Genomic DNA, 93,688 nt, shown 5'->3' on the forward strand with positions numbered 1-93,688 from the left:
GGGACGAGCTGGACGAAGTTGGGCGGAATGACGAACTTCGCCTGGACGCCCAGGAGGTCGAAACGGATCTCGGCATCGCCCTTGAGATCGAACGGCACCGATCGCTCGATGATGGTGGTGCCGAAGCCGCGCCGCGACGGCGGCTGCACGGGCGGACCGCCGCTCTCCTTCCACTCGATGACGAGGCTGGAAGACGGGTCGAGGCGCCAGACCACCTCGACACTGCCGGTGGAATCGGCAAGCGCGCCGTACTTGGCGGAATTGGTCATCATCTCATGAACGACGAGCGCCAGCGTCGCGAACGCCTTTGGATCGAGCGCGACGTCCGGACCGCCCATCTTCACCCGGTCTGCGCGCGCACCGAGATAGGCGCCGGCCTCGGACTCGACCAGGGTGCGGAGCGCGACGGGTGCCCAGTTCAGGTTCGTGATCTGGTCGTGGGCGCGCGCGAGAGCCTGGATGCGGCCGCCGAGCACGCTGGCGAACTCCTCGATGCCGGTCGCAGTCTCCTTGCTCTGCGCCACCAGGGCGCGCACGAGGCTCAGGATGTTGCGGACGCGATGATTGAGCTCGGCGATCATCAGTTCCTGCCGCTCCTGTGCCCCGCGGCGCTCGCGCGCGGCGAGGTCGGACAGTTGCAGGATCACCTCCAGCAGCGTGACGCGCAGGCTCTCGGCGATGCGGATATCGGCCGCCGACCACGGCTTCGACTGCCCCGCCACCGTTTCCTGCCATAGCTCGAAGCTCTTGCGCGGGGTCAGACGCGGCCCATGCGGCCCTTCGTCGTAGACCTTGTTGGGATCGGCAGCCCATTTCACCGATCGCGTGACTTCGCGGCGGAAGAAGATCAGGCAATCGCGCGGGGTCCGCGAGATCGGGATGGCGAGAAAGCCCGCCGCGCGGTCACGGAAGGCCTGGCCGGCGGCGTAGACCTGGGCGATCTCGGCGCTGGCGAAGATCCGGCCCGGCGAAGTCCGGTTGATGAAGGCGACGAGATCCTTCACCTCGTCTTCGGTCGGGGTCTCGCCCTCGAGCGCGATGGTATTATCGGACCAGACTGCGACGCCGTCGCACTCGATCATCTTGCGGTAGTCGCCCAGGAAATCGACGATCGCCCGCCGGCTGTGGTCGTGCGAGGCCGCGATCTCGATCAATCGCTCCTGGACCTGATGCGCGCGGGCCTCATAGGCGACGTCACCCTCGCGCTCGCGGCCTTCCACGATCCACGAGAACATCTGACCGAACAGCTCGGAGGCCGTGCGTTTGTCGAACGAAATGTAACGCGGCGAATAATGGTGGCAGGCAAACAGACCCCACAGCTTGCCGTCGCGCAGGATCGACACCGACATGGAGGCGGCAACGCCCATGTTGCGCAGATATTCGATGTGGATCGGCGACACCGAGCGCAGCACGCTCATCGACAGGTCGAGCAGTCCCGCATTATGCGTGGCCGTGGACATCAGCGCGGCAGGCCGCGCGTCGACGTCGGCGATGATGCGCAGCCAGTTGCGCTGATAGAGCGCGCGCGCCTGCCTTGGGATGTCGGAGGCGGGGTAACGCAGACCGAAAAAGGATTCGAGCCCGGACTCCGCCGTCTCGGCGATCACCTCGCCAGACCCGTCCGGGTGAAACTGATAGACCATGACGCGGTCGAAGCCGGTCAGCACCTTAAGCTGACGCGCCGCCTCGCGCGCAAGATCGGCCATTCCGCGCGTCTTGCGGATCCGTTCGAGCATCAAGCGCACGAGCTCGCCGGAATTGACGCCGGGCTCGTGGACGCTCGGCTCCGCCTCGACGATCAGATAGACGCCGGAGAGATGGATCGAAAGATCAAAGGGTGGCTTGCCGGGCTGCAGCTCGACGCCGAACAGGCGCTCGGTCGCATCCGGACCGCCGAGATGATCGACCCGGCTGCGGATCGTTTCGACCGCCGCCTCGGAGATCACGCCCGACAGCGGCCGCTGCAGCAGGTCGGCAACATCCGTTCCAAGAAAGCTCCCGACGTTATCCGAGGCCATGCAGATCGTGAAATCCGAGAGCACGGCCAGCAGGAAGCCAAACGGCTGCACACTGCCGGGAATGTGGATCGGCTCGCGGTCGCAATTGGTGAGATTGACGGCCTGGTTCATGCCCGGTCCGCCGCCTGCTCGAATGCGGCGAAGGCGATGCGGGCCGCCTCGATTGCCTCGTCTTCGTCCCAGCACTCGTTGGTTGCAAGCTTCGCCAGGAAAGTCTGCCAGAGCCGCCTGCCGGTGCCGTGACTGAGATAGGCGACAGCTTCGCGGATGCGCGGATTGCCGGAATCCGCGACCATCTTCAGCAGGAATTTTGCCCCGAGACGGGAGCCTTCGAGCACATACATCGTGCCCAGCACGCCGCTGCGCGTCAGTGGGGGTACGGACACCAGCCTCGGCACCGCGCTGCCGAGGCGCTCGAGATCAGCCAGGATTGCCACGCTTCGCGACCGCTCCGGCCAGTCCGAGAAAGCCCTGCTGACGTCGGCCTCGACGAGTGCCGTCTCGAGCGGCAGCAAGGCGCCGGCGCTGGCTTGCAGAAAGCGCCGATAGCCGGAGAGCTCGGTCAGATCGAACGCCGATAGCTGCGCGTCGAGGTCGCGGTGCGCGGCCGACGTTGCGTCTCTTAGTCGTTCGCGCAGTCCGGAGAAGCTGCGGCCTCCCTGCGTTGAAACGTCCGAAGCCCCAGCCAGCATGAAATTCCCGAGAACGCAGGTTGCCGCGGGCGCGACGCGCCCGGCAACCGAGGGAACGCCGGCGGCACGCAATAGTTCCGCCGGCCTTGGCACTGCGAGAGGCGAGACATCGGGGGTCCACTCCGTTCATTTCCGCCGAACCGGCTTTCTGAGCTCGTGCTCGATCTCGCTCCGGGACATCCCGAAATCCTGAAGCTCGCGTTCGGTCATGGCCGCGAGCTGGCAGCGGACCCGAGACCGCTCGCGCCGGGCCTGCATGAGTTCCAGCAGCGCCCGGCAGGCCCGCACAAACATCGCGGGCCGTGACGAACAGGAGCGGCCGGTGGACGCGAGCTGGTCCAAGCCGGTCAGCTCGCTGCCCTCGCGGGAGCTTGCGGAAACGGGCCGAGCGCCTTCTCGGTCAGCATGGAGTCGCAGTACTCGCGAATCTCCTTGATCTTGCCGTCCTCCAGGCGAAACACGAGGCAATAATCGTTGTCGTAACGCACGCCCTCGGGCGTGACGTTATCTCCCTTGGCTTCGACCACCACGATGTCGCCATCGGCGATGAAGCGATGGGCGACGGTCCGCGTGCGGTCGCGCAGGCGCGTGCGGACATAGCCGTGCAGATCTTTGAGGATCGCGTCCTTGCCGGCAAAGGTGCGCGACCAGGAATATTGCCCGGTGACGACCCATTTGGCGTCGTCGGCGAGACTTGCGCTGAACAGGGCGCGGTCGCGCGCGGCGGGATCGGGATTGGCGGCCGCGGCAAAGATATCCTGCAGCAGTTTCTTGTTGGCGCTCGCGTTCATGGCGGCATCTCCTCGTGGTGACAACGCCGAGATCATCGCCGGGCCAACGTCATTCTTCAAATCGATATGAAATATGATATCTATTCACCTTATGAATTTGAAAACGCTCGACCTCAACCTATTGACCGCGCTCGACGCATTGCTCCGCGAAGCCAATGTCAGCCGCGCGGCGATGAGGATCGGCCTGTCACAGCCGGCGACGAGCCACGCATTGCAGCGCCTGCGCGACATCTTCGGTGACCCGCTGCTGGTGCGCACGGGCGTACGAATGGAGCTGACGCCGCGGGCGCTCGCCTTGCGTGCGCCGCTGGCGCAGGCGCTCGACCAGGTCCGCGGGCTGTTCGTGCCCGATGACTTCGATGCCGCGCGCAGCGAGCGGCAGTTCCGCCTGATGATGCCGGATCTCGCAGTCGAGCTGTTGATGCCGCCCTTGATGGCGAAAGTGACGCGCCTTGCCCCCAACGTCCGCATCGACGTGGTGCCGTGGCGGGGACCTGCGATCTTCCACGCCGAGTTCGCCCGCACCATCGACCTCGTGATCTCGATCGGCAACGCCTTCAAGGGGTTTCATCGCCAGCTGCTCTACACCGACAGCGACGCGCTGGCGGTGCGGCGCGGCCATCCCGTCGGATCGAGGCTGAAGCGGCGCGAGGCGTTCCTGGCCGCCCGCCATGTCGGCGTGATCATCCGCGGCAATGCCGAGGATCTCATCGACACCTGGCTGCACAGCAAAGGCGTCGAGCGACATATCTCGCTTGTCGTGCCGGGCTATCTCGAAGCCTTGCACGTTGCCGCGCGCACCGATCTCGTCGCCTTCGTGCCGCGCCGGCTGATCGCCGCGCTGTCGCAGCAGCTCGGCCTCGTCACGGTGACGCCGCCGCTCGATCCAGGGATCGACGAGCAGTTCATGTTCCACCCGACGCGCGCGCAGATGGACCCCGGTTCGATCTGGCTGAGAAGGCTGATGCTGGAGACGGGGCGGCAGCTGGAGCAAGCCAGGCGGAAACTCCCGTAGCAACTCTCGTAGGGTGGGTTAGCCGAAGGCGTAACCCACCACTTTGGCTTCCGCAGCGACAGACGAGGTGGGTTACGCTGTGCTAACCCACCCCACAACAGCTGCGCTCCTACGCCTTCTGCGCCGCCATCACCTTGCTCACCGCGGGGCGATCGGACATGCGCTTGAAGTGATCGGCGATCTTCGGCGTCGCATTGATGTCGACGCTGTCGCCTTCGAGCCAGGTCGAGAGCGTATAGAGATAGGGATCGCAGATCGTGTACTGATCGCCCATCACCCAGGGTCCCCGAAACATCTTCTGCTCGATCAGCTTGAAGCAAGCGCCCATGGTCTTCGGCACCATCGCCTTCATGTCGGCGAACGAGCTCTCCTCCGTCGCCCAGCGCGCGCCGCGCATCTTGTGGGCGTGGTTGATGTGCACGGTCGAGCAGAGATAGGAGTTGAACGACTGCACCTGGGCGAAGTCGAAGGGATCGTCGAGCGGCGCGAGCTTCGCCTTGGGGAAGGTCTGCGCGAGATAGGCCAGCATCGCCGGCGTCTCGGTCAGGACGCCGCGGTCGGTGACCAGCGCCGGCACCCGGCCCTTCGGGTTGATGGCGAGATAGTCCGGGCTGTTCTGCTGGTTATCCTTGAAGCTCAGCCGCTCAGCGGTGTAGTCGGCGCCGGCCTCTTCCAGGGTGATGTAGGTGGCGAGCGCGCAGGTGCCGGTGGCGTAGTAGAGCTTGAGCATGTCGGACCTCATGGGGAAAACCGGAGGTTAACGGTCCTCCGCCGCGCCGTCCATAGGCGGCCTGTTCGCAGTTGCCCACGGCCGCCCGGCTGTGCCAAGACGCCTCCATCGGAGGGGTTTTCTCATGACGGTACTCATCGCCGGTGGCGGCATCGGCGGGCTGACGCTTGCGCTCAGCCTGCATCAAATCGGCGTTCCCGTGAAAGTGTTCGAGAGTGTCGCGGAACTGAAGCCGCTCGGGGTCGGCATCAACGTGCTGCCGCATGCGGTGCGCGAGCTGATCGAGCTCGGCCTGCTGGACAAGCTGGACGCCAGCGGTGTGCGGACGCGCGAGCTCGCATATTTCTCCAAGCACGGCAAGCCGATCTGGAGCGAGCCGCGCGGCCTTGAGGCCGGCTACAAATGGCCGCAATTCTCGATCCATCGCGGCACGCTGCAGCAGATCCTGCTCGACACCGCGCTCGAGCGGCTCGGCCGCGACAACATCCTCACCAGCCATCATCTGACCGGCTGGAGCGAGACGGCGGGCGGCGTGCGCGCCGACTTTGTCGACAGGGCGACCGGCAAGGCCGCCGGCACCTACGAGGGCACGATCCTGATCGCCGCCGACGGCATCCATTCCGCCGCACGAGAAAAGCTCTATCCGAACGAAGGCCCGCCGATCTGGAACGGCCGCATCCTCTGGCGCGGCGTCACGCCGGCCAAAGCCTTCCTCACCGGCCGCAGCATGATCATGGCCGGTCACGAGATCCTGAAATTCGTCTGCTATCCGATCTCGAAAGAAGCGGACGCCGACGGCAACCACCTCATCAACTGGGTCGCGGAGCGCCACATGCCGCCGACCTATCAGTGGCGTCGCGAGGACTATAACCGCACGGCGCGGCTCGATGAGTTCCTGCCCTGGTTCGAAAGCTGGCAGTTCGACTGGCTCGACGTGCCCGCCCTGATCAGGAACTGCCCGCACGCTTACGAATATCCGCTGGTCGACCGCGATCCGGTGTCGCAATGGACCTTCGGCCGCGTCACGCTGATGGGCGATGCCGCGCATCCGATGTACCCGATCGGCTCGAACGGCGCCTCGCAGGCGATCCTCGACGCGCGCGTCATCACGCGCGAAATCCTGGCGCACGGTCCGACGCAGGCGGCACTGCTCGCCTATGAGGCCGAGCGGCGGCCCGCAACCACCGACCTCGTCCTGCTCAACCGCAAGAACGGTCCCGAGCAGGTGATGCAGCTGGTCGAGGAGCGCGCGCCTGACGGGTACAAGGTCGTCACCGACGTGCTGTCGCAAAAGGAGCTGGAGGACATCGCCGCGAACTACAAGCGCGTTGCGGGATTTCAGGTCGAGGCGCTGAATGCGAAGCCGCCGATCGTAAGCAAGGACGCGCGGGCGAAGGGGTGAGTTCTTTGCTCAAGGCGAGATGTGCGCGAATACGCCCTCTCCCCTTGCGGGAGAGGGCAGCGACGCAGGTAGAAGCGGACTCACTTGGGTGAGGGGTTCTGTCCGCAGGTAAATCTTTTGCCGTAGAATTCGCTGAGGCAACCCCTCATCCGGCGCTTCGCGCCACCTTCTCCCGCAAGGGGAGAAGGAAGAGCAGTGCGCACCGCCGAACTATTTTCCCACCACCCTCGCCGCCTCCAACAATCGCTCGCTGGCGCTTGCCGTCGCCAGCACCGTGCCGTCCTCTGCCATCAGCTTGGCTTCGACGAAGGCGATGGTCTTGCCGAGCTGCGTGACCTTGGCTTCGCCGGTGATCGGACCGGGCTTTGCGGGTGCCAAAAAATTCACGGTCATGCTGATCGTGGTGGTGTAGAGCCGGCCCTCGCTCATCACCAGCACCGCCGGACCCATGGTGTCGTCGAGCATCGCCGAGAGCATGCCGCCCTGGATGAAGCCCGCGGGGTTGCAGAACTCCGGCTTGCCGTCGAAGCCGAGCTTGATCCAGCCCTCCTCCGGACGGGCATCGAGCAGGCGCCAGCCGAGCAGCTCGGCGCATGGGGGCCTTGGGAAGTTATCGAGCGCGGTCTTGACCATGCGAGATCTCCTTTGCCCCCTGTTAGCGCAAGACTGCTGACAGCCTGCTGTCAGCAGGATGGATGCTAGAGATCCAATCCATGCGCGATGACCTTGCGCATGACGTTGGGCAGCGCCTCATCTGCCAGAGTCGCGATCGGCACCCAACGCATGCCCTCGGGCGCGCGGACCCGGGCCTCGGCCTTGGCCGTGTAGACCACCAGCTCGAGCGGAAAATGCGTGAAGACGTGGGTGACGACGCCCACCTTGCGCTGCCAGCGCGACAGCCCCTTGAGCTGCGGCGCCTGCTGCTTCGCCGTTGCATCGTCCTGGCCGGCGATCCAGTCCGAGCACGGCACCTCCGTCATGCCGCCGAGCAGCCCCTTTTCGGGCCGCGAGCGAACCAGCAATTCGGCACCGCGCGTGACCACGAAGGCGGCGCCGCGCCTGAGCATCCCGCTCTTCTTCGGTGCCTTGCGCGGGAACGTCTCCTGGGTGCCCTGCGCGCGTGCCGTGCAGTCCTCTGTGAACGGACACAGCGAGCAGGCCGGCTTCTTCGGCGTGCAGATCGAGGCGCCGAGATCCATCAGCGCCTGCGCGCTGTCGCCGGCGCGAGACTCCGCCAGCAGCGTCGCGGCGAGTTGCTGGATGAGCGGCTTGGCTTGCGGCAGCTCCTCCTCGACCGCGAACAGCCGCGACACCACGCGCTCGATATTGCCGTCGACCGGCATGGTGCGGCGGTCGAACGCGATCGCCGCAATCGCCGCCGCCGTGTAGGGCCCGATCCCCGGCAGCGCGCGCAGCCCCTCCTCGGTATCCGGAAACACGCCGCCATGCTCGCGCGTCACGGCGACCGCGCAGGCATGGAGGTTGCGTGCGCGCGAGTAATAGCCGAGCCCGGCCCACATCCGCAGCACGTCGTCCTGCGAGGCTCGCCCCAGCGCCGTGACATCCGGCCAGCGCGCGACGAATTTTTCGAAATAGGGGCCGACCGCCTTCACGGTGGTCTGCTGGAGCATGATCTCGGAGAGCCAGACGCGGTAGGGATCGGACGCCTCGCCGGGCGCGGCGCGCCAGGGCAGTCGGCGCCGGTGGCGGTCGTACCATTGCAGGAGCGCGAGCGGGCGAACCGACGACGCCGTACTCTGTTCCTTCTTGCGCGCAGTCGTGGAGAGCATGCACCTTTACTAGAGGAGGATTCCGCCTGTGGCCAGCGCGACCGGACCGTTGCGCGCTATAACGCCTTGCGTTATACACAGACATGATCCAGAGCTTCGCCAACTCCGAGACAGAGTTGATCTGGTCCGGTCGGCGAAGTCGAAAACTGCCGCCCGACATTCAGAATGTGGCTTTGCGAAAGCTGCGCTTGCTGAACCAGGCGCGGGTGTTGGCGGATCTCAAGGTTCCTCCGGGCAATCGGCTGGAAGCCCTGAAAGCCAACCGCGAAGGTCAGCACTCGATCCGGATCAACGATCAGTGGCGCATCTGTTTTGTGTGGGATGAAGGAGGACCGAGAGATGTCGAAATCGTCGACTACCACTAGGAACGGGTTCCTCCGCAATCCCCATCCCGGCGAGATCCTGCTGGAGGAGTTTTTGAAGCCGATGGAGCTGAGCCAGAACGCGCTGGCGCGGGCCGTTCACGTCCCGCCGCGGCGGATCAACGAGATCGTCCTCGGCAAGCGCGACATCACCGCCGACACTGACCTGCGGCTCGCCCGCTATTTTGGTCTGTCGGAGGGCTTTTTCCTGGGTCTGCAGATGGACTATGATCTGATGCAACGACGGCGCGAGATCGATCGCGACCTCAAGGCCATCCGGCCTCGCGCCGCGGCATAACGGACGGCTCATGTCCAAATTCGGCCCCATCTTCAAGCCCGGCCCGGTCAGCGCCAAACCGCTCGGGATCCTGCTCGACGACGTCTTTGCCGAGGCCTATGCCAAGCAGGGCTTTGCGGCGCGCGAGCTGGTGACGCGGTGGGCGCAGATCGCAGGGCCGGAGATCGCGGCCCATGCCGAGCCGCTCAAGATGCAATGGCCACGGCCGGTCGAGGGTCAGCCGCAGGAGCCGGCAACCCTGGTGCTACGGGTCGAGGGGCCGATGGCGCTGGATATCCAGCACTCGGCCGACGTGATCCTGGAGCGGGTCAACCGCTTCTTCGGCTGGAGCGCGGTCGGCAAGCTCGCCTTCCGCCAGGCGCCGCTGTCGCGGCCCCGGACCCGGAAGCGGCCCGGCCCGCCGGACCCCAAGGCCGTCGCCAAGGTGGCGGAGAACCTGACCGACATCGAAGATGAAGAACTGAAGACGGCGCTGGCGCGCCTTGGGGCCGCCATCAAGCGAAATTGAGCCTCATTCCGCGGCCAAACTGGACCTGTCCGCAGCGCCCGCCATTGCCTCAAACGACGTTTCAAGCTAGCGACAGGCCGTCCGAGCAGGAAACCTTGACCCGTCCTTTGGGCGAACCTTGCCAATCCCGGGAGCCGACCTTGATCATCACCCGCCGCGCCTTCACCACGATGCTGTCGCTGACCGGGCTTGCCGCGTTCGCCGGGCTCTCGCCGCTGCGGTTCATCTCGGACGCCATTATCCCTGAAGCAATGGCGCAGTCGGCCGCCGATGTCGCCAAGCCGGTGTCGCTGCCCGACATGGCGCTCGGCCCGAAGGATGCCGCCGTCACCATCACCGAATACGCCTCGATGACGTGTCCGCACTGCGCCGCCTTCAACGAGCAGGTGTTCCCGAAGATCAAGACGGAATACATCGACACCGGCAAGGTGCGTTACATCTTCCGCGAGTTCCCGCTCGACATCAAAGCCGCCGCCGGCTCGATGCTGTCGCGCTGCATCGCCAAGGACGATGCGCCGAAATACTTCGCGGTCACCGACATGCTGTTCCGCCAGCAGAATGACTGGGTGATGAAGAACACCACCGAGACCCTGACGCGGATCGGCAAGCAGGCCGGCCTCACCCAGCAGCAGGTCGAGGCCTGCCTGAAGGACCAGGCGCTGCTCGACAAGATTGCCGCCGACCAGAAATATGCCAGCGACGTGCTCAAGGTGGATTCGACGCCGACCTTCTTCATCAACGGCGAGAAGATCAAGGGCGACACCTCGTTCGAGGAGTTCGCCAAGAAGATCAACCCGCTGCTGAAGAGCTGATTCGCTCGTCAAGATCCTGATTCGCATCTCGAAAGCCGTATCTTTCCCGGCATAAATCCCTTGGGAAAAGCGGCTTTCGCCGGTTGCCCTCGCGGCGCACCGCGGCCATTGTCCAGCCGCATGAGGCGCCTCGCGCGACTCACCCAGACAGCGACATTGCCTTCCATGGTATTGTCCCGGCAGGGGGATTCGCGCCTGCCAACAGAGATGCGTGCTTATGAAAATCACCCGCCTGCGCCTTCACGGCTTCAAGTCCTTCGTTGAGCCCACGGACTTCGTCATCGAGCCCGGCCTGACCGGCGTGGTCGGCCCCAACGGCTGCGGCAAGTCGAATCTCGTCGAGGCGCTGCGCTGGGCGATGGGCGAGACCTCCTACAAGAGCTTGCGCGCCGCCGACATGGATGCGGTGATCTTCGCCGGCTCCGGCAACCGTCCGGCGCGCAACCATGCCGAAGTGACGATGACGATCGACAATGCCGATCGCACCGCGCCGGCGGCGATGAACGACAGCCAGATCCTGGAAATCTCCCGCCGCATCGAGCGCGAGGCGGGCTCGGTCTACCGCATCAACGGCCGCGACGTGCGCGCCCGCGACGTGCAGATCCTGTTCGCCGACGCCGCCACCGGCGCACGCTCGCCCGCCCTCGTTCACCAGGGCAAGATCGGCGAGATCATCCAGGCCAAGCCCGAGCAGCGCCGCCGCGTGCTGGAAGACGCCGCCGGCGTCGCCGGCCTGCACGCCCGCCGTCACGAGGCCGAGCTGCGGCTGAAGGCGGCCGAAACCAACCTCACCCGCGTCGAGGATGTGATCGGCCAGCTCTCCGGCCAGATGGAAGGCCTGAAGAAGCAGGCTCGCCAGGCCGTGCGCTATCGCGAGATCGCCGCCAAGGTCCGCAAGGCCGAAGCCACGCTGTTCCACCTGCGCTGGGTCGGTGCCCATGCCGACGTCAACGAATCCGGCCAGACCCACGATCTCGCCGTGCGCGAGATGGCCGAGCGCACCCAGCACCAGGCCGAAGCCGCCCGCATCCAGGCGATCCGCGCCGCCGAGATGCCGGCGCTGCGCGATGCCGAAGCGCGCGCCGCGGCCGGCCTGCAGCGCCTGACCAATGCCCGCGAGCAGCTCGACCGTGAGGAAGAGCGCGCCAAGGAGCGCGTCACCGAGCTCGAGCGCCGCCTTGCCCAGTTCGGGGGCGACATTTCCCGTGCTCAGCAGCAGACCATGGATGCCGACGTCGCGCTGCAGCGGCTCGACGCCGAAGATGCCGAGCTGAAGGAAGAGATCAAGTCGCGCGTCGAGAAGCGCTCCGGCGTCGACGAGCGCGTTGCCGAGGCCGAGGCGGTGCTGACCGAAACCGAGCAGCGCTTCGCCGAGCTCACCACCGCGCTCGCCGACCTCACCGCCAAGCGCAACCAGCTCGAGGCCAACGTCCGCACCCATCGCGACAAGCTCGCCCGGCTCGATCAGGAGATCGCGAACGTCACGGCGGAAGAGCAGAAGCTCACCGAAGCAACCGGCGGCTTCGGCGATCTCGACGAGCTGACCGCGCTGGTCGAGACGGCGGAAGAGACGCTGGCGGCCTCCGAAGCTGCGGCGCAGGCCAGCGAAGCTGCGCATGTCGCGGCACGCCAGACGCTGGAATCCTCACGCTCGCCGCTGGTCGAGGCCGACAAGCGCGTGCAGCGGCTCGAGACCGAGGCGCGCACGATCTCCAAGATCGTCAACGGCGAGACCAAGAATTTGTGGCCGCCGATCATCGACGGCATCACCGTCGACAAGGGCTTTGAAAAGGCGATCGGCGCGGCACTCGGCGACGATCTCGATGCGCCGATCGATCCGTCGGCGCCGATGCGCTGGACCAATGTCGGACACACCGAGGGCGATCCGGAGCTGCCCGAAGGCGCCGTTCCGCTCTCCAACCATGTGCAGGCGCCGGCCGAGCTGGCGCGTCGCCTCGCGCAGATCGGTGTCGTCCCGCGCGAGCGCGGCGCCGAGCTGGTGTCGCAGCTCAAGACCGGCCAGCGGCTAGTCTCGCCTGAGGGCGACGTCTGGCGCTGGGACGGTTTTGTTGCCGCGGCGCATGCCCCGACCGGCGCCGCGCGGCGCCTGGCCGAGCGTGCCCGCCTCGTCGACATCGAGAACGAGCTGGAGCAGGCCCGCATCGACGCGCAGATCAAGCGCCAGGCGCTGGAGAACGCCGAGTCCGAGCTGCAGATGGCGGCCAGCACCGAGGGCGCTAGCCGCGAGGCCTGGCGCGCCGCGCAGCGCGAGCTCAACGTCGCGCGCGAGCGCCACGCCAATGCCGAGCGCGAGATCAGCCGCCATGCCGCGCGCAAGGCGACGCTGTCGGAGGCGCACAGCCGGCTCGCCGCCGATCGCGCCGAAGCCGAGGCCGCCTACGAATACGCCCAGGCCGGCATCGGCGAGCTGCCGTCAAGCGAGGACACCGAAACCCAGCTCGCCGCCGTCCGCAGCGACATCGAAGGCCGCCGCCGCATGGCCGCCCAGGTCCGCGCCGAGGCGCAGGCGCTGGCACGCGAAGCCGAGCTCGCCGATCGCCGCGTGCAGGCGATCCTCGCCGAGCGCACCGAGTGGCAGAACCGCAAGGAGAGCGCGGCCTCCCACATCGACACCATCCAGGCCCGCATCGCCGAGCTCACCATCGAGCGCAGCGAGCTCGAAAACGCCCCGGCCGTGTTCGCCGAGAAGCGCAGCGCGCTGATCACCGAGATCGAATACGCCGAGAACGACCGCCGCATGGCCGCCGACGCACTTGCCACCGCGGAAACCGCAATGGCCGAGACCGACCGCGTCGCCAAGCTGACGCTCGAGGCGCTCTCCAGCGCCCGCGAGGCCACCGCCCGCGCCGAGGAGCGCATGGAAGGCGCCCGCCGCCGGCTCGAGGACATCGAGCGCGAGATCCGCGACATGCTCGAGGTCGAGCCGCAGGCCGTCGCCGGCCTTGCCGAGCTCGAGCCCGGCGCCGAACTGCCGCCGCTGCACGAGATCGAGGAGGACCTCGAGAAGATGCGCCGGGACCGCGAGCGCCTCGGCGCCGTCAATCTGCGCGCCGAGGAAGAGCTGCGCGAGGTCGAGACCCAGCACACCGGCCTTGTCACCGAGCGCGACGACCTGGTCGAGGCCATCAAGCGGCTGCGCCAGGGCATCCAGAGCCTCAACAAGGAAGCCCGCGAGCGGCTGCTGACCTCGTTCGACGTCGTCAACGACCACTTCAAGCGCCTGTTCGTCGAGCTGTTCGGCGGCGGCGAAGCCGCGCTGCACCTGATCGAGAGCGACGATCCGCTGGAAGCCGGCCTCGAGATCATCGCCAAGCCGCCGGGCAAGAAGCCGCAGACGCTCTCGCTGCTCTCGGGAGGCGAGCAGGCGCTGACCGCGATGGCGCTGATCTTCGCGGTGTTCCTGACCAACCCCTCGCCGATCTGCGTGCTGGACGAAGTCGACGCGCCGCTCGACGACCACAACGTCGAACGGTACTGCAACCTCCTGCACGAGATGACCGGCTCGACCGACACGCGCTTTATCATCATCACGCACAACCCGATCACGATGGCGCGGATGAACCGCCTGTTCGGCGTCACCATGGCCGAGCGCGGCGTGTCGCAGCTGGTGTCGGTGAGCCTCGCCGAGGCCGTGGACATTCTCGACCAGAACGTGGCGTGATAGCTCGATCGCGCCACACCCATTGCGTCATCATCCGCCTTGTGCGCAAATTGCGCACTGGTGCGGACTGATCCAGTACGCCGCGGCTTCTCGGTTAACGGCACTGTCTCGGAGTACTGGATGCCCCGCCTTCGCGGGGCATGACTGCGGATGATGATCTCCCCCACCCTTCCCGCCGAACTGAAAGCCGCCCTCGACGGCAAGCTACAGGGCTTGTCTCGCAGCGACGCGGCCCGGCGCTCGCAGAGGATCTCGACTACGTATCGCGCCGGCGGCACCTCCGGCACGATCAAGTCGGACGCAGATGCGCTCGCGTATGCGCTGGCGCGCATGCCCGCGACCTACGCGGCGGTGGCGGCGAGCCTCAATGCGCTCACCGAGATCGCGCCTGATCTCGCCCCCGAAACATTGCTCGACGTCGGCGCCGGTCCGGGCACCGCCAGCTGGGCCGCCGCGGAAGCCTTTCCGTCGCTACAGGATTTTACCCTGCTCGATGCCAACGTCACGCTGAGCCGGCTCGCGCTCGAACTGGCACACGGCAGCTCGCGATTGGCGGAGTGCCGTTATCTGCCCGGCGATGCCGGCGGCAACCTCGCCGAGGTCTCACAGGCCGATTTCGTCATCGCCAGCTACATCATCGGCGAGCTCAGCGAGGCCGATCAGCGCAAGCTGACCGAGGCGATGTGGGCCAAGGCGCGCCACGCGCTGGTGGTGATCGAGCCCGGCACGCCCGCTGGCTATGCCCGCATCCTCGCCCTGCGCCAGCAGCTGATCGCAGCTGGCGCCTTCGTCACCGCGCCCTGCCCGCACGAAAGGCCGTGCCCGCTCATCGCGCCCGACTGGTGCCATTTCAGCCAGCGCCTGCCGCGCTCGCAGGCGCACCGGCAGATCAAGGGCGCCGAGGTGCCGTTCGAGGACGAGCGCTTCATCTACGTCGCCCTGACCCGCACCCCGCCCGCGAGCCGCGCCGCGCGCGTGCTGGCACCGCCGGACATCGGCAAGGCCGAGATCGCGGCCAAGCTTTGCACGGAGGCTGGGGTTGCGCCGGCAAAAGTCCCGCGGCGGGACAAGGCGGCCTATGCCGAGGCCCGGCGCTGGCGCTGGGGCGATGCCGTCATGTCCGAAAGTTAATTTCGCTGGCCGTGCCTGCCTTGAACTCGGGCCGTTCCTGATCCGACCAAGTCTTACCTTCCCTCCGCGCCGGGCTCTCATCCTGCGTTAATTTCGTCTACCCTAGCGCCCGCCTTCTTCCCTCTTCAGGAGTTCTCCATGTCGACCGGCTGGATCGTTCTCGGCGTCATCGTCGTCCTCGCGCTGATCGCTTTCAGCGCCTACAACCGCCTGGTGGCGCTGAGCCAGCGTGTCGGCCAGGCCTTTGCCGACATCGACGTGCAGCTCAAGCAGCGTCACGACCTGATCCCGAACCTGGTCGAGACGGTGAAGGGCTACGCCTCGCACGAGCGCGGCACGCTCGACGACGTCATCAAGGCGCGCAATTCGGCGATGTCGGCACAGGGTCCGGCGCAGGTGTCCGCGGCCGAGAACCAGCTCTCCGGCGCGCTCGGCCGGCTGATCGCGCTGTCGGAGGCCTATCCCGACCTCAAGGCCAACGCCAATTTCCAGCAGCTCGCGTCCGAGCTCTCCGACCTCGAAAATAAGATCGCGGCGAGTCGTCGCTTCTTCAACAACGCGGTGCAGGAATACAATACCGGCATCCAGCAGCTGCCCGCCGCCTTGTTCGCCGGCATGTTCGGCTTCACCAAGAAGGACTTCTTCGATCTCGGCGCCAGCCGCACCGACGTCGAGACCGTGCCGCAGGTGAAGTTCTGATTTGAGCCGATAGGCCGGCAGGGCATCGCGTCATGGCCGCGTATGGTCTCTACACGCACATCGCCTCGAACAAGCTTCGTTCGATGCTGCTGCTCGCCGGCCTGTTCGCGCTGGTCTATGTGCTGGTCTATGCCGGCGCGCTGGTGGCCGAGGTGTTCATCGACGACAGTGAGACCGCCGCGTACTATCTGAGACACGCCTTCTCGGACCTGCTCAAGGCCGCGCCGATTGCAACGGTCGTGGCGGCGGTCTGGATCGTGATCGCCTATTTCTTTCACCAGTCGATGATCGATGCCGTGACCGGCGGCCACAGCGTCACCCGGCAGGAACAGCCGCGGCTCTACAATCTGCTCGAGAACCTCTGCATCTCGCGCGGCCTCACCATGCCGAAGCTGAAGATCATGGAGAGCCCGGCGCTGAACGCGTTCGCGACCGGCCTCAATCCGCGGCAATATTCCATCACGGTCACCACGGGTCTCCTCGATGCGCTCAACGACAAGGAGATCGAGGCGGTGCTCGGCCACGAGCTGACCCACATCAAGAACGGCGATGTGCAACTCATGGTGGTCGCCGTCATCATCGCCGGCGTGGTCGGCTTCTTCGGCGAATTGTTCTTCCGCCTGTTCACGAATCTGAACTGGAGCTCGGGCGGCTCCTCGTCCTCGGGCTCGTCCTCGTCGTCGCGGTCGTCCTCGTCGTCGAGCGACAGCAAGAGCTCCGGCGGCGGCGCGATCATCGTCATCATCATCGCCATCGTGCTGATCGTGCTGGCCTGGCTGCTGTCGCAGGTGGTGAAGCTCGCACTGTCGCGGTCGCGCGAATATCTCGCCGACGCCGGTTCGGTCGAGCTGACGAAAGACCCCGACGCGATGATCTCGGCGCTGCGCAAGATCGAGGGCCGCGGCGAGCTGCCGGGCGCCACCTCGGCGGTGATGGAGCTCTGCGTCGACAATCCGCGCGAGGGCTTTGCCGACCTGTTCGCGACCCACCCTTCCGTGCAGTCCCGGGTCGACGCGCTGGTCAAGTTCGCCGGCGGGCGCGATCCGGGACCGCTGCCGGACCCCGCCGAAGAGACGGAACAACTCGAGACCGAACATGCCGAGGCGCAGGACGGGCCGCCGCCGCTCTCGCAGGGGCCGTGGAGCGATGCGGCCGGTCCCGCCAACCCGCCGCCCGTTCCCGCGCCCAGTCCCTCAGGAGCCCCGGCAGCCAATCCGATGGGACCGTGGAGCCGTCACTGACGGCGTGATTTGCCGCTTCATGCGCCGGGTTTCCCGGCAATCGGGAAAATCCTCGGGAATTGCCGTAAGTGGAGCGCGAGGAATTGAATTCTCCCTTGTTTCTGCCATGTTCGCGCCCAACAGCAGACTCGGGACATCGATTTGGGGCCCGGCCGATTGCGACCTCGCGATCGGGGGCGCGCGTTAGGGGACAGCAATGGCAAAGCCGGCAGTGGTTGTGGTGGGCGCGGACAAGGGCGGGGTCGGCAAGACCACGGTATCGCGCACCCTGCTCGATTATTTCTCGGCCAACAACGTGCCGACGCGGGCGTTCGATACGGAGTCGCCGCGCGGAACCCTGAAACGCTTCCACCCCGACATCACCGAGATCGTCGACATGACGACGACGGCCGATCAGATGAAGATCTTCGACACGCTCAACGCTGTCAGCCCTTCGGTCACCGTGATCGACGTCCGCGCCGGCCTGCTTTCGCCGGCGCTGGCCTCGCTGCGCGACATCGGCTTCCTCGACGCCGCCAAGGCCGGCCAGATCACCTTCGCCGTGTTCCACATCCTCGGACCCTCGATCGCCTCGCTGGAGGAGATCGCGGAGACCGCAGGCTTCATGGGGGGCGCGAAATATTTCCTGGTGAAGAACTTCATCAACGACACCCAGTTCTTCCAGTGGGACCAGGCGACCTACAATTCCTACTTCCACCGCATCAAGGACGCGACCGAGCTGACCATCCCCAAGCTCAACGAAATGGCCTATGAGCAGGTCGAGGTCTCCTCCGTCCCGTTCCTGAAATTCGTGGCCAACAAGGGCATCAGCGACGAGGCCGCGAACTATTCCTTCGTGCTGCGCGGTTATGTCCGGCACTGGTTGGCCAATGTCTGGAGCGAATACGACCGCATCCGCCTGACCGACATCGTCGGGTCGAAATCCGCCACCCGCAACAGCGAAAAATAGTTGCGCAAGCCGGGCTGATACGGCTGGATTGGACGGTGAGTTGGCCTGATATAGCTGGCGATGCCCGCGACACCCGTCTACATCATCTGCTCGCCCCGCCCGCAGGTCGGCAAGACCTTGCTGGCGCGGCTTTTGAGCGAATTCCTGCTGCTCAAGAACGGCAACGTCGCGGCCTTCGACGTCAATCTGAAGGAGCCGTCGCTGCTCGATTACCTGCCGAAGGTGACCGAGACCGCCGACGTGATCGACACCTTCGGCAAGATGCAGCTGATGGACCGCGTCATCGTCGATGACGGACTTGCCAAGGTGATCGACCTCGGCTTCCACGCCTTCGACGAGTTCTTCAAGATGACCGACGAGATCGGCTTGCTGAAGGAGGCGGCGCGGCGCCACGTTGCGCCGATGATCCTGTTCGTCGCCGACACCGACCGCGTCTCGGCCCGCGCCCACGAGATGCTGCGTGGGCAGATCCCGCGGATGAACCTGGTCACGGTGGACAACGAATATGTCGTCCGCGGCGAGCTGCCGCCGGCAATGGGAGGCGGCCGGCTGTTCCGCCTTCCCGCGCTGCCCGGTTTCCTCAAGACCTATATCGACCGGCTGAATTTCTCCTTCACCGGCTATCTGCGCCAGGAGAAGGACTCTTCCACCGAACTGCACCAGTGGACGCGGCGGAACTACATCGCTTTCCGGGAGCTCGAGCTCAGCCTGATATTGCAGCGGTCGTGAAGCATTCGATCGGGAAGCTCGGTGTTCACCTCTCCCCAGCGGGGAGAGGTGAACCGCGTCCTTGGCCCACACACCGCCCCCGAAGCTTGTTCTGCCTCGTTGACGCTCAGTGCCCCTCGAACGACATCAGCGTGCGCACGGGCACGTCCATGGCGCGCAGCTTGGCGGCGCCGCCGAGCTCGGGCAGGTCGACGATGAAGCAGGCGGCAACCACGTTGGCGCCGATCTGGCGCAGCAGCTTGACCGCGCCTTCCGCGGTGCCGCCGGTGGCGATAAGATCGTCGACCAGGATGACCCGCTCGCCGGGCGCGACTGCATCGACATGCATCTCCATCTCGTCGATGCCGTATTCGAGGGAGTAGGCGATGCGCACCGTGGTGTGCGGCAGCTTGCCCTTCTTGCGGATCGGCACGAAGCCCGCCGAGAGCTGATGCGCCACCGCGCCGCCGATGATGAAGCCGCGCGCCTCCATGCCGGCGACCTTGTCGATCTTGTTGCCGGCCCAGGGATTGACGAGCTCGTCCACGGCTCGGCGGAATGCGCGCGCATCCGCGAGCAAGGTGGTGATGTCGCGGAACATGATCCCGGGCTTGGGATAATCCGGGATGGTGCGGACGCTCGCCTTGATGTCGTGGTCAAAAGTCATTCGTGCCTCTCAATTGACCGGCGCATCCAGCCGGAACGCGTTTTCGACAATACGTAGCCCCACCTCGCCGCCGAGCGACATCAGCGATTCCGGGTGGAATTGCACGCCGGCGACCGGCAGGGTCTTGTGCTCCAGCGCCATGGCGACGCCGTCCTCGGTGCTGGCGGTGACGCTGAGCACCTCCGGCATGCTGTCGCGCTCGACATAGAGCGAGTGATAGCGGCCGATGACGATCTCGTTCGGCAAATTGCGCATCAGCCGCCCGCCGCGCACCTGCACCCGCGAGGGCCGGCCGTGGGCGGGATGGGTCAGCTGGCCGAGCTCGCCGCCGAAATATTCGCCGATCGCCTGCACGCCGAGGCAGACGCCGAACACCGGCAGCTTCTTCTCCAGCGCCGCATCGATCGTCGTCTTGATCCCGAAATCCTCAGGGCGCCCGGGGCCGGGCGACAGCACCAGCAAGTCCCACCTCTTCTGCTTGAGCATGTCGAGCGCATGCACATAGCGGACCACGGTCACGCTGGCGCCGACCTGGCGGAAATAATCGGCGAGCATGTGCACGAAGCTGTCGTCATGGTCGATCAGCAGCACCTGCTTGCCCGAGCCGGTGGCATCAGGCGCAAAGGTCGAGAGCGGCTTCGGCGGATCGCCGCGCAGCGCCTGGAACAGCGCGGCCGCCTTGACCTGGCACTCGCGGTCTTCTGCGGCGGGGTCTGAATCGAACAGGCAGGTGGCGCCGACGCGCACTTCGGCGAGGCCATCCTTCATGCGGATGGTGCGGATGGTGAGGCCGGTGTTAATGCTGCCGTCGAAATTCACCGCGCCGATCGCGCCGGCATACCAGCGCCGCGGCGAGCGCTCGTGATCCTCGACGAATTGCATGGCCCAGAGCTTCGGCGCACCGGTGACGGTGACAGCCCAGGCGTGGGTGAGGAAGGCATCGAGCGCATCGAAGCCGGGGCGCAACATGCCCTCGACGTGGTCAACGGTGTGGAACAGCTTTGAGTAAGTCTCGATCTGGCGGCGCGCCAGGACCTTGATGGTGCCGGGCACGCAGACGCGCGCCTTGTCGTTGCGGTCGACGTCGGTGCACATGTTGAGCTCGAACTCGTCCTTCTCCGAGTTCAGGAGCTGGCGGATCTGCTCGGCATCGCCGATCGCATCAAGGCCGCGCGCGATCGTGCCCGAGATCGGGCAGGTCTCGACGCGGCGGCCGTCCGAGCGCACGAACATTTCGGGCGAAGCCGAGACGAGAAACTCGCCCTCGCCGAGATTCATCAGCGCACCATAGGGCGACGGGTTGATGACGCAGAGGCGCTGGAACACTTCGGCCGGCGAGCGGTCGCAGGGCTCGGCGAACAGCTGGCCGGGCACGGCCTCGAACAGATCGCCGCGGGCAAAGGCGGCGCGCGCTGTCTCGACCGTGGCCTGATATTCGCCCGGCGCGTGATCGGCAAAGCCCTGACGCGGCGTCTTCAGATAGGGGCTGTCGGCGGTCTCGCACGGCAGGCCTTCGGTCGACTTGCCCTTCCAGGCGAAATCGTAAGAGAGCACGACGCCGCGGCCGGTGGCACGATCATAAGCAAGCAGACGATCGGGCACGTAGAGCACGATGTCTCGCTGGTCGGCCTCGCGCGGGCGCTTCTGCACGAGGTCCTCGATCTGGAAGACGAGGTCGTAGGCGAAAGCGCCGAACAGGCCGAGCAGGCCGTCATCACTGGCGGAGAAGGCGGCGACGAGATCGCGCACCAGCGACATCACGCTGGCACGCCGCGTGCGCTGGTCCTCCTCGACCGGCGCATCACCGCGGATGATGTGGCCGGCAAGGCGGCTCGCCGTTCTCTCGGAGATGACGACACAGGGTTCGCGCAAGACATCGCCGAGGAAGGCGATCAGCACCTCTCCGCGCGCGTTCAGCGCTTCCAGCTTGAAATTGACGCCAACTGTCTCGAGCTTGAGCGGCGGATCGGAGAAGCCGAGGTCGAAGCTCTCGTAGCGGCCGGGCACGGTCGTGCCCGAGGACAGCACCACGCCGCGCCGGCGGTCGAGCAGGCTGACGAGATCGTCCAGCCGGTTGGCGCCGCCGGTGAATTGCTCGGCCACGCGCGTGATCGCAAGACCGGCGCGGGTCGCGTAGTCGCTTCGAGCCGGGAGGGCAAAGACTGTCCTGTTCATGTCGTCCTCTTACGAAACTTGCCGAGGGAACGCCACACAGGACAAACGATCAGGCCGCCGCACTGCGTGGCGACCTTCGACGATTTTGGGAAAGGAAATCGCACCGGCCACCTCGTCAGGAGGTGCGCCACCAAAGACGGGCTGGGCGGACGGCGGTGCTCATGGACGGGATACTCACCATGGCGCGGCGGCGGCGTCAAGGGTGGCTGGGCGGCTCCAATCGCCAAAATGGCGACGGCCAGGTCTCAGCCGCTTTAGGCCCGAATCTGCAGGCTGTCGCGCCCTATGGCCGCGTCCGCGGCATGACGCTCGATCTCGGCTCGCGTTACCGTGAGCAGAAGTTCACCGTCGGGTTCGACGACATTGCCACGGTCAGCCAAGGTTTCAACCATGACACCTGTCTTTCCTGTGACCGCACACCATGTGGCACGATCGTCGCTCACGCGCAGCGCCGTGATCATCGCGGCCGGATCCAGATCCAACTTTCGCAACAGCAGATCGATGGCTTCGGCCGCCAGATTTTGCTCGGCAATTCTCAAGAAATTCCGGATCGTGTCAGCGCCTACAGTCGACAACCGCGCGCCCACCAGTGTAGGCGGAAAGCTCTTCAATACTTCATGCATGTCCGACGGCTTCGGGCTCTGGCTGCCCGGGCCGAATTCGTAAAATTCTCCACCCGCCTCCTCGTAGACGCACAGGCGCGAACCCTTGTCAGTCTTGACGCCAATGGCAATGCCCTGGGCCCCTTCAGCATCCATATTGCTTCCCGCGAACACCTGAACCTTGAGCTCCGGGTCAGGCCTCACCGCCCCGCACGCGGCGGCGATCGTGAGCTGCAGGCAGTCGGTGATCTGGTAGCTGATGTGGCGAACGCTCAGCCAGATCCGACGTTGCGACAGATGTGGATTAAGTTGCGCAAGCCGTTCGATTTCGGAGGCGTACTGTTCCTGCGCGACAGCATGCAATTCGGGCCAGCTTGCGATCCATCGGGCCGCAAGTTGTGTCATTGGTTGCTGTCGTTCTGCTTCATAGAAGCGACGATCAAGCGCATCGAGCGCCGAGGCTCGGTTCTCGAAGCCATTCTGCTGCACGGTCTCTTGAGGATTATCCCCTACCCAAGCGATCATTTCCTGCAATATACGATGTTGCGCGCTCGCTCCCATCGCTTTGAGTCCGGCGAGCGCATCGCCAGACGTCGTGGGAAGCATCGAAACGCCCGTGTTACCGATGAACTGGCTGTGACCGCCGTTGTTGACCTGAGCCAGATAGTAGTCGGCGTGATAGGCCTGCATGGCCACAGCGGGCAGTTCACGTCCGGAGTACACGCCGACGCGTTGCATTTGGTTGACGTAGTCGACTACCGCGTGGGTTAGATATTCGGCCTTCTCAGGGTCCTGGGCCGCCTCCAGCCGCTCGCGAGGCAAAACAACCGTCGTCAACCGACCATCCACAATCATCACCCCTCCAGAGCCGCGCAGCGAAGGGCTACACCGCTGCAGCCTAGAATTGCAGCGAGCTGTTATCAATGGCGATTTAACACGTGCGCAGATCGATCCGCACCCGCTGGTGCTACCCCAGATGCTTCCGGAAAAACTCCGTCGCTCGGCCCCAGGCGAGCTCGGCGGCTTCGCGGTCGTGCACGGCCTGGCGCTGCTCGTTGACGAAGGCGTGCTCGGCGTCATAGCGGAACAGCTCCAGCGACTTGCCGGCGGCCTTCATGGCCTTCTCGAAGCCGTTGACCAACTCCGGCGTGCACCAATCGTCCTTGTTGGCGAAATGGGCCTGGAGCGGGATCTTGACGTCGGCGGGCTTGGCCGCCTGCTCGGGCGGGATGCCGTAGAACACGACGCCGGCCGCGAGCTCCGGGATTTTGGTCGCGCCGATGATGGTCACGGCGCCGCCGAGGCAGAAGCCGGTCAGCCCGACCTTGGCACCGTTGCGCGACAGATATTGCGTGGCGCCGCGCACGGTCTGCGTGGTGGCGTCCATGAAGTCGAGCGAGTTCATCTCCTTGTTGGCGCTGTCCGTGTCGTGATACGGCACCACCTTGCCCTTGTAGAGATCGGGCGCCAGCGCGTCGAAGCCGGCCAGCGCGAAGCGGTCGCACAGGCCCTTGATCTGATCGGACAGGCCCCACCATTCCTGGATCACGACGACGCCCGGCGCATTGCCGCGCCCGGCATTGGCGAGATAGCCCGAGGCGTCCTTACCGTCCGGGCGCTTGAAGGTGATGCTGGTTCCCATGGTGTCCTCCGGTGAGTTTCTGGGGGATCGGTTGGCGGTATTTTGGCGGGTGGGAGCGCGCGGCGCAATCCACACTCTTGTCATTCCGGGGCGATGCTTCAGCATCGAGCCCGGAATCCATTCATCACCATCTCCGCCGCGCAATGGATTCCGGGCTCGCGCTTTCGCGCGCCCCGGAATGACAGCCCAACAAAAAGCCCCCTTGCGGGGGCTTTTTCATTTCTCGTCTTTCGCCGCTCAGTGCGAGGCGGCCCAGACCTTCTTCTTGGTGAAGTACATCAGGCCCGCGAAGACGATCAGGAAGACGAAGACCTGGAAGCCGAGGCGCTTGCGCGCTTCCATGTGCGGCTCGGCGGTCCACATCAGGAAGGTGGTGACGTCCTTGGCGTACTGCGCGACGGTGGTCGGCGCGCCGTCGTCATAGGTCACCTGGCCGTCGCTGATCGGCTTCGGCATCTTGATGGCGTGGCCCGGGAAGTACTTGTTGTAGTACGAGCCCTCCGGGAGAGTGACGCCCTCCGGCACCTTGTCCTCATAGCCTTGGAGCAGCGCGGTGACATAGTCAGGCCCCTGCTCCTGGTACTGGGTGAAGACGTCGAAGATGAACCAGGGGAAGCCGCGCTTGTAGGAGCGCGCCTTGGTGATCAGGGACAGGTCCGGCGGCGCCGCACCGCCGTTCGCGGCACGCGCGGCCTGCTCGTTCGCGAACGGCGAGGGGAAATAGTCCGCCGGCCGGCCCGGGCGCTCGAACATGTCCCCCGCATCGTTCGGGCCGTCCTTGACCTTGTACTCGGATGCAAACGCCGCGGCTTGCGCCACCGAATAGCCAGGCCCGCCGGGCTCGGCGAGGTTGCGGAAGGCGACGAAGGACAGGCCGTGGCAACTGGCGCAGACCTCCTTGTAGACCTTGAGGCCGCGCTGCAGCGCGCCGCGATCGAACTTACCGAAAGGGCCCGAGAACGACCATGTGTTGCCTGGCGGCTTATCGCTGCCTTCGGCTGCTTTCGCGCTATCGATCGAGCCCGCGAACAGCGAGCCGGCGAGCGCCAGCACGATCGCGGTCGAGACCATCGGCGTCGACCGGCTGCCGGTCTTGGCCAGCACGGCATCCGAGATCGAGTTCGGCACCGGCCGCGGCTTCTCGATGCGCGCGAGCAGCGGCAGCACGATCAGGAAGTAGGCGAAGTAGCAGAACGTCAGGATGCGGCCGGCGATGACGTAGATGCCTTCCGGCGGCTGTGCGCCGAGATAGCCGAGCAGGATGCAGACCGCGACGAAGATCCAGAAGAACTGCTTGGCGAGCGGACGGTACTTCGAGGACTTGGTCTTGGCGGTGTCGAGCCAGGGCAGGAAGCACAGGATGATGATCGCCCCGAACATCGCGATGACGCCCGCGAGCTTGTCGGGAATCGAGCGCAGGATCGCGTAGAACGGCAGGTAATACCATTCCGGCACGATGTGCGGCGGCGTCACGCCCGGGTTCGCGGGAATGTAGTTGTCGGCGTCGCCGAGATAGTTCGGCATGTAGAAGATGAACCAAGCGTACAGCAGCAGGAAGCAGGCGACGCCGAACATGTCCTTGATGGTCGCATGCGGCGTGAACGGCACCGTGTCCTTTTCCGTCTTCGGCTCGACGCCATCAGGGTTGTTCTGGCCAGCGACGTGCAGCGCCCAGACGTGGAGCACGACGACGCCTGCGATCACGAACGGCAAAAGATAGTGCAGCGAGAAGAAGCGGTTCAGCGTCGGGTTGCCGACTGCATAGCCGCCCCAGAGCAGCGTCACGATGCTCTCGCCGACATAGGGAACGGCCGAGAACAAATTGGTGATGACGGTGGCGCCCCAGAAGCTCATCTGGCCCCAGGGCAGCACGTAGCCCATGAAGCCGGTCGCCATCATCAGGAGGTAGATGATGACGCCGAGGATCCACAGCACCTCACGCGGCTCCTTGTACGACCCGTAGTACAGACCCCGGAACATGTGGACGTAGACGGCGACGAAGAACATCGAGGCGCCGACCGCGTGCATGTTGCGCAGCAGCCAGCCGTAGTTCACGTCACGGACGATCAGCTCGACCGACTTGAAGGCGAGATCGGCGTTCGGCGTGTAGTGCATCGCCAGGATCACGCCGGTCAGGATCTGCATTCCGAGCATGAAGGAAAGAATGGCGCCGAAGGTCCACCAATAGTTCAGGTTGCGCGGGGTGGGATAGGCGACGAAGGAGGAATGGATGAGACCAAAAATCGGCAGGCGCCGCTCGATCCATTGCAGGGCCGGATTGCTCGGCTGGTAGTCGGATGGTCCGCTCATGATGCGATCCTGAGGAAATAGTACGACGAGACGGCGCGAAGCTTCGGACTTGAGTCCGAAGCTCAGCCGATCTGGATTTTGGTGTCGGAAACGAACTGGTACGGCGGCACGGCCAGGTTCGTGGGCGCTGGGCCCTGGCGGATGCGGCCGGACGTATCGTAGACCGAACCATGGCAGGGGCAGAAGAACCCGTCGTAGCTGCCTTCATGAGCGATCGGGATACAGCCGAGATGGGTGCAGATGCCGATCACGACCAGCCACTGCTCGTGGCCCGACTTGACCCGGGCCTCGTCGGTCTGCGGATCCGGCAGGCTCGCCACGTTGACGGCGCGCGCCTCGTCGATCTGCTTCTTGGTGCGGTGACTGATGTAGATCGGCTTGCCGCGCCAGAACACCTTGATGTCCTGGCCTTCCGCGATCGGGCTGAGATCGACCTCGATCGGCGCACCGGCGGCGATGGTCGAGGCATCCGGATTCATTTGGGAGATGAAGGGCCAGAGCGCAGCCGCGCCCCCTACTGCTGCAAATGCCCCTGTTGCAACGAATAAGAAATCACGGCGTGTCGGATGGTCCGCCGAAGACGCTGTCGTCACGATTCCAACCCTTTCTTCTTGCGCTACCGGTGGAACCGCTCCGAGGGGCGCCCAAGAGGTCCCCGGAAAGGCTGCCGGCACCCGCGGCCCCCCGCGGCGGCAGAACTTGGCTTGTTCACCTCTAAACGGGTGAAACAGCAGTCCAGAATCGTTCTATTGGCACCCTTGCCGGGCGAGCGCAAGCCCGCTAACGGCGTGAGAGCGTGCAATGCACGAATTCCCGGGCGGGCGATGTTTTATTGAGACATTTTGCGCCCGCAAGCCAACTCGCCGCCGCCCATGCAGATCGCACTTTTCCAGCCCGACATCCCCCAGAACACCGGCACGATTCTTCGCCTCTGCGCCTGCCTGGGGCTCGATGCCCATATCATCGAACCGGCGGGCTTCCCCATCTCGGACCGCCTGTTCCGCCGGGCGGGAATGGACTACCTCGACCATGTCAGGCTGACCCGCCACGTCTCCTGGGCGACATTCGAGGACTGGCGTGCAGGCCAGGGCCACCGGCTGCTGCTGTTCACCACCAAGGCCGCTACCGACTACCGCGATTTTCATTACCAGAGGTCGGACATCCTGCTATTCGGGCGCGAGAGCGCCGGCGTCACCGATGCGGTGGTCGAGGCGGCCGATGCGCGCCTGGTGATCCCGATCAAGGCGGGGCTGCGGTCGCTCAATGTGGCCATGAGCGTGGCCATGGCCGCCGGCGAGGCGCTGCGGCAGATCCGGAACCCGCAAGGTTTGACAGATTGAGGAGAGAGGCTTGAGTTACGCGGTCAAGGAGATCTTCCTGACCCTGCAAGGCGAAGGCGCCCATGCCGGGCGCGCGTCGGTGTTCTGCCGCTTTGCCGGCTGCAACCTCTGGAGCGGGCGGGAGGCCGACCGCGCGGATGCGACCTGCAAGTTCTGCGACACGGATTTCGTCGGCACCGACGGCACGCTCGGCGGGCGCTATGGCTCGGCTGCGGAACTCGCCGATACCATCGCCGCGCAATGGACGGCGGCTGCCGCCAATCGCTACGTCGTGCTGACCGGCGGGGAGCCGCTGCTCCAGGTCGACGCCGCGCTGATCGAGGCGCTGCACGAAAGAGGCTTCGAGATCGGCGTCGAGACCAACGGCACGATCGCAGCTCCTGATGGGCTCGACTGGATCTGCGTTAGCCCCAAGGGCGGCAGCGACCTGGTCCTGCGCCAGGGCCACGAGCTGAAGCTGGTCTATCCCCAGGCCTTGGCGATGCCCGAAGCATTTGAGGATCTCGCTTTCGAGCGCTTCTCGCTGCAGCCGATGGACGGGCCTGAGGTCATCGAGAACACCGCGCGCGCGATCGATTATTGCCTGCACCATCCGCAATGGCGGCTCAGCGTGCAGACCCACAAATCGCTCGGCATCAGATAGGACGCGACCCGCGAATGCAGATGGACGTCACGACGATCGAAGACCGCAAGGCCCGCGCCCGCGCCTGGTTCGAGCGCTTGCGCGACGACATCTGCGCGAGCTTCGAGCGGCTCGAGGACGACGCACCGCAGGGCCTCTATCCGGGCGAGGCCGGCCGCTTCAAGCGCACGCTTTGGCAGCGCACCGACCACACTGGCGCGGCCGGCGGCGGCGGCGTGATGTCGATGATGCATGGCCGGCTGTTCGAGAAGGTCGGCGTGCACTGCTCGACGGTGCACGGCGAGTTCGCACCCGAATTCCGGGCCCAGATCCCCGGCGCGGCGGAGGATCCAAAATTCTGGGCCTCCGGCATCTCGCTGATCGCGCATATGCGCAATCCGAACGTCCCCGCCGTGCACATGAACACGCGCTTCGTCGTCACCACGAAGGCTTGGTTCGGCGGCGGCGCCGACCTGACGCCGGTGCTGGAGCGACGGCGGACGCAGGACGATCCCGACAGCATCGCCTTCCATGCCGCGATGAAACAGGCCTGCGTGCAGCCGAGCGGTGTTGCCGACTACGACAAGTACAAGAAATGGTGCGACGAGTATTTCTACCTGCCGCACCGGAAAGAGGCGCGCGGCATCGGCGGCATCTTCTACGACTGGCACGACAGCGGCGACTGGGACGCCGACCTCGCCTTCACCCAGGACGTCGGCCGCGCCTTCCTGAAGATCTATCCCGAGATCGTACGGCGCAACTTCGCGAGCGCCTGGACGCCTGCGGATCGCGAGGAGCAACTGATCCGCCGCGGCCGCTATGTCGAGTTCAACCTGCTCTACGACCGCGGCACCATCTTCGGACTGAAGACCGGCGGCAACGTGGACTCCATCCTGTCGTCGCTGCCGCCCGAGGTGAAGTGGCCATGAACGCCGTGCTGCCGCCGCTGCCCCGCGCCATGCTGATCGACATGGACGACACCATCCTGTCGGCCTATGGCCGGCCCGAGATCGCCTGGAACACGATCACGGCCGAATTCGCCGAGGAGCTCGCCCCGCTGCCGCCGCCGATGGTCGCAACCGCGGTGCTGGCCTTCGCGCGAAACTTCTGGGCCAGTGCGGAAGCCGCGTGGCGGATGAAGCTCGCCGAGGCGCGGCACCTGACGGTGAAGGGCGGCTTCGCCGCGCTCGCGGCCGCAGGCCACCGCGCCCTGCCCGACGACCTCGCCATTCGCCTCGCCGACCGCTTCACCGCCTACCGCGAGGAGGAGATGTTCGTCTTTCCCGGCGCGCACGAGGCGATCGACCAGTTCAAGGCGCTCGGCATCAAGCTCGCGCTGGTCACCAACGGCGCCGCCAACATGCAGCGCGCCAAGATCGAACGCTTCGAGCTGGCGCATCGCTTCGACCACATCCAGATCGAAGGCGAGCACGGCTTCGGCAAGCCCGAGGAGCGCGCCTATCTGCACGCGATGCAGGCGCTCGGCGTCACCGCTGAGGACACCTGGATGATCGGCGACAATCTGGAATGGGAAGTGGTGACGCCGCAGCGCCTCGGCATCTATGCGATCTGGATGGACGTGCATGGCGAGGGCCTGCCCGAGGGCTCGACGGTCAGGCCCGACCGCATCATCCGCTCGCTCGGCGAGCTGCTGCCCGACCGGGCATGATCGAGGGCCCAAAACAAAACCTCGAAAACAACCCCATGCACAGTAGCGCGCTGCTGTAAAATCAAGGACTTACGGATTTTACGAAAAATTTCTGACCCGTCGGGCAAAACAGGGGTATTGTGGCATCGTCGCGAGGGTTGCGATCGAGCCTGGAGCGCGATGGCATCAGGATGAATCGTCATCGCGCTTTAGCTTATGTTTGAGCATGATCTTTTCGGAAAACCGCTACGCACTTTTCCGGATCATGCTCTAGTCGCGCTCCCGCGAGCACGCCCAAGGCAACCTATTCCACGGTGATATTGCCGGCCTCGATGACCCGCTTCCAGCGGGCCAACTCAGAGACCAGAAACTCCTTGAATTGCTCCGGGGTGTTGGCCACGATTTCGAGGCCGATCTCCTCCATTCGTTTGCGTACGTCCGGTGCCTTCAGCGCCGCGACGATCTCGCCATGCAATTTTGCTTTCACATCGGCAGGAAGGCCCTTCGGAGCAGCCACCGCCTGCCACGAAAAGACGTCGACACCATCGATCCCAAGTTCCTTCAAGGTGGGCACTTCGGGCAAAAGACGGGATCTGGCATCGCCGGTGATGGCGAGAACCTTGAGCTGCTTGGATTGAATTTGCCCGATGACGGCGTTGATGTTTTGAAACGATACGTTGACATGCCCCGCGAGGAGATCACTCACAGCGGGCGCCCCGCCGCGATACGGCACATGGAGACCGGTCGTCCCAGTGCGCTGCCAGAACAGCGCCGCCGTGAGATGATCGGACGAACCCGCACCCGAGCTTGCAAAAGTGATCTTGCCGGGGGCCTTCTTCAGTTGCTCCACCAATTCGGCGACCGTGTTTGCCGGAAAGTTCAAGGTGGCGACCAGGACGTTCGGTGCGCGCACGGCGACCGTCAAAAGGTCGAAGTCCTCCAGAGGATCATACTTCAGATTGGGCTGAAGAAATGGATTCGTCGCATAGACACCGATCGAGCCGACGAGAACGGTGTATCCGTCCGCTGGCGCCCGGGCCACCGCCGTTGCTCCAAGAGCGCCCGTTGCGCCGGACCGGTTTTCGACGACCACCGGCTGCCGCAGCGTATCGGAGACCTTCTGTCCGATTGCGCGCGCGACCATGTCGGACGAGCCTCCCGCCGGGAATGGAACGATAAAGGTGATATTCCTTTCCGGCCAGGCCGCGTATGCCATCGAGGTCGCGGCAAGAAGCAGGATGCCAGCTGCACCAAATCGAATCTTCGATAAAAAAGTAGCATTGCCCATTGTCGATCCTCCGTTGCGACATTTTTCTGAGGGCCTATTTTACGTGCTCATGCCATCCCGATTGATGCTCAGATTGTATTGATTGATCCACTATTTATCACGGGCGCTTTGTCGCGGTGAAATCGCCGATGTGCAAACCTGCCCAGGGGTGGCGCTTCGCTCTTCCAAGCGCTGTCGAGTTTTGCCTACGCGTTATCTCAACTCCCACGCTTCACCTTGAGCGTCAGCAGCGGCTTGCCTTTCTCGGCGATGTAGGTCGCGAGCTCCGCCGCGTTGCGGGCGCAAACGCGGTCTTTCACGCCCCAATCATTGCGCAGCGTATCTCGCGGTCAACGAATGACCGTGCAAGCTACCGGAGAACACCACGATCGCCTTTGGCGACAGCTCGGCCTGCAGCTTTCCCGTCATCATGTTGGGATTGGCCGGCGCAAGCGGAACGGTGACCGTCTTGCCGCCATCCTGAATCGTTGCGCGTCCCCGCATTTCCTTCGTCGACAGCGGCGATCCATCGTCGTCGCCAACGTAAAAGATGATGTCCGTCCCCTTGCTGACGAATTCGATCGGATGCCCCTGCGACTTGACGACGGGGCCGCCGTTGCTGCCCTTCGTCTGCGCCGCGGCAACATCCAGCGTCACGATCATCACAGCCGTCATGGCGAGGCCGATATAAGTTCTCATTGCAGGCTCCTCGGTGGTTGTCCGCGCGCATCAATAGGCTTCCGCGGGGGTGAACGTTGCGGCGTGTCCGGCCACGAGCCGCTGCAGCGGCTGCTTGCCGAACATCAGAAACAGAATCGGGGTCACAATTGTGTCGAGGACCGTGGCGCTGAGCAGGCCGCCGAAGATCGTCACGGCCACCGGGTGCAGGATTTCCCGGCCCGGCTCGTCCGCGCCGATCAAGAGCGGCGTGAGCGCTAGTCCTGCGCAAAGCGCCGTCATCAGCACCGGACTGAGGCGCTCCATGCTGCCTCGAATGACCAGCCCGGCCCCGAAACGCTCGCCTTCGTGGATGGCGAGATTGATGTAGTGCGAGATCTTCAAGATCCCGTTGCGCGCCGAGATGCCGGCCAGCGTGATGAAGCCGATCATCGATGCCACCGACAAGGGCTGCCCGGAGATCTTCAGCGCGGCGACGCTGCCGATCAGGGCGAGCGGAATACCTCCCATGATGATCAGCGCCAGTGCGATCGACCGGTAGCGGCTGTAGAGGACGACGAAGATCATCGTCATCGAGGCCAACGACAGAATGCCGATGCGCCAGGTCGCCTCCTGCTGGGCCTGGAACGCGCCTTCGAGGCTGGTCGTGTAGCCTTGCGGGAAATCGAGCTCGCGAACTGACCTCTGAATGTCGGCCGCGATATCGGCGATGTCGCGGCGTCCGTCCCCGTTGCCGTACACGACGATCCTGCGCTGGGTCCCCTCCCGCTGAATCTGGTTCGGCCCGTCTGTCTCGACGATGTCGGCCAAAGCGCTCAGCGGGACGAACTCCGAGCCGGTCGAGATGAGCAAATTGTGCAGTCCCGTCGTCGAACGGTCTTGCTCCGACAGGCGCATCACGACGTCGAAACGGCGATTGCCGTCGACGATCTGGGAGACCTTCCGGCCATTGGACAGCGCGTCGAGTGCCTGGGTGACCGCAGCCGGCGTCAGGCCGTGAAGCGCGGCGCGGGCATGGTCGATTTGAACCCGCACTTGCGGAATTAATACTTGCTTCTCGACCTGGAGATCGACCAGACCCGGGATCGTCGATAGACGCTGGCGCACCGTTTCGGACAGCCGCCGCAACATCTCGATGTCCTGGCCGAAGATCTTGAGCACGATCTGGGCACGAATACCGGACTGGAGATGATCGAGGCGGTGGCTGATCGGCTGTCCGATGGCCACCGACGCCGGCAGCGCGGACAGGGCTTCCCGGATGCTCGCATAGATGTCCGCCTTCTGGCGCTTGGACGGTGTAAGATCGACATCGATCTCGCTGTAGTGCACGCCTTCGGCGTGTTCATCCAGCTCGGCGCGGCCGGTGCGGCGTCCAACCGATTTCACCTCGGGCACCTTTGCGAGCAACTGCTCCGCCAATAGGCCAAGACGGTTGGATTCCGCGAGCGAAATGCCTGGATTGTACTGCAGCGACAGGACCAGCGTCCCCTCGTTGAAAGGAGGAAGAAAGCTGCGGGGCATCTGGCTCGCGGCATAGCCTGCCACCGCGACCGCAGCGGCGACGAAGACCAGCACCAAACCCTGCCGCTGGAAGGCCCAGCTGAGCACCCGCCGATTGGCCTGCTTCAGCTTCGTGACGACAAAGCTCTCGCGGTCACCTGAATGAGCTCGTCCCGAAAGCAGATAATAGGACAGCACCGGCGTCACCGTGATCGAGGTCAGCAGCGAAGCCAGGATTGAGACCACATAGGCGACGCCAAGCGGCGTGAACAGCCGCCCTTCGATTCCCGGAAGGGCGAACAGCGGCACAAAGACGAGGACGATGATCATCGTTGCATAGACGATGCTGGAACGAACCTCCTGGCTCGCGCCGGAGATCACGTCGAGAACAGGGCGCGGCGTGCTCGACGCGCCGTTCTCCCGCAGGCGCCGCAGGATGTTTTCGACGTCCACGACGGCATCGTCGACCAGCTCGCCGATCGCGATGGCGAGGCCGCCCAGCGTCATGGTGTTGATCGTGAGGCCGAAGGCGCGAAACACCAGGACCGTCACCAGGATCGATATTGGAATGGCCGTCAGCGACACGAACGCGGCGCGACCGTTCATCAGGAAGACGAACAGGACTATTGCGACGACGATCGCGGCCTCGATCAGGACGCGCTCGACATTGCCGATCGAGGTCTCGATGAAGGTGGCCTGCCGGAACTGCACGTTGGTGACGCTGATGCCCCCGCGCATGGTGCGTTGCAGCTCCCGCAGCGTTGATTCGACATTGCGCGTCAGTGCTACAGTATCCGCAGCCGGTTGCTTCATGACGCTGACGATGACAGCGGGCTTGCCGTTATATCCTGCGTCACCGCGCTTGGTCCGCGCGGCAAAATCCACAGAGGCAATCTGCTTCAGCAGGATCGGCTGCTCTCCGCGGTTGACGACGACGGTGTTGCGGAGGTCCTCGATACGCCTGGTGAGACCGACATTGCGGATCAGATATTCGCGGCCATGCTGGTCGACGAAGCCGCCGCCGCTGTTGGTGCCGAACCTTGCGACCGCCTGCTCGATCTGATCATGGGTGACGCCGAGTGCCTGCATGGTGGCGACGTTCGGCGTCACGCGATATTGGCGGACCTCGCCGCCGATGGGTATCACCTGGGCGACGCCGGGAATGGCGAGGAGTTGCGGTCGGACGACGAAGTCGGCGATCTCGCGCACGTCCATGGGTGAAGCCGTGCCATCGCTCGTCAGCGCGATCAGCATGATCTCGCCCATGATCGAGGTCACCGGGCCCATCTGGGGATTGACCGCGGACGGCAATTGCTCGCGGATCAGCGCCAGCCGCTCGGAGACGAATTGCCGGGCGCGGTAGATTTCGACGCCCCAGTCGAACTCGACATAGACGACCGACAGACCAACGCCCGAGACCGAGCGCACGCGAATGACGCCGGGCATGCCGTTCATCGACGTCTCGATCGGGAACGTCACCAGCTGTTCGACCTCCTGGGGCGCCAGCCCCTCTGCCTCGGTCAGGATGTTGACGGTCGGGCGGTTGATGTCAGGCAGGACGTCGACCGAAACGCTCGGCAGGACGAACAGGCCGTAGCCGACCAGGACGGCGGCGACCGCCAGCACGAATAGGCGATTGCGCAAGCTTGTCTGGACGATGAGCTTGAACATGGTCGGCTACCGGATCTGGTTGATGAGGTCGGTGCCGCGCACGACGACATGTTCGCCTTCGTTGACACCGGCGGCCACAATCACGCGGGCTGCGTCCACCGGCACCACGCGAACCGGCCTCGGCTCGAAGCGCTCGGGCTCTGTGTGCAGCCAAACGATATTCTCACCGTTGCCGCTTCGAACGACGGCATTGCGCGGCACGACCAGGCCAGACACGGGCGCTCCGGCCTGGACCATCACATTCAACGGCTGACCGATGTTGAGACCTGCTGGTGGCTCCGGAATGGCGAACTGAACCACGGACGCATGCTGGCGCAGCGCCCGGCTCGTCCCGACGAAGCTCAGCGCAATCTGCTGCCCGTTCGGAGCCATTGCCGTTGCGGCTTCAGGCTGCTTCAAGCCGATTTCGTCATAGGCGAGCGCCTCGACCCAAAGACTGCTTGGGTCCGCGATCTGAAACAGGACGTCTTGGGGCTGTATGACCTGGCCCGGCGCGACCTTGGCTGCGGTGATGATGCCATCGGTCGATGCCCGCAGCTCCTCGAAGCCGGTGCGAGAATTGCGAACGGTCTCGCGGCGCGCCCGCAGACCCTCCAATTCGCTTTCGAGGTCGTTGACCTGCCCTTGCGGCACCGCGCCGCGTTCGGCCAGCGGCCGGAGACGCCGCAGCTTGTTGTCCGTGATCGCCATCAGCTGTTCGATCTCGCCGACCTTCTCGAGGATCGTCGTGCGGTCGGCGATTGGCAGATGCGGCTCGATCCGGATGAGCAGATCGCCCTTGCGGACGGTTTGCCCAATGCGGGGGATGCCGTCATCGCCGGGAACCACGCGGCCGCCGTAGATGCTCTGCACGATGCTGCTGCGGTTGGGGTCGGCCATGACACGGCCGATCAGGGTGACGGCGGGATGAATCGTCTGCGGCTCGGCTGCAGCGGTGCGTACCTCGAGCAGACGCTGCGTCGGCTTGGCCGCGAAGACGGTGCCGTCTTGCAGACGGCGCGGGGCATCGCTCAGCGCGGGAACATCAGGCGGATTTGGTTGCGTTGCATTGGTCCGGCCCTCGCCGAACATGACGGAGGCGAGAATGACGAAAGCCCCCGCCAACATCGCGGACATCGAGGCCGCCATGAAGCGGCCACGCCGCTTCCAATAGGCGAAGAGACCGCCGAAGCCCAAAGCGGCGAGCACGGACGCGGCGATGGCGGCTCGGGTCGAGAGAAGCCAGCCGGGCTCGTGCTTGTGCTCTGCGGGCCGGGCCTCTGCACGCGGTATGAACGAGTCGACCAGCAGATCATTTCCCCTGCTAGCGTTGATCGAGAAGATCACCTCGACCGATCCGGACGGTGTGCCGTTCGGAATCGCGGCGGTGTAGACGCCGTCCTCCTGGCTCGAAGCCTCGATCGGGGCGGAATCGCCGATCGTGACCTGCAAGGCGGCGTCCGAGACCGGCTCGTTCGTCGCGGCATCATCGATGAAGACGGACAGCCTGCCGTCCTTCAGGATGCCGACGACTTCGTAGAGCTCGGAGCGTGCGGCAATCCTCGGATGGGCTGAGGACACGACCGCCGTCTTTTCGGCGTCGCCGTGATCGTGCCCCTCATGGCCAAAGGCGCCCGACAAGCCAAAGACCAGGCTCGCCAACCAAAAAGCGCCAGCCAGCCCAAGAGCTGCGAGCCGCCCTTTCGGGCAGCGCTGATTCATCAACATCGAAAGATCCTTCAGACATGCGAAAAAGCGGCGACCGAAGCGCCGCCGGGACTACGCGATGCTGAAGGTACTTGGTGGCCGGACGAGTCCGTCGGGGCGCACCCCGACAATGGCCCGCGCGAGCGGCAGGTCCATGGCGCCGAGCACGTCGAAGACGCTGAGCAGGTGAACGACCTGCGCTGAAGCGATCGAGGTGCCAAACATGTCCCAGGCCACGCCGGGAGTGCCGTCCTCATCGTGATCCGGCCCGTCATGGACGTGGCCTTCCGCGTCGTCGCCGGCGTGGGAATGCACGTGGCCGGCCAATTGATCGTGGAAATGCAGGGAACCGCTGAGCGTGACGGACGGCATCGGAATGGCGCCAACAGCCGCCTGCGCCTGCGAGACCGAGATCAGGGCCGCCTGAAGCACAAACGCGGATATCGCCACGAACATGGCCGTTCTGGCGAGTTGACGAAGATGGTGGCGGACACCGTGCGGCACGCCGAAAAACTAGGCGATGCCGACCGCGAATTCAAGGCGACGTTCGCATCGCGGGAGGTGGTCCAGACACCCTCCCCGTTCGATCGGGGAGCTACCGCCGCCCGACATCCGGCAGCCCGCCTGCCTTACTTGAAGTGAAATGCTTCACAAGCCGCAATCCGGGATTGCGGTAGCCTCGTGCCATGGGGCGTGGCGAGTTGGAGGCGACAATGGAGCAGGACCTTCCGAAGCAGGCAGCGCGCACGCGATCCCCGGTGAAGGCGGCGGGTATCTGGCAGAGAATTCAATCCTGGGACAGCCGCCTCTCGGTCACCAAGGGACTGACGGCCGTGACCCTGCTGACCGGCTTCCTGGGCGGATATTTCCAGTACCTGAATTCCTATGAACAGAAGGTCGGCGAGCAGGCCAAGGCGGACATGCAGAAGGCGACCGACACCTTCCTCGAGATCTCGGACGCCTTCGCCGACGTGCAGATCCAGCAGGAGACCATGCTGCGCGAGCAGTTCGGCTCGCTGAAGGCGCAGGCAAGCCCCGCTTTCATTCCGGTGGACTCCAAGACATTCGGCTCGTTCTCGGACTATTGGAAGGCGCGCACGTCGCTGCGGCGGAACGGCGCCATCTTTGCGCGCAAGGCGGAGATCTACATCGACTGGCCCAGCGACCTCGGGCGCGACCCGGCCGCAGAGCACACGCTCGACCAGGATCCCCTGACGGCAACGCTGCTCACCAAGTACAATTTCGATTGCGATTCCGACGCCAACCTTCCGCAGTTCAAGGGTGCGATCTTCAATGGCGCCGATCCGGGACGCCCCAGCGACGAACTGTGCAACGACCCGACGGCCAATGGGCTCAAATCCTACGTCAACCTCTGTGCCAGGCGGGCGGACGGCGAGATCGATGCGTTGCAGAAGGTCGTGACCATCAACTGGTGGAGCGCCAAGCACCACGTCCTGGTGATGCACCATTGCTTCGAGGTGCTCCGCGGCGGACCGAATGCGTTGCAAGCTCCGGCCTCCGGCAACGACGTGCCGAACGATCGCAAGCTCGACAAACCACGCGACAGCAATGAGCACAGGCTGCAGCTTCAGGCCCGCCGGCTGGACGCGTTCATGACGCTGACCATGGCGCAGCTGGATCGCATCAGGGTGCGATACCGCCCCACCGGCTTCTTCTGCCATGTTCCGCTCGCGCGCGATGCCATCGGCTATTTCAGCAACCAGTGCCTGCCGAACCAGCCGGTCACGAGCGAGCGCAGCTGAGTCGTAGCGCGGAGACACCTTCCGGCGCCGGCAGCCGGCGTGATCGGCCTGTCATGACGGCCTGTTAGCGTCGGCCGCGTCGATCAACCCGAAAGGACAATCCATGGATCTGAAGGCCGGCGATGTCGTGATGCTGAAATCCGGCGGTCAGCCGCTGACCGTCGCGGAGGTGAAGGAGAACGAGGCGCTGTGCCTGTGGATGGGCATGGAAGGCGACCTGTTCCGCGAGACGCTGCCGCTCGCCGTGCTCGTGCAGGTGGAAGAAGACGACGAGGACGATGAAGACGAAGATGATGACGAGGAGTAGGCACTTCTCGGCCTACATTCTCGTGAGAGCCGAGCGCTTCCCTTGATGACGGGCGCGGGGTTGATCAGACGAGGATACGAGGCGCCGCCGTGGCCTTGTCTCCGGAATTCGGCGTCCCCGTCGGTTCGATCAAGAGGATGTGCACTTCCCCACGCGCCACCGGCCGGTGCTCAACGCCCTTCGGCACGACAAAAACCTCGCCGGGGTTGAGGGTGACCGTGCGGTCCCGCAGCTCGATGTCCAGCGTCCCGCTGAGCACGAGAAAAAAGTCGTCCGTGTCCTCGTGCTTGTGCCAATGAAACGGCCCCTCGAGCTTGGCCACCATGATGTCGTTGTCGTTATAGGTCGCCACCGTGCGCGGGGAGAAGCGATCGGTAAACGTTGCGAGCTTCTCGGCGAGATTGGCGGGGGCTTTCATCGCGTTTCCTCAGGTGAAGACATCCAGCCCGAATATGGTGACGGGCTACCCTCCTGGAAGGGATAGCGCGACCCAATTTGGGAACACGAGACTGCGATGTGGCGGAATGTGCTTCTACGCGACCCGCGCGCAGGATTGGCGGCGAACGTGCGTTCAATCGCCCGGCCCAGGGAGCTGCACTATCAGGAGGTGTCGCTGTCGCTCGCGGGCTGGCCGGATTATCGGCTGTCGATCTGCTCGCCGCACCGGCGATGCGCAAATGACGACCTGGATCGAGGCGATGGGCTTCGCAAGAGCTCAACCCATCCTTGCTACGAGCTGATGCCGATCGGATCAGAACCGATAGTTGATGCCGCCCTTGGCTGTATGAAGCTGAACCTCGGTGTCCGTGAAGGACGCTCCGGGGAATGCAAGAGCATTGCCGTTCGACTTTCCGAGATTGATGTAGATGTACTCGGCCTTGAACGTCCAGCGCGGGTCGAAAGCCCATTCAATGCCGCCACCCGCGGAGAAGCCGACCTGGACGTCGGACGATGACGCGCTTCGCGTCAGGGCCGGGAAGAAGCCGTTGAAATTGGCGATATTCGGCGTGGCGAGATTGGAGGTGAAGATGCTGTTCTTGACGTGGCCCCAGGCGAAGCCACCGGTACCGTAGATCAGCACATTGTTCGCCGCGTATCCGAGACGTCCGCGGATCGTGCCGAAGACATCGATTTCCTGCTTGAGATTGAACACGCCGGTGAAGGCGCCATTGTCGCCGCCGATCGTTCCGGTGACGCTGAAGGGGCGGCTCGCCGTTTCCCTGATGGCAGCGCCGCTGACATCCGCTTCCAGACCATACACGAACGTGCCGGACTGCCAGTTATAGCCGATTTGGCCGCCGCCGAATCCGCCCTTGGGGCTCACATCCAGGGTGAACGGCCCAGTGCCACCCGTGACGACATAGCCGGGCACCGTCCCGGTTGCGAGCGCGCCGGGATCGAAGGTCGCCGTCGGATCGCTCCAGCCATAACCGCCATGCACGCCGGCGTAAAAACCGGTCCAGCTGAATGCGACCGGCGCGGGCGGCGCCTTGGTGTAGGCCCTGGCAAGATCGGCCGCGGAGGCGGCGTGGGAGAGACACACAGCCGAGGCCAGAAGGGCAGCAGAGACGATGGATTTGGAGACAATGGATTTCATGACTTCCCTCGAACGCTGTGCGCGTGACAAGGCGGCACCGCTTGAGCCAAGGTATAGAGGTGGTCTCGCAATATTGCTGTAGCGTCGGCGACACAGCGTGGAACTGCGGAACACGGTTTGTGCGCGCGAAGTTCGCCTGACGCGACGCCGCCAGATTTTCGCGACATCAGATGCTCCTCAGACGCCAAGAACGCCATTTCAGCCGGCGTCGTTAGACCACGAGCTGCCTCGCCGCTGCCGAGATCATCACCAGCCCGCCGGTGATCACGGCGGCATCGAGGATCGCGGTGCGGATGTGCACCGGCATCGACGAAGGCCTTGGCGAAGAACGCCGGGCACGGCCATACCGAAGCAGAAGCTGCAGAAGCGAGATATCGGCGAAGCCCGAGACGATGGTCAATCTTTCTGGTCGCCTCTGATGCGGGCCACGGCTTGATCGGCGAGCGTAGCGAGCGCGGCTTCTTCCAGCGGGAAATCCGCTGCGAGCCAAGCGTCTTCAGCGAGCGCCAACACATGGCCGAGCGCAGGTCCTTCGGCGAGACCGCGGGCGATGAAGTCGGCGGCCTTCAGCGGAAATTTCGGCGCGGTCCAGCGCTGCGGCAGCTCGGCAAGCGCGCGCCAGCGTATCGAGGTGACGTCGCCGCCGTTGCGTGCCCAGCCAAGCAATACGCGATCGTGATAGCTCTCGGGCCCGAGCCGGTACAGCAAGCGCCGTGCATTGGCTTCGTCCTTGGTGGCGAGGCGCCACCAGCGGTGCCCCATCGAATCCAGCGCCTTGGCCTCGGCATTGGAGAGCCGCAGGCGCACGGCGAGGCGCTTGGCGTCTTCGGTGACGGCGACCGAGAGCGCGGCCAGGCGCCGCGTGCTGCTGGGGCTGAGGCCGAGCTCGCGCTCGATCGCGATCATCGTGTCCAGGGGACCCGTATAGACGACGCCGCCAGTCAACGCCTGCAGCAATCCGCCCTCGGCCATGGCTCGCACGGCCGCAGCCGCACCACCGGCGACCAGCAGCTTGAGCATCTCCATGCGCACCCGCTCCGCCGACAGGCTGGCCAGGCCCGCGCGTCGGCGGATGCAGGCGAGATAGCCGTCCGGGTCGGGATCGCCGGCGCCGAAGGCGGCATGGATGCGGAAGAAGCGCAGGATGCGTAAGTAATCCTCGGCGATGCGCTGGTCGGGATCGCCGATGAAGCGCACGCGCCGCGCTTTGGCGTCGTTGATGCCGCCGACATAATCGTAAACCACACCGCGTGCATCGACCGACAGGCCGTTCATGGTGAAGTCGCGCCGCTCGGCATCCTTCACCCAGTCGCGGCCGAACGCGACCTTGGCCTTGCGGCCGAAGGTCTCGGTGTCCTCGCGCAGCGTCGTGACTTCATAGGGGTGGGCATCGATCACCAGCGTGACCGTGCCGTGGTCGATGCCGGTCGGCACGCTCTTGATGCCGGCAGCCTTGGCCCGCCGAATCACCTCGTCGGGCAGCGCCGTGGTCGCGATGTCGATGTCACCCGGCGCAAGGCCGAGCAGCGCGTTGCGCACGGCGCCGCCGACCACCCGCGCCTCCTCGCCATCGGTGCCGAGCAGCGCCAGGACGCGCGCGGTGCCGCCTGCGGTCAGCCAGGGCGCATCGGCGAGTAAAGGCTCCGCGCTCATGGACCCGCCCCTACTTTTCCGTGCCCGGCACGAGCTTGCCGTCCTCGATATGGGCGGGGACGTAGGTCGAATCCGGCGGCGCGCCGGAGAACTCCGCCAAGCCGATGAGGCCCGCGATGACCAGCACGATCGCCACCAGCGCAAGACGCGCGACGATCGCGACCGGCCATGAGGAGCGTGCGAACACACCGGACCGCGTCGCCGCCAGGAACAGCGCATAGACGGCAAAGGGGATGAGGAAGATTCCGATCTCGGTCAGAACCGTCCGGATCATGACGAATAGATCCGCTCATACAGCACACGCAGCATGCCCGCCGTCGCCCCCCAGATGTAGCGTTCCGCGAACGGCATCGCGTAGTAGGACCGCGGCGTGCCGCGGAATTCCTTGCTGTGCACCTGGTGGTTCACCGGATTCATCAGGAAGGATAGCGGCACCTCGAACGCATCATCAACCTCGGAATGGTTGATGCTGAGCGAAAAGCCGGGCCTGACCTTCGCCACCGTCGGCAGGATGCGGAAGCCGAAGGCGGTGCCGTAGAGATCGAGATAGCCGAGCGGCTCGACGAAGTCGCGTGCCAGCCCGACCTCCTCCTCGGCCTCGCGCAGCGCCGCATCGAGCGGCGAGGCATCGATCGCGTCGATCTTGCCGCCGGGAAAGGCGATCTGGCCGGCATGGTCGTTGAGGTGCGCCGAGCGCTGCGTCAGCAGGATGGTGGGCTCGGGATGATCGACCACCGCGATCAGGACCGCTGCCGGGCGCACCGGCTGCTCGCGCGCGATGATCTCGAGCATCTTGTCGGTGCCGGGATCGCCCGAGGCGGGGATGATGTTGGGATCATAGAGGCCGGGCGGCACGTCGAAGCCGAGCCTCGCCTTGGAGCGGGCGAAGAAATCCGCAGCGCCAAGCGCGACCGGCTCGTTCGTCAGGATAGGGTTGTTCAAATTCAAAGCGCCGCCCTCACCTGCTCCGCATCGGCCATGGCGAAGAACTCGCCGGCCGACTCGACACCGAACATCGGCTGGCCATCGACCATCCGCTCCTCGCCCATGTCAACCAGATCGTAATAGAGCGCGCGCGTCACCTTGGCCCAGAGGTCCGCGCGGACGTGCAGATAGGGCGTCAGCCCGCCATCCTCCGCCTGCTCGAAGCGCAGCCGGTGCGCCGCGTCGCAGGTGACCCAGTCGTCGACATTGGTGCGGAAGTGCAGCACGCGATGGCTGCCCTCGCCGTCCTTCTGCATCTCGACCGCCATGAACGGCGCATCGTCGACGCGGATACCGACCTTCTCCACCGGCGTGACCAGGAAATGCTTGTCGCCCTCGCGCTTGAGAATGGTCGAAAACAGCCGCACCAGGGCGGGACGCCCGATTGGCGTCCCCATGTAGAACCAAGTACCATCGAAGGCGATTCGGATGTCGAGATCGCCGCAAAACGGCGGATTCCACAGATGCACCGGAGGCAGGCCCTTCTTGGCGCCTTCGGCATTGGCAGCGCTTTTGGCGGCGGCAGTCAGTCCCTCGAGACCCCGATCGGCGCTCTGCCCTTGGTTCGCCATGGTTTGCCCTGACTTTGTGATTGGCACGATTGGTGCAGGTCTACGTTGTACTTAGGTGCGCGGTTCCATCCGGAATAGCCCGGTGTGGAGGTCGCCACTTCGTGATGCCGTACATACCCCGAAGCCGATAAGGTGGGGATAGGTTAATTCAACGAATACATGGCTTTCCTGCAAGTCTAGCATGGGGCCCATGATCTGGCGTGATGACCTGACGTGACAGGCTGACGATGCAAGCAAGCCGCGTTGCACAGGCTGAAGGAGCAAGCGAATGGCGGAGAGTGTCGAGAAACTCGAGGACGGGATCGTCCGTTCGGCCGAGCAGGTGTCGAGCCAGGTTCGCGCGGCCAAGGACGCGATCGCCTCGGTCATCTTCGGCCAGGATCGCGTGATCGAGAACACGCTGGTCACCATCCTCTCCGGCGGCCATGCGCTCCTGATCGGCGTGCCGGGCCTTGCCAAGACCAAGCTGGTCGAGACGCTCGGCGTCACGCTCGGTCTCGACGCCAAGCGCATCCAGTTCACGCCCGATTTGATGCCTTCCGACATTCTCGGCGCCGAAGTGCTGGACGAGAGCACCGCGGGAAGGCGCGCCTTCCGCTTCATTGCCGGTCCCGTGTTCGCGCAGCTCCTGATGGCCGACGAGATCAACCGCGCCAGCCCGCGCACGCAATCGGCGTTGTTGCAAGCGATGCAGGAGCAGCACATCACCGTCGCCGGCGCGCGTCACGATCTGCCGAAACCCTTCCACGTGCTCGCGACGCAGAACCCGCTGGAGCAGGAAGGCACCTATCCGCTGCCCGAAGCCCAGCTCGACCGCTTCCTGATGGAGATCGACGTCGACTACCCCGACCGCGATGCCGAGCGCCGCATCCTGTTTGAAACCACGGGCGCGGAGGAGACGCTGGCCAAGGGCGCGATGACGCCGGATGCGCTGATCACCGCGCAGCGCCTGATCCGGCGCCTGCCGGTCGGCGATTCCGTGGTGGAAGCAATTCTCTCGCTGGTGCGCTCGGCCCGCCCGGGTCCGGACGCCGGCGAAGCCGGCAAGTTCATTGCCTGGGGCCCCGGCCCGCGCGCCAGCCAATCCCTGATGCTGGCGGTGCGCGCGCGTGCGCTGATCGACGGCCGCCTCGCACCCTCGATCGACGACGTGCTCGACCTTGCCGAGCCCGTGCTGAAGCACCGCATGGCGTTGACGTTCCAGGCGCGCGCCGAAGGCCGCACGATTCCGGACGTGATCCGGCAATTGAAGACACGGATCGGTTGATGGCAGCGGAGAACGGGCGGGCAGCGAAGGAGATATTGGCGATCCGACGTGCAGATGGCGAAAGCCGCACGCTCGCCGCTTCGTTGCCGCGCTTGGTGCTCGAGGCCCGCCGCATCGCCGCCAACGTCATCCACGGCCTGCATGGACGGCGCCGCGCCGGCTCGGGCGAAAACTTCTGGCAGTACCGCCGCTTCGTCTCGGGCGAACCGTCGCAGAACGTCGACTGGCGCCGCTCGGCGCGCGACGACCATCTGTACGTGCGCGAGCTGGAATGGGAAGCCTCGCACACGGTCTGGATCTGGCCGGACCGCTCGCCCTCGATGGCGTTCGCCTCGAAGACCGCGCGCGTGTCCAAGCTCGAGCGGACACTGATCGTCGCCTTCGCACTGGCCGAGCTGCTTGTCGCCGGCGGCGAGCGCGTCGGCATTCCCGGGCTGATGGCGCCGACCGCAAGCCGCAGCGTCATCGACAGGATGGCGCAGGCGATGCTGCATGACGATGCAGACCGACTGAGCCTGCCGCCATCCTTCGTTCCGGCGGCGCTGGCCGAGATCATCGTGCTGTCGGATTTCTGGTCGCCGATCGCCGAGATCAGGACGACGCTCGCCGGGCTGTCCAGCTCCGGCGCGCATGGCACGATGGTGCAGGTGGTCGATCCTGCCGAGGAATCGTTCCCCTATTCCGGCCGCGTCGAGTTCGTCGAGCCCGAAGGCTTCGGCGTGATCACCGCCGGCCGCGCCGAGAGCTGGGCGCAGGACTACACCGCGCGCCTCGCGCTGCACCGCGACCAGATCCGTGCCGAGACCAACAAGCTTGACTGGCTGTTCACGACGCACGCGACCGACCGCTCCGCCGCCGAGCTCTTGCTGTTCCTGCATGCGGGCATGCAGGTGAGCAAGTCCGGCGTACGCACCACGACGATCAAGGCGGGGCCGGCCGCATGATGGGATTGCCGCTCGCCTTCACGCAACCGCTGCTCCTGATCGGCCTCGTCAGCCTGCCCGTGCTGTGGTGGCTCCTGCGCGTGATGCCGCCGCGGCCGCGTCGCATCGAGTTTCCGCCGACGCGGCTGTTGTTCGACATCACGCCGCGCGAAGAGACGCCCTCACGGACGCCGTGGTGGCTGACCGCGCTTCGCCTGCTCGCCGCCGCGCTGGTGATCTTCGCCGCCGCCGGCCCGATCTGGAATCCGCAAACGGGCGTCGCCGGGAGCAAGGCGCCGCTGATGATCATGTTCGACGACGGCTGGAGCGCCGCATCGCACTGGGACGTCAGGATCAGGACCGCCGATGAGCTTATCGCCAATGCCGACAATGACGGCCGCGGCATCGCGCTGGTGCCGCTGTCCGAGCCGAACCGCGACATCACGCTGATGCCGGCGGGTGCGGCGCGCGTCGCGCTGCGGCAGCTGGCGCCAAAGCCCTATTCGATCGACCGCGTCGAGACGCTGGCCGCGGTCGACCGTTTCCTCAAGGTCACCGGCGACTGCGAGATCGCCTGGCTCTCGGACGGCGTCGACACCGGCCGCGGCGAGGACTTCGTGGCCGGCCTCGGCAAGACCATCGGCGACCGCAGCCTGACCGTGTTCGCAGGCGGCACCTCCTCGCCGCTGGCCCTGGTCGCCGCCGAGAACGCCGCAGCGAAGATGACGGTGAAGGTGCTGCGCACCGACAGCGGGATTGCGGTCGGCACGGTACGCGCGCTGGACCAGAAGGCGTCGCCGATCGGCGAAGCGCGCTATTCGTTCGGCCCGCAGGACAAGGAAACCGAGGCGGCGTTCGACCTGCCGGTCGAGCTGCGCAACGACATCACGCGGCTCGAAATCTCCGGCGAGCGCTCGGCCGGCGCGGTGCAGCTGCTCGACAAGCGTTGGCGCCGCCGCGCCATCGGCATCATCTCGGGCGCGACCAGCGAGACCGCGCAGCCACTGCTGGCGCCGACCTTCTATCTCACCCGCGCGCTGGCGCCGTTCGCCGACGTCCGGCTCGCCGACAAGGGCTCGCCGCAGCAGGGCATCACGCAGTTTCTCGACCAGAAGCTGCCGATGATCATCCTCGCCGATGTCGGCACCATCGCCCCCGAGCTGCGCGAACGCCTCAATGCCTGGGTCGACCAGGGCGGCGTGCTGGTGCGGTTCGCTGGGCCCCGGCTGGCACAGGCGGAGGACGACCTTGTGCCGGTCAAGCTGCGCAAGGGCGGCCGCACGCTCGGCGGCAGCCTGACCTGGGAGAAGCCGCAGCATCTCGCCTCCTTCGCCGTCGACGGCCCGTTCGCCGGCGTCGCGGTGCCCAAGGACGTCACCGTGAGCCGGCAGGTGCTGGCCGAGCCCGACGCCGTGCTCGCCACCAAGAGCTGGGCCTCGCTGGAAGACGGCACCCCGCTCGTCACCGGCGAACATCGCGGCAAGGGCCTCGTCAGCCTGTTCCACGTCAGCGCCGACATGCGCTGGTCTGACTTACCGATGTCGGGCACGTTCGTCGAAATGTTGCGGCGGGTGGTCGACATGTCCGGCTACACCGCAAAGCCCGGCGCTGGCGTTGCCGGCGAAGCAACCACTGAGACCGTGGCGCCGCTGCACATCCTCGACGGATTTGGCGCGTTTGGTCCGCCGCCCGCGACGGCCAAGCCGCTTCCTGCGGATTACCGCGACCGCGCCACATCAGATCATCCGCCCGGCTTCTACGGCCCGGCAGAAGGACCGCTCGCCGTGAACACGCTTGCCAGCGCCGACCGCATCGCCGCCCTGAACACCGCGAGCCTGCGCGCCCGGCACGCCACCTACACCAATGCCGAGCCGCGCGATTTGCGCGGCTGGCTGCTGTCGACGGCGCTCGCGCTGTTCCTGATCGACGCCATCATCATCGCGGTGCTCGGCGGCGGCATTGCCGCGCTGCTGCGCCGCCGCGCCGCGCCCGCGATGATCGTGCTCGCCCTGCTCGCGGGATTCGCGGCGCTCTCGCCGGCGCCGTCGCGCGCCGACGGCGTCACGGACGAGTTCGCGATGAAGTCGGTGTCGCAGACCCGCCTCGCCTATGTCGTCACGGGCAATGCGGATGTCGATTCCATCGTCAAGGCGGGAATGAACGGGCTGACGCTGTTCCTGGCCCAGCGCACGGCGCTCGAGGCCGGTGATCCCGTCGGCGTCGATCCCGCGCGCGACGAGCTCGCGTTCTTCCCGCTGATCTACTGGCCGATCGTGCCGGGCGCGCCGAAGCCGCCGCAGGACGCCATCAACAAGATCGACGTCTACATGAAGCAGGGCGGCACCGTGCTGTTCGACACCCGCGACGCGATCGAGGCGCCGCCCGGCGCCAACGGCGCGGCGCAGACGCCGGCGATGCAGACGCTGCGCGAGATCCTGTCCTCGCTCGACGTGCCCGAGCTCGAGCCCGTGCCGCGCGAGCACGTGCTGACCAAGACCTTTTATCTGCTGCGCGACTTCCCCGGCCGCTTCACCGCCGGCCAGACCTGGGTCGAGACCTTGCCGCGCGAAGACGACGATGAGAGCGCGCAGCGGCCGGCGCGCGGCGGCGACGGCGTCTCGCCGATCATCATCACCTCGAACGACCTGGCCGGCGCCTGGGCGGTGCGGCCCGACGGACAGGCCATGCTGCCGGTGACCGGCGGCGACCCCCGCCAGCGCGAATTCGCCTACCGCGCCGGCGCCAACATCGTGATGTACACGCTGACCGGCAACTACAAGGCCGACCAGGTCCACGCTCCGGCGCTGATCGAACGGCTGGGGCAATAGGATCGACATGAACTACGGCATCGCGTTCACACCGCTTGTTCCTACCATCGTGCTGTGGCTCGCGCTCGCCGCGATCGTCATTGTCGCGCTCGTGCTGCTGCTGGCGCGCGCGCGCGGCGCCGCGGTGCGGGTGGCCGCGCTGGCGCTGTTCCTGCTGGCGCTTTCCAATCCCTCCTTCACCCGCGAGGACCGCGATCCCCTCACCTCGGTCGCCGCTGTCGTCGTCGACAAGAGCCCGAGCCAGAACTTCGGCAACCGCAATCGCGAAGCTGCGCAAGCGCAGGAGGCGCTGGTCGACAGCCTGAAGAAGATCAAGGGCCTCGAGGTCCGCGTCGTCGAGGCCGGACAGGCCGACGGCGAGACCGACGGCACCAAGCTGTTCGGCGCGCTGGCCTCGGCCTTGGCGGACGTCCCGGTCGACCGCGTCGCCGGCGCGTTCCTGATCACCGACGGCCGCGTCCACGACATTCCCGCGAACGCCGCCGCGCTCGGCTTCCAGGCGCCGGTGCACGCGCTGGTCACGGGCCAGAAGGACGAGCGCGACCGCCGCATCGCGATCACCGCCGCGCCGCGCTTCGGTATCGTCGGGCAGAGCCAGACCATCTCCTACCGCCTCGACGACCAGGGTGTCACCGGCGAGCGCGCCAGGGTCACGGTCCGCCGCGACGGCGAGGTCATCAACGAGCGCACGCTCTCCAGCGGCCAGGCCGCGAGCGTCGACGTCGACATCAAGCATGCCGGGCCGAACATCGTCGAGATCGAGGCCTCGCCGCTGGAGCGCGAATTGACGCCGGTGAACAATCGCGCCGTCGTCGCCATCGACGGCGTGCGCGACAAGCTGCGCGTGCTGCTGGTCTCGGGCGAGCCGCATTCGGGCGAGCGCACCTGGCGCAACCTGCTCAAGTCCGACGCCAGCGTCGACCTCGTGCATTTCACCATTCTGCGCCCGCCGGAGAAGCAGGACGGCACGCCGATCAACGAATTGTCGCTGATCGCGTTTCCGACCCGCGAGCTGTTCCAGCAGAAGATCAACGAATTCCAGTTGATCATCTTCGACCGCTATGCCCGCCAGGGCGTGCTGCCGATCCCCTATTTCGAGAACATGGCGCGTTACGTGCGTGCAGGCGGCGCCGTGCTGGTCTCGGCCGGCCCCGACTATGCCTCGAACAGCAGCATCTGGCGCACGCCGCTCGATTCGGTGCTGCCGGCCGAACCGGTCGGCGTCACCGAGAAGCCGTTCTATGCGCATCTGTCCGACCTCGGCAAACGCCATCCCGTCACGCGCGGGCTGGAAGGCTCCGCCAGTGAGCCGCCGCGCTGGAGCCGGTTCTTCCGCACCGTCGATACCCGCAATGCGGTCAACCCGCCCGTCATGACCGGCGTCGACGGCAAGCCGCTGCTGTTCCTGTCGCGCTTCGGCGAGGGCCGCGTCGCGCTCCTGCTGTCCGACCACATCTGGCTGTGGGCGCGCGGCTATGAGGGCGGCGGTCCGCATCTCGACCTGCTGCGGCGGATGTCGCACTGGCTGATGAAGCAGCCTGATCTCGACGAGGAGGCGTTGCGCCTCCAGGTGCAGGGCAAGGACCTCGTCGTGGTGCGTCAGACCATGGCGGACAGCGTCCAGCCCGTTAGCGTGACATCGCCGTCGGGCGTGTCGCAGGATCTGACGCTGAGCGCCGGCGATCCCGGCGAGTGGCGCGCCAGCCTGCCGGCGAGCGAGCTCGGCCTGTGGCAGGCGACCGACGGCACGCTGAAAGCGCTGATCAATGTCGGCCCGACCAATCCGAAGGAATTTTCGGAAGTCACCTCCACGGTCGATACGTTGAAGCCGCTGACACAGGCGACGGGCGGCGATGCCGTGCGCGTGGCTACTAGCTCGAGCGTCGAGCTGCCGCGCATCCTGCCGGTGCGCTCGGTCGGCATGTTCCACGGCGACGGGTGGATGGGTGTGCGGATGCGCGATGCCAGCGTGGTCAAGGGCGTCGGCGTGCTGCCGATCTTCTCCGGCCTGATCGGCCTGCTGCTGCTGCTCGGCGCATTTGCGGCGACCTGGGTGCGCGAGGGGCGGTAGTTGCCCGAACGACACATCGGCTTGGCGGCTTGCATGCGCCGATCCCCCCGCCGTTGACATCGGTGAACCGGTCGGGCGATGTTATACTATAACATCGCGGCGTCCTGGGATTGACGCCTCGGTGTGGGGGTGGCGTTTTCCAGATGAAGTGGTTCCGGTCGAATAGCAGGCACGGCGCCCGGCTCGCGTTGTTCGCGATGCTGGTGCAGCTCGCGCTGACGTTCGGCCACAGCCATTGGTTCGCGCAGGCCGCGCCTTTTGCTCAATCATCGGTCCAGCACATCGAAGGCGGCGCCAAGGACGTTGCAGCAACCGACGGCGCCGCCGTCGAGAAGCAATCGCCCTCAAGTCCCGAGCGCGAGCATTCGCGCGACGAGAGTTGCGCCATCTGCGCCATCATTGCGATGGCGGGCACGATCGTGTCGGCGACGCCGCCCGTGCTGTTGCTGCCGCAGGCGATCGAGCTGCTCCGGCGCAGCCTCGACGCCGAGTTCGCTCATCTGACATCGGCCCGCACGGCGTTCCAGCCGCGCGCCCCTCCTGCGTCCTGACTCCAACGCTTGATCACACCCAGCCTCGCCGCACATCGGCAAGTGCCTGGGAGAAGTTGAAGTCGAATTCCGTCGCGTCGCGACGGCAGGCCGCCTCCGATCAGCAGAGCATCATCCGGACGGCGCCTGAGTGGAATCAGGACCATGTCATTTCAATTGCGACGCGCGCAGCGCCTTGGCGGAGCAAGCCTGCTCCTGCTCGGCGCCGCCGCTACATCCGCGTTCGCCCAAGACTCGGCACAACGACCGGCACAAGACAAATCGTCGACCGAGCTCCCCGCCATCACCGTAACGGCGCCGAGCCCGATCGTACGCAGAGCAGTGGTGCCGACCCGCAACGCAGGCCGAGGCACGCGGACCGCGCGGGTGCGCAGCCGCGAGCAGGCAGCTGAAGCGGCACCGGCAGCTCCCGTGCCCGCCGCGCCTCAGCAAGGCGTGCTGCCTGTTGTGACCGATCAGTTCGCGACCGTCACCGTGGTGCCGAACGAGGAGATTCGGCGCAACGGCGGCGGCACGCTCGGCGATCTCCTGTTCTCCAAGCCCGGCATCACCGGCTCTGAATACGCACCCGGCGCATCCAGCCGCCCGATCATTCGCGGGCTCGACACCAACCGGGTCGGCATTATCGAGAACGGAACAGGCAGCAACGGCGCGTCCGATCTCGGCGAGGATCACTTCGTGCCGATTGATCCGCTGGCAGCCACCCAGGTCGAGGTCATCCGCGGACCGGCGACGCTGCGCTACGGCTCCACCGCGATCGGTGGCGTGGTCAGCGCAACCAACAATCGAATTCCGGATGCCTTGCCGTCCTGCACGGCGCCCTTTCCGACTTACGGACTCCCGACCAAGGCGCCGCTGGCAAGCGTGGGATCGCCGGGCTGCATCACCGCGGAAACGCGGACGGCCGTAACTTCGGTCGATCGCGGGACCGAAGGTGCCGTGCTGCTCGATGCCGGCGGCGGCAACTTTGCCTTCCACGCCGATGCCTTTGGCCGCAAGGCCGGCGACTACAACATCCCGAGCTACCCGTTCCTGACGGACCCGACGCTGCCGTTCAACGGACGCCAGCCGAATTCGGCATCGCAGGCCTACGGCGGATCTGTCGGCGGCTCCTACATCTTCGACGGCGGCTACGTGGGCGCGGCAATCACGCAGCACAACGCGCTCTATCACATTCCCGGTATCGAGGGCAGCGAGTTCCTGACGCGGATCGACGGACGACAAACAAAGTTCACGACAAAAGGCGAGTATCGGCCGGATGCGGCGGCGATCGATGCGATCCGGTTCTGGGCCAGCGCCACCGACTATAAGCACGATGAGGTCGGGCTCGCCGACTCTGCCGACCTCGGCTCCCTCGGCGTGAGACAAACCTTCACCAACAAGGAACAGGAAGGCCGCGTCGAGGTGCAGCTTGCGCCGTTCGACGTCCGCTTCGCCGCGCTGACCACCGCTGTGGGCGTTCAGGCGTCGCACCAGAAGCTGACCGCGCCGAGCCCGGACGATCCAGGCAGCCCGGTCAACGGACTGTTCGATCCGAACAAGAACACAAAGGTCGCCGGGTACATCTTCAACGAGTTCAAGTTCAGCGAAGCCACCAAGGCTCAGATCGCCGGACGCGTCGAGAGCGCAAGGTTGAGCGGCACGGCGCCGGCCTTCGTCCCCGATGTGTTCGACCTCGCCGTCGATCCGGCCGCGATCGGCCCCGCAACGGCGGTCAACCGCAACTTCACGCCGGTGAGCGGGAGCATCGGCCTGATCCACAGCCTTCCTTGGGATCTGGTCGCCAGCATCACCGGCCAATATGTCGAACGCGCGCCGAAACCGGCGGAATTGTTTTCGCGCGGCGGCCACGATGCCACCACCACTTTCGACATAGGCAATCCCAATCTCGGCATCGAGACCGCCAAGTCGGTCGAGGCGGGACTGCGACGAGCGGTAGGACCGCTTCGCTTCGAAATCACCGGCTACTACACCAAGTTCAACGGTTTCATCTACCGGCGCCTGACCGGCAACACGTGTGAGGACGGCGTTTGCCAGCTTGGCGCTGGCCTCGAACTGAATCAGGCGGTCTATTCGCAGCGCGACGCGACATTCCGGGGCGGCGAATTCCAGTTCCAGTACGACGTGATGCCGGTCTGGAACGGGATCTGGGGCATCGAGGGTCAATACGACATCGTGCGCGCGACCTTCGACGACGGCACTAACGTGCCACGCATTCCGCCCCAGCGGCTGGGCGGTGGTGTGTACTATCGCGACGCCGAATGGTTTGCCCGGATCAACCTGCTGCACGCGTTCGCGCAAAACGACATCGCACCGATCGCGGAGACGCCGACGCCCGGCTACAACCTGCTAAGGGCCGAGGTCAGCTACAAAACGCAGCTCGATCAACGTTGGTTCGGCGCGCGCGAGATGCATGTCGGGCTCGTCGGCAACAACCTGTTGAACGAGAATATCCGCAATGCCGTCTCCTTCAATAAGGACCAGGTGCTGTTGCCCGGCATCGGCGTCAGGGCGTTCGCGAACTTCAAGTTCTAGGTAACGACACGCGCCGTCATTGCGAGGAGCCCTTGCGACGAAGCAATCCAGACCGCCTCCGCGGAAAGACTCAGGATTGCTTCGCTGAGCCTGTCATCGGGCCGCGCTTCGCGCAGACCCGGTGGCTCGCAATGACGGAGTATGACGCGCGCAGCCGCGCGTCTTCTCGACGGTCTCTTAGCCGGATGAGATACGAGCAGTGTCGTAGCCCGGATGGAGCGTAGCGTAATCCGGGGTTCTCTCGTTGCGGAAGACCTTCCCGGATTGCGCTGCGCTCCATCCGGGCTACGGCGTTTCCAACGACGCGCGCCGCTCCTATGTCCGCGCTTTGCTCCAGTCCGGGCCGACCGCGCCCGACACGCCCTCGAAGGCGCCGTCGACGAGCTCGAACACCAGGATGCGCGCGGCATCGACCGGGCCGGGCATGGTGACGCGGCCCTTGGCGACCTGCTTGAAGCCGACGCGGCCGTAATAGGGCTCGTCGCCGACCAGCAGCACGAGGCGGTGGCCTTTTTCCCTGGCGTCCTTCAGCGCGCGCTCCATCAACTGACGGCCGATGCCGCGATCGCGGAACGGCGGCTCGACGGTGAGCGGCCCGAGCAGCAGTGCCGGCGTTTGGCCGATCAGAATCGGCAATTGCCTGACGGAGCCGACCAGGAGCGTGCCGATACGGGCCGTGAAGGACAGTTCGAGCAGATGGTCGACGTGCTCGCGGATCCGGTAGGCGCTCAGCACGAAGCGGCCGGGGCCGAAGGTGCGTTCGTGCAGCCGCTCGATCGCCTGAGCGTCGCCGGCGGCTTCGGGAAGAATGGTCAGTGAGAGATCGTTCATGTCAATTCGCGGAGTAGCACTTGCGCCTGCGAAGGTCCATGGGCGGCGGCGGTGCCCCGTTTACCTCCCGGCGGGCGAAGTGCAAGCCTGGCTCAACCTGCGTTCCGTTTCGACGCCGGCTGGGACAGATAGGCCAGCATCTTCATCTCCCGCCGCCCTCGCGTCACCGTATCGAGCACGAGCCCTGACGACACCGACAGCAAGGCCATGATCATCAGGCCCATCGACAGCACGGCAGTGGGCAGGCGCGGCACGAGGCCGGTTTCGATGAAGGTGATCACGATCGGAATCGCGAAGATGATCGACGCCAGCGCCAGCAGGATTCCGATCACCGTGAAGAAGCGCAACGGCCGCTCGCTGCGATAGAGCTTCAGCATGGTGCCGAGGATGCGAAAGCCGTCGCGCCAGGTGTTGAGCTTGGAGAACGAGCCTTCGGGGCGCGCATAATAGGGCGTCTCGACCTCGGCAACCGGCAGCGACAATTCCAGCGCATAGACCGCAAGCTCGGTCTCGATCTCGAAGCCGTCGGAGAGGACGGGAAAGGATTTGACGAAGCGGCGCGAGAACACCCGGTAGCCGGACAGGAGGTCCTTGAAAGCGTGGCCGAAGGTGTCGGACAGGAAGCCGGTCAGCATGCGGTTGCCGGTGCGGTGGCCGAGCCGGTAGGCAGCCTGGACCTGATCGACGCGAAGCCCGACCACCATGTCGAGATGCTCGTCGAGCAGCTTGTCGATCATGATGGGTGCGCTCGGCGCATCGTAGGTGGCATCGCCATCGACCAGCACATAGACGTCGGCCTCGACGTCCGCGAACATGCGGCGCACGACGTGGCCCTTGCCCTGCCGGCGCTCGCTGCGCACGATCGCACCGGCTTCGCGCGCGACCGCGGCGGTCCGGTCGCGCGAATTGTTGTCGTAGACGTAGATCTCCGCCGCGGGCAGCGCCTTGCGGAAATCGGCAACGACGGTCGCGACCGCGGCCTCCTCGTTGTAGCAGGGCACCAGCACCGCGATACGAAGTTGCGTTGTGGTCATCAGGGCAGCACTCCGAGGCTTGTCGGCTCGCGCCCGAGCGGCGTGGTCTGCCGTGCGCGTCGAGCGGGTTACTAGCACAAGCTGCCCTCAGCGCCACGTCGCAATCACGGGCCTGCCATCGAGCACTTCGGCGATCCGCAGCCGCGTGCCGGGCGTGGTGCCCTCGGGCAATGCGGCATTGTCGAAGAATCCGCATTCGACGATCTCGCGGTTGGGCTCAGGGACGCGGTCCTGCCTGAACTGCCTGACCACGTAGACCGCGACGTGGTCGCGGCGGGAGACGTGGCTGTTGAGGAAGACGCCGTGCAGGATCGCCTCGCCTGTCAGATCGATGTCGCCCTCCTCCTTGAGCTCGCGCCGCAACGCCTCTTCCATGGTCTCGCCGAAATCGACGCCGCCGCCAGGCAAATACCAGCCGCTGACGTAGCTATGCCTGACCAGGAAGACGCGATTGTCGGCATCCAGCACCACGGCGCGGACGCCGAGCGTCATGCCGCGGACGAGCAGGAAGTAGACGTGGAAGAACCGCCGCAGCAGCGGCTCGGCTTTCCGTCGGGCTCGGTTCAGACGTTCTCCCATCAGGCTCCTCGACGCCCCCCGTTTCAGGCCCTGCTTGCGCAGCGCGCGCGACCTTGCCATTACAGCGGAGCAATAGCGAGGCATTCGCGCGCCATGACTCCCTCCACGCTGGCTCCCTTCACGCTCGCCCACCTGTCCGATCCGCATCTGGCGCCTTTGCCGAAGCCGCGGCTGATCGAGCTCGCGGGCAAGCGCGCGTTCGGCTATGTCAACTGGACGCGCAACCGCCACAAGTACCAGCGCCGCGAGGTTCTCGACGCGCTCGTCGCCGACATGAAGGCGCAGGCGCCCGACCACATCGCAGTGACAGGCGATCTCGTCAACTTGGCGCTGGAGGCGGAGTTCGCACCGGCGCTGGCCTGGCTCGAAAGCGTCGGCCCGCCCGACCGCGTGACCGCGATCCCCGGCAATCACGACGCCTATGTCAGCGCGACGCGTCATCGCTTCGGCGAGACGTTCCTGCACTACATCGCCGCGGACACACCCGGCGGCGCAGCCTTCCCCGCGGTGCGCCGGCGCGGGCAGCTGGCCCTGATCAGCCTGTCCACGGCGGTACCGACCCTCCCGCTGATGGCGACCGGCACGCTGGGGCGCGATCAGCTCGCCGCGCTCGCGGAGGTGCTCGAGCGACTCGCCGCGGAAGACGTCTTCCGCGTGCTGCTGGTGCATCATCCGCTGAAATCCAGCGCGCGGGCGAAGCGGATGACGGACGCGCCGGAATTGCTGGGACTGTTGAAGCGCCACGGCGTCGAGCTGGTCCTGCACGGGCACGACCACATTCATTCGACGATGTGGTTCGAGGGTCCGAACGGCAACATTCCCGCGCTCGGCGTGCCGTCGGCCTCCGCGCTGGCGCACGGACGTTATCCGGCGGCGGCGTACAATCTGTTCACCATCGAGAAGGACAATGCCGGCTGGCGCTGCGAGCAGACGGTGCGAAGCCTCGGGGTGGGGTTTCAGGTCGGGCAGATCAAGCATGTGCGGTTGATTTAGTCCCCGGTCGTCATTGCGAGCGCAGCGAAGCAATCCAGGAATCTCCCCGGAGGCAGTCTGGATTGCTTCGTCGCAAGGGCTCCTCGCAATGACGGCGGAGAGAGCCTCACCAGTTCCGCAAGACTGCCAGCACTGCAAGCCCGAACAGCGCGGCCGCGCCCAGCACGAAGCCGAACACGAACGGCCAGACGCGCGAACGGCGCGGCGGCGGCGCGGCGGTCGGTGCTTGCGGTTCGGGCTGGACCAACATCGCACGCTCGCGCTCGACCATGCGGCGCGCGACATAGTCGGTGACGGCCTCGACGATCACGGCGGTGTCGTGCGATTCGGCGAGCACGATGCGGCCGAAGCGGGTGTCCTGGACGAAGCGGTACATCCGCTTGTCGCGCCCCATCACGATGTGGGCGACGACGTCGATCCACAGCCGCGGCGTATCGCCCTGGCTGATGCCGCGGTCGAACAGGTCGATCTGATCAGGCACCTGCGCGAACAGGGGATCGAGCGCATCGTTGAGGATCTCGAGCCGCGCCACCTCGGCGTCGCGCAAATCGACCACGACGCCGGTGCGGTCGGCCGCCTCGATCCGCGCGCGCAGCAGCGCATCGCGCAGCCGCACCGGGCGCGGCTGGCCGGGATCGGTCCCGCTGGTCTCGGGCTCTGACATTGTCGGCCTCGTCCTCGACTTATCCCCATTAACCTATCAGCAACCAAACCCTCCGCAAAGGCCTACAATTCCAGAGACTTACGGCGCCCACAGCCGTTTCACCTGTGCCAAAAACAGACGATCCCACCCAGGCAGGGCCTGGATGGGACCATCCGTCCTTGGACGTCTTCTTAAGTCGGGACGATCAGGCCGAGACCCGCGAGGGCTCTTCCACGATCGAGAAGCGGACGCCGGCCTTGTGACGGCTTTCTTCCGAGACTTCCTTCCAGCACTCTTCGGCTTCCTTGCGGGTCTTGAACGGACCTTTGACCTGGGCCGAGCCTTCCACGAGCTTGTGGAAGTTCATCGAACCGAACTCGCCGCCGATCACCCAGAAATTGCTGCCTTTGGTCATTGTCAGTCTCCTGTTGAGGTGCGTGACCGGCCTGGACTCCAACCTGGCTTCCAGACCGGTCCGATCCGCCGTTAGCCGAACTGGTTCATCGTGTTGTGGACGCCGCCCGCCTTCAGCGCAGCTTCGCCCGCGAAGTACTCCTTGTGGTCGTCGCCGATGTCGGAGCCGGCCATGTTCTGGTGCTTCACGCAGGCGATGCCCTGACGGATCTCGGCGCGCTGGACGTTCTTGACGTAGCCCAGCATGCCCTGCTCGCCGAAATACTCGCGGGCGAGATTGTCAGTCGAGAGCGCGGCCGTGTGATAGGTCGGCAGCGTGATCAGGTGGTGGAAGATGCCGGCGCGCTTGGCCGAATCCGCCTGGAAGGTACGGATGCGCTCGTCGGCTTCCTTCGCCAGCGGCGTGTCGTCGTACTCCGCCTTCATCAGCTCGGCACGGTTGTACTTGCTGACGTCCTGGCCCGCTTCCTTCATCGCGTCGTAGACCTGCCAACGGAAGTTGAGGGTCCAGTTGAACGACGGCGAGTTGTTGTAGGCGAGCTTGGCGTTCGGCACCACCTTGCGGATGCGGTCGACCATGCTGGCGATCTGCTCGATATGCGGCTTCTCGGTCTCGATCCAGAGCAGGTCGGCGCCGTTCTGCAGCGAGGTGATGCAATCGAGCACGCAGCGGTCTGCACCGGTGCCGGGGCGGAACTGGTAGAGGTTGGAGGGCAGCCGCTTCGGACGCATCAGCTTGCCGTTGCGGTTGATGATGACGTCGCCGTTCTTGGCGTTCTCCGCGGTGATTTCCTCGCAATCGAGGAAGCTGTTGTACTGGTCGCCGATGTCGCCGGGCTTGTGGCTGACGGCGATCTGCTGCGTCAGGCCGGCGCCGAGCGAGTCGGTGCGGGTCACGACGATGCCGTCTTCGACGCCGAGCTCGAGGAAGGCGTGGCGGCAGGCGCGGATCTTCGCCAGGAAGACGTCATGCGGCACCGTGACCTTGCCGTCCTGGTGGCCGCACTGCTTCTCGTCGGAGACCTGATTCTCGATCTGCAGCGCGCAGGCGCCCGCCTCGATCATCTTCTTGGCGAGCAGATAGGTCGCCTCCGCGTTGCCGAAGCCGGCATCGATGTCGGCGATGACGGGGACGACATGGGTCTGGAAGTTGTCGATCTTCTCGATCAGCTCCTTCTCGCGAGTCTTGTCGCCTTCCTTGCGCGCCTTGTCGAGCAGACGGAAGATGTCGTTGAGCTCGCGCGAATCGGCCTGACGCAGGAAGGTGTAGAGCTCCTCGATCAGCGCCGGCACCGCGGTCTTCTCGTGCATGGACTGGTCGGGCAGCGGACCGAATTCGGAGCGCAGCGCCGCGATCATCCAGCCGGAGAGATAGAGGTAGGTGCGGTCGGTCTTGCCGCCGAAATGCTTCTTGACCGAGATCAGCTTCTGCTGGGCGATGAAGCCGTGCCAGCAGCCCAGCGACTGGGTGTACTTGGTGGGATCCTTGTCATAGGCGGCCATGTCGGCGCGCATCACGGCCGCGGTGTAGCGGGCGATGTCGAGGCCGGTCTTGAAACGGTTCTGCAGGCGCATGCGCGCGACGGCCTCGGCCGAAACGCCGTTCCAGGTCGGCTGGGTCTCGAGGAGCGCCTGAGCCGCCTTGACCTCGTCCTGATACGAGGACGGACCCTGGAGGGTGCTGATACCGCGGGGCTGGTAGTTCATGTGCCTGATCCTTTCGCTGACGATGGCGAAAGCAGCCATCGACATTCTTGACAATGCATTGCGAGATGCGTGTCAGAAGCTAAACGCGAAAAGGAAAAGTTCGTACAGATGGCTTGTTTTTTATTGGTGATGTCATGTAACATCTGAACGTGTAATAGATGTCACTTTGTAAAATTTGTAAATAATAGGTCAACTGTTCTGACCTTGATTGAGTCTGGAGATCTGAGACATGCCCGCCGATTCCGGCAAGAAACTCTTCGTCGGCCCGCGCTTCCGGCGAATCCGGCAGCAATTGGGGCTGTCGCAGACCCAGATCGCCGAGGGGCTCGGGATCTCGCCCAGCTATGTCAACCTGATCGAGCGCAACCAGCGCCCGGTCACGGCGCAGATCCTGCTGCGGCTGGCCGAGACCTATGACCTTGACCTGCGCGATCTCGCCACCGCGGACGAGGACCGCTTCTTCGCCGAGCTGAACGAGATCTTCTCCGATCCCCTGTTCCGGCAGATCGACGTGCCCAAGCAGGAGCTGCGCGACCTCGCCGAGCTCTGCCCCGGCGTCACCCATGCGCTGCAGCGGCTCTACGCGGCCTATACCGAGGCGCGTCAGGGCGAGACCCTGGCCGCGGCGCAGATGGCCGACCGCGACGTCGGCACGCGCTTTGAAGCCAATCCGGTCGAGCGCGTGCGCGAGCTGATCGAGGCCAACCGCAACTATTTTCCGGAGCTGGAGCAGGCGGCGGAAAATCTGCGCGACGAGTTGAACGAGCCCGCCGAAGGGCTGTATGCCGCGCTAATAACGCGCTTGCGCGAGAAGCACTCGATCCAGACCCGCATCATGCCGGTCGACGTGATGCGCGAGACGCTCCGCCGATTCGACCGCCACCGCCGGCAGCTGCTGATCTCGGAGCTGGTCGATCCGCCCGGCCGCGCATTCCAGCTCGCCTTCCAGCTGGGCCTGGCGGAATGCGCGCAGGCGCTGGAGACCATCATCGGCCGGGCCGGCCCGCTGGACGATGCGCCGCGGCGGCTGTTCCGGATCACGCTCGGCAATTACTTCGCGGCCGCCGTGATGATGCCCTACCCGGCGTTCCTCGCGGCCGCCGAAGCGCTGAACTACGACATCCACGTGCTGGCACAGCGCTTCAATTCCGGCTTCGAGCAGGTCTGCCACCGCCTCACCACGCTGCAGCGACCGAATGCGCGCGGCATTCCGTTCTTCCTCTTGCGCGTCGACAATGCCGGCAACGTCTCCAAGCGTTTCTCCTCCGGCACCTTCCCGTTCTCGAAATTCGGCGGCACGTGTCCGCTCTGGAATGTGCATTCGACCTTCGACACGCCGGATCGCCTGCTCAAGCAGGTGATCGAGCTGCCCGACGGCACGCGCTATTTCTCGATCGCGCAGATGGTGCGCCGCCCCGTGGCGCCGCATCCGCTGCCGCAGCCGCGCTTTGCCATCGGCCTCGGCTGCGAGATCCGCCACGCCGCCCGCCTGACCTACGCCACCGGCATGGACCTGGAGAAGGCCGAGGGCACCCCGATCGGCGTCAACTGTCGCCTCTGCGAGCGCGAGAACTGCGCCCAGCGCGCCGAGCCGCCGATCACGCGCACGTTGATCCTGGACGAGACGACGCGGCGGGTGTCGAGCTTTGCGTTCTCGAATGCAAGGGAGTTGTGAGGCACACACTCTCTCTTCCGTCATGGCCGGGCTTGACCCGGCCATCCACGCGCTTCCGCGTATGCAGAAAGAAGGGGATGCCCGGGTCAAGCCAGGGCATAACGACCAAGTGTGTGGTCGCCGCTCCGGTCATCAATAGCGTGCGCCCTCACGCCAGCGTATGCACGATCACCGGTCCCGCCACGGCGCGGGCGTCGCCGGCGAGCAGCGGGCCGAGATCCTTCTCGATCCAGGCGATGGCGCGCTTGTTCGCTTCCTCGGCCTGCTCGAACTTGTCGAAGATCGAGATCGCGGTGACCGTGTCGTCGCCGCCATAGACGACGTAATAGGCGCGGAAACCGTCGACGTCGCTGATGATGGGAACGGCGCCGTCCTTGATGCGGCGCGTCAGCTCTTCCGCGCTCCCGCTTTTCGCCTTGGCCTGACGGATGGCGGCATACATGGCATCCTCCCCTTCCGGCTATGATGTGAGGGCCTCGAGCCCGGGCGGATGTTACGCCGAAGCGCGCAGCCGATCCACGCTTGGTTAACCCGACCCTAATCCGCCCGCGCGATCTGCAACCAACGGTTAAGCACGCCTCAACATCGGTGCCTTAGTCTCGCCGCACTCACTTTTCGCAAACAAGGGCGGCTTAATCTGCCGGGCGAAGTGACATCAGGGGGTTCACCATGCGCATTGCGTTGCTGCTGACCGCGACCATCGTCGGCGCGCTATTCGCCAGTCCAACCATCGCCGGCTCGCTCGATGCCGGCGCGGCGCAGCCGCTGCCGCCGGGCTTCCAGAGCTACCGCGGCTACATGTTCGACATCTCCGAGAACCGCGACCGCAAGGACGTCGACAAGCTCACCGAGAACCTGAAGAGCCAGATCGACGTCGTCGAAGGCGTCGGCCTCTCTCCGCGCGTGCTGCGCTTCTTCCACACCGTTCCGATCGTCGCGAGCGAACTCGCCTGCCTCGACGAAGGTGCCGCCACCGCCTGCTACGGCCGGGTCACGCCGGACATGCAGCGCACCGCGCCCCGGACCCTGACGGTCTGGGACCCCGCCAAGCAGCGCTGGACCAATCCCAATGCCGTCGACCTCGCGGTCGATTCGGGCCTCGGCGTGATCATGCTGCGGCCGGACATGATGCGCTACGAGAAGGAGGCCGTGCTGCTGCACGAGATGCTGCACGCCTTCCACGCGCGGCTGCTGCCGGACGGCTACGCCAACAAGGGCGTGATCACCTACTACGCCCTCGCCAAGTCCAAGGACCTCTTGCCCAAGGAATCCTATGCGATGAAGAATCCCATGGAATTCTTTGCGGTGACCGCCAGCATCTTCCTGGCCGGCAAGAGCGAATTCCACGATCCGAAGTCGCGCGAGGCGCTCAAGGAGAAGATGCCGGACTATTACAAATATCTCGTCGGCGTGTTCGGCTTCGACCCCGAGCCGGCGACCTCGAACGGCCCGGTCGCCTCGCTGAAATGAGCGGACGGCGCCAAGCCAAGCCAAAGAGCCGCGCGAACAGCGCGGCTTTTTTGTTTCGCACGCTCGGTAAGCTGCGGATGACGCACAGCCGGGAATTGCCAAGCCGGGGTCCGATCTGCATAGTCCCGCCCGCATCGATACCGTTTTTCGAAGGGGATGAGAGACCATGGCGGAAGCCGACCTGGATGTCGTGATCCGGCAACTGGCCAGACAGCTGCATACGGGCCTGATGACCCGTGCCAAGGAGCGGCGGGATCGCTTCAACAGCCTTGCGGCCAAGGCCAAGGGCAAGGAGACCGGCGAGCGCTTCAAGATGATGGCCAAGGCCACCATGGAGCAGGCGACTGCGGCCGCCAAGCGCCTGCAGATGTCCGCCGATAACGTCGCCGACAGCTACGCGCGGTCGATGCGCCTCGCCGCCAGCACACCTGTTACGGTGAAAGCGGAGAAGAAGGCAAAGGACGAGAAGCCGGCGAAGAAGGCCGCAAAGAAAGCCAAAGCGAAAAAGAAGACGTAGTCGTTGCACCCAGGGCTATCGCATATGACTTGCGGCGGCGGCCTGCGCACGCGCCTCGTCCTTCGAGACGGCGCTGACGCGCCTCCTCAGGATGAGGCTAATCAGCATCGGTGCTCGTTGAAACTGCTGCCGCGCATCCCGCCCTCATCCTGAGGAGCCCGCCAAAGCGGCCGTCTCGAAGGATGGCCGCAAGGAAAAACTCCCAAATGCGATAGCCCTGCCGTTGAACCGATCGCCGCTACGGGATTGGCGATCTGGAGGCTCGCCGGCCTGTCTCCCAATTATCTCCGGCTTGATCGGATCGCCGCGTTGCGCGTTTGCGACGCGCTCCCTCGCGGCCGCCGCAATCGGGCCGGCCGCGACCTCAACGATTCCTCCGCCCCAGGCATGGGCTGGTCGAACAGTCGAGCGACATCCCTCACATGTATTGCCTCACACTTTGGAGAAAGCGCTCTTTCTCGCCAGGCGCGTAACCTTGGGATGCCCCATAATAGGGTTCATTGAAGTGATTATAGGGTACCGCCCGGTACTGGACCGGCGGCCTCGGTGGCGCGTAGGTCTGGCGATGATGCCGCCGAGCGTTTCCTCTCGCCGGAGGACCGGCGTAGTAGGGATTGAGGACGCACATCTGGCCGTTTGCCGACGCCCTGCATTGGTCCATCGTCGTGAAGCTGCATCGGTAGTATGGCGTCATTCCGCGAGAAATGACGTTCAAGCAAACGGGATAAGCCGGGTCATATTTTTGGGCTCGAGCCTGCCCCGCTGTCAGAGCGATACTCAGGGTCAGAATCGTCAAAGCCCATTTGCACATTGGAAGCTCCTCCAGGGGCGCACGACATGGATGCACTCTGGACCCTGCCAGTATTGATCCAACTCAATACTAGTTGAATTGGTTCATACGCGCAGCAGACAGCCGCGACAGTCTCGCTTTCCGCATCTCTCACCGATCTCGCCGCTATGCGGCAAGCCACCTGTCCTAAAGACGTGAGAGGGTGCCGCCGCAAATGCCGCGCCAGATCCTCATCTTCGCGGCGCGGCCACCAGTGTCGGCTCGGCGCTGGCGAGTTCCGCGAGCTTGGCGCGCGCGGCCTCTCGCGCGCGACCGTCCTTGCCGGCGGGCAGCGCCAGCGCGGCCTCGAAATCGGCGCGGGCGTCGTCCGTCTGGCCGCGGGCGAGGAACGCAAGGCCGCGGTCGAGACGGGCCTGCGCATCGGTGGGGTCGAGGCGGACCGCCGTGCTGTAGCTCAGGATGGCGCGGTCGAGATCGCCCATTGCGGCGAGCGCGAGACCGCGCTGGTGATAAGGTGCCGCGCGCTTGGGATCGTGCGCGATCGCCTCGTCGTAATCCGCAATGGCAAGCTCGAAGTCGCCGTTCTGCCGGCGCGCCAGCGCCCGGTCGCGATAGAGCGAAGCGCGGTTGGGATTGAGGTGGATGGCCTCGTCGAAATCGGCGATCGCCCGCTTGAAGTCGCCGTGACGCAGCGCGATCCGTCCACGTCCCGCATAGGCGAAGGCGATCAGCGAGCCGCGCAGCGGCGAGAAGCCGATCACGGCCGAGCAGATGTCGGGATCATCCTCGTCGCCGCAATTGACGACCATGTGCGTGGACAAGCCGACGAGCACGCAAAGGACGATCAGCAATGGTACGGCAATTCTGGTCATCTTCGACGGTGGCCGGCAGCGCGCCAGCCACCCATCCCCTTTCGAAGGAATGGTCACGCCGAGGAGTTAACACTGGTTGGGGACCCCCCTGTGTGCGCCAGATCACAAAGCCAGACGCAATCCTTGCCGGCTCCGTCAGCCCCAGGGACTACGACGTGAGGAGGAGCGGCCCCACGGCCCGCGCGGTGGATAGTTCTCGTTGGCGCCGACCGACGGCGCCGCGCGCGCGCCGAGCTCGGCCGCCAGTTGCTGGAGCGCGGCGACGCGGTTCTGCGTCGAGGGGTGGGTGGCGAACAGGTTGTCCACCCCGTGGCCCGACAGCGGATTGATGATGAACATGTGCGCGGTCGCAGGGTTTCGCTCGGCCTCGTAGTTCGGGACCTGGTGCGCAGCGCCCTCGATCTTCACCAGCGCAGAGGCCAGCCACATCGGCTGTCCCACGATGCGCGCACCGAGATTGTCGGCGGCATATTCGCGGGTCCGGCTGATCGCCATCTGCACCAGCATGGCACCGAGCGGAGCGAGGATCATCAACAGGATCGAGCCGATGATGCCCGGACCGCTGTTGTTGTCGCGATTGCCGCCAAAGAACATGCCGAACTGCGCCAGCATCGAGATCGCACCGGCGATGGTCGCGGTGATCGTCATCAGCAGCGTGTCGTGATGCTTGATGTGCGCGAGCTCGTGCGCAATCACACCGGCGAGCTCCTCGCGGCTGAGCTGGTTCATCAGACCGGTGGTGACGGCGACCGCGGCGTTTTCCGGATTGCGGCCGGTGGCGAACGCGTTGGGCTGGATCTCATCCATCACGAACACGCGCGGCATCGGCAGGCCGGCACGGCCCGCAAGCTCGGCGACGAGGCCGACCAGCTCCGGCGCGGTCGAACGATCGACCTCATGGGCGCCGTACATCGACAGCACCATGCGGTCGGAGTTCCAGTAGGTGAAGAGGTTGGTTGCGGCGGCAATGACGAGCGCGATCATGGCGCCCGAGGCGCCTCCGATCAGATAGCCGACGCCCATGAACAGGGCGGTCAGGCCAGCGAGCAGCATTGCGGTACGAAAATAGTTCATGGCCGTCTCCTGGGGCGGCCGCGGGCGAACCTCTGGCCGGCACCTTCGAAGTATGAATGCGGCCGCCGGCTGCAAGGTTCGTGCGTCGTGGAGCCGCAGACGCCAGCGGCGCCAGCCAGCCTTTCCGCCGCCACTAAAGCTTGACCGGGATTTGCGCAAAAACACACGCGGAGGCTTAGCAACCTGGAAAGCGCAATTTCCGCATAACTCGCGGTAACCGGGCACGCGGCATTGGCCTTGTGCATTGACCGGGTTCCCGTTGGCCTCCCGTCAGCAAGGTGACCGCCATGGTAGACCGCTCGAGCGCCGCCTCCGTCGCCCCCTCATCCGCCCCCCCTCCTCACGACGCCAGAACTGATGCGAAGGGTTTGCAAGACTCCCTGCACGAGCACCTCTTCACCAATGACGAGTCCGACCATGCTTCCACGACGCAGAGCGGGCAAGAATCGGGGCGCCGCTGGCCGTATCTGCGGCGCGGCGCCAAGGTCGCGATCGGGCTCGCCATCGTCGCCGTGTTCGGCTGGCTGCCGCTGCGGGCGATCTGGGAAAATTCGAGCGTCGAAGCCGTGCTGAATTCCCGCCTCGTCACCTTGCGGACTCCGATCGGTGGCCGCGTCGCAGCCGCCCAGCGCGTCACTGACCAGGCCAAGCTCGAAGCCGGGACCGTCGTCCTGCGCGTCTTCAACTCGCGCGGCGATCGCACCCGGCTCGACGATCTCCGGCGGCAGAAATCGCGCCTGGAGAATGAACGGCCGAGCCTTGCGGCGAAGCTCGCTTCGGCGCAGGCGGCACAAAAGGATCTGGCGCGGCAGGCCGCGCTATTTCGCGACGGACGCGTGCTCCAGCTCGAGGCCCGCATCGCGGAGATCCAGACCTCGATCGAGGCTGCGGCGGCGCGGCGGGACGAGGCCAGTGCCGCCGTCGAGCGCGCCTCCTCGCTGGCAAAATCGGGCAATGTCTCGACCGTCGAACTGGCACGTCTGACGCGCGAGCTCTCCGTGTCGCAACAGACCGAGCTCGGTGCGCGCAAGCGGCTGGACGCGGCCAAGGTCGAGCTCGCCGCGGCACGGAACGGATCCTTCCTCGGCGACAGCTACAACGACCGGCCAAGCTCGGTTCAGCGCGAGGAAGAGATGCGCCAGCGTGCCGGCGACCTCGAGGCCGATCTCGCGCGCACCGACACGGAGATCGCCTGGCTCGCCAACGAGATCATCGTCGAGGAGGTCCGGTTCGCGGATCTCACCGAAGCCAACATTACGACACCCGTCGCAGGCCGCGTCTGGGAAATGATGACATCGCCGGGCGAGGACGTGCAGGCAGGCCAGCCGTTGCTCAAAGTGCTCGATTGCAGCGGCGCCGTGATCACCGCCAATGTCACCGAGAACGTCTACAACCGCCTGCAGCTCGGCGACCACGCGACGTTCGAGCCCAATGACGGCGGCGAGCCGATCTCCGGCACCGTGGTCAACCTGACCGGCGCTGCCGGCGCGCCGGCCAATCTCGCCATCAATCCGGATGCGCTGAGCAAGGAGCCCTATCGTGTGACCGTGGCCTCGCGCGATGCCGCAGCTCGCGCCTGCACGGTCGGCCGCACCGGCCGCGTGGTATTTGCGCGACACGAGACCGCACCGTGACGGCGGCGCTGACGCCCGGCCTGATCGCGCTCGGCGCCTTCATGGCGATCGTACCGCTGCTGAGGCGCGACAGCACGATGGCACGCTCGTTCCTGGCCATTGTGTCGGTGACCTTGCTGCTGCGCTATCTCTATTGGCGGATCATGTCGACGCTTCCGCCGCCGCGCCTGACCGTCGATGCCGTGATCGGCTACCCCTTCATGCTGCTGGAGGCGGCCTCGCTCGTCGCGGTCGCGTTGTCGCTGCTGTTCCTGAGCCGGACGCGCGACCGCACCGGCGCAGCGAAGGTCGACGGCCGCACCACCGATCCGGGCGCACCGCTGATCGACCTCTTCATCTGCACCTACAACGAGGAACGAGGGATCCTCGAGCGCACGATCATCGGCGCGACGGGCATGGACTACGGCAATTACCGCGTCTGGGTGCTCGACGACGGAAGACGGCCCTGGCTGCGGCGGCTGTCCGGCGAGCTCGGCTGCCACTATCTGACGCGGCCCGACAACCAGCACGCCAAAGCAGGCAACATCAATCACGCACTGAGGCATGTCGGGGCGCTGCCGGAGCGGCCGCAGTTCGTCGCCATTCTCGATGCGGACTTCGTGCCGCGGCCCGATTTCCTTGCGCGCACCGTCTCGCTCATGGACGATGCGTCGGTCGGCGTGGTCCAGACCCCGCAGCACTTCATCAATCCCGACCCGATCCAGACCAACCTCGCCGCGACCGACGTCTGGCCCGACGAGCAGCGCTTCTTCTTCGACATCCTGCTGCCGGCCAAGGACGCCTGGGGCGTCGCGTTCTGCTGCGGCACCTCCTCCCTCATCCGCTATTCCGGACTGATGCGGATCGGCGGCTTTCCGACCGATTCGGTGACGGAGGACTATCTCGTCACGCTGCGCCTCAAGGAACGCGGACTCAATACGATCTATCTCAACGAGCGCCTGACGATCGGGCTCGCGCCGGAAGGGCTGAAGGAATACATCACCCAGCGCGCCCGCTGGTGCCTCGGCTTGATGCAGATCGTGCGCGGCCGCAGCGGACCGCTCTCGCGGGACTCGAAGCTGCCCTTCATCGACCGCCTCTCGCTGGCCGACGCCTTCATGAGCTGGTCCGCGGTCTACACCTCGAAAGTGGCGGGCCTTGTGGTGCCCTGGCTGTTCCTGCTGTTCGGCATCCAGGCGGTGCGGGCTGATCTGAGCGAGCTGTTGCGGGTCTTTCTGCCCTTCTATGTCTGGAACGGCCTCAGCATGGCCTGGCTTTCGCGCGGCCGCTCGCTCGCAATGATGACGGATGTCTCCCAACTGATTGCCGCGCCTGCCGTGCTCAAGGCGGTGGCGACCGGCCTGTTGAAGCCGAAGGGACACAAGTTCAAGGTCACCGCGAAAGGCGGCGACCGCGACCGACGCTTCGTCGAATGGCCGCTGCTGCGCATCTACGGCTGCGCACTTTTCATCACGCTCGCATCCATCGCCTATGCCTTCATCCTGCAGCAGCGCGGCGAGAACATCGCCTATGGCGGACTGGCGCTGGCCTGGAGCTTCTACAACGCGTTCATCCTCACCGTGGTCTGCTTCGTCTGCATCGAGCAGCCGCGCAAGCGCAAGGCGGAGCGCTTCAATCGCAACGAGCCGGTGCTGCTGCGCCAGGACGGCAGGTCGCATCTGGCGCGGCTCGCCGATATCTCCATCACCGGTGCGCGGCTAATCGATCCCGATCCGCCGGCGCCTGGGAGCACGATCGAGTGCCAGATCTACGGCCGCTCGATCGCGGCCATCGTGGTGCGGCGGACCATTGATGGATTTGCCGTGCGGTTCGCGGAAGGCATGGACACGCGCGTGCATGCAATCAGGGCGTTCTATGCCGGCGAATATGTTCGGGCCTATCGGGGCGTCAGGGCGCTCCCGGTCGGTAAGGCGCTGCTGATGCGGCTGTTCGGCTAGCGCCACGCACTGTTAGCGGCAAGGTCGGCTTCCTCTCCGCTAGGGGGCGGGATGCACCTCTCTCGAGCCATCCGACTCGACGCCTGTGGCCACTCGAGCGCTCTGGATATCGATCATCAATTGCTTCGCCATCTCCTGCAGGCGGTCACGATCCCGGTCGGTGAACTCCCGCGGCTGAGTATCAATCACACAAAGGCAGCCTACAACATGACCGGATGAAGTCCGGAGCGGGACCCCCGCGTAGAAGCGAATGCCTCGCTCCAGCACATGCGGATCGTCGGCGAAGCGCGGGTCTTCGGTCACATCCTCCGAAACCAGCATATCGCCTGCAGCGATCACATGCGCGTCGAGGGAGCCCTCGTGATTGCTCGGCAGACCTGCTTGGACTTCTTGGGCGCGGGCTTCAGCGGCGGTTAGCTGAATATGATCGACCAATGTCACCAGCGCGATCGGAACGTTGAACGCTTGCGCGACCTTTCTGGACGCCTCATCCAGGTCCTGGCGTTTCGAGGCGTCCAAGCCAAGTCCGCGCAGCGCGGCGAGCTGCGCACGTTCGGCGTCGGCCGTGAGCTGGGGCGTATCGCCGAGAGCTGCCGCGCGACCGACCCATGCTTCAACCTGCTCGACGCATGCGTGGAGAGAGGCGAATGCCGCGTCGGCCGCCATCTGGGTCTTGAGCTCTCCCGTCTGTTCCGTTCCGGCGATCAAATTCCAGCAGCAGGCGGCAAGCTTCACCTGTGGAGCCCGACGGCGCAGGCGACGAAAGACATAGCGGGCGTAGACCTGCGGCTGCGGGTGAAAGTAGGACAGGCACACCACGTCGACCCCCTGGAGATCGAGTTGCTCCAATGCTCCCCGACTGACCGCGATCGGCGGCAAGACCTTGGCGCCGATGGTGCGTTCCTCGAGCACCTGCGCGAGCATCTCCGCCGCTGCATGATCGAGCTCCGTGCGTCCAGCGAGACAGAGGACGCATGGTCGCTGCGCAGTGTGATTTCCCTCGTCCACTGCATTCGCTTTTTCGCGGATATGGTCATCAACCTCCCGGACAACCGAAATAGCCGTATCCGCAACAAGACGCCGGTAATTGGTGTCGATGCCGCTGCGCTGACGATCATTCTCCGCCAGGCGCAGCGCCGGAATTCCGACGTTGTCGTACAGCTCGCGTGAGGAACACTCGTCGACATAGTTCTCGGCGAACTCAACCGCCTCCTCCAGGTTGCCAGCCAATAACCGCTGGTAGAGTTGCTCCTCCGGCGCGAGCACAGGGTCGCTGCCGAGCAGAACGCCCAAGAACTCCAACTGCGGGACGTAGCGCCCCATGACGACGAGGCAGACGGTCAAAGGTGTCGCCAGAAACAGCCCGACGGGCCCCCACAGCATCGTCCAGAAGATCGCGGCGATGATAATTGCGAGGGACGACAGCCCGGTGCTGGATCCGTAAAGCCAAGGCTCGACAACATTGTTGCTGACGAGTTCAGCCGTAACGAACAAACCGACGACCCAGAACAGCATCGTCCAGCCGGGATCGACGGCGATGGCCAGGGCAACGGGAAATATAGCAGCCAGGAAAGGACCGAGGTAGGGAATGAATCGAAGTACCGCTGCGAGCAAGCCCCAAAGAATCGCGTTCGGCACGCCAACAAAGTAGAGTGCAACACCGATCGGCACGCCGTAAGTCAGATTGACAACAAGCTGCATCAGCAGATAGCGGCTGACCCGCGAGGCAGCATCGTTGATGGCCTGAGTACTCTTCTGAAGGTCACCGGCTCCGGCTAACTTGATGAATCGGTCGCGCAGGTCTTCGCGCTCGAGCAGCACGAAGATCACGAAAATGACGACCAGCCCGGAAGTCGCAAGCGGCGCCAGCAATGGACCTATGACCGATCGAATGAGCTCCAGCGGTCTCGGCTGTGGCGGCTCCACCCGCACGGTGACAGGCTCCCGACTCTCACTGCCGGTGCCAAGCCGGGAGGATGCAGCCGCCGACTTTTTCTCATCTCCCGAGATCTCTCTGCCGAGATCCTGCATCGTCGTGGTAACGGCGTCGACGACCCCACCGCCCGGCGCGGAGCTTTGCAACGAGCGGATCTTCTCGGTGATGGTGGTCTGATAATTGGGAAGGTTGCTGGCGAGTTGGACCAGTTGGCGCCCAACGACCAAGGCGACCCCTGCGACGACGATGAAGGCAATGGAAACGGCAATTAGCACCGCTGCAATGCGGGGCACTTTCCAACGTCTCAGCCAATTGACCAAGGGCGTGAGAACGAAGCTCAGCAGGATCGCAAGGGCAAAAGGAACGAAGATTTCCCGGCCGAGATAGAGGGCTCCGATGGCTAGGACGATGCCGCCGGCCGTGAGCATGGGCGAGGTTGCGGCTCGCACGGCCGGTGTTCGTTGCGTCGACGCCGGAGGCAACTCGGCCACAGAACGAGCCTTTCCGTAACGGGTTCGACAGGTCAACCCCGATTCGGCGGGATTGATCCAACCGAGCCAATCGCTTGATTCCTGAATACATGCCCCCCTGTGCACCAAGAGGGGGCGACCACCCGTCCTCCAGATGCAGGGTGGGGATGGCCTGGGGCGGCCGCTTCCCCTAAACTTCGGCCGAATCCACGCCTGCCCTTCCCCGCCGGAACCCCATGGTCCAGACCCGATTTCCGATCGCGGCCCTCGCGCTTATCGCATGCACGGCCGCGGCATCCGCCCAAATGCTTCCGCCTCCTGCCAAGCCCGCAGTGCCGAAGGCCCCCTCGCCGCGCGCCGCCTCGTGCCACAATGGCGCGAGCTTCGATCGCTTCCTGACCGAGGTGAAGCAACAGGCGGTGGCCGCCGGCGTGTCGCAGCGCACGATCGCGGAGGCATCGCCCTATCTCGTCTACGACCAGGGCATCGTCAACCGCGACCGCGGCCAGCGCGTGTTCGGACAGCTCTTCACCGAATTCGCCGGCCGCATGGCCGCGGCCTATCGCATGCAGAACGGGCAGCAGCACATCAAGCAATACGCCGCGGCGTTTGCGCGCGCGGAAAAGGAATACGGCGTGCCGCCCGCGGTGATCGCCGCGTTCTGGGGCCTCGAGAGCGATTTCGGTGCCAACATGGGCAATTTGCCGACGCTGAAATCGCTGGTGTCGCTCGCCTATGATTGCCGCCGTTCGGAGATGTTCGTGAACGAGACCATCGCGGCGCTGAAGATCATCGACCGCGGCGATCTGCATCCCGACGAGATGATCGGCTCCTGGGCCGGCGAGCTCGGCCAGACCCAATTCCTGCCCGTGCACTACGTCAACTACGCGGTCGACTTTGACGGCGACGGACGGCGCGACCTGTTGCGCTCGCCGGCCGACGTGATCGGCTCGACCGCGAACTACATCGCAAACGGATTGAAGTGGCGGCGCGGCGAGCCGTGGCTCGAGGAGATCAAGGTGCCGCCGAACCTGCCGTGGGAGAAGACCGATCTCACGGTACGCGAGCCGCGCTCGACATGGGCGCAACTGGGCGTCACCTATCCCGACGGCCGGCCCTTGCCGAACGACAATCTCGCAGCCTCCGTGCTGCTGCCGATGGGACGCTTCGGGCCGGCCTTCATGGCCTATCCGAATTTCGCGGCCTACACCGAGTGGAACAACTCGCTGATCTACGCGACCACCGCGGGCTATCTCGCCTCGCGCATCGCCGGGGCCGCGCCGATGCGCAAGCCGGCGGCGCCGGTCGCGCAATTGCCGTTCAACGAGCTCAAGGAATTGCAGCAGCTCTTGGTGCGCGCCGGCTTCAACGTCGGCAAGGTCGACGGTGTGCTGGGGCAGCAGAGCCGCGCCGCGGTGAAGGCGACGCAGATCAAGTACGGCCTGCCGGCGGATTCCTGGCCGACCGCCGAGCTGCTCGCGCGCATGCGCGGCGGCACGGCGCAGGTCCTGCCCCAGACGACGGTGCGGTAGAATTTTCGCATCGCACAAGTCTCTTTCCGCGATTGCAATTTTCCATGAGGCTCCCATGTGAGTGGCTCAGGTTTTCTCCTGAGATTTCCCACCATTTGAAGCGAGCATCACATGTCCTTCTACGACGCCGTCGTCCCCGCCTATTTGCAGATGCTGAACAGCGTGACCGGGCTGCTCACCAAAGCTGAGGCGCATTGCGCGGCCAGGAAGATCGATCCCAGCGTCCTGCTCGGCTCGCGCCTCTTCCCGGACATGCTGCCGCTGTCGCGGCAGATCCAGCTGGTCAGCGACTATCCGACCAGAGGCTGTGCGCGGCTGACGCATAGCGAGGTCCCCTCGACGCCCGACACCGAAACCAGCTTTGCGGAGTTGAAGCAGCGGCTGGCGAAAACGATCGACTATGTCAAATCCTTCAAGCCCGAGCAGTTTGAGGGCGCCGACGCCAAGGACGTCACCTTTCCGATCGGCCCCGGCAAGACCATCACCATGACGGGACAGCAATTCCTGAGCTCGTTCTCGCTGCCGAACCTCTATTTCCACGCCGCGATCGCCCACGGCATCTTGCGTCACAACGGCGTCGAGATCGGCAAGCGCGATTTCCTCGGCGCGAACTGATTTGTGAAATCGCACGGCCGCGACAGTGGGATTTCGCTGTCGCAGCCGACATTGCACATGAACTATGCTACGCGCGCCCTGCCGCGTAGCTCGCCTGCACTTTGCGTATGGCTCATCCCTTGCGCCCGATGTCGCGATGCACAATTGTTCGAGACCTCTCACCGCCCGGAAGCATTCCCATGAGCCGTTCGACCAAATTGTTTGAGACCTACAAGCTCGGCCCGATCACGCTGGCCAACCGCCTGGTCATGGCGCCGCTGACGCGCAACCGTGCCGTACCCGGCACCTTCGTGCCCGGTCCGCTCGCCGCCGATTATTACGCCCAGCGTGCATCCGCGGGCCTGCTGATCACCGAGGCGAGCCAGGTCTCGCAACAAGGTCAGGGCTACCAGGACACGCCCGGCATCTATAGCAAGGAGCAGGTCGCCGGCTGGCGCAAGGTCACCGACAAGGTGCATGAACGCGGCGGCAAGATCTTCATCCAGCTCTGGCATGTCGGCCGCATCTCGCATGTCGATCTGCAGGCGAATGGCGCAGCCCCGGTGGCACCGAGCGCGATCCGAGCCAAGGGCAAGACCTTCGTCAACGGCGGCTTCGCCGACGTCTCCGAGCCGCGCGCGCTCGAGCTCTCCGAGATTCCCGGGATCATCGACGACTTCAAGCGCGCCACGAAGAACGCGCTGGAAGCCGGCTTCGACGGCGTCGAGATCCACGGCGCCAACGGCTATCTGCTCGAGCAGTTCGCCAAGGACGGCGCCAACAAGCGCACTGATGCCTATGGCGGCTCGATCGAGAACCGCGCGAAGCTGATGCTGGAGGTCTCCAAGGCCGTCGTCGCCGAGGCCGGCGCCGAGCGCACCGGCATCCGCATCTCGCCGGTGACGCCGGCCAACGACATCTCGGATTCCAATCCGCAGGCCCTGTACGATCACATCGTCGACGGCCTCAGCGCGCTGAAGCTGGTCTATCTTCACGTGGTCGAAGGCGCCACCGGCGGGCCGCGCGACATCGCGCCGTTCGACTATGCGTCATTGCGCAAGCGCTTCTCGGGCGCCTACGTCGCCAACAATGGCTACGATTTCGACCTCGCCAGCAAAGTGCTGGAGGCGAACGCCGCCGACCTCATCGCCTTCGGCAAGCCGTTCATCTCCAACCCCGACCTGGTCGAGCGGCTGAAGCAGGGAGCGGCGCTGAACGATTGGGACAAGAACACGTTCTACGGCGGTGGTGCGAAGGGCTACACGGATTACCCGACGCTCGCGGCCGAGCCGGCGGAGTAGGTTCTTCTCCACGCATGACGCTGTCATGCCCCGCGAAGGCGGGGCATCCAGTACGCCGCGGCTTCTCGGTTCAACCACGACCGTCTCTGGAATACTGGATTGCCCGCCCCTGTGCGCAATTGCGCACTAGGCGGGCAATGACATCGAGGGTGTGAAAAACCCTCGCACCACAACGACAAAACAAAAAGGCCGGGATCGCTCCCGGCCTTTCGTGTTTGATATCGCTCTAAGCGCCGCTTACTTCACTTCCGCGCGCTTGGGCGGAGTGGCGGGCCACGACTTGATCAGGGTGTCGTAGTCCACCGTCTCGCCCTTCGGCTTCTCGTTGGCGAGCTTGCGCTGCGGCGCGATGGTGCCGTCCTTCTGGGCCTTGGCGAACCAGTACTCGGCCGACTCCTTCTTGTGCAGCTTCGGACCGCAGGCGCCCTGCACGCCGGACTTCTCCAGACGCTCCAGCACGGAGTCCTGGGCCGCCGCGAGAGCATCCATCGCCTGCTGCGGCGTCTTCGCACCGGACGACGCATCGCCGATGTTCTGCCACCACAGCTGCGCGAGCTTCGGATAGTCGGGCACGTTGTTGCCGGTCGGGGTCCACTGCACGCGCGCTGGCGAGCGGTAGAACTCGATCAGGCCGCCGAGCTTCGGCGCACGCTCGGTGAACGACTTGTCCCAGATGTCGGATTCACGGATGAAGGTGAGACCGACATGGCTCTTCTTCAAGCTCACCGACTTGGAGACGATGAACTGGAGATAGAGCCAGGCTGCCTTGCGGCGATCCGGCGGAGTCGACTTCAGCAGCGTGGCGGAGCCAGCGTCCTGGTAGCCGAGCTTCATGCCTTCCTTCCAATAGGAGCCGTGCGGCGACGGAGCCATACGCCACTTCGGCGTACCGTCCGCATTCACCACCGGCAGACCCGGCTTCACCATGTCGGCGGTGAAGGCGGTGTACCAGAACATCTGCTGAGCGATGTTACCCTGCGACGGCACGGGGCCGGACTCGGAGAAGGTCATGCCCTGCGCCTGCGGCGGGGCATACTTCTTCATCCAGTCGAGATACTTCGTGATCGAGTAGACTGCGGCCGGACCATTGGTGTCGCCGCCACGCTCCACCGAAGAGCCGACCGGGCGGCAGCCCTCCATGCGGATGCCCCATTCGTCGACCGGCAGACCGTTCGGAATGCCCTTGTCACCATTGCCGGCCATCGACAGCCAGGCGTCGGTGAAGCGCCATCCGAGCGAGGGGTCCTTCTTGCCATAGTCCATATGGCCGTAGACCTTGACGCCGTTGATCTCCTTGATGTCATTGGTGAAGAACTCGGCGATGTCCTCATAGGCGGACCAGTTCACGGGCACACCGAGCTCGTAGCCATACTTGGCCTTGAACTTGGCCTTGTAGTCGGCATTGGTGAACCAGTCGTAGCGGAACCAGTAGAGGTTCGCGAACTGCTGGTCGGGCAGCTGGTAGAGCTTGCCGTCCGGCCCGGTGCCGAACGACTTGCCGATGAAGTCGTTGACGTCGAGCATGGGGTTGGTGACGTCCTTGCCTTCACCGGTCATGTAGTCCGACAGCGCAATGGTCTGGCCGTAGCGGAAATGCGTGCCGATCAGGTCGGAGTCGTTGATCCAGCCGTCATAGACGTTCTTGCCCGACTGCATCTGGGTCTGCAACTTCTCGACGACGTCACCTTCCTGGATGAGATCGTGCTTGAGCTTGATGCCGGTGAGCTCGGAGAATGCCTTGGCGAGCGTCTGCGCCTCGTATTCATGAGTCGTGATCGTCTCGGAGACGACGTTGATCTCCATGCCCTTGAACGGCTCGGCGGCCTTGGCGAACCACTCCAGCTCCTTCTTCTGGTCCTCCTTCGACAGCGTCGAAGGCGTGAATTCCGCGATCCACTTCTGGATCACGGCCTCGTCGGCGGCGCGAACCGGCGCCGAGACGGCGAACGACACCGCGATGATCGCAGCGGCGCTGGACATGGTCAGAAAACTATTCTTGGTCAATGGACCTTTCCTTCTCCTAAACTGTCGCATGTTGTTCCTCCGTTGCAGCGACAAACTTTTATACAGGCCCGGGTTGGTCCCGGATCTGGCCGTCCCTTCGCAAGCTTCAGACCGTGCGGAAAATGAGCGCGGCCGTGACCAGCGAAATTCCTGATGCGAGCCACAGGCTCGAGATTTCAAACCCCTCCTCGCCGATAGGCAGCGTAGTGACCGCATCGGTGCCGACGAGGCCGATCCATGCGAGGTGGATGACGGCGGCCGCGATCAGCGAGATGAACAGTCGATCGCCGCGCGTGGTCGGGATGCGCAGCACGCCGACACGCTCGGCCTCGGGATAGACCGCGGCGAGCCAGGTCATCACGAGAAGCGTGCAGGCGAGCGCGGCGAAGAAGATCGCGGTCGGCAGCGTCCAGGCCATCCATGCGATGGATTCCATTGATGCCTCCTCAGACGCGGCCGAGCGCGAAACCGCGCGCGATGTAGTTGCGGACGAACCAGATCACCAGCGCGCCCGGAATAATGGTGAGCACCCCGGCGGCGGCGAGCAGGCCCCAATCCATGCCGGCCGCCGACACCGTACGCGTCATGATCGCTGCGATCGGCTTGGCATGCACCGACGTCAGCGTGCGCGCGAGCAAGAGCTCGACCCAGGAGAACATGAAGCAGAAGAAGGCGGCGACGCCGATGCCGCTCGCGATCAGCGGCACCAGGATCTTGATGAAGAAGCGCGGGAAGGAATAGCCGTCGAGGAACGCGGTCTCGTCGATCTCGCGCGGCACGCCGGAGACGAAGCCTTCGAGGATCCACACCGCGAGCGGCACGTTGAAGATGCAGTGCGCGAGCGCGACGGCCCAGGGGGTGTCGAACAGGCCGATCGCCGAATAGAGATTGAAGAACGGCAGCGCATAGACCGCCGCCGGCGCCATGCGGTTCGACAACAGCCAGAAGAATAAATGCTTGTCACCGAGGAAACGGTAGCGCGAGAAGGCGTAAGCCGCCGGCAGCGCCACGGCGATCGAGATGATGGTGTTGAGGACGACGTATTCGAGCGAATTGATGTAGCCCGAATACCAGCTCTCGTCGGTGAAGATGCGCTTGTAGTGCTGCAGCGTCGGAGTGTGCGGCCACAGCGTCATCGTCGAGACGATCTCGCTGTTGGTCTTGAAGCTCATGTTGACGAGCCAGTAGATCGGCAGCAGCAGGAAGATCAGGAACAGCCCCATGATGAGGCGACGGCCGGGGATCGAATGCATCAGGCCACTCCTTCCCTTGGCTCGAGTGCGGGCACGGGCTTGAGCGCGGCCGCGGGCTTGGGCTCCGCCGCCGGCTCGCTCGAAGCCTGGACTTTGCGTTCGACACCGGCATTGGTCATGACGGTGTAGAAGATCCAGCAGACGATCAGGATGATGAGGTTGTAGACCAGCGACAGCGCCGCGGCCTTGCCGAGGTCGAACTGGCCGAGCGCAATCTTGACCAGCTCGATCGACACGAAGGTGGTGGAATTGCCGGGCCCGCCACCGGTGACGACGAACGGCTCGGTGTAGATCATGAAGCTGTCCATGAAGCGCAGCAGCACCGCGATCAAGAGCACGCGGTTCATCTTTGGCAGCTGGATCGCCTTGAACACGGCCCAGCGCGAGGCGCCGTCGATCTGCGCGGCCTGGTAATAGGCTTCGGGAATCGACTTCAGGCCGGCATAGCACAGCAGCGCGACGAGGCTGGTCCAGTGCCAGACGTCCATCACGATGACCGTGAACCAGGCATCGATGTCGTTGGAGACGTAATTGTAATCGAAGCCCATGGCATTGAGGACGTAGCCGAGCAGGCCGATGTCGGGACGCCCGAAGATCTGCCAGATGGTGCCGACCACGTTCCAGGGGATCAGCAGCGGCAGCGCGAGAATGACGAGGCAGGCCGCGACGGTCCAGCCCTCGCGCGGCATCGACAACGCGACGACGATGCCGAGCGGCACCTCGATGGCCAAGATAACGAGCGAGAAGAACAGGTTGCGGCCGAGCGAAGCGAGGAAGCGGCCGCCGAGGTCGGTGGAGGGATCGAGCAGCTCCTTGAACCAGCCCACGCCGTTCCAGAAGAACTGGTTGTTGCCGAAGGTGTCCTGCATCGAATAGTTCACCACCGTCATCAGCGGCAGCACCGCCGAGAAGGCGACGACCAGGAACACCGGCAGCACCAGGAACCAGGCTTTTTGGTTGACGGTCTTGTCCATCAGGCGGCTCCCTCCACCAGAAGGCTGTCGGCATAGACGTGGACGTGCGACGGATCGAATTTCAGCCCGGCGGTACCGTCCGCGCTGGTGAAGCCGCCAGGAGCGCGCGCCGCGAGCTTGGCGTCGACGACGCGCACGCGCGCGAAGCGGATGCGGCCGAGATCGTCGATGCGCTCGATCTTGGCGGTGAGCAGGCCAGGTGCGGGCGCGACCACCTCGACGAATTCGGGACGGACGCCGATCTCGATCTTCGCCCCTGCAGGCAGGTTGTCGTAGCTGCGGTTCAGCGCGATGACGTGGCCGTCGATCCTGGCCTCGCGCCCCCTCACCTCGGCCGGCAGGATGTTCATGCCGGGCGAACCGATGAAATAGCCGACGAACGTATGCGCCGGCTTGTCGAACAGCTCGGCCGGCGTGCCGCTCTGCACGACGCGACCGTCATGCATGACCACGACGGTGTCGGCGAAGGTCAGCGCCTCGGTCTGGTCATGGGTGACATAGATCATCGTGAGGTCGAGCTCGCGATGCAGCGCCTTCAGCTTGGAGCGGAGCTGCCATTTCAGCTCGGGATCGATCACCGTCAGCGGCTCGTCGAACAGCACGGCGGCAACGTCGTTGCGCACGAGACCGCGGCCGAGCGAGATCTTCTGCTTGGCGTCGGCGGTCAGGCGCGTGGCCTTGCGGTTCAGATAGGGCTCGAGATCGAGCAGGCGACCGATCTCGGCGACGCGCCTGTCAACGTCGGCCTTTGGCACGCCGCGATTCTTCAGCGGAAACGCCAGATTCTCCCCCACCGTCATGGTGTCGTAGATCACCGGAAACTGGAACACCTGCGCGATGTTGCGCTTCTGGGTTGACAGCGGTGTGATGTCCTTGCCGTCGAACAGGATCTTCCCCCGCGACGGCGTGATGATGCCGGAGATGACGTTCAGCAGCGTGGTCTTGCCGCAGCCGGAGGGGCCGAGCAGCGCATAGGCGCCGCCCTGCCGCCAGGTCATGGTGACAGGCTTGAGCGCAAAGCTCTCCTGCGGCGCATCGTTGCCGCCGTAGGAATGGGCGAGATCGACGAGGTCAATGCGGGCCATGGCGCATCTCCCTCCTAAGAGCCCGGTGCCGCGACCAGACGGTCGGCAGCATCGAAGACGAAGACATCATTGGGATCGAGCACGGCATCGAGCATCTGGCCCGGCTCGAACTCGTGCACGCCGTGCAGCACCGCCACCCAATTCGATCCGTCGCGGGTCAGGTGCACGAAGCTCTCCGAACCCGTGATCTCGGTCACCGTGACAGTGGCGTGGAAGGCGTGACGGTCGGCCTCGCCATTGGCAAGCCCGAGCTGATGGGCACGAAAGCCGACGCGATAGAAGCCGTCGGGCAGACCGGCATAAAGCCCGGACGCGGGCGCTGCACTCCCGCCCGCATATTGGACCATGCCGTTCCCCTTCTCGAGGCCCACGAGATTCAGCGGCGGATCCGAAAACACCTGCGCAACGCGCAAGGTCTGCGGCCGGCGATAGACATTGGTGGTCTCACCCATCTGCAGCGCCTGGCCCTCCCACATGCACACCGTGTTGCCGCCGAGCAGCAGCGCCTCGGTCGGCTCGGTTGTGGCATAGACGAAGATCGCGCCGGAGGCCTCGAAGATGCGCGGCAGCTCCGCCCGCAGCTCCTCGCGCAGCTTGTAGTCGAGATTGGCGAGCGGCTCGTCGAGCAGCACGAGGTCGGCGCCCTTGACCAGCGCGCGTGCGATCGCGGTGCGCTGCTGCTGGCCGCCGGAGAGCTGGAGCGGCGTGCGCTTCAGGAACGGCTCGAGCCGCAGCAGCTTTGCGGCCTCGGCGACGCGCGCCTCGATCTCGTCGCGCGGCTTGCCCTGCACGCGCAGGGGCGAGGCGATGTTCTCGTAGACCGTGAGCGAGGGGTAGTTGATGAACTGCTGGTACACCATCGCGACCGAGCGCTGGCGCACGTCGGCGCCGGTGACGTCCTTGCCGTTGACGAACACCTTGCCCGTGGTCGGCTTGTCGAGGCCGGCGAGCAACCGCATGATCGAGGTCTTGCCTGACAGCGTCGGCCCGAGCAGCACGTTGAGCGTACCGCTCTCGAGCGTCAGCGAGACGTCACGGATGTGCGGCACGCCTTCCACGGTCCGGGTCACGTGATCGAGTGTCACGGTCATGAGCGTCCTCCCGTTTCCAGCAGGGGACTTTGCGCCACGGCATGGCTCCTGATCCAGTCGTCGAGGGTCGCGATCTCGTCGGCAGATAGTCGCAGGCCGAGCTTGGAACGGCGCCAGACCACGTCGTCGGCGGTGACGGCCCATTCGTTGGCCATGAGATAGCGGACCTCGCGCTCGGTTAGCGTGGCGCCGAAGGCCTGGCCGAGATCCGCAGCCGATTTTGCATCGCCGAGCAGCTTGATGGCACGGGTGCCATAGGCGCGCGCCAGGCGCCGCGCATGCTCATGGCTGAGGAAGGGATAGCCGCGCTGCAGCTCGGCGATCAGGCCGTCGATGTCGGATACGTTCATGTCACCGCCCGGCAGCGGCCATTTGCCGGTCCAGCCCTCGCGCGCTTTCGCACTGCGCAAGTAAGGCGCAAGGCGCTCCAGGGCCTCTTCGGCGAGCCTGCGATAGGTCGTGATCTTGCCGCCATAGATCGACAGCAGCGGCACGCCGCCGGGCGTGTCGAGCTCGAACACGTAGTCGCGCGTCGCGGCCTTGGCCTCGCTGGCGCCGTCGTCATAGAGCGGACGCACGCCGGAATAGGTCCAGACCACGTCGGTGGGCGCGACGGGCTTGGCCAGATATTCGCTGGCCGCCTTGCAGAGATACTCGATCTCTTCAGTCGTCGCCTTCACCTTGGCGGGATCGCCGTCATAGTCGCGGTCGGTGGTGCCGATCAGCGTGAAGTCGTCCTGGTACGGGATCACGAATATGATGCGGCCATCGGCATTCTGGAACATGTAGGCGCGGTCGTGGTCGTAGAGCTTCTTCACGACGATGTGCGAGCCCTGCACCAGGCGCACCTTGGCTTTCGCATTCACGCCGGCGCCGCGGCCGAGCACGTCCTCGACCCAGGGCCCGCCGGCATTGATCAGCGCCTTGGCCTGGATCTGCGAGCGCGCGCCGGTCAGCGTATCGACCATGCTGACGGTCCAGACGCCGTCCGACTGGCGAATCTCGGTGGCGCGGGTTCGGGTGCGGATCTCGGCGCCCTTGTCGGCGGCATCGCGCGCATTGAGCACGACGAGGCGGGCGTCGTCGACGAAGCAGTCCGAATATTCGAAGGCGCGGCTGTAGCGGTTCGGGATCAGCGGCTTGCCGACCTCATCGCGCTTGAGATCGACCGAGCGGGTCGCCGGCAACAGGTGGCGGCCGCCGATGTGATCATAGAGGAAGAGGCCGAGGCGCAGCAGCCAGGCCGGGCGCAGGCCGGCGTGATGCGGCAGAACGAAACGCAGGGGCCGGATGATGTGGGGCGCGATGCCCCAGAGGATCTCGCGCTCGATCAGCGCCTCGCGGACCAGCCGAAACTCGTAATATTCGAGATAGCGCAGGCCGCCATGCACGAGCTTGGTCGACCACGACGATGTCCCGCTCGCCAGATCGTTCATTTCGCACAGGAAAACGGTATTGCCGCGGCCCACCGCGTCGCGCGCGATGCCGCAGCCGTTAACACCGCCTCCGATGATGGCGAGATCGAAAATACGCTCCAACAGACGCATCCCCCGGCGACCGCCCGTTCCATCGAGCGGCTACTTTCGCTTTTGATTAGATCATACCGAAAAACGAAAGCAAGATGAAAGAGAGGCGAAAGGAAGCGAAAGCGGAAGTTTCTTGGTGAGCAAGAGGAGTTCATGTTGGGCAGCGCCACGGCGATTTGGGAGGCACCAGCACCTTGATTGGTCAGCGTCGAGCGATTATAGTCATACTAGTCAAAATGGTTTATCCCTATGGTCAATCGTAACGTTGAACCCGACGCGCTTCCAACGAATGACAGCTGGACGTTGGCCAATGCCAAGGCGCGACTGTCCGAGGTGCTCGACCGCGCCCAGACCGGCCCGCAGGTCATCACCCGTCACGGCAAGCCGAATGCCGTCATCGTTTCCGTCGAGGAATGGGCGCGCAAGACAGCGCGCAAGGGCACCCTGGCCGAATTCCTGCTGGCCTCGCCATTACGCGGCGTTGACCTTGAACTCGACCGGCTGCACGACGCGCCACGCGACGAAGTGCCATGAACCTTTTGCTGGACACCAACGTGCTTTCGGAAGTTCAGCGGCCCGCGCCTTCGCCAAAAGTTGTGGCATGGCTGGATAGGATCGATGAGGACCGTGCGTTCATCAGCGTCGCCTCGATCGCCGAGCTTCGCCGTGGCATCGCATTGCTTGAGGATGGTCGCCGACGCACCGCGCTGGCCGTCTGGCTTGCCCACGATTTGCCTGCGCGGTTTGCCGAGCGCGTCCTGCCGATCGACCAAACAGTGGCCGAGCGTTGGGGTGACCTCATGGCGCAGAGCCGCAGGAGCGGCGTCGCATTGTCCGTCATGGACGGCTTCTTTGCGGCGACTGCGCTGGTCAACGATCTCACACTCGTCACACGCAACGTGAAGGATTTTGCGGCCTTCGGCGTTCCGCTGCTCAACCCCTGGGACGACGCTTAGCCTCTATCTCAGCCGCACCACTGGTGCGGCTTCCGGTGCGGCATCCTGCACCTCGGCCGACGCATCGTCGACCTCCGCGCCCTTCGGCATCGCCTCGACCACCTCGATGCCCTTGCTGTGGCAGATGGTGGCGAGGCGCTCGGGCAGCTCCTGGTCGGTGACGAAGGTCTGGATCTGGGTGATGTGGGCGATGCGCACCGGCGCGCTGCGGCGAAGTTTTGTGGAATCGGCGACCAGCATGACGCTGCGGGCATTGGCGATGATGGCCTGCGCCACCTGCACCTCGCGGTAGTCGAAGTCGAGCAGCGCGCCCTCCTCGTCGATCGCCGAGGCGCCGATGATGGCATAGTCGACCTTGAACTGTCCGATCAGCTGCGTCGCGGTCGAGCCGACCACGGCGCCATCGGCGCGCCGCACCGTGCCGCCGGCGACCACCACCTCGATGCGCGGATGGCGGTAGAGCAGCATGGCGACATTGAGGTTGTTGGTGATGACGAGCAGATCCTCATGCGAGGTCAGCGCGCTCGCCACCTCCTCCGTCGTGGTGCCGATGTTGATGAAGAGCGAGCAGCCGTTCGGGATCAGCGAGGCGGCGGCAGCGCCAATCGCCTTCTTCTCGTCGGCGGCGACGAAGCGGCGCGCCTCATAGGCGAGGTTTTCCACGCCCGAGGCGATGATGGCGCCGCCATGGATGCGGGTCAGCGAACGCCGCTCACAGAGATCGTTGAGATCCTTGCGGATGGTCTGCGCCGACACCTCGAAGCGGCGCGCCAGCTCCTCGACCATGACGCGGCCGGAGGCGCGCGCGATGTTGAGGATTTCGGCTTGGCGATGGGTCAATCCGGTCACGGCAAAGGCCTCAAATCAGAATGATGCATGGTGCGGCGGTTCGCGCCTGCGGTCAATGCGGACGCCGATCACGGTTGACGGATAAAGGTCCTCACCCCGCCATTTCTCACCATGCCATGGCACTTGCAAGACGTGCGAGCAGCGTCGGGTCGTCGAACGCGCTGGCGGAGGCGACCGCGCCTGCTCCAACCAGGTCAGCATGGCTGAGGCTGGTGCGGATGCCGACAGTCGGAATGCCGGCGGCCGTTGCGGACTGCACGCCGGTGCGGGAGTCCTCGAATGCGATCGAGGCTCGCGGGCTCGCGCCGACGAAACGCAGCCCCTCCTGATAGGGCAGCGGATGCGGCTTGCCGTGCGGCAGCTCGGCGCCGATCACCAGCGCCTTGAAACGATGCGTGATGCCGAGTCCTGAGAGCAGCAGCTCGGCGTTGAGACGCGGCGCGTTGGTCACGGCGACCATGGGGATGCCGGCGCCATCGGCGCGGTCGAGCAGCGCCATCAGGCCCGGCAGCGGCGCGATCTGCCCGGCCACCAGCGTGCGGAAGACCTCCTCCTTCTCTTCGAGGATGAGGGCGCGCCGCTCCGGCGCCTCGTGGGGCAGAAAGCGCTCGCCGATCGCTACATTGGCGAAGCCCTGCAGCTCGAGGGAGAAACGTGCGTGATCGAAGACGTGTCCGTGCGGGCCGAGCACCTGGTTGAAAGCCTTCAAGTGCAACGGATCGGTGTCGGCGAGCGTGCCGTCGATGTCGAACAACAGCGCCCGGCCCATTCCATCGTGTTTGGTCTCGATCATTTCCGTACTTTCCCAAATGCGCGGCGCATCGATGCGGAAGGCGTATCAATACGGCCTCGATCGCGCAATGACGCATCCACATGAGGCAGGTGACACTCGACAAAGTCGCGTGCGACTGCAACACTGATTGCAAGATCAAAAAGGAGGAAACGATGACGATCAACCGACGGGATCTGGCTCTCTCGACGCTCGCCGTGTCCGCGCTTGCGTTCGCCACGCCGGCGCTCGCCGCTTCGGCAGACGAGGACGCCGTGGCGAAGAGGGTCGAGGCCTTCCGCCTCGCCCAGATCGCGGCCGATCCCAAGGCGCTCGGCGCGCTCTGCGCGGAGGAACTGAGCTACAGCCATTCCAGCGGCAAGGTCGAAGACAAGGCGGCGTTCATCGCCAACGCCACCGACGGCAAATCGAAATTTCTGTCCATCGAATACAAGGATCCCACCATCAAGGTCGTCGGCCCCGCAGCGATCGTGCGTTTCCACTGGCTGGGCGAGCAGGAGATGGCGGCCGATGGGAAAAAAGTATCGACCAACCTTCACATCCTGATGAACTGGCAGAAGCAAGGCGACGAGTGGAAGCTGTTGTCGCGGGCGGCGACGAAGTTGTGATCACGTCTTTCCCCTCTCCCCTTGCGGGAGAGGGTGGCTTCGCAAAGCGAAGCCGGGTGAGGGGGTATCTATCCGCGGATCTAACTCTCTATTGAATTCGCGGAGCCAACCCCTTATCCGGCGCTTCGCGCCACCTTCTCCCGCATCCGCCTTCGCCAAGGCTTCGGCGGACATGAGGGGAGAAGGAAGAAGGCAGCAACATCAAGGGCGGCAAAAAATTCCGACCACGCCTCGCGGGCCGGAATGACAGTTACGCCGCCTCCTTCACGTCGCCATTCACCAGCCTGCGCGCGGCGCGCTCGGCTTCGCGGGCGTTGCGGAAGAGCTGGCCTTCGAGACGGTTGAAGCGGTGCGATGAGGCGAAGAAGCAGTAGCCTCCAGAAGAACGAACGACGATACCTGCGGTCTGCGAATCGACTTCGATGATGTAGCTGTCCGGCATAGTCCGTGGCTTCCTCAGTGCGGGCAAACAACGGCGCTCCTGCCCAAAGGTTCCCAAGGGCATTTGCGGCGTTTCCACCCCGAATCGACACGCAATTGAGTACGCCGGGACCTCATCCGTTTTATGACTGGTTCTTGACTGGTTCTTGGCGAAGCCGCGACGATGTGACTTGCTCGTGCCGCGTTCTGCGGCGCTGCAAGGCCTCGCAATATGGGGACAGTGCGTCGCGCGCGATTACGTCGCGATCGGCGGATCGTTTTGCTGGATCGCCTGGGGACGGCCGTGGTCGTCGATCGAGACGTAGGTGAAATGACCGTCGGTGACGAGGAACGGATGCAACTCCTTGCGCCGCAATGCCCAGGCCTCGAGATGCACGGTCAGCGAGGTGCGCCCGACGCGCACGAGATTGGCGTAGACCGAGACGAGATCGCCGACATAGACCGCTTTGCGAAAATTCATCGCCTCGATCGCGACCGTCACGGTGCGCGACCGCGCGACCTTCGAGGCGAACACGCCGCCGCCGACGTCCATCTGGCTGAGCAGCCAGCCGCCGAAGATGTCGCCATTGGCATTGGTGTCGGCCGGCATCGCCAGCGTGCGGATGCAGAGATCCCCGCTCGGTCCGGCCGCTTGTTCGCTCATATGGGTCTCACTTGAAATTGTCCCAGCCCGGATCGGGCGCGAAGCGCGCCCCGAATCGTTCCGCCAGCGCGCGCAGAGTGGATACGATGTTCTCCACGCCGCGCGTGCGCGCGTAATTCAGCGGGCCACCGCGGAAGGGTGCATAACCGGTGCCGAAGATCATGGCGCCATCGACCGCGTCGGCATCGTCGACAATGCCCTCGCGAAGCGCCGCGACGCAGACATTGGACATCGGCAACACCAGGCGGTCGATCATCTGGTCGGTGACCCGCGGTCCGGTCTCCGGCAACGCTGCTTTCTCCGCCTTGCCGTCCTTCCACGTGTAAAAGCCCTTGCCGGTCTTGCGGCCGAGCTCGCCCTTGGCGACCTTCTCGCGCAGCCAGGCCGGCGTCGGCGGCAGGAGATCGCCGAACTTGGTGCGCAGCATGTCGCCGACGGCGAGGCAGATGTCGAGCCCGACCTGATCGGCCAGCTCGATCGGACCCATCGGCATGCCGAACTGCTCGGCCGCTTCATCGATCAGGCGCTGGTCGATCTTCTCGTCCAGCATCACCATCGCTTCCAGCATGTAAGGCGTCAGCGCACGGTTGACGAGGAAGCCCGGCGAGCTCTTTACAGGAAGCGGCAGGCGGTCGATCGCGCCGACGAAGGCGAGCGCGTCCTGCAGAACCTCAGGGGCGTTGCCGTCATGGCTGACGACCTCGACCAGGTGCAGCCGCGACACCGGATTGAAGAAATGCAGCCCCACCAGCCGCTCCGGCCGTGCCAGGCCATTGCGCAGATCCTGGAGCGGAATGCTCGACGTATTGGTTGCGAGGATCGCGCCCGGCTTCATCCGCGGCTCGAGCCCGGCATAGACCTTCTGTTTCAGCTCCAACTTCTCCGGCACCGCCTCGATGATGAGATCGGCGTTGCGGACGCCCTCGCCGTCCATGTCGGGAATGAGGCGGTCGAGCGCGTCGCGCTCGTCGGTGGGCTTGCGGATGATCTTGCCGTAGAGGTCGGCCGCGCGTTTGACCGCGCCTGCGATCGGCTCCGGCTTCATGTCGGCGAGCGACACGCGAACGCCCTGCCCCGCACACCAGGCCGCGATGTCGCCGCCCATCGCGCCGGCGCCGATGACATGGACATGCTTCACCGTGCTGCCGGCGCCTGCCGCCTTCTTCATCTGCTCGCGCAGGAAGAAGACCCGGATCAGATTCTGCGCGGTCGGCGTCACCATCAGCTTGGCGAACGAGGCCTGTTCCGCCTTCAGCATCGCGGATTTGCTGCCGCCATGCGCTTCCCAGAGATCGATCAGCGCATAGGGCGCCGGATAATGCTCGCGCGATGCGGCCTTCGCGGCCTCCGCTCGCATGCGCTTGGCCAGCAGGCCGCGCACCGGCCCGAGATTGGCGGCACGCATCAGCAGACCAGGCTTGGCCCGCTTCAGACGGCCGAACAGCGCATCCTTCACCGCGCCCTGGACATGCCGCTCCTGCGTCACGGTGTCGACGAGGCCGAGCGATCTGGCTCGGCGCGCATCGATGGTGCGCCCGGTCAGCATCAGCGCCATCGACTGCGTCGGATTGACGAGCGCAGTGAAACGCGCGGTGCCGCCTAGGCCGGGATGCAGGCCGAGCATCACCTCCGGGAAGCCGAAACGCGCCCCATCGATGGCGATGCGCGCCTGGCAGGCCAGCGCCACCTCAAGCCCGCCGCCGAGGCAGAAACCGTGGATGACCGCGACCGTCGGCAGCCTCAAGGCTTCCAGATGGTCGACCACCGCATGCGCGGCGCGGATGCGCGTCTCCACCATGCCGGGATCGTTGGCACCGCGGAATTCATTGACGTCGGCGCCGGCAATGAAGCCGGACGGCTTTGCCGAGCGGATGACGAGACCGGCGGGGCGCTCGGTCTCGATCGCCGCGAGCACGGCGTCGAACTCCTCCATCACGTCGGAGGACAGGGTGTTGGCGCTGGCATCAGCGCGGTCGAACAGCAGCCAGGCGACGCCGTCTTCATCTCGCGTCAGCTTGAAGTGCTTGTAGGGACCATCCGGCGCAGGGCGCGGCCCGAGCTCCAGCACGCGGTCGGCGAGCACGGTCATGATCTTGGAATCCATGGTCATACCGCCTCGATCAGCATGGCGCCGCCGAGCCCGCCGCCGATGCATTCGGTGGCAATTCCGCGCCGCGTGCCGAGCCGCTTCATCGCGTTGACGAGATGCAGCACGATGCGGTTGCCGGAGGTGCCGACGGGGTGGCCCAGCGAAATCGCACCGCCGTCGACGTTCAGCCTCTCGCGGTCGATCTCGCCGGCCGCGCCGTCGAGCCGCAATATTTCGCGGCAGAACTTGTCGTCGTTCCAGGCGGCGAGACAGCCGAGCACTTGCGTTGCAAAAGCCTCGTTCAGCTCCCAGGTCTCGACGTCCTTGAGGGTGAGGTCGTTGCGCTTCAGCAGCGGCGTCACCGACATCACCGGACCGAGCCCCATGATGCTGGGGTCGAGCGCGGCCCAATGGCTGTCGACGATCGCAGCTTTCGGCGTCAGCTTGTGCTTTGCAACGGCAGCGTCAGAGGCGAGGATCACCCAGGAGGCACCGTCGGTGATCTGCGAGGAATTGCCGGCGGTAACCTGGCCCCACGGGCGTTCGAACACCGGCCGGAGCTTGGCGAGCGTCTCCGCCGTCGAATCCGGGCGCACGCCATCGTCGTGGTCGAAGAACTTGCCGTCGCGGGAAAACGCGGTTTCGACCTCGCCTTTCAGATAACCCGCGCTTTGCGCATGCGCGAGCCGGCGATGACTCTCGGCCGCATAGGCATCCGACTGCGCGCGCGTGATGCCGAAGAGATGGCCGACGACCTCGGCTGTCTGGCCCATGTTCAGCTCGGTGACGGGATCGGTCAGGCCGCGCTCGAGGCCGATGATTGGCTTGAGATCGCGCGGCCTCAGCTTGAACGCCGAGGCGAGCTTCGCGGCCATGCCCTTTGCGGTGGCAAGGCCGGCGAACCAGCGCACGCCGGAATTCGGCCAGACCAGCGGCGCGTGGCTGAGCGCCTCGGTGCCGCCGGCCAAAACCATGTCGGCATGGCCTTCGCGGATATAGCGGTAGGCGGTGTCGATCGACTGCATGCCCGAGCCGCAATTGATCTGCACGGTGAAGGCGACCATGTCCTCGCCCATGCCGAGCCGGAGCGCGGCGACGCGGGCCGGGTTCATCTCGTCCGCGATCACGTTGACGCAGCCGAGGATGACCTGGTCGAAGCTATCGGGCGAGAACGGCTGGCGCGCCAGCAGCGGTCGGCCGCATTGCACGGCGAGATCGACCGGCGTGAACGGCCCTGGCCCCGAACGCGCCTTCAGGAACGGCGTCCGGCTGCCGTCGACGATGAATACCGGTCGTGCCATCAGCTCGCCGCCCTCTGCTCACCGAGTTCCTGGAAGAACTGATGCACATTGACGGTTTTCTTGTAAATCGGCGACAGCGCCTCCGGCGCAAAATCGTCGACCTCTATCACTTTTGTGACGGCTTCGCGGGCAGCGGCGAGTTGCTCGCCCTCGGCTTGCGTGATTACGCCCTTGGTCACCGCCTCCTTCCAGTCGCGGATATGCGCAGCACGCATGCGCCTGGCGATCGCATCCGTCGCCGCGACCAGCTTGAACGCGCGCTCCAGCCGGGCAAAGCCGCCGTCGTCGTCGACATGGGCCAGATCCGGCGTGAGGCGCGCGCGTGCCGCCGACGGCTCCAGCACGATGGCAGCGCATTGGTGCACGATGCGGTCGGACGGGCCGAGCACGCGGGCGCCGAACGGCTGCACCACGAGCCTGAGGAAGCCGGCGACGAAGCGGTTCGGCAGATTGGCCAGGATTTCGGCGAGCCGGTTCTCGATGGTTTTGAACCCGGTCGCCATGCACCATTCCAGCGCGGCAAAATCCTCCTTCTGCCGCCCCTCGTCCTGCCAGCGCTTCAGCGCGGCCGAGAGCAGATAGAGCTCGGACAGGATGTCGCCGAAGCGGGCCGACAGCATTTCCTTGCGCTTGAGCGCGCCGCCGAGCGTCAGCAGCGCCATGTCGGCGCAGAGCGCAAAGGCCGCCGAGTAGCGCGAGAGCTGGCGATAGAAGGGCGTGGCATCGCCCGCATCGGGCACTGGGGCGAATGCGCCAAAGGTCCAGCTGCGACCCATGGCGCGGAAGAGTGTCCTGAAGCTGTGGCCGACATGCTTCCAGAACGCCTTGTCGAACGCGCCGAGGCCGCGCTCGCGATCGCTATCGGCGAGCGCGTTCATCTCGTCGAGCAGGTAAGGATGGGCGCGGATGGCTCCTTGTCCGAACACGATGAGATTGCGGGTCAGGATGTTGGCGCCTTCGACGGTGATGCCGACCGGCACGGCGCGGTGGAGATTGCCGAGATAGTTTTGCGGACCGTCGATCACGGCCTTGCCGCCATGGATGTCCATGGCGTCGTCGACCGCGGTGCGCATCCGCTCAGTCGCGTGCAGCTTCATGATGCCGGAGATGACGGCGGGATGGATGCCGGCGTTCAGTGCCGCGCAGGTGAGCCGGCGCGCGGCGTCGAGCTGGTAGGCGGTCGCGACGATGCGGGCGAGCGGCTCCTCGACGCCTTCGAACTTGGAGATCGAGATGCCGAACTGCTCGCGGATGCGCGCATAGGCGCCGGTGGTGCGCGCGGCATAGGCGGCCCCGGCCGCCGACAGCGACGGCAGCGAGATGCCGCGGCCGGCGGCGAGCGCGGTCATCAGCATCTTCCAGCCCTGCCCCAGCCGCTCCTTGCCGCCGATGACGTAGTCGAGCGGGATGAAGACGTCGCGGCCCCAATTCGGGCCGTTCTGAAAGACCTGCATCGAGGGCAGATGACGCTGCCCGATCTCGACGCCGGGCAGGTTCGTCGGGATCAGCGCCACGGTGATGCCGAGTTCTTCCCGGCTGCCCACGAGATGATCGGGATCATAGGCCTTGAAGGCAAGACCGAGCAACGTCGCGACGGGACCGAGCGTAATGTAGCGCTTGTGCCAGTTGAGGCGGAGGCCGACGACCTCGCGACCCTCGAATTCGCCCTTGCAGATGATGCCGGTGTCGACCATCGAGGCGGCGTCGGAGCCGGCTTCCGGGCTGGTGAGGCCGAAGCAGGGAATCTCGCGGCCGTCGGCGAGGCGCGGCAGCCAGCGCTGCTGCTGCTCTGTGGTGCCGAAGCGCATCAGGAGCTCGCCCGGGCCGAGCGAGTTCGGCACCATCACGGTGACCGCGGCCGCGATCGAGCGGGTCGAGATCTTGCGCACCACTTCCGAATGCGCGTAGGGCGAGAAGCCGAGGCCGCCGTACTCCTTCGGAATGATCATGCCGAAGAATTTCTCGCGCTTGACGAAGTGCCAGACGTCCGGCGGCAGGTCGCGCGACTCCCAAAAGATCTTCCACTCATCGAGCATGGCGCAGAGCTCGTCGACGGGGCCATTGAGGAAGGCCCGCTCCTCGTCCGTCAGCGTCGCCTGCGGGACGTTCAGCAGCTTCGACCAGTCGGGGTTGCCGGTGAAGAGATCGGCATCCCACCAGACGTCCCCCGCCTCCAGCGCCTCGCGCTCGGTGTCGGACATCGCCGGCAGCACGCCGCGCGCCCATGAGAAGATCGGCTTTGTGATGGTGTCGCGGCGGAAGCTCATGGCGGACCTCATGCATCGGCGCGGTTTTCGGGCATTTTAGCGGAAAGTGGCTGGCGGAGGCGAACATCTCGCCTGCAACATTGACGCGGCCGGGCGGCCGCCCGAGCCATAACGGCGGGGG

85 protein-coding genes and 1 pseudogene (1 of these 86 only partly in view) are annotated in these 93,688 nt (G+C 65.2%); 36 read left to right on the forward strand and 50 right to left on the reverse strand.

Annotated elements, in window-relative coordinates; all coding sequences use genetic code 11:
• From I6F09_RS27455 to I6F09_RS27470, 4 genes are all read right to left on the reverse strand, one after another.
• Positions 1 to 2,129, reverse strand: the 5' portion of a protein-coding gene (locus I6F09_RS27455) for an HWE histidine kinase domain-containing protein (RefSeq protein ID WP_225150225.1). Its footprint begins 418 nt before the window's first position; the window shows 2,129 of its 2,547 coding nt (coding positions 1–2,129); its start codon is at positions 2,127 to 2,129; the stop codon falls past the left edge of the window.
• Complete coding sequence (locus I6F09_RS27460) at positions 2,126 to 2,710, reverse strand: biliverdin-producing heme oxygenase (RefSeq protein WP_225189498.1); 585 nt, start codon at positions 2,708 to 2,710, stop codon at positions 2,126 to 2,128. Before I6F09_RS27460 ends, I6F09_RS27455 begins: the two co-directional genes overlap by 4 nt.
• Before the next feature lie 126 nt (positions 2,711 to 2,836).
• A complete protein-coding gene (locus tag I6F09_RS27465; protein WP_225189499.1) occupies positions 2,837 to 3,052 on the reverse strand; it encodes a DUF1127 domain-containing protein in 216 nt (71 codons plus the stop codon).
• A 5-nt stretch (positions 3,053 to 3,057) separates the two neighbouring features.
• The gene (locus I6F09_RS27470) at positions 3,058 to 3,501 is read right to left on the reverse strand and encodes a nuclear transport factor 2 family protein (RefSeq protein WP_225189500.1); all 444 of its coding nucleotides are present in this window, start codon (positions 3,499 to 3,501) and stop codon (positions 3,058 to 3,060) included.
• Positions 3,502 to 3,592: 91 nt separating this feature from the next.
• Between I6F09_RS27470 and I6F09_RS27475 the strand changes: the two genes are divergently transcribed.
• Complete coding sequence (locus I6F09_RS27475; RefSeq protein WP_225189501.1) at positions 3,593 to 4,516, forward strand: LysR family transcriptional regulator; 924 nt, start codon at positions 3,593 to 3,595, stop codon at positions 4,514 to 4,516.
• A 109-nt stretch (positions 4,517 to 4,625) separates the two neighbouring features.
• On the opposite strand, the gene I6F09_RS27480 is transcribed toward I6F09_RS27475, so the two are convergent.
• Positions 4,626 to 5,246, reverse strand: a complete 621-nt coding sequence (locus I6F09_RS27480) for a glutathione S-transferase family protein (RefSeq protein WP_036006329.1) — start codon at positions 5,244 to 5,246, stop codon at positions 4,626 to 4,628.
• Positions 5,247 to 5,370: 124 nt separating this feature from the next.
• On the opposite strand from I6F09_RS27480, the gene I6F09_RS27485 reads away from it, so the two are divergent.
• Positions 5,371 to 6,648, forward strand: a complete 1,278-nt coding sequence (locus I6F09_RS27485; protein ID WP_225189502.1) for a flavin-dependent oxidoreductase — start codon at positions 5,371 to 5,373, stop codon at positions 6,646 to 6,648.
• A 210-nt stretch (positions 6,649 to 6,858) separates the two neighbouring features.
• On the opposite strand, the gene I6F09_RS27490 is transcribed toward I6F09_RS27485, so the two are convergent.
• Both I6F09_RS27490 and mutY read right to left on the reverse strand, forming a co-directional pair.
• Positions 6,859 to 7,281, reverse strand: coding sequence for a PaaI family thioesterase (locus tag I6F09_RS27490; RefSeq protein ID WP_036006298.1), 423 nt, complete (start codon positions 7,279 to 7,281; stop codon positions 6,859 to 6,861).
• Between the two features lie 65 nt (positions 7,282 to 7,346).
• Positions 7,347 to 8,438, reverse strand: coding sequence for an A/G-specific adenine glycosylase (mutY, locus tag I6F09_RS27495; RefSeq protein ID WP_225189503.1), 1,092 nt, complete (start codon positions 8,436 to 8,438; stop codon positions 7,347 to 7,349).
• A gap of 83 nt (positions 8,439 to 8,521) precedes the next feature.
• Between mutY and I6F09_RS27500 the strand changes: the two genes are divergently transcribed.
• From I6F09_RS27500 to I6F09_RS27545, 10 genes are all read left to right on the forward strand, one after another.
• Positions 8,522 to 8,803, forward strand: coding sequence for a type II toxin-antitoxin system RelE/ParE family toxin (locus I6F09_RS27500; RefSeq protein WP_057026282.1), 282 nt, complete (start codon positions 8,522 to 8,524; stop codon positions 8,801 to 8,803).
• Positions 8,778 to 9,098 (forward strand): HigA family addiction module antitoxin, encoded by a 321-nt coding sequence (locus I6F09_RS27505; protein WP_036024868.1) that lies wholly within the window; start codon positions 8,778 to 8,780, stop codon positions 9,096 to 9,098. Before I6F09_RS27500 ends, I6F09_RS27505 begins: the two co-directional genes overlap by 26 nt.
• Before the next feature lie 10 nt (positions 9,099 to 9,108).
• A complete protein-coding gene (locus I6F09_RS27510) occupies positions 9,109 to 9,606 on the forward strand; it encodes a DciA family protein (RefSeq protein ID WP_225189504.1) in 498 nt (165 codons plus the stop codon).
• A gap of 140 nt (positions 9,607 to 9,746) precedes the next feature.
• Positions 9,747 to 10,418: a DsbA family protein gene (locus I6F09_RS27515; protein WP_225147857.1), complete on the forward strand. Its 672-nt coding sequence runs from the start codon at positions 9,747 to 9,749 to the stop codon at positions 10,416 to 10,418.
• A 217-nt stretch (positions 10,419 to 10,635) separates the two neighbouring features.
• The gene (smc, locus tag I6F09_RS27520) at positions 10,636 to 14,100 is read left to right on the forward strand and encodes a chromosome segregation protein SMC (protein WP_225189505.1); all 3,465 of its coding nucleotides are present in this window, start codon (positions 10,636 to 10,638) and stop codon (positions 14,098 to 14,100) included.
• A gap of 150 nt (positions 14,101 to 14,250) precedes the next feature.
• A complete protein-coding gene (locus I6F09_RS27525) occupies positions 14,251 to 15,231 on the forward strand; it encodes a small ribosomal subunit Rsm22 family protein (protein WP_225189506.1) in 981 nt (326 codons plus the stop codon).
• Positions 15,232 to 15,369: 138 nt separating this feature from the next.
• Positions 15,370 to 15,930, forward strand: a complete 561-nt coding sequence (locus I6F09_RS27530) for a LemA family protein (protein ID WP_225189507.1) — start codon at positions 15,370 to 15,372, stop codon at positions 15,928 to 15,930.
• Positions 15,931 to 15,962: 32 nt separating this feature from the next.
• Complete coding sequence (locus tag I6F09_RS27535; RefSeq protein ID WP_225189508.1) at positions 15,963 to 17,171, forward strand: M48 family metallopeptidase; 1,209 nt, start codon at positions 15,963 to 15,965, stop codon at positions 17,169 to 17,171.
• Positions 17,172 to 17,367: 196 nt separating this feature from the next.
• Positions 17,368 to 18,120, forward strand: coding sequence for a hypothetical protein (locus I6F09_RS27540; protein WP_036024846.1), 753 nt, complete (start codon positions 17,368 to 17,370; stop codon positions 18,118 to 18,120).
• Between the two features lie 60 nt (positions 18,121 to 18,180).
• Positions 18,181 to 18,849, forward strand: coding sequence for a hypothetical protein (locus I6F09_RS27545; RefSeq protein ID WP_225189509.1), 669 nt, complete (start codon positions 18,181 to 18,183; stop codon positions 18,847 to 18,849).
• Between the two features lie 106 nt (positions 18,850 to 18,955).
• On the opposite strand, the gene I6F09_RS27550 is transcribed toward I6F09_RS27545, so the two are convergent.
• The 6 genes from I6F09_RS27550 to petA form a co-directional block, all read right to left on the reverse strand.
• Complete coding sequence (locus I6F09_RS27550; protein ID WP_036024845.1) at positions 18,956 to 19,495, reverse strand: adenine phosphoribosyltransferase; 540 nt, start codon at positions 19,493 to 19,495, stop codon at positions 18,956 to 18,958.
• 9 nt (positions 19,496 to 19,504) lie between these two features.
• A complete protein-coding gene (locus I6F09_RS27555; RefSeq protein WP_225189510.1) occupies positions 19,505 to 21,670 on the reverse strand; it encodes an anthranilate synthase component I in 2,166 nt (721 codons plus the stop codon).
• 254 nt (positions 21,671 to 21,924) lie between these two features.
• Positions 21,925 to 23,127 carry a DUF4375 domain-containing protein gene (locus tag I6F09_RS27560; RefSeq protein WP_225189511.1) on the reverse strand — a complete coding sequence of 401 codons (1,203 nt, stop codon included), beginning with the start codon at positions 23,125 to 23,127 and terminating at the stop codon, positions 21,925 to 21,927.
• 112 nt (positions 23,128 to 23,239) lie between these two features.
• Entirely contained in the window at positions 23,240 to 23,914 is a 675-nt protein-coding gene (locus tag I6F09_RS27565; RefSeq protein ID WP_057026276.1) for a dienelactone hydrolase family protein, read from the reverse strand.
• A 237-nt stretch (positions 23,915 to 24,151) separates the two neighbouring features.
• Positions 24,152 to 26,224, reverse strand: coding sequence for a cytochrome b/c1 (fbcH, locus tag I6F09_RS27570; protein ID WP_225189512.1), 2,073 nt, complete (start codon positions 26,222 to 26,224; stop codon positions 24,152 to 24,154).
• A 62-nt stretch (positions 26,225 to 26,286) separates the two neighbouring features.
• Entirely contained in the window at positions 26,287 to 26,817 is a 531-nt protein-coding gene (gene petA / locus I6F09_RS27575; RefSeq protein ID WP_036006265.1) for a ubiquinol-cytochrome c reductase iron-sulfur subunit, read from the reverse strand.
• 279 nt (positions 26,818 to 27,096) lie between these two features.
• Between petA and I6F09_RS27580 the strand changes: the two genes are divergently transcribed.
• From I6F09_RS27580 to I6F09_RS27595, 4 genes are read left to right on the forward strand one after another with little or no spacing between them, the layout of a single operon-like run.
• Entirely contained in the window at positions 27,097 to 27,564 is a 468-nt protein-coding gene (locus I6F09_RS27580; RefSeq protein ID WP_128263027.1) for a tRNA (cytidine(34)-2'-O)-methyltransferase, read from the forward strand.
• A 10-nt stretch (positions 27,565 to 27,574) separates the two neighbouring features.
• Positions 27,575 to 28,207 (forward strand): 7-carboxy-7-deazaguanine synthase, encoded by a 633-nt coding sequence (gene queE / locus I6F09_RS27585; RefSeq protein WP_225141493.1) that lies wholly within the window; start codon positions 27,575 to 27,577, stop codon positions 28,205 to 28,207.
• A gap of 20 nt (positions 28,208 to 28,227) precedes the next feature.
• Positions 28,228 to 29,115: an oxygen-dependent coproporphyrinogen oxidase gene (hemF, locus tag I6F09_RS27590; protein ID WP_225189532.1), complete on the forward strand. Its 888-nt coding sequence runs from the start codon at positions 28,228 to 28,230 to the stop codon at positions 29,113 to 29,115.
• Positions 29,112 to 29,855: an HAD family hydrolase gene (locus I6F09_RS27595; RefSeq protein ID WP_225147867.1), complete on the forward strand. Its 744-nt coding sequence runs from the start codon at positions 29,112 to 29,114 to the stop codon at positions 29,853 to 29,855. Before hemF ends, I6F09_RS27595 begins: the two co-directional genes overlap by 4 nt.
• Positions 29,856 to 30,138: 283 nt before the next feature.
• Here I6F09_RS27595 and I6F09_RS27600 read toward each other — a convergent pair whose 3' ends face one another.
• The 5 genes from I6F09_RS27600 to I6F09_RS27620 form a co-directional block, all read right to left on the reverse strand.
• Positions 30,139 to 31,122, reverse strand: coding sequence for a tripartite tricarboxylate transporter substrate binding protein (locus I6F09_RS27600; RefSeq protein WP_225189513.1), 984 nt, complete (start codon positions 31,120 to 31,122; stop codon positions 30,139 to 30,141).
• 306 nt (positions 31,123 to 31,428) lie between these two features.
• Complete coding sequence (locus tag I6F09_RS27605; protein ID WP_225189514.1) at positions 31,429 to 31,800, reverse strand: hypothetical protein; 372 nt, start codon at positions 31,798 to 31,800, stop codon at positions 31,429 to 31,431.
• A 30-nt stretch (positions 31,801 to 31,830) separates the two neighbouring features.
• A complete protein-coding gene (locus I6F09_RS27610; RefSeq protein WP_225189515.1) occupies positions 31,831 to 34,950 on the reverse strand; it encodes an efflux RND transporter permease subunit in 3,120 nt (1,039 codons plus the stop codon).
• Between the two features lie 6 nt (positions 34,951 to 34,956).
• On the reverse strand, positions 34,957 to 36,657 hold the full coding sequence (locus I6F09_RS27615) for an efflux RND transporter periplasmic adaptor subunit (protein WP_225189516.1): 1,701 nt from the start codon (positions 36,655 to 36,657) through the stop codon (positions 34,957 to 34,959).
• Between the two features lie 51 nt (positions 36,658 to 36,708).
• A complete protein-coding gene (locus tag I6F09_RS27620) occupies positions 36,709 to 37,092 on the reverse strand; it encodes a hypothetical protein (RefSeq protein WP_225114470.1) in 384 nt (127 codons plus the stop codon).
• Between the two features lie 257 nt (positions 37,093 to 37,349).
• Here I6F09_RS27620 and I6F09_RS27625 point away from each other — a divergent pair, with 257 nt between their 5' ends.
• Together I6F09_RS27625 and I6F09_RS27630 are read left to right on the forward strand one after the other, a co-directional pair.
• Complete coding sequence (locus tag I6F09_RS27625) at positions 37,350 to 38,399, forward strand: hypothetical protein (protein WP_128263021.1); 1,050 nt, start codon at positions 37,350 to 37,352, stop codon at positions 38,397 to 38,399.
• A 103-nt stretch (positions 38,400 to 38,502) separates the two neighbouring features.
• Complete coding sequence (locus I6F09_RS27630; protein WP_036024831.1) at positions 38,503 to 38,706, forward strand: DUF2158 domain-containing protein; 204 nt, start codon at positions 38,503 to 38,505, stop codon at positions 38,704 to 38,706.
• Positions 38,707 to 38,770: 64 nt separating this feature from the next.
• Here I6F09_RS27630 and I6F09_RS27635 read toward each other — a convergent pair whose 3' ends face one another.
• The 7 genes and pseudogenes from I6F09_RS27635 to I6F09_RS27665 all read right to left on the reverse strand — a co-directional run bounded on the left by I6F09_RS27635 (position 38,771) and on the right by I6F09_RS27665 (position 43,512).
• The gene (locus I6F09_RS27635) at positions 38,771 to 39,124 is read right to left on the reverse strand and encodes a cupin domain-containing protein (RefSeq protein WP_036024830.1); all 354 of its coding nucleotides are present in this window, start codon (positions 39,122 to 39,124) and stop codon (positions 38,771 to 38,773) included.
• A gap of 333 nt (positions 39,125 to 39,457) precedes the next feature.
• Entirely contained in the window at positions 39,458 to 40,303 is an 846-nt protein-coding gene (locus tag I6F09_RS27640) for an outer membrane beta-barrel protein (RefSeq protein WP_225143179.1), read from the reverse strand.
• A gap of 211 nt (positions 40,304 to 40,514) precedes the next feature.
• Positions 40,515 to 40,635, reverse strand: a pseudogene (locus I6F09_RS37765) (sulfite exporter TauE/SafE family protein); the annotation flags it as partial.
• Between the two features lie 64 nt (positions 40,636 to 40,699).
• Positions 40,700 to 41,956, reverse strand: a complete 1,257-nt coding sequence (locus I6F09_RS27650) for a CCA tRNA nucleotidyltransferase (protein ID WP_225189517.1) — start codon at positions 41,954 to 41,956, stop codon at positions 40,700 to 40,702.
• Between the two features lie 10 nt (positions 41,957 to 41,966).
• Positions 41,967 to 42,230, reverse strand: coding sequence for a DUF6111 family protein (locus tag I6F09_RS27655; protein ID WP_036013774.1), 264 nt, complete (start codon positions 42,228 to 42,230; stop codon positions 41,967 to 41,969).
• Positions 42,227 to 42,898, reverse strand: coding sequence for a CoA pyrophosphatase (locus I6F09_RS27660; protein WP_036024826.1), 672 nt, complete (start codon positions 42,896 to 42,898; stop codon positions 42,227 to 42,229). Before I6F09_RS27660 ends, I6F09_RS27655 begins: the two co-directional genes overlap by 4 nt.
• A gap of 2 nt (positions 42,899 to 42,900) precedes the next feature.
• On the reverse strand, positions 42,901 to 43,512 hold the full coding sequence (locus I6F09_RS27665; RefSeq protein ID WP_225189518.1) for a DUF1285 domain-containing protein: 612 nt from the start codon (positions 43,510 to 43,512) through the stop codon (positions 42,901 to 42,903).
• Positions 43,513 to 43,780: 268 nt separating this feature from the next.
• Between I6F09_RS27665 and I6F09_RS27670 the strand changes: the two genes are divergently transcribed.
• The 6 genes from I6F09_RS27670 (at position 43,781) to I6F09_RS27695 (ending at position 53,687) form a co-directional block, all read left to right on the forward strand.
• Positions 43,781 to 44,779, forward strand: a complete 999-nt coding sequence (locus I6F09_RS27670; RefSeq protein WP_025038173.1) for a MoxR family ATPase — start codon at positions 43,781 to 43,783, stop codon at positions 44,777 to 44,779.
• The gene (locus I6F09_RS27675) at positions 44,779 to 45,723 is read left to right on the forward strand and encodes a DUF58 domain-containing protein (protein ID WP_225189519.1); all 945 of its coding nucleotides are present in this window, start codon (positions 44,779 to 44,781) and stop codon (positions 45,721 to 45,723) included. Before I6F09_RS27670 ends, I6F09_RS27675 begins: the two co-directional genes overlap by 1 nt.
• Positions 45,720 to 48,530 (forward strand): DUF4159 domain-containing protein, encoded by a 2,811-nt coding sequence (locus tag I6F09_RS27680; protein ID WP_225189520.1) that lies wholly within the window; start codon positions 45,720 to 45,722, stop codon positions 48,528 to 48,530. Before I6F09_RS27675 ends, I6F09_RS27680 begins: the two co-directional genes overlap by 4 nt.
• Before the next feature lie 7 nt (positions 48,531 to 48,537).
• Positions 48,538 to 50,601 carry a hypothetical protein gene (locus I6F09_RS27685; protein ID WP_225114475.1) on the forward strand — a complete coding sequence of 688 codons (2,064 nt, stop codon included), beginning with the start codon at positions 48,538 to 48,540 and terminating at the stop codon, positions 50,599 to 50,601.
• A 143-nt stretch (positions 50,602 to 50,744) separates the two neighbouring features.
• Positions 50,745 to 51,152 (forward strand): DUF2946 domain-containing protein, encoded by a 408-nt coding sequence (locus tag I6F09_RS27690; RefSeq protein ID WP_225143343.1) that lies wholly within the window; start codon positions 50,745 to 50,747, stop codon positions 51,150 to 51,152.
• A gap of 144 nt (positions 51,153 to 51,296) precedes the next feature.
• A complete protein-coding gene (locus I6F09_RS27695) occupies positions 51,297 to 53,687 on the forward strand; it encodes a TonB-dependent receptor (RefSeq protein ID WP_225189521.1) in 2,391 nt (796 codons plus the stop codon).
• Between the two features lie 315 nt (positions 53,688 to 54,002).
• Here I6F09_RS27695 and I6F09_RS27700 read toward each other — a convergent pair whose 3' ends face one another.
• The 3 genes from I6F09_RS27700 to I6F09_RS27710 all read right to left on the reverse strand — a co-directional run bounded on the left by I6F09_RS27700 (position 54,003) and on the right by I6F09_RS27710 (position 56,131).
• Positions 54,003 to 54,518: an N-acetyltransferase gene (locus tag I6F09_RS27700; protein WP_057026259.1), complete on the reverse strand. Its 516-nt coding sequence runs from the start codon at positions 54,516 to 54,518 to the stop codon at positions 54,003 to 54,005.
• A gap of 92 nt (positions 54,519 to 54,610) precedes the next feature.
• Positions 54,611 to 55,552, reverse strand: coding sequence for a glycosyltransferase family 2 protein (locus I6F09_RS27705; protein ID WP_036013795.1), 942 nt, complete (start codon positions 55,550 to 55,552; stop codon positions 54,611 to 54,613).
• A gap of 87 nt (positions 55,553 to 55,639) precedes the next feature.
• On the reverse strand, positions 55,640 to 56,131 hold the full coding sequence (locus I6F09_RS27710) for an NUDIX domain-containing protein (RefSeq protein WP_036037090.1): 492 nt from the start codon (positions 56,129 to 56,131) through the stop codon (positions 55,640 to 55,642).
• A 108-nt stretch (positions 56,132 to 56,239) separates the two neighbouring features.
• On the opposite strand from I6F09_RS27710, the gene I6F09_RS27715 reads away from it, so the two are divergent.
• Positions 56,240 to 57,124, forward strand: coding sequence for a metallophosphoesterase (locus I6F09_RS27715; protein ID WP_225189533.1), 885 nt, complete (start codon positions 56,240 to 56,242; stop codon positions 57,122 to 57,124).
• A 106-nt stretch (positions 57,125 to 57,230) separates the two neighbouring features.
• Here the strand turns inward: I6F09_RS27715 and I6F09_RS27720 are convergent, their stop codons facing one another.
• The 3 genes from I6F09_RS27720 to I6F09_RS27730 form a co-directional block, all read right to left on the reverse strand.
• Complete coding sequence (locus I6F09_RS27720; protein WP_225189522.1) at positions 57,231 to 57,788, reverse strand: hypothetical protein; 558 nt, start codon at positions 57,786 to 57,788, stop codon at positions 57,231 to 57,233.
• Between the two features lie 184 nt (positions 57,789 to 57,972).
• A complete protein-coding gene (locus tag I6F09_RS27725) occupies positions 57,973 to 58,182 on the reverse strand; it encodes a hypothetical protein (protein WP_036013800.1) in 210 nt (69 codons plus the stop codon).
• A 71-nt stretch (positions 58,183 to 58,253) separates the two neighbouring features.
• Positions 58,254 to 59,888, reverse strand: a complete 1,635-nt coding sequence (locus tag I6F09_RS27730) for an isocitrate lyase (protein WP_036013803.1) — start codon at positions 59,886 to 59,888, stop codon at positions 58,254 to 58,256.
• 229 nt (positions 59,889 to 60,117) lie between these two features.
• On the opposite strand from I6F09_RS27730, the gene I6F09_RS27735 reads away from it, so the two are divergent.
• Positions 60,118 to 61,563, forward strand: a complete 1,446-nt coding sequence (locus I6F09_RS27735; RefSeq protein ID WP_036013804.1) for a short-chain fatty acyl-CoA regulator family protein — start codon at positions 60,118 to 60,120, stop codon at positions 61,561 to 61,563.
• 148 nt (positions 61,564 to 61,711) lie between these two features.
• On the opposite strand, the gene I6F09_RS27740 is transcribed toward I6F09_RS27735, so the two are convergent.
• Complete coding sequence (locus tag I6F09_RS27740) at positions 61,712 to 62,005, reverse strand: hypothetical protein (RefSeq protein ID WP_036013813.1); 294 nt, start codon at positions 62,003 to 62,005, stop codon at positions 61,712 to 61,714.
• A 227-nt stretch (positions 62,006 to 62,232) separates the two neighbouring features.
• Between I6F09_RS27740 and I6F09_RS27745 the strand changes: the two genes are divergently transcribed.
• Together I6F09_RS27745 and I6F09_RS27750 are read left to right on the forward strand one after the other, a co-directional pair.
• A complete protein-coding gene (locus I6F09_RS27745) occupies positions 62,233 to 63,033 on the forward strand; it encodes a hypothetical protein (RefSeq protein WP_225189523.1) in 801 nt (266 codons plus the stop codon).
• 166 nt (positions 63,034 to 63,199) lie between these two features.
• Positions 63,200 to 63,550 (forward strand): hypothetical protein, encoded by a 351-nt coding sequence (locus tag I6F09_RS27750; RefSeq protein WP_036013820.1) that lies wholly within the window; start codon positions 63,200 to 63,202, stop codon positions 63,548 to 63,550.
• A gap of 418 nt (positions 63,551 to 63,968) precedes the next feature.
• Here the strand turns inward: I6F09_RS27750 and I6F09_RS37770 are convergent, their stop codons facing one another.
• The 3 genes from I6F09_RS37770 to htpX form a co-directional block, all read right to left on the reverse strand.
• Positions 63,969 to 64,361, reverse strand: a complete 393-nt coding sequence (locus I6F09_RS37770; RefSeq protein WP_081494629.1) for a DUF3551 domain-containing protein — start codon at positions 64,359 to 64,361, stop codon at positions 63,969 to 63,971.
• Positions 64,362 to 64,570: 209 nt separating this feature from the next.
• Positions 64,571 to 65,212, reverse strand: a complete 642-nt coding sequence (locus tag I6F09_RS27760) for a tetratricopeptide repeat protein (RefSeq protein WP_192893321.1) — start codon at positions 65,210 to 65,212, stop codon at positions 64,571 to 64,573.
• A 135-nt stretch (positions 65,213 to 65,347) separates the two neighbouring features.
• On the reverse strand, positions 65,348 to 66,286 hold the full coding sequence (gene htpX / locus I6F09_RS27765) for a zinc metalloprotease HtpX (RefSeq protein WP_036037078.1): 939 nt from the start codon (positions 66,284 to 66,286) through the stop codon (positions 65,348 to 65,350).
• A 287-nt stretch (positions 66,287 to 66,573) separates the two neighbouring features.
• Here htpX and I6F09_RS27770 point away from each other — a divergent pair, with 287 nt between their 5' ends.
• The gene (locus tag I6F09_RS27770) at positions 66,574 to 67,920 is read left to right on the forward strand and encodes an HlyD family secretion protein (RefSeq protein WP_036013829.1); all 1,347 of its coding nucleotides are present in this window, start codon (positions 66,574 to 66,576) and stop codon (positions 67,918 to 67,920) included.
• Positions 67,917 to 69,857 (forward strand): glycosyltransferase, encoded by a 1,941-nt coding sequence (locus I6F09_RS27775; RefSeq protein ID WP_225189524.1) that lies wholly within the window; start codon positions 67,917 to 67,919, stop codon positions 69,855 to 69,857. Before I6F09_RS27770 ends, I6F09_RS27775 begins: the two co-directional genes overlap by 4 nt.
• A gap of 39 nt (positions 69,858 to 69,896) precedes the next feature.
• On the opposite strand, the gene I6F09_RS27780 is transcribed toward I6F09_RS27775, so the two are convergent.
• Positions 69,897 to 72,221: an AI-2E family transporter gene (locus tag I6F09_RS27780; protein ID WP_225189525.1), complete on the reverse strand. Its 2,325-nt coding sequence runs from the start codon at positions 72,219 to 72,221 to the stop codon at positions 69,897 to 69,899.
• Positions 72,222 to 72,499: 278 nt separating this feature from the next.
• Between I6F09_RS27780 and I6F09_RS27785 the strand changes: the two genes are divergently transcribed.
• The 3 genes from I6F09_RS27785 (at position 72,500) to I6F09_RS27795 (ending at position 75,690) form a co-directional block, all read left to right on the forward strand.
• On the forward strand, positions 72,500 to 73,795 hold the full coding sequence (locus tag I6F09_RS27785) for a lytic murein transglycosylase (protein ID WP_225189526.1): 1,296 nt from the start codon (positions 72,500 to 72,502) through the stop codon (positions 73,793 to 73,795).
• A 111-nt stretch (positions 73,796 to 73,906) separates the two neighbouring features.
• Positions 73,907 to 74,410 carry a DUF1993 domain-containing protein gene (locus I6F09_RS27790; RefSeq protein WP_036013837.1) on the forward strand — a complete coding sequence of 168 codons (504 nt, stop codon included), beginning with the start codon at positions 73,907 to 73,909 and terminating at the stop codon, positions 74,408 to 74,410.
• A gap of 179 nt (positions 74,411 to 74,589) precedes the next feature.
• Complete coding sequence (locus I6F09_RS27795; RefSeq protein ID WP_109145015.1) at positions 74,590 to 75,690, forward strand: alkene reductase; 1,101 nt, start codon at positions 74,590 to 74,592, stop codon at positions 75,688 to 75,690.
• Positions 75,691 to 75,927: 237 nt separating this feature from the next.
• Here I6F09_RS27795 and I6F09_RS27800 read toward each other — a convergent pair whose 3' ends face one another.
• From I6F09_RS27800 to glpD, 7 genes are all read right to left on the reverse strand, one after another.
• Positions 75,928 to 77,670: an ABC transporter substrate-binding protein gene (locus I6F09_RS27800; RefSeq protein WP_036013842.1), complete on the reverse strand. Its 1,743-nt coding sequence runs from the start codon at positions 77,668 to 77,670 to the stop codon at positions 75,928 to 75,930.
• A gap of 130 nt (positions 77,671 to 77,800) precedes the next feature.
• On the reverse strand, positions 77,801 to 78,130 hold the full coding sequence (locus I6F09_RS27805) for a DUF2160 domain-containing protein (protein ID WP_225189527.1): 330 nt from the start codon (positions 78,128 to 78,130) through the stop codon (positions 77,801 to 77,803).
• 10 nt (positions 78,131 to 78,140) lie between these two features.
• Positions 78,141 to 78,947 carry a carbohydrate ABC transporter permease gene (locus I6F09_RS27810; protein ID WP_036013847.1) on the reverse strand — a complete coding sequence of 269 codons (807 nt, stop codon included), beginning with the start codon at positions 78,945 to 78,947 and terminating at the stop codon, positions 78,141 to 78,143.
• Positions 78,947 to 79,921: a sugar ABC transporter permease gene (locus I6F09_RS27815; protein WP_036013849.1), complete on the reverse strand. Its 975-nt coding sequence runs from the start codon at positions 79,919 to 79,921 to the stop codon at positions 78,947 to 78,949. Before I6F09_RS27815 ends, I6F09_RS27810 begins: the two co-directional genes overlap by 1 nt.
• Entirely contained in the window at positions 79,921 to 81,006 is a 1,086-nt protein-coding gene (locus I6F09_RS27820; protein ID WP_225189528.1) for an ABC transporter ATP-binding protein, read from the reverse strand. Before I6F09_RS27820 ends, I6F09_RS27815 begins: the two co-directional genes overlap by 1 nt.
• A gap of 14 nt (positions 81,007 to 81,020) precedes the next feature.
• Positions 81,021 to 82,097 (reverse strand): ABC transporter ATP-binding protein, encoded by a 1,077-nt coding sequence (locus I6F09_RS27825; protein ID WP_057026248.1) that lies wholly within the window; start codon positions 82,095 to 82,097, stop codon positions 81,021 to 81,023.
• Entirely contained in the window at positions 82,094 to 83,644 is a 1,551-nt protein-coding gene (gene glpD, locus I6F09_RS27830) for a glycerol-3-phosphate dehydrogenase (RefSeq protein ID WP_036013856.1), read from the reverse strand. Before glpD ends, I6F09_RS27825 begins: the two co-directional genes overlap by 4 nt.
• A gap of 228 nt (positions 83,645 to 83,872) precedes the next feature.
• Between glpD and I6F09_RS27835 the strand changes: the two genes are divergently transcribed.
• Both I6F09_RS27835 and I6F09_RS27840 read left to right on the forward strand, forming a co-directional pair.
• Complete coding sequence (locus I6F09_RS27835; protein WP_036013857.1) at positions 83,873 to 84,157, forward strand: type II toxin-antitoxin system Phd/YefM family antitoxin; 285 nt, start codon at positions 83,873 to 83,875, stop codon at positions 84,155 to 84,157.
• Positions 84,154 to 84,579, forward strand: coding sequence for a type II toxin-antitoxin system VapC family toxin (locus tag I6F09_RS27840; RefSeq protein WP_225189529.1), 426 nt, complete (start codon positions 84,154 to 84,156; stop codon positions 84,577 to 84,579). Before I6F09_RS27835 ends, I6F09_RS27840 begins: the two co-directional genes overlap by 4 nt.
• 3 nt (positions 84,580 to 84,582) lie before the next feature.
• On the opposite strand, the gene I6F09_RS27845 is transcribed toward I6F09_RS27840, so the two are convergent.
• Positions 84,583 to 85,428, reverse strand: coding sequence for a DeoR/GlpR family DNA-binding transcription regulator (locus I6F09_RS27845; RefSeq protein WP_036013860.1), 846 nt, complete (start codon positions 85,426 to 85,428; stop codon positions 84,583 to 84,585).
• A gap of 106 nt (positions 85,429 to 85,534) precedes the next feature.
• A complete protein-coding gene (locus tag I6F09_RS27850) occupies positions 85,535 to 86,221 on the reverse strand; it encodes an HAD-IA family hydrolase (protein ID WP_036013861.1) in 687 nt (228 codons plus the stop codon).
• Between the two features lie 152 nt (positions 86,222 to 86,373).
• Between I6F09_RS27850 and I6F09_RS27855 the strand changes: the two genes are divergently transcribed.
• The gene (locus tag I6F09_RS27855; RefSeq protein ID WP_036013866.1) at positions 86,374 to 86,826 is read left to right on the forward strand and encodes a nuclear transport factor 2 family protein; all 453 of its coding nucleotides are present in this window, start codon (positions 86,374 to 86,376) and stop codon (positions 86,824 to 86,826) included.
• Positions 86,827 to 87,076: 250 nt separating this feature from the next.
• Here the strand turns inward: I6F09_RS27855 and I6F09_RS27860 are convergent, their stop codons facing one another.
• The 5 genes from I6F09_RS27860 to I6F09_RS27880 form a co-directional block, all read right to left on the reverse strand.
• The gene (locus I6F09_RS27860) at positions 87,077 to 87,268 is read right to left on the reverse strand and encodes a hypothetical protein (RefSeq protein WP_036013862.1); all 192 of its coding nucleotides are present in this window, start codon (positions 87,266 to 87,268) and stop codon (positions 87,077 to 87,079) included.
• A gap of 234 nt (positions 87,269 to 87,502) precedes the next feature.
• Entirely contained in the window at positions 87,503 to 87,910 is a 408-nt protein-coding gene (locus tag I6F09_RS27865) for an acyl-CoA thioesterase (RefSeq protein WP_225147890.1), read from the reverse strand.
• Positions 87,911 to 87,917: 7 nt separating this feature from the next.
• A complete protein-coding gene (locus tag I6F09_RS27870; RefSeq protein ID WP_225189530.1) occupies positions 87,918 to 90,014 on the reverse strand; it encodes a 3-hydroxyacyl-CoA dehydrogenase NAD-binding domain-containing protein in 2,097 nt (698 codons plus the stop codon).
• Between the two features lie 2 nt (positions 90,015 to 90,016).
• Positions 90,017 to 91,300: an acetyl-CoA C-acetyltransferase gene (locus tag I6F09_RS27875; protein ID WP_225147892.1), complete on the reverse strand. Its 1,284-nt coding sequence runs from the start codon at positions 91,298 to 91,300 to the stop codon at positions 90,017 to 90,019.
• Positions 91,300 to 93,567, reverse strand: a complete 2,268-nt coding sequence (locus tag I6F09_RS27880; protein ID WP_225189531.1) for an acyl-CoA dehydrogenase — start codon at positions 93,565 to 93,567, stop codon at positions 91,300 to 91,302. Before I6F09_RS27880 ends, I6F09_RS27875 begins: the two co-directional genes overlap by 1 nt.
• Positions 93,568 to 93,688 lie beyond the last annotated feature (121 nt).

This window comes from Bradyrhizobium sp. IC3195 (assembly GCF_020193585.1).
GTDB lineage: Bacteria > Pseudomonadota > Alphaproteobacteria > Rhizobiales > Xanthobacteraceae > Bradyrhizobium > Bradyrhizobium yuanmingense.

Bases quoted from the DNA above. Each gene is read 5' to 3' on its own strand.
- I6F09_RS27665 (WP_225189518.1), bottom strand. From the start codon at position 43,512: ATGGCGAACCAAGGGCAGAGCGCCGATCGGGGTCTCGAGGGACTGACT.
- I6F09_RS27860 (WP_036013862.1), bottom strand. From the start codon at position 87,268: ATGCCGGACAGCTACATCATCGAAGTCGATTCGCAGACCGCAGGTATC.
- I6F09_RS27825 (WP_057026248.1), bottom strand. From the start codon at position 82,097: ATGACCGTGACACTCGATCACGTGACCCGGACCGTGGAAGGCGTGCCG.
- I6F09_RS27655 (WP_036013774.1), bottom strand. From the start codon at position 42,230: ATGATCCGGACGGTTCTGACCGAGATCGGAATCTTCCTCATCCCCTTT.
- I6F09_RS27555 (WP_225189510.1), bottom strand. From the start codon at position 21,670: ATGAACAGGACAGTCTTTGCCCTCCCGGCTCGAAGCGACTACGCGACC.
- I6F09_RS27510 (WP_225189504.1), top strand. From the start codon at position 9,109: ATGTCCAAATTCGGCCCCATCTTCAAGCCCGGCCCGGTCAGCGCCAAA.
- I6F09_RS27875 (WP_225147892.1), bottom strand. From the start codon at position 91,300: ATGGCACGACCGGTATTCATCGTCGACGGCAGCCGGACGCCGTTCCTG.
- htpX (WP_036037078.1), bottom strand. From the start codon at position 66,286: ATGAACTATTTTCGTACCGCAATGCTGCTCGCTGGCCTGACCGCCCTG.
- I6F09_RS27700 (WP_057026259.1), bottom strand. From the start codon at position 54,518: ATGAACGATCTCTCACTGACCATTCTTCCCGAAGCCGCCGGCGACGCT.
- I6F09_RS27815 (WP_036013849.1), bottom strand. From the start codon at position 79,921: ATGGACAAGACCGTCAACCAAAAAGCCTGGTTCCTGGTGCTGCCGGTG.
- I6F09_RS27690 (WP_225143343.1), top strand. From the start codon at position 50,745: ATGAAGTGGTTCCGGTCGAATAGCAGGCACGGCGCCCGGCTCGCGTTG.
- fbcH (WP_225189512.1), bottom strand. From the start codon at position 26,224: ATGAGCGGACCATCCGACTACCAGCCGAGCAATCCGGCCCTGCAATGG.
- I6F09_RS27760 (WP_192893321.1), bottom strand. From the start codon at position 65,212: ATGACCAGAATTGCCGTACCATTGCTGATCGTCCTTTGCGTGCTCGTC.
- I6F09_RS27540 (WP_036024846.1), top strand. From the start codon at position 17,368: ATGGCAAAGCCGGCAGTGGTTGTGGTGGGCGCGGACAAGGGCGGGGTC.
- I6F09_RS27615 (WP_225189516.1), bottom strand. From the start codon at position 36,657: ATGTTGATGAATCAGCGCTGCCCGAAAGGGCGGCTCGCAGCTCTTGGG.
- I6F09_RS27785 (WP_225189526.1), top strand. From the start codon at position 72,500: ATGGTCCAGACCCGATTTCCGATCGCGGCCCTCGCGCTTATCGCATGC.
- I6F09_RS27710 (WP_036037090.1), bottom strand. From the start codon at position 56,131: ATGGGAGAACGTCTGAACCGAGCCCGACGGAAAGCCGAGCCGCTGCTG.
- I6F09_RS27475 (WP_225189501.1), top strand. From the start codon at position 3,593: ATGAATTTGAAAACGCTCGACCTCAACCTATTGACCGCGCTCGACGCA.
- I6F09_RS27735 (WP_036013804.1), top strand. From the start codon at position 60,118: ATGCCCGCCGATTCCGGCAAGAAACTCTTCGTCGGCCCGCGCTTCCGG.
- I6F09_RS27460 (WP_225189498.1), bottom strand. From the start codon at position 2,710: ATGCTGGCTGGGGCTTCGGACGTTTCAACGCAGGGAGGCCGCAGCTTC.
- I6F09_RS27790 (WP_036013837.1), top strand. From the start codon at position 73,907: ATGTCCTTCTACGACGCCGTCGTCCCCGCCTATTTGCAGATGCTGAAC.
- I6F09_RS27560 (WP_225189511.1), bottom strand. From the start codon at position 23,127: ATGATTGTGGATGGTCGGTTGACGACGGTTGTTTTGCCTCGCGAGCGG.
- I6F09_RS27695 (WP_225189521.1), top strand. From the start codon at position 51,297: ATGTCATTTCAATTGCGACGCGCGCAGCGCCTTGGCGGAGCAAGCCTG.
- I6F09_RS27800 (WP_036013842.1), bottom strand. From the start codon at position 77,670: ATGTCCAGCGCCGCTGCGATCATCGCGGTGTCGTTCGCCGTCTCGGCG.
- I6F09_RS27640 (WP_225143179.1), bottom strand. From the start codon at position 40,303: ATGAAATCCATTGTCTCCAAATCCATCGTCTCTGCTGCCCTTCTGGCC.
- I6F09_RS27535 (WP_225189508.1), top strand. From the start codon at position 15,963: ATGGCCGCGTATGGTCTCTACACGCACATCGCCTCGAACAAGCTTCGT.
- I6F09_RS27595 (WP_225147867.1), top strand. From the start codon at position 29,112: ATGAACGCCGTGCTGCCGCCGCTGCCCCGCGCCATGCTGATCGACATG.
- I6F09_RS27730 (WP_036013803.1), bottom strand. From the start codon at position 59,888: ATGAACTACCAGCCCCGCGGTATCAGCACCCTCCAGGGTCCGTCCTCG.
- hemF (WP_225189532.1), top strand. From the start codon at position 28,228: ATGGACGTCACGACGATCGAAGACCGCAAGGCCCGCGCCCGCGCCTGG.
- smc (WP_225189505.1), top strand. From the start codon at position 10,636: ATGAAAATCACCCGCCTGCGCCTTCACGGCTTCAAGTCCTTCGTTGAG.
- I6F09_RS27470 (WP_225189500.1), bottom strand. From the start codon at position 3,501: ATGAACGCGAGCGCCAACAAGAAACTGCTGCAGGATATCTTTGCCGCG.
- I6F09_RS27500 (WP_057026282.1), top strand. From the start codon at position 8,522: ATGATCCAGAGCTTCGCCAACTCCGAGACAGAGTTGATCTGGTCCGGT.
- I6F09_RS27770 (WP_036013829.1), top strand. From the start codon at position 66,574: ATGGTAGACCGCTCGAGCGCCGCCTCCGTCGCCCCCTCATCCGCCCCC.
- I6F09_RS27880 (WP_225189531.1), bottom strand. From the start codon at position 93,567: ATGAGCTTCCGCCGCGACACCATCACAAAGCCGATCTTCTCATGGGCG.
- mutY (WP_225189503.1), bottom strand. From the start codon at position 8,438: ATGCTCTCCACGACTGCGCGCAAGAAGGAACAGAGTACGGCGTCGTCG.
- I6F09_RS27725 (WP_036013800.1), bottom strand. From the start codon at position 58,182: ATGACCAAAGGCAGCAATTTCTGGGTGATCGGCGGCGAGTTCGGTTCG.
- I6F09_RS27850 (WP_036013861.1), bottom strand. From the start codon at position 86,221: ATGATCGAGACCAAACACGATGGAATGGGCCGGGCGCTGTTGTTCGAC.
- I6F09_RS27810 (WP_036013847.1), bottom strand. From the start codon at position 78,947: ATGCATTCGATCCCCGGCCGTCGCCTCATCATGGGGCTGTTCCTGATC.
- I6F09_RS27630 (WP_036024831.1), top strand. From the start codon at position 38,503: ATGGATCTGAAGGCCGGCGATGTCGTGATGCTGAAATCCGGCGGTCAG.
- I6F09_RS27625 (WP_128263021.1), top strand. From the start codon at position 37,350: ATGGAGCAGGACCTTCCGAAGCAGGCAGCGCGCACGCGATCCCCGGTG.
- I6F09_RS27485 (WP_225189502.1), top strand. From the start codon at position 5,371: ATGACGGTACTCATCGCCGGTGGCGGCATCGGCGGGCTGACGCTTGCG.
- I6F09_RS27780 (WP_225189525.1), bottom strand. From the start codon at position 72,221: ATGCTCACGGCCGGCGGCATCGTCCTAGCCATCGGAGCCCTCTATCTC.
- I6F09_RS27745 (WP_225189523.1), top strand. From the start codon at position 62,233: ATGCGCATTGCGTTGCTGCTGACCGCGACCATCGTCGGCGCGCTATTC.
- I6F09_RS37770 (WP_081494629.1), bottom strand. From the start codon at position 64,361: ATGTGCAAATGGGCTTTGACGATTCTGACCCTGAGTATCGCTCTGACA.
- I6F09_RS27480 (WP_036006329.1), bottom strand. From the start codon at position 5,246: ATGCTCAAGCTCTACTACGCCACCGGCACCTGCGCGCTCGCCACCTAC.
- I6F09_RS27820 (WP_225189528.1), bottom strand. From the start codon at position 81,006: ATGGCCCGCATTGACCTCGTCGATCTCGCCCATTCCTACGGCGGCAAC.
- I6F09_RS27490 (WP_036006298.1), bottom strand. From the start codon at position 7,281: ATGGTCAAGACCGCGCTCGATAACTTCCCAAGGCCCCCATGCGCCGAG.
- I6F09_RS27565 (WP_057026276.1), bottom strand. From the start codon at position 23,914: ATGGGAACCAGCATCACCTTCAAGCGCCCGGACGGTAAGGACGCCTCG.
- I6F09_RS27670 (WP_025038173.1), top strand. From the start codon at position 43,781: ATGGCGGAGAGTGTCGAGAAACTCGAGGACGGGATCGTCCGTTCGGCC.
- I6F09_RS27530 (WP_225189507.1), top strand. From the start codon at position 15,370: ATGTCGACCGGCTGGATCGTTCTCGGCGTCATCGTCGTCCTCGCGCTG.
- I6F09_RS27675 (WP_225189519.1), top strand. From the start codon at position 44,779: ATGGCAGCGGAGAACGGGCGGGCAGCGAAGGAGATATTGGCGATCCGA.
- I6F09_RS27580 (WP_128263027.1), top strand. From the start codon at position 27,097: ATGCAGATCGCACTTTTCCAGCCCGACATCCCCCAGAACACCGGCACG.
- I6F09_RS27650 (WP_225189517.1), bottom strand. From the start codon at position 41,956: ATGAGCGCGGAGCCTTTACTCGCCGATGCGCCCTGGCTGACCGCAGGC.
- I6F09_RS27635 (WP_036024830.1), bottom strand. From the start codon at position 39,124: ATGAAAGCCCCCGCCAATCTCGCCGAGAAGCTCGCAACGTTTACCGAT.
- I6F09_RS27685 (WP_225114475.1), top strand. From the start codon at position 48,538: ATGAACTACGGCATCGCGTTCACACCGCTTGTTCCTACCATCGTGCTG.
- I6F09_RS27680 (WP_225189520.1), top strand. From the start codon at position 45,720: ATGATGGGATTGCCGCTCGCCTTCACGCAACCGCTGCTCCTGATCGGC.
- I6F09_RS27870 (WP_225189530.1), bottom strand. From the start codon at position 90,014: ATGGATTCCAAGATCATGACCGTGCTCGCCGACCGCGTGCTGGAGCTC.
- I6F09_RS27750 (WP_036013820.1), top strand. From the start codon at position 63,200: ATGGCGGAAGCCGACCTGGATGTCGTGATCCGGCAACTGGCCAGACAG.
- I6F09_RS27610 (WP_225189515.1), bottom strand. From the start codon at position 34,950: ATGTTCAAGCTCATCGTCCAGACAAGCTTGCGCAATCGCCTATTCGTG.
- I6F09_RS27855 (WP_036013866.1), top strand. From the start codon at position 86,374: ATGACGATCAACCGACGGGATCTGGCTCTCTCGACGCTCGCCGTGTCC.
- I6F09_RS27795 (WP_109145015.1), top strand. From the start codon at position 74,590: ATGAGCCGTTCGACCAAATTGTTTGAGACCTACAAGCTCGGCCCGATC.
- I6F09_RS27805 (WP_225189527.1), bottom strand. From the start codon at position 78,130: ATGGAATCCATCGCATGGATGGCCTGGACGCTGCCGACCGCGATCTTC.
- I6F09_RS27835 (WP_036013857.1), top strand. From the start codon at position 83,873: ATGGTCAATCGTAACGTTGAACCCGACGCGCTTCCAACGAATGACAGC.
- I6F09_RS27720 (WP_225189522.1), bottom strand. From the start codon at position 57,788: ATGTCAGAGCCCGAGACCAGCGGGACCGATCCCGGCCAGCCGCGCCCG.
- glpD (WP_036013856.1), bottom strand. From the start codon at position 83,644: ATGCGTCTGTTGGAGCGTATTTTCGATCTCGCCATCATCGGAGGCGGT.
- I6F09_RS27525 (WP_225189506.1), top strand. From the start codon at position 14,251: ATGATGATCTCCCCCACCCTTCCCGCCGAACTGAAAGCCGCCCTCGAC.
- I6F09_RS27505 (WP_036024868.1), top strand. From the start codon at position 8,778: ATGTCGAAATCGTCGACTACCACTAGGAACGGGTTCCTCCGCAATCCC.
- I6F09_RS27620 (WP_225114470.1), bottom strand. From the start codon at position 37,092: ATGTTCGTGGCGATATCCGCGTTTGTGCTTCAGGCGGCCCTGATCTCG.
- I6F09_RS27605 (WP_225189514.1), bottom strand. From the start codon at position 31,800: ATGAGAACTTATATCGGCCTCGCCATGACGGCTGTGATGATCGTGACG.
- I6F09_RS27705 (WP_036013795.1), bottom strand. From the start codon at position 55,552: ATGACCACAACGCAACTTCGTATCGCGGTGCTGGTGCCCTGCTACAAC.
- I6F09_RS27840 (WP_225189529.1), top strand. From the start codon at position 84,154: ATGAACCTTTTGCTGGACACCAACGTGCTTTCGGAAGTTCAGCGGCCC.
- I6F09_RS27545 (WP_225189509.1), top strand. From the start codon at position 18,181: ATGCCCGCGACACCCGTCTACATCATCTGCTCGCCCCGCCCGCAGGTC.
- I6F09_RS27865 (WP_225147890.1), bottom strand. From the start codon at position 87,910: ATGAGCGAACAAGCGGCCGGACCGAGCGGGGATCTCTGCATCCGCACG.
- I6F09_RS27600 (WP_225189513.1), bottom strand. From the start codon at position 31,122: ATGGGCAATGCTACTTTTTTATCGAAGATTCGATTTGGTGCAGCTGGC.
- I6F09_RS27550 (WP_036024845.1), bottom strand. From the start codon at position 19,495: ATGACTTTTGACCACGACATCAAGGCGAGCGTCCGCACCATCCCGGAT.
- I6F09_RS27740 (WP_036013813.1), bottom strand. From the start codon at position 62,005: ATGTATGCCGCCATCCGTCAGGCCAAGGCGAAAAGCGGGAGCGCGGAA.